This window comes from Acidovorax sp. LjRoot38, assembly GCF_964252975.1.
GTDB lineage: Bacteria > Pseudomonadota > Gammaproteobacteria > Burkholderiales > Burkholderiaceae_C > Acidovorax > Acidovorax facilis.
In genome coordinates this window covers 55,056-164,798 of record NZ_CAXUPT020000007.1, presented here as the reverse complement: position 1 = coordinate 164,798, position 109,743 = coordinate 55,056, and the positions used below count along the sequence as shown (strand labels likewise).

The 109,743-nt window shown below is 65.1% G+C and carries 116 protein-coding genes, 1 tRNA gene, 1 pseudogene and 1 riboswitch (3 of these 119 only partly in view); of the genes and pseudogenes, 44 read left to right on the top strand and 74 right to left on the bottom strand.

Features of this window, described 5'->3' with window-relative positions:
• The 10 genes in view from ACSQ22_RS14900 to ACSQ22_RS14855 are tightly spaced (at most 46 nt apart) and all read right to left on the bottom strand, a layout consistent with a single transcriptional unit that may run on beyond the window.
• A protein-coding gene (locus ACSQ22_RS14900; RefSeq protein WP_436130762.1) for an MFS transporter crosses the window boundary here: on the bottom strand, positions 1-1,076 show its 5' portion. 85 nt of this gene lie to the left of the window's left edge; only the first 1,076 of its 1,161 coding nucleotides appear in the window; it begins with the start codon at positions 1,074-1,076; the stop codon falls past the left edge of the window.
• 12 nt (positions 1,077-1,088) lie between these two features.
• On the bottom strand, positions 1,089-2,282 hold the full coding sequence (locus tag ACSQ22_RS14895; RefSeq protein ID WP_436130833.1) for an FAD-dependent oxidoreductase: 1,194 nt from the start codon (positions 2,280-2,282) through the stop codon (positions 1,089-1,091).
• Complete coding sequence (locus ACSQ22_RS14890) at positions 2,216-2,566, bottom strand: Rieske (2Fe-2S) protein (RefSeq protein ID WP_436130761.1); 351 nt, start codon at positions 2,564-2,566, stop codon at positions 2,216-2,218. The genes ACSQ22_RS14895 and ACSQ22_RS14890 overlap by 67 nt, the downstream gene beginning before the upstream one ends.
• Before the next feature lie 9 nt (positions 2,567-2,575).
• On the bottom strand, positions 2,576-3,517 hold the full coding sequence (locus ACSQ22_RS14885) for a VOC family protein (protein ID WP_436130760.1): 942 nt from the start codon (positions 3,515-3,517) through the stop codon (positions 2,576-2,578).
• 46 nt (positions 3,518-3,563) lie between these two features.
• Positions 3,564-4,727, bottom strand: coding sequence for an alpha/beta hydrolase family protein (locus ACSQ22_RS14880; protein ID WP_436130759.1), 1,164 nt, complete (start codon positions 4,725-4,727; stop codon positions 3,564-3,566).
• Between the two features lie 4 nt (positions 4,728-4,731).
• The gene (locus tag ACSQ22_RS14875; RefSeq protein WP_436130758.1) at positions 4,732-5,229 is read right to left on the bottom strand and encodes a nuclear transport factor 2 family protein; all 498 of its coding nucleotides are present in this window, start codon (positions 5,227-5,229) and stop codon (positions 4,732-4,734) included.
• A gap of 19 nt (positions 5,230-5,248) precedes the next feature.
• The gene (locus tag ACSQ22_RS14870) at positions 5,249-7,648 is read right to left on the bottom strand and encodes an efflux RND transporter permease subunit (RefSeq protein WP_055401983.1); all 2,400 of its coding nucleotides are present in this window, start codon (positions 7,646-7,648) and stop codon (positions 5,249-5,251) included.
• The gene (locus ACSQ22_RS14865; RefSeq protein ID WP_436130757.1) at positions 7,645-8,679 is read right to left on the bottom strand and encodes a WD40/YVTN/BNR-like repeat-containing protein; all 1,035 of its coding nucleotides are present in this window, start codon (positions 8,677-8,679) and stop codon (positions 7,645-7,647) included. The genes ACSQ22_RS14870 and ACSQ22_RS14865 overlap by 4 nt, the downstream gene beginning before the upstream one ends.
• A gap of 13 nt (positions 8,680-8,692) precedes the next feature.
• Positions 8,693-10,045 (bottom strand): DUF1329 domain-containing protein, encoded by a 1,353-nt coding sequence (locus ACSQ22_RS14860; protein ID WP_055401987.1) that lies wholly within the window; start codon positions 10,043-10,045, stop codon positions 8,693-8,695.
• Positions 10,046-10,059: 14 nt separating this feature from the next.
• A complete protein-coding gene (locus tag ACSQ22_RS14855) occupies positions 10,060-11,724 on the bottom strand; it encodes a DUF1302 domain-containing protein (RefSeq protein WP_436130756.1) in 1,665 nt (554 codons plus the stop codon).
• 154 nt (positions 11,725-11,878) lie between these two features.
• On the opposite strand from ACSQ22_RS14855, the gene ACSQ22_RS14850 reads away from it, so the two are divergent.
• Together ACSQ22_RS14850 and ACSQ22_RS14845 are read left to right on the top strand one after the other, a co-directional pair.
• On the top strand, positions 11,879-12,790 hold the full coding sequence (locus ACSQ22_RS14850; protein WP_218301500.1) for a LysR family transcriptional regulator: 912 nt from the start codon (positions 11,879-11,881) through the stop codon (positions 12,788-12,790).
• 187 nt (positions 12,791-12,977) lie between these two features.
• Positions 12,978-13,880: an EamA family transporter gene (locus ACSQ22_RS14845; RefSeq protein WP_436130832.1), complete on the top strand. Its 903-nt coding sequence runs from the start codon at positions 12,978-12,980 to the stop codon at positions 13,878-13,880.
• A 15-nt stretch (positions 13,881-13,895) separates the two neighbouring features.
• Here the strand turns inward: ACSQ22_RS14845 and ACSQ22_RS14840 are convergent, their stop codons facing one another.
• On the bottom strand, positions 13,896-14,411 hold the full coding sequence (locus ACSQ22_RS14840; protein WP_431150932.1) for an Lrp/AsnC family transcriptional regulator: 516 nt from the start codon (positions 14,409-14,411) through the stop codon (positions 13,896-13,898).
• Between the two features lie 160 nt (positions 14,412-14,571).
• Between ACSQ22_RS14840 and ACSQ22_RS14835 the strand changes: the two genes are divergently transcribed.
• Positions 14,572-15,588 (top strand): 1-aminocyclopropane-1-carboxylate deaminase, encoded by a 1,017-nt coding sequence (locus tag ACSQ22_RS14835; protein WP_436130755.1) that lies wholly within the window; start codon positions 14,572-14,574, stop codon positions 15,586-15,588.
• A gap of 110 nt (positions 15,589-15,698) precedes the next feature.
• A complete protein-coding gene (locus tag ACSQ22_RS14830; protein WP_436130754.1) occupies positions 15,699-16,697 on the top strand; it encodes a Bug family tripartite tricarboxylate transporter substrate binding protein in 999 nt (332 codons plus the stop codon).
• Positions 16,698-16,737: 40 nt separating this feature from the next.
• Here ACSQ22_RS14830 and ACSQ22_RS14825 read toward each other — a convergent pair whose 3' ends face one another.
• Genes ACSQ22_RS14825 through ACSQ22_RS14815 form a run of 3 tightly spaced genes read right to left on the bottom strand, consistent with a single transcriptional unit; the run spans position 16,738 to position 20,133 of the window.
• On the bottom strand, positions 16,738-17,277 hold the full coding sequence (locus ACSQ22_RS14825; RefSeq protein ID WP_436130753.1) for a hypothetical protein: 540 nt from the start codon (positions 17,275-17,277) through the stop codon (positions 16,738-16,740).
• On the bottom strand, positions 17,274-19,214 hold the full coding sequence (locus tag ACSQ22_RS14820; RefSeq protein WP_436130752.1) for an MFS transporter: 1,941 nt from the start codon (positions 19,212-19,214) through the stop codon (positions 17,274-17,276). Before ACSQ22_RS14820 ends, ACSQ22_RS14825 begins: the two co-directional genes overlap by 4 nt.
• 55 nt (positions 19,215-19,269) lie before the next feature.
• Positions 19,270-20,133 carry a hypothetical protein gene (locus ACSQ22_RS14815; RefSeq protein ID WP_436130751.1) on the bottom strand — a complete coding sequence of 288 codons (864 nt, stop codon included), beginning with the start codon at positions 20,131-20,133 and terminating at the stop codon, positions 19,270-19,272.
• A 134-nt stretch (positions 20,134-20,267) separates the two neighbouring features.
• On the opposite strand from ACSQ22_RS14815, the gene ACSQ22_RS14810 reads away from it, so the two are divergent.
• From ACSQ22_RS14810 to ACSQ22_RS14775, 8 genes are all read left to right on the top strand, one after another.
• Positions 20,268-20,999 (top strand): helix-turn-helix domain-containing protein, encoded by a 732-nt coding sequence (locus ACSQ22_RS14810; protein ID WP_055401999.1) that lies wholly within the window; start codon positions 20,268-20,270, stop codon positions 20,997-20,999.
• Positions 21,000-21,177: 178 nt separating this feature from the next.
• Complete coding sequence (locus ACSQ22_RS14805; RefSeq protein WP_436130750.1) at positions 21,178-22,080, top strand: TetR family transcriptional regulator; 903 nt, start codon at positions 21,178-21,180, stop codon at positions 22,078-22,080.
• Positions 22,077-22,640, top strand: a complete 564-nt coding sequence (locus ACSQ22_RS14800) for a DUF2867 domain-containing protein (protein ID WP_055402004.1) — start codon at positions 22,077-22,079, stop codon at positions 22,638-22,640. The genes ACSQ22_RS14805 and ACSQ22_RS14800 overlap by 4 nt, the downstream gene beginning before the upstream one ends.
• Entirely contained in the window at positions 22,627-23,946 is a 1,320-nt protein-coding gene (locus tag ACSQ22_RS14795) for an ABC1 kinase family protein (protein WP_436130749.1), read from the top strand. The genes ACSQ22_RS14800 and ACSQ22_RS14795 overlap by 14 nt, the downstream gene beginning before the upstream one ends.
• Positions 23,947-23,958: 12 nt before the next feature.
• Positions 23,959-24,384, top strand: coding sequence for a DUF6463 family protein (locus tag ACSQ22_RS14790; protein WP_436130748.1), 426 nt, complete (start codon positions 23,959-23,961; stop codon positions 24,382-24,384).
• A gap of 49 nt (positions 24,385-24,433) precedes the next feature.
• Positions 24,434-24,814, top strand: a complete 381-nt coding sequence (locus tag ACSQ22_RS14785) for a hypothetical protein (protein WP_055402010.1) — start codon at positions 24,434-24,436, stop codon at positions 24,812-24,814.
• A gap of 187 nt (positions 24,815-25,001) precedes the next feature.
• Entirely contained in the window at positions 25,002-25,544 is a 543-nt protein-coding gene (locus ACSQ22_RS14780; protein WP_121508377.1) for a YXWGXW repeat-containing protein, read from the top strand.
• 174 nt (positions 25,545-25,718) lie between these two features.
• Positions 25,719-26,213 (top strand): YXWGXW repeat-containing protein, encoded by a 495-nt coding sequence (locus ACSQ22_RS14775; protein ID WP_121421379.1) that lies wholly within the window; start codon positions 25,719-25,721, stop codon positions 26,211-26,213.
• Between the two features lie 30 nt (positions 26,214-26,243).
• On the opposite strand, the gene ACSQ22_RS14770 is transcribed toward ACSQ22_RS14775, so the two are convergent.
• On the bottom strand, positions 26,244-27,026 hold the full coding sequence (locus ACSQ22_RS14770) for a 2-keto-4-pentenoate hydratase (RefSeq protein ID WP_436130747.1): 783 nt from the start codon (positions 27,024-27,026) through the stop codon (positions 26,244-26,246).
• A 223-nt stretch (positions 27,027-27,249) separates the two neighbouring features.
• Positions 27,250-27,371: riboswitch (glycine riboswitch) on the top strand.
• 91 nt (positions 27,372-27,462) lie between these two features.
• Here ACSQ22_RS14770 and ACSQ22_RS14765 point away from each other — a divergent pair.
• Complete coding sequence (locus ACSQ22_RS14765) at positions 27,463-28,782, top strand: D-amino acid dehydrogenase (RefSeq protein ID WP_436130746.1); 1,320 nt, start codon at positions 27,463-27,465, stop codon at positions 28,780-28,782.
• 56 nt (positions 28,783-28,838) lie between these two features.
• Here the strand turns inward: ACSQ22_RS14765 and ACSQ22_RS14760 are convergent, their stop codons facing one another.
• Both ACSQ22_RS14760 and ACSQ22_RS14755 read right to left on the bottom strand, forming a co-directional pair.
• A complete protein-coding gene (locus ACSQ22_RS14760) occupies positions 28,839-29,147 on the bottom strand; it encodes a c-type cytochrome (RefSeq protein ID WP_099731962.1) in 309 nt (102 codons plus the stop codon).
• 137 nt (positions 29,148-29,284) lie between these two features.
• The gene (locus tag ACSQ22_RS14755) at positions 29,285-30,496 is read right to left on the bottom strand and encodes a sulfite oxidase (RefSeq protein ID WP_436130745.1); all 1,212 of its coding nucleotides are present in this window, start codon (positions 30,494-30,496) and stop codon (positions 29,285-29,287) included.
• Positions 30,497-30,719: 223 nt separating this feature from the next.
• Between ACSQ22_RS14755 and ACSQ22_RS14750 the strand changes: the two genes are divergently transcribed.
• Together ACSQ22_RS14750 and ACSQ22_RS14745 are read left to right on the top strand one after the other, a co-directional pair.
• A complete protein-coding gene (locus ACSQ22_RS14750) occupies positions 30,720-31,895 on the top strand; it encodes a PhnD/SsuA/transferrin family substrate-binding protein (protein WP_436130744.1) in 1,176 nt (391 codons plus the stop codon).
• 80 nt (positions 31,896-31,975) lie between these two features.
• Positions 31,976-33,301 carry a hemolysin family protein gene (locus tag ACSQ22_RS14745; RefSeq protein ID WP_055395363.1) on the top strand — a complete coding sequence of 442 codons (1,326 nt, stop codon included), beginning with the start codon at positions 31,976-31,978 and terminating at the stop codon, positions 33,299-33,301.
• Between the two features lie 75 nt (positions 33,302-33,376).
• Here the strand turns inward: ACSQ22_RS14745 and ACSQ22_RS14740 are convergent, their stop codons facing one another.
• The 6 genes from ACSQ22_RS14740 to ACSQ22_RS14715 form a co-directional block, all read right to left on the bottom strand.
• Entirely contained in the window at positions 33,377-34,711 is a 1,335-nt protein-coding gene (locus tag ACSQ22_RS14740; RefSeq protein ID WP_228899136.1) for an FIST signal transduction protein, read from the bottom strand.
• 78 nt (positions 34,712-34,789) lie between these two features.
• Complete coding sequence (locus ACSQ22_RS14735; protein ID WP_436130743.1) at positions 34,790-35,662, bottom strand: PhaM family polyhydroxyalkanoate granule multifunctional regulatory protein; 873 nt, start codon at positions 35,660-35,662, stop codon at positions 34,790-34,792.
• A 96-nt stretch (positions 35,663-35,758) separates the two neighbouring features.
• Positions 35,759-36,256, bottom strand: a complete 498-nt coding sequence (locus tag ACSQ22_RS14730; protein WP_436130742.1) for a copper chaperone PCu(A)C — start codon at positions 36,254-36,256, stop codon at positions 35,759-35,761.
• A 79-nt stretch (positions 36,257-36,335) separates the two neighbouring features.
• The gene (locus tag ACSQ22_RS14725) at positions 36,336-36,896 is read right to left on the bottom strand and encodes a YcnI family copper-binding membrane protein (RefSeq protein ID WP_436130741.1); all 561 of its coding nucleotides are present in this window, start codon (positions 36,894-36,896) and stop codon (positions 36,336-36,338) included.
• 14 nt (positions 36,897-36,910) lie between these two features.
• Positions 36,911-39,226: a TonB-dependent receptor gene (locus ACSQ22_RS14720; protein ID WP_436130740.1), complete on the bottom strand. Its 2,316-nt coding sequence runs from the start codon at positions 39,224-39,226 to the stop codon at positions 36,911-36,913.
• 80 nt (positions 39,227-39,306) lie between these two features.
• The gene (locus ACSQ22_RS14715) at positions 39,307-39,672 is read right to left on the bottom strand and encodes a DUF2946 family protein (RefSeq protein ID WP_055395352.1); all 366 of its coding nucleotides are present in this window, start codon (positions 39,670-39,672) and stop codon (positions 39,307-39,309) included.
• A 122-nt stretch (positions 39,673-39,794) separates the two neighbouring features.
• Here ACSQ22_RS14715 and ACSQ22_RS14710 point away from each other — a divergent pair.
• The 5 genes and pseudogenes from ACSQ22_RS14710 to ACSQ22_RS14690 all read left to right on the top strand — a co-directional run bounded on the left by ACSQ22_RS14710 (position 39,795) and on the right by ACSQ22_RS14690 (position 42,432).
• A pseudogene (locus ACSQ22_RS14710) lies at positions 39,795-40,441 on the top strand (glutathione S-transferase).
• 117 nt (positions 40,442-40,558) lie between these two features.
• Positions 40,559-40,930, top strand: coding sequence for a TraR/DksA family transcriptional regulator (locus ACSQ22_RS14705; RefSeq protein ID WP_055395348.1), 372 nt, complete (start codon positions 40,559-40,561; stop codon positions 40,928-40,930).
• Positions 40,931-41,001: 71 nt separating this feature from the next.
• The gene (locus ACSQ22_RS14700; RefSeq protein WP_436130739.1) at positions 41,002-41,376 is read left to right on the top strand and encodes a hypothetical protein; all 375 of its coding nucleotides are present in this window, start codon (positions 41,002-41,004) and stop codon (positions 41,374-41,376) included.
• Between the two features lie 52 nt (positions 41,377-41,428).
• The gene (locus tag ACSQ22_RS14695) at positions 41,429-41,842 is read left to right on the top strand and encodes a VOC family protein (RefSeq protein ID WP_436130831.1); all 414 of its coding nucleotides are present in this window, start codon (positions 41,429-41,431) and stop codon (positions 41,840-41,842) included.
• Entirely contained in the window at positions 41,839-42,432 is a 594-nt protein-coding gene (locus ACSQ22_RS14690; protein ID WP_055395343.1) for a MarC family protein, read from the top strand. Before ACSQ22_RS14695 ends, ACSQ22_RS14690 begins: the two co-directional genes overlap by 4 nt.
• A 97-nt stretch (positions 42,433-42,529) precedes the next feature.
• On the opposite strand, the gene ACSQ22_RS14685 is transcribed toward ACSQ22_RS14690, so the two are convergent.
• Positions 42,530-43,075, bottom strand: a complete 546-nt coding sequence (locus ACSQ22_RS14685) for an Rrf2 family transcriptional regulator (RefSeq protein ID WP_055395341.1) — start codon at positions 43,073-43,075, stop codon at positions 42,530-42,532.
• Positions 43,076-43,226: 151 nt separating this feature from the next.
• Here ACSQ22_RS14685 and nhaR point away from each other — a divergent pair, with 151 nt between their 5' ends.
• Positions 43,227-44,123, top strand: coding sequence for a transcriptional activator NhaR (gene nhaR, locus ACSQ22_RS14680; protein ID WP_176887295.1), 897 nt, complete (start codon positions 43,227-43,229; stop codon positions 44,121-44,123).
• A 365-nt stretch (positions 44,124-44,488) separates the two neighbouring features.
• Here the strand turns inward: nhaR and ACSQ22_RS14675 are convergent.
• From ACSQ22_RS14675 to ACSQ22_RS14555, 25 genes are all read right to left on the bottom strand, one after another.
• Positions 44,489-44,565 (bottom strand) — tRNA-Met (locus ACSQ22_RS14675).
• 22 nt (positions 44,566-44,587) lie between these two features.
• Positions 44,588-44,980, bottom strand: coding sequence for a 50S ribosomal protein L17 (gene rplQ, locus ACSQ22_RS14670; RefSeq protein WP_008906513.1), 393 nt, complete (start codon positions 44,978-44,980; stop codon positions 44,588-44,590).
• Between the two features lie 87 nt (positions 44,981-45,067).
• Positions 45,068-46,060: a DNA-directed RNA polymerase subunit alpha gene (locus ACSQ22_RS14665; RefSeq protein WP_008906514.1), complete on the bottom strand. Its 993-nt coding sequence runs from the start codon at positions 46,058-46,060 to the stop codon at positions 45,068-45,070.
• Positions 46,061-46,172: 112 nt separating this feature from the next.
• Positions 46,173-46,796: a 30S ribosomal protein S4 gene (rpsD, locus tag ACSQ22_RS14660; RefSeq protein ID WP_055395681.1), complete on the bottom strand. Its 624-nt coding sequence runs from the start codon at positions 46,794-46,796 to the stop codon at positions 46,173-46,175.
• Positions 46,797-46,886: 90 nt separating this feature from the next.
• Positions 46,887-47,291 carry a 30S ribosomal protein S11 gene (rpsK, locus tag ACSQ22_RS14655; RefSeq protein WP_005793662.1) on the bottom strand — a complete coding sequence of 135 codons (405 nt, stop codon included), beginning with the start codon at positions 47,289-47,291 and terminating at the stop codon, positions 46,887-46,889.
• 16 nt (positions 47,292-47,307) lie between these two features.
• Positions 47,308-47,673, bottom strand: a complete 366-nt coding sequence (gene rpsM, locus ACSQ22_RS14650) for a 30S ribosomal protein S13 (RefSeq protein ID WP_008906516.1) — start codon at positions 47,671-47,673, stop codon at positions 47,308-47,310.
• A gap of 23 nt (positions 47,674-47,696) precedes the next feature.
• Positions 47,697-47,810 carry a 50S ribosomal protein L36 gene (gene rpmJ / locus ACSQ22_RS14645; RefSeq protein WP_005793651.1) on the bottom strand — a complete coding sequence of 38 codons (114 nt, stop codon included), beginning with the start codon at positions 47,808-47,810 and terminating at the stop codon, positions 47,697-47,699.
• A 145-nt stretch (positions 47,811-47,955) separates the two neighbouring features.
• Entirely contained in the window at positions 47,956-49,275 is a 1,320-nt protein-coding gene (gene secY / locus ACSQ22_RS14640; protein ID WP_055395679.1) for a preprotein translocase subunit SecY, read from the bottom strand.
• Positions 49,276-49,299: 24 nt separating this feature from the next.
• Positions 49,300-49,731, bottom strand: coding sequence for a 50S ribosomal protein L15 (gene rplO, locus ACSQ22_RS14635; protein WP_055395677.1), 432 nt, complete (start codon positions 49,729-49,731; stop codon positions 49,300-49,302).
• Between the two features lie 10 nt (positions 49,732-49,741).
• Positions 49,742-49,924, bottom strand: coding sequence for a 50S ribosomal protein L30 (gene rpmD / locus ACSQ22_RS14630; protein WP_007861725.1), 183 nt, complete (start codon positions 49,922-49,924; stop codon positions 49,742-49,744).
• A 14-nt stretch (positions 49,925-49,938) separates the two neighbouring features.
• Positions 49,939-50,457 carry a 30S ribosomal protein S5 gene (rpsE, locus tag ACSQ22_RS14625; protein WP_008906520.1) on the bottom strand — a complete coding sequence of 173 codons (519 nt, stop codon included), beginning with the start codon at positions 50,455-50,457 and terminating at the stop codon, positions 49,939-49,941.
• A gap of 17 nt (positions 50,458-50,474) precedes the next feature.
• Positions 50,475-50,840 carry a 50S ribosomal protein L18 gene (gene rplR, locus ACSQ22_RS14620; protein ID WP_005793639.1) on the bottom strand — a complete coding sequence of 122 codons (366 nt, stop codon included), beginning with the start codon at positions 50,838-50,840 and terminating at the stop codon, positions 50,475-50,477.
• Positions 50,841-50,851: 11 nt separating this feature from the next.
• Positions 50,852-51,385, bottom strand: a complete 534-nt coding sequence (gene rplF / locus ACSQ22_RS14615) for a 50S ribosomal protein L6 (protein WP_055395675.1) — start codon at positions 51,383-51,385, stop codon at positions 50,852-50,854.
• Between the two features lie 25 nt (positions 51,386-51,410).
• Positions 51,411-51,806: a 30S ribosomal protein S8 gene (gene rpsH / locus ACSQ22_RS14610; RefSeq protein WP_008906523.1), complete on the bottom strand. Its 396-nt coding sequence runs from the start codon at positions 51,804-51,806 to the stop codon at positions 51,411-51,413.
• Between the two features lie 20 nt (positions 51,807-51,826).
• Positions 51,827-52,132, bottom strand: a complete 306-nt coding sequence (gene rpsN / locus ACSQ22_RS14605; RefSeq protein WP_007861712.1) for a 30S ribosomal protein S14 — start codon at positions 52,130-52,132, stop codon at positions 51,827-51,829.
• Positions 52,133-52,140: 8 nt separating this feature from the next.
• Positions 52,141-52,680 (bottom strand): 50S ribosomal protein L5, encoded by a 540-nt coding sequence (gene rplE, locus ACSQ22_RS14600; RefSeq protein ID WP_055395671.1) that lies wholly within the window; start codon positions 52,678-52,680, stop codon positions 52,141-52,143.
• A 9-nt stretch (positions 52,681-52,689) separates the two neighbouring features.
• Positions 52,690-53,010, bottom strand: coding sequence for a 50S ribosomal protein L24 (gene rplX, locus ACSQ22_RS14595; protein ID WP_055395669.1), 321 nt, complete (start codon positions 53,008-53,010; stop codon positions 52,690-52,692).
• Between the two features lie 9 nt (positions 53,011-53,019).
• A complete protein-coding gene (gene rplN, locus ACSQ22_RS14590; RefSeq protein ID WP_007861702.1) occupies positions 53,020-53,388 on the bottom strand; it encodes a 50S ribosomal protein L14 in 369 nt (122 codons plus the stop codon).
• Between the two features lie 195 nt (positions 53,389-53,583).
• On the bottom strand, positions 53,584-55,176 hold the full coding sequence (locus ACSQ22_RS14585; protein ID WP_436130738.1) for an FAD-dependent oxidoreductase: 1,593 nt from the start codon (positions 55,174-55,176) through the stop codon (positions 53,584-53,586).
• Positions 55,177-55,367: 191 nt separating this feature from the next.
• A complete protein-coding gene (locus ACSQ22_RS14580; protein WP_436130737.1) occupies positions 55,368-57,101 on the bottom strand; it encodes an ABC transporter substrate-binding protein in 1,734 nt (577 codons plus the stop codon).
• 135 nt (positions 57,102-57,236) lie between these two features.
• Entirely contained in the window at positions 57,237-57,545 is a 309-nt protein-coding gene (locus ACSQ22_RS14575) for a DUF2160 domain-containing protein (protein ID WP_431151002.1), read from the bottom strand.
• 12 nt (positions 57,546-57,557) lie between these two features.
• Positions 57,558-58,370, bottom strand: a complete 813-nt coding sequence (locus tag ACSQ22_RS14570) for a carbohydrate ABC transporter permease (RefSeq protein ID WP_055395662.1) — start codon at positions 58,368-58,370, stop codon at positions 57,558-57,560.
• Positions 58,363-59,259 (bottom strand): carbohydrate ABC transporter permease, encoded by an 897-nt coding sequence (locus ACSQ22_RS14565; protein ID WP_100408926.1) that lies wholly within the window; start codon positions 59,257-59,259, stop codon positions 58,363-58,365. Before ACSQ22_RS14565 ends, ACSQ22_RS14570 begins: the two co-directional genes overlap by 8 nt.
• Positions 59,256-60,332, bottom strand: coding sequence for an ABC transporter ATP-binding protein (locus tag ACSQ22_RS14560; RefSeq protein WP_436130736.1), 1,077 nt, complete (start codon positions 60,330-60,332; stop codon positions 59,256-59,258). Before ACSQ22_RS14560 ends, ACSQ22_RS14565 begins: the two co-directional genes overlap by 4 nt.
• Before the next feature lies 1 nt (position 60,333).
• A complete protein-coding gene (locus tag ACSQ22_RS14555) occupies positions 60,334-61,425 on the bottom strand; it encodes an ABC transporter ATP-binding protein (RefSeq protein WP_218301478.1) in 1,092 nt (363 codons plus the stop codon).
• A gap of 191 nt (positions 61,426-61,616) precedes the next feature.
• Between ACSQ22_RS14555 and ACSQ22_RS14550 the strand changes: the two genes are divergently transcribed.
• The 4 genes from ACSQ22_RS14550 (at position 61,617) to ACSQ22_RS14535 (ending at position 65,606) form a co-directional block, all read left to right on the top strand.
• Positions 61,617-62,381 carry a DeoR/GlpR family DNA-binding transcription regulator gene (locus tag ACSQ22_RS14550; RefSeq protein ID WP_055395745.1) on the top strand — a complete coding sequence of 255 codons (765 nt, stop codon included), beginning with the start codon at positions 61,617-61,619 and terminating at the stop codon, positions 62,379-62,381.
• Positions 62,382-62,397: 16 nt separating this feature from the next.
• Positions 62,398-63,891: a glycerol kinase GlpK gene (gene glpK / locus ACSQ22_RS14545; RefSeq protein ID WP_436130735.1), complete on the top strand. Its 1,494-nt coding sequence runs from the start codon at positions 62,398-62,400 to the stop codon at positions 63,889-63,891.
• Positions 63,892-64,082: 191 nt separating this feature from the next.
• Positions 64,083-64,928: a pyrroline-5-carboxylate reductase gene (gene proC, locus ACSQ22_RS14540; RefSeq protein ID WP_436130734.1), complete on the top strand. Its 846-nt coding sequence runs from the start codon at positions 64,083-64,085 to the stop codon at positions 64,926-64,928.
• A 30-nt stretch (positions 64,929-64,958) separates the two neighbouring features.
• Positions 64,959-65,606 carry a helix-turn-helix domain-containing protein gene (locus ACSQ22_RS14535; protein ID WP_436130733.1) on the top strand — a complete coding sequence of 216 codons (648 nt, stop codon included), beginning with the start codon at positions 64,959-64,961 and terminating at the stop codon, positions 65,604-65,606.
• On the opposite strand, the gene ACSQ22_RS14530 is transcribed toward ACSQ22_RS14535, so the two are convergent.
• Positions 65,581-65,949 (bottom strand): DUF1801 domain-containing protein, encoded by a 369-nt coding sequence (locus tag ACSQ22_RS14530; protein WP_218301474.1) that lies wholly within the window; start codon positions 65,947-65,949, stop codon positions 65,581-65,583. The two genes, ACSQ22_RS14535 and ACSQ22_RS14530, sit on opposite strands and share 26 nt — an antisense overlap.
• A gap of 140 nt (positions 65,950-66,089) precedes the next feature.
• On the bottom strand, positions 66,090-66,986 hold the full coding sequence (gene ubiA, locus ACSQ22_RS14525; protein WP_431151007.1) for a 4-hydroxybenzoate octaprenyltransferase: 897 nt from the start codon (positions 66,984-66,986) through the stop codon (positions 66,090-66,092).
• Between the two features lie 195 nt (positions 66,987-67,181).
• Between ubiA and ACSQ22_RS14520 the strand changes: the two genes are divergently transcribed.
• Genes ACSQ22_RS14520 through ACSQ22_RS14505 form a run of 4 tightly spaced genes read left to right on the top strand, consistent with a single transcriptional unit; the run spans position 67,182 to position 73,267 of the window.
• On the top strand, positions 67,182-70,625 hold the full coding sequence (locus ACSQ22_RS14520) for a response regulator (RefSeq protein WP_436130732.1): 3,444 nt from the start codon (positions 67,182-67,184) through the stop codon (positions 70,623-70,625).
• An 8-nt stretch (positions 70,626-70,633) separates the two neighbouring features.
• On the top strand, positions 70,634-71,470 hold the full coding sequence (locus tag ACSQ22_RS14515) for a CheR family methyltransferase (RefSeq protein WP_056065800.1): 837 nt from the start codon (positions 70,634-70,636) through the stop codon (positions 71,468-71,470).
• Positions 71,467-72,090 carry a chemotaxis protein CheB gene (locus ACSQ22_RS14510; protein ID WP_436130731.1) on the top strand — a complete coding sequence of 208 codons (624 nt, stop codon included), beginning with the start codon at positions 71,467-71,469 and terminating at the stop codon, positions 72,088-72,090. Before ACSQ22_RS14515 ends, ACSQ22_RS14510 begins: the two co-directional genes overlap by 4 nt.
• A 52-nt stretch (positions 72,091-72,142) precedes the next feature.
• Entirely contained in the window at positions 72,143-73,267 is a 1,125-nt protein-coding gene (locus ACSQ22_RS14505; RefSeq protein WP_436130730.1) for a hybrid sensor histidine kinase/response regulator, read from the top strand.
• Between the two features lie 97 nt (positions 73,268-73,364).
• On the opposite strand, the gene ACSQ22_RS14500 is transcribed toward ACSQ22_RS14505, so the two are convergent.
• From ACSQ22_RS14500 to recG, 4 genes are all read right to left on the bottom strand, one after another.
• The gene (locus ACSQ22_RS14500) at positions 73,365-73,733 is read right to left on the bottom strand and encodes a response regulator (RefSeq protein ID WP_056065339.1); all 369 of its coding nucleotides are present in this window, start codon (positions 73,731-73,733) and stop codon (positions 73,365-73,367) included.
• Between the two features lie 170 nt (positions 73,734-73,903).
• The gene (locus tag ACSQ22_RS14495; protein WP_055395640.1) at positions 73,904-74,404 is read right to left on the bottom strand and encodes a Dps family protein; all 501 of its coding nucleotides are present in this window, start codon (positions 74,402-74,404) and stop codon (positions 73,904-73,906) included.
• Between the two features lie 179 nt (positions 74,405-74,583).
• Positions 74,584-75,549 carry a LysR substrate-binding domain-containing protein gene (locus ACSQ22_RS14490; protein WP_121421399.1) on the bottom strand — a complete coding sequence of 322 codons (966 nt, stop codon included), beginning with the start codon at positions 75,547-75,549 and terminating at the stop codon, positions 74,584-74,586.
• A gap of 21 nt (positions 75,550-75,570) precedes the next feature.
• A complete protein-coding gene (gene recG, locus ACSQ22_RS14485; RefSeq protein ID WP_436130729.1) occupies positions 75,571-77,727 on the bottom strand; it encodes an ATP-dependent DNA helicase RecG in 2,157 nt (718 codons plus the stop codon).
• 103 nt (positions 77,728-77,830) lie between these two features.
• Between recG and ACSQ22_RS14480 the strand changes: the two genes are divergently transcribed.
• From ACSQ22_RS14480 to ACSQ22_RS14465, 4 genes are all read left to right on the top strand, one after another.
• Entirely contained in the window at positions 77,831-79,111 is a 1,281-nt protein-coding gene (locus ACSQ22_RS14480; protein ID WP_055395633.1) for an HD-GYP domain-containing protein, read from the top strand.
• A gap of 4 nt (positions 79,112-79,115) precedes the next feature.
• A complete protein-coding gene (locus tag ACSQ22_RS14475; protein ID WP_436130728.1) occupies positions 79,116-80,072 on the top strand; it encodes a 1-phosphofructokinase family hexose kinase in 957 nt (318 codons plus the stop codon).
• A 90-nt stretch (positions 80,073-80,162) separates the two neighbouring features.
• Positions 80,163-81,308, top strand: coding sequence for a tRNA preQ1(34) S-adenosylmethionine ribosyltransferase-isomerase QueA (queA, locus tag ACSQ22_RS14470; protein WP_436130727.1), 1,146 nt, complete (start codon positions 80,163-80,165; stop codon positions 81,306-81,308).
• Positions 81,305-82,198, top strand: coding sequence for a DMT family transporter (locus ACSQ22_RS14465; protein ID WP_436130726.1), 894 nt, complete (start codon positions 81,305-81,307; stop codon positions 82,196-82,198). Before queA ends, ACSQ22_RS14465 begins: the two co-directional genes overlap by 4 nt.
• 27 nt (positions 82,199-82,225) lie before the next feature.
• Here ACSQ22_RS14465 and ACSQ22_RS14460 read toward each other — a convergent pair whose 3' ends face one another.
• The 3 genes from ACSQ22_RS14460 to ACSQ22_RS14450 form a co-directional block, all read right to left on the bottom strand.
• Positions 82,226-82,840 (bottom strand): hypothetical protein, encoded by a 615-nt coding sequence (locus ACSQ22_RS14460; RefSeq protein WP_436130725.1) that lies wholly within the window; start codon positions 82,838-82,840, stop codon positions 82,226-82,228.
• An 85-nt stretch (positions 82,841-82,925) separates the two neighbouring features.
• Positions 82,926-83,195 carry a helix-turn-helix domain-containing protein gene (locus ACSQ22_RS14455; protein ID WP_055395624.1) on the bottom strand — a complete coding sequence of 90 codons (270 nt, stop codon included), beginning with the start codon at positions 83,193-83,195 and terminating at the stop codon, positions 82,926-82,928.
• A 24-nt stretch (positions 83,196-83,219) separates the two neighbouring features.
• Complete coding sequence (locus tag ACSQ22_RS14450) at positions 83,220-83,819, bottom strand: DUF2975 domain-containing protein (RefSeq protein ID WP_082437325.1); 600 nt, start codon at positions 83,817-83,819, stop codon at positions 83,220-83,222.
• Between the two features lie 59 nt (positions 83,820-83,878).
• Between ACSQ22_RS14450 and ACSQ22_RS14445 the strand changes: the two genes are divergently transcribed.
• Positions 83,879-84,517, top strand: a complete 639-nt coding sequence (locus tag ACSQ22_RS14445) for a hypothetical protein (protein ID WP_436130724.1) — start codon at positions 83,879-83,881, stop codon at positions 84,515-84,517.
• 29 nt (positions 84,518-84,546) lie between these two features.
• Here the strand turns inward: ACSQ22_RS14445 and ACSQ22_RS14440 are convergent, their stop codons facing one another.
• Entirely contained in the window at positions 84,547-86,148 is a 1,602-nt protein-coding gene (locus tag ACSQ22_RS14440) for a gamma-glutamyltransferase family protein (protein WP_436130723.1), read from the bottom strand.
• A gap of 164 nt (positions 86,149-86,312) precedes the next feature.
• On the bottom strand, positions 86,313-87,296 hold the full coding sequence (locus ACSQ22_RS14435) for a Bug family tripartite tricarboxylate transporter substrate binding protein (RefSeq protein ID WP_176887323.1): 984 nt from the start codon (positions 87,294-87,296) through the stop codon (positions 86,313-86,315).
• A gap of 152 nt (positions 87,297-87,448) precedes the next feature.
• Between ACSQ22_RS14435 and ACSQ22_RS14430 the strand changes: the two genes are divergently transcribed.
• The gene (locus ACSQ22_RS14430) at positions 87,449-88,360 is read left to right on the top strand and encodes a LysR family transcriptional regulator (protein WP_436130722.1); all 912 of its coding nucleotides are present in this window, start codon (positions 87,449-87,451) and stop codon (positions 88,358-88,360) included.
• A gap of 13 nt (positions 88,361-88,373) precedes the next feature.
• Here the strand turns inward: ACSQ22_RS14430 and ACSQ22_RS14425 are convergent, their stop codons facing one another.
• The 10 genes from ACSQ22_RS14425 to trpE all read right to left on the bottom strand — a co-directional run bounded on the left by ACSQ22_RS14425 (position 88,374) and on the right by trpE (position 94,942).
• Complete coding sequence (locus ACSQ22_RS14425; protein WP_436130721.1) at positions 88,374-88,499, bottom strand: hypothetical protein; 126 nt, start codon at positions 88,497-88,499, stop codon at positions 88,374-88,376.
• A 28-nt stretch (positions 88,500-88,527) separates the two neighbouring features.
• The gene (locus tag ACSQ22_RS14420; RefSeq protein WP_121421410.1) at positions 88,528-89,244 is read right to left on the bottom strand and encodes a uracil-DNA glycosylase; all 717 of its coding nucleotides are present in this window, start codon (positions 89,242-89,244) and stop codon (positions 88,528-88,530) included.
• A gap of 70 nt (positions 89,245-89,314) precedes the next feature.
• Entirely contained in the window at positions 89,315-90,118 is an 804-nt protein-coding gene (gene trpC, locus ACSQ22_RS14415; protein ID WP_056065300.1) for an indole-3-glycerol phosphate synthase TrpC, read from the bottom strand.
• Positions 90,108-90,272, bottom strand: a complete 165-nt coding sequence (locus tag ACSQ22_RS14410) for a hypothetical protein (RefSeq protein ID WP_436130720.1) — start codon at positions 90,270-90,272, stop codon at positions 90,108-90,110. The genes trpC and ACSQ22_RS14410 overlap by 11 nt, the downstream gene beginning before the upstream one ends.
• Before the next feature lie 7 nt (positions 90,273-90,279).
• On the bottom strand, positions 90,280-91,317 hold the full coding sequence (trpD, locus tag ACSQ22_RS14405) for an anthranilate phosphoribosyltransferase (protein WP_055395612.1): 1,038 nt from the start codon (positions 91,315-91,317) through the stop codon (positions 90,280-90,282).
• A gap of 23 nt (positions 91,318-91,340) precedes the next feature.
• Complete coding sequence (locus ACSQ22_RS14400; protein WP_436130719.1) at positions 91,341-92,006, bottom strand: LysE family translocator; 666 nt, start codon at positions 92,004-92,006, stop codon at positions 91,341-91,343.
• A gap of 8 nt (positions 92,007-92,014) precedes the next feature.
• Entirely contained in the window at positions 92,015-92,521 is a 507-nt protein-coding gene (locus ACSQ22_RS14395) for a DinB family protein (protein WP_436130718.1), read from the bottom strand.
• Complete coding sequence (locus ACSQ22_RS14390) at positions 92,518-93,102, bottom strand: aminodeoxychorismate/anthranilate synthase component II (protein WP_436130717.1); 585 nt, start codon at positions 93,100-93,102, stop codon at positions 92,518-92,520. The genes ACSQ22_RS14395 and ACSQ22_RS14390 overlap by 4 nt, the downstream gene beginning before the upstream one ends.
• Positions 93,099-93,446, bottom strand: a complete 348-nt coding sequence (locus ACSQ22_RS14385) for a chorismate mutase (RefSeq protein WP_431151034.1) — start codon at positions 93,444-93,446, stop codon at positions 93,099-93,101. Before ACSQ22_RS14385 ends, ACSQ22_RS14390 begins: the two co-directional genes overlap by 4 nt.
• The gene (gene trpE / locus ACSQ22_RS14380) at positions 93,443-94,942 is read right to left on the bottom strand and encodes an anthranilate synthase component I (protein WP_055395603.1); all 1,500 of its coding nucleotides are present in this window, start codon (positions 94,940-94,942) and stop codon (positions 93,443-93,445) included. Before trpE ends, ACSQ22_RS14385 begins: the two co-directional genes overlap by 4 nt.
• A gap of 361 nt (positions 94,943-95,303) precedes the next feature.
• On the opposite strand from trpE, the gene ACSQ22_RS14375 reads away from it, so the two are divergent.
• Positions 95,304-95,891, top strand: a complete 588-nt coding sequence (locus ACSQ22_RS14375) for a chalcone isomerase family protein (RefSeq protein WP_055395601.1) — start codon at positions 95,304-95,306, stop codon at positions 95,889-95,891.
• A gap of 262 nt (positions 95,892-96,153) precedes the next feature.
• Positions 96,154-97,803 carry a methyl-accepting chemotaxis protein gene (locus ACSQ22_RS14370; RefSeq protein WP_121421415.1) on the top strand — a complete coding sequence of 550 codons (1,650 nt, stop codon included), beginning with the start codon at positions 96,154-96,156 and terminating at the stop codon, positions 97,801-97,803.
• A gap of 7 nt (positions 97,804-97,810) precedes the next feature.
• Here ACSQ22_RS14370 and gph read toward each other — a convergent pair whose 3' ends face one another.
• The 3 genes from gph to ACSQ22_RS14355 all read right to left on the bottom strand — a co-directional run bounded on the left by gph (position 97,811) and on the right by ACSQ22_RS14355 (position 101,366).
• Positions 97,811-98,500, bottom strand: coding sequence for a phosphoglycolate phosphatase (gene gph, locus ACSQ22_RS14365; RefSeq protein WP_436130716.1), 690 nt, complete (start codon positions 98,498-98,500; stop codon positions 97,811-97,813).
• Positions 98,501-98,601: 101 nt separating this feature from the next.
• On the bottom strand, positions 98,602-100,125 hold the full coding sequence (locus ACSQ22_RS14360) for a hypothetical protein (protein ID WP_436130715.1): 1,524 nt from the start codon (positions 100,123-100,125) through the stop codon (positions 98,602-98,604).
• A 2-nt stretch (positions 100,126-100,127) separates the two neighbouring features.
• Entirely contained in the window at positions 100,128-101,366 is a 1,239-nt protein-coding gene (locus ACSQ22_RS14355; protein WP_436130830.1) for an SPFH domain-containing protein, read from the bottom strand.
• Positions 101,367-101,715: 349 nt separating this feature from the next.
• On the opposite strand from ACSQ22_RS14355, the gene ACSQ22_RS14350 reads away from it, so the two are divergent.
• The 3 genes from ACSQ22_RS14350 to ACSQ22_RS14340 all read left to right on the top strand — a co-directional run bounded on the left by ACSQ22_RS14350 (position 101,716) and on the right by ACSQ22_RS14340 (position 105,058).
• Positions 101,716-102,414 carry a response regulator transcription factor gene (locus ACSQ22_RS14350; RefSeq protein ID WP_436130714.1) on the top strand — a complete coding sequence of 233 codons (699 nt, stop codon included), beginning with the start codon at positions 101,716-101,718 and terminating at the stop codon, positions 102,412-102,414.
• A gap of 29 nt (positions 102,415-102,443) precedes the next feature.
• Positions 102,444-104,540 carry a sensor histidine kinase gene (locus ACSQ22_RS14345; protein WP_436130829.1) on the top strand — a complete coding sequence of 699 codons (2,097 nt, stop codon included), beginning with the start codon at positions 102,444-102,446 and terminating at the stop codon, positions 104,538-104,540.
• A gap of 125 nt (positions 104,541-104,665) precedes the next feature.
• Complete coding sequence (locus ACSQ22_RS14340; RefSeq protein ID WP_218301452.1) at positions 104,666-105,058, top strand: hypothetical protein; 393 nt, start codon at positions 104,666-104,668, stop codon at positions 105,056-105,058.
• A gap of 68 nt (positions 105,059-105,126) precedes the next feature.
• On the opposite strand, the gene rpe is transcribed toward ACSQ22_RS14340, so the two are convergent.
• Positions 105,127-105,807 carry a ribulose-phosphate 3-epimerase gene (gene rpe, locus ACSQ22_RS14335; RefSeq protein ID WP_436130713.1) on the bottom strand — a complete coding sequence of 227 codons (681 nt, stop codon included), beginning with the start codon at positions 105,805-105,807 and terminating at the stop codon, positions 105,127-105,129.
• An 88-nt stretch (positions 105,808-105,895) separates the two neighbouring features.
• Between rpe and apaG the strand changes: the two genes are divergently transcribed.
• Positions 105,896-106,303, top strand: coding sequence for a Co2+/Mg2+ efflux protein ApaG (gene apaG, locus ACSQ22_RS14330; protein ID WP_431151047.1), 408 nt, complete (start codon positions 105,896-105,898; stop codon positions 106,301-106,303).
• Entirely contained in the window at positions 106,300-108,327 is a 2,028-nt protein-coding gene (locus ACSQ22_RS14325; RefSeq protein ID WP_436130712.1) for a site-specific recombinase, read from the top strand. The genes apaG and ACSQ22_RS14325 overlap by 4 nt, the downstream gene beginning before the upstream one ends.
• Positions 108,328-108,487: 160 nt before the next feature.
• Positions 108,488-109,743, top strand: the 5' portion of a protein-coding gene (locus ACSQ22_RS14320; protein WP_121421423.1) for a cation:proton antiporter. The gene runs 4 nt beyond the window's last position; only the first 1,256 of its 1,260 coding nucleotides appear in the window; its start codon is at positions 108,488-108,490; the stop codon falls past the right edge of the window.
• On the top strand, positions 109,737-109,743 hold the 5' portion of the coding sequence (locus ACSQ22_RS14315; RefSeq protein ID WP_055395579.1) for a YbdK family carboxylate-amine ligase. 1,118 nt of this gene lie beyond the right edge of the window; 7 of the gene's 1,125 nt are visible here — the first part of the coding sequence; the start codon lies at positions 109,737-109,739; its stop codon lies beyond the right edge, outside the window. Before ACSQ22_RS14320 ends, ACSQ22_RS14315 begins: the two co-directional genes overlap by 11 nt.

Genomic DNA, 109,743 nt, shown 5'->3' with positions numbered 1-109,743 from the left:
ACGGCTGCCACCCCCAGGCTGCCATAGCCCCAGGCCTTGACCAAGGTGCCGCCGAGGATGGGCCCAATGGCCGCGCCGAACATGAGCATGGCGGGGGTGGCGGCCAAGGCACGGCCGCTGGGGTCCAGACGCGCCAGCACGCCAAAGGCGAAGGTGTGCGTGAAGATCATCACGGCCGCAAACACGGCAGCGGCTGCGGCATAGGGCGCAAACACGGGCGAGTTCATGATCACCACCACCAGCAAGGCCTGCAGCGCAGGCCCCGCCAGCAGCACGCTGCGGGCAGCCCAGCGTTTTTCCAGCACAGCGGCCAACGCTGCGGGAAAGAGGTTGACGACGCCCAGGGCAATCAGCACGCCGGTGACGGCCTGAAGTCCGTAGCCCCGGTCACTGCCCACGCGCTCCAGAAAACTGAAGGTCATGGACTGCACCAGCCCGAGCGCCGCGATGCCCAGCACGCCCCACCAGACCGCAGCGGGCAGAGGCGCAGCCGGAGCCCGCGAAGTGGCCGCGCCGCCTACGCTGTCGGCCTCGGGAAACGCCAGAGCCGCCACCACCGCGCCCACTGCCATGACGCCGGCAAAGACCTGGAACAACGCGGGTCCACCCAGCTTGGCCACCAGCACGGGGGTGCCCCCCAGGAACGCGATGGCAAATACCCCCAGTGCCATGCCCACCAGGGCGAACATGCGGTGGGGGTTGGGGCTGCGGGCAATGGTGCCATGGGTAACACTCAGGGCCGTGCCCGCAGCAATACCTGCCCCCGCATGCAGCAGCGCCAACAAGGCGAACTGGGTGGTGGTGGACGCCACGGCAAACGCCACGGCCGCGCCGGCAAAGCCGCAGGTCGCCACGGTGCGCCCGCGCAACAACTGAAAGAACGGCGCCAACACCAAGCTGGCGGCCACCGCTCCAGCCAAAAACAGCGTAGCCAGCAAGCCGGCCTGCTGCGGGTCGAACCGGTACACCGATATCAGCGTGCCCACCCAGACGGGCAAGGCCACCAGATCCACCATGCCTGCGCAGTGGCCCACCATCAGGGCCACCCGGCCCCGCAGCGATTGGGTTGTGATCATGCGCACCTCGCCTCAGATGGGTTGGGACAACGCCATGAGGGACTCGCGCATGATGCGCGAGTGCTCCTCCTTGTCGCCGCCTTCGATCTCGATCTCACCCAGCCGGGCGGAGTTTTCGACCACCATGCGGCAGCGCTCCCAGCGCCGGGCTTCAAAGGCCGACAACGCGGTCGGTACATCGCCCGCCTGCGCCAGTTCATCGGCCAGCACCAAGGCGTCCTCGATCCCGATGCAGGCCCCGGACGCCAGATGCGGCGTGGTAGCGTGCACCGTGTCACCAATCAGCACCACCCGGCCGCGCGACCACGGGCGTGGCATGAGCAGGCCTTCGAGCGGGCGAAACACAATCTGTGAATCCGGTCCGATCTGGCTGCGGATGGACTGCAGCGTGGGGGCGGAAAACCCGTCGAGCAATGCGCGCAAACGGTCCGCAAAGGTGGCCGGATCAACATGGTCGTTGGTAGGGCGCGGCTCGGTGACGAAGAGGTACATCTCGGTCTTGGAGACAGGGTTCACGCCAGGTTTGATCTTCGGGCCCATCCACATCGTGGCGGTCTCGATCTCTGGCGGCCTGGGCAGGACGGCGCGCCACACGGCCTGGCCGCTGTAGCGCGGCTGGGGTGCGTTTTCAAACACCGTCTCACGAACCTTGGAGTACAGGCCATCGGCACCGATCAAGAGGTCATAGCGCTGGCGCTGTCCATCGGTGAAGGTGACCTGCACGCCGTTGGCCTCTTGCTCAATGGCAGAGAAGGTGCAGCCCAGGCGGACGTTGGCGCCCGCCGCGCGGGTGGCCTCAGCCAGGATGCGGGCCAGCACCGGGCGCATGATGGCGCCACCGCCCGGGATATCGTCCCCCGCAATGCGGGGCGTGGGCAAGGTGGCCACCAGAGGGCCGTGGGGCAGGTGCAGGTTCACGCCGTCCGAGGCGTTGCCCTGCGCCAGAAACGCTTCGAGAATTCCCAGGCGCCGAAACGCCCGCAGCGTGGCGCCCCCCAGGCTGATGCCCGCACCGTAGCTGCGCCAGCCAGGGTCGATCTCTACCAAGTCCACCTGCGCACCCAGCTTGCGCAGTTCGATGGCGGCTGCCATGCCGGAAAAGCCCCCGCCGATGATCAAAATCCGTTGGTGAGAAAGGCTCATGGGTTTGTCTCCTTGTGATTGGTAGGGGCGATGTGGATCTCGCCGTTCGCTTGTACTTTCAATGGCACGGGCACCAAGGCGTCGCCCAGGCACGGGCCCAAGGTACACAGCCCATTGGTGATGTCAAACAGCGCGCCGTGGGCCGCGCAGACGATGCGATCACCTGCTGCATTCAGGTACTTGTCCTTGCGCCATGCCATGGGGGTGTCCAGGTGGGGGCACACATCGGCATAGGCGTACAGCCGCTCGCCCTGGCGCACGATGAGCACCGTGTCCTGCCCACGGCCTGCGGGGTCAAAGCCCCGCGACTCGCCATCGGGCAGATCGTTCCAGTGGCAGAGCTTCATGGTCGGCTCTCAGTGCGGTGCACCCGCAGGTGGCGGGCCCGAAGGCGCCCACTTCTCGCGGTGTTGAAAGAGGAAGAGCTGCGAAGCATCGGCACTCATCGGCACCTCGCGCGCGGCCCAGCTGTCGTCATGCTGGTCCATGTCGGCGTCGTACTCCACATGGCAACCCAGGGGCGAGTTGAAGTACCAGAACCAGTTGCTGCCAAACTTGTGGCGCCCCGGCCCCCAGAAGCTCTGGTAGCCCTTTTCGACAAAGCGGGTGCCCGCCAGCAACAAATCGGTAGGGCCACCCATGTGGAAGGTGAAGTGTTCGCAGCCCTTCATGAACGGCGGTGTCTGGATCATGAACAAGGTGTGGTGGTCTTGCGTGCCCGCAGGGCGCAAGAACGGTCCCACACCCGTGAAGCGATCGGTGCACACAAAGCCCAGTCGGGCGTAGAACGCCTCGGCCTTGGCCGCGTCGGGCACGAAATACACCACATGCGACAGCGAACGGGGCCGCGCCGCCATGTCGGGCGACAGGCCCAGGGCGTTGGGCCCACGCTGCGGGACGGCACCGGGCGCGTTCACGGCCTCGGCAGGCAATGCCAGCGGCTTGCGCACCGTGACCTGGAAAGCGAGGGCAAAGCCCAAGTCATCGGTGGTGCGCAGCACACCGCCCTGGCGCACCACGGCGCGGTCGCGCGCCAGCTCGGCTTCGATGGCGTCGAGCGTGGCCGCATCTGCGACCCCGTAGACCGTTTCGCGCAACATGCTGGCAGTGCCCAGCGCGGGTGGCAGGGAAGGATCGCCCTGGGAGCGGATCTCCACGCACGTGCCGTCCAGCGCTTCAAAGCGCCCACCAGCAGCGGTGACGCCCACGGGAGTGAGTCCGTAGTCAGTGAGGTACTGGGCGCAGGCAGCGACGTCGTCCACGCCAAAAACGAGCGCGTCGGGTCCAATGATGTTCATCTGTTGATCCTTGGTGGTAGAGGTTGTCAGGGCAGGTGCGGGGCTCTCAGGCGGTATGACCACCCAGGGTCTCGGCCACCCAGTCGGCGATGTAGTGGCCGGCGTTGATGCTGTTGTCAAAGCTGGCGTGCTGCACGCCGCCTTCACGGTCGGTGAAGATCTTGAGTTCGCGCTTCGGGCTGTTGACCAGCTGCTCATAGGTGCGGTGCGCCCACTTGAGCGGGATCTGCGAGTCGCGCTCGCCGTGCGTCACCAGGAAAGGCACCTTGATCTTCTCGACCACGCCATCGAGGTGCACGTTTTCCGCGATGCGCATGAAGTCGTCCACGTCCTTGGCGCCCCAGACCCAGCACACGTGAGCCCAGTAGTGCGGCACGGGGAAGTCGCCTTCCTTCTCCAACCGGCGCTTTTGCACATCGCGCCAGTCGTGGTTGGCGCCCCAGGCCACGCCGCAGGCAAAACGCGGCTCCATGGCCACCACGCGGGGACAGTAGTAGCCGCCCAGCGAGACACCCTCGCAGCCGATGCGCTTCGGGTCCACGTCGGGGTGCTGCTCCAGCCAATCCACCACGCGGCTGGCCCAGTGTTCGGCGTCGTAGCGTGCGGTCAAGCCCTGCAGGCGCAGTGCCTCGCCCGTGCCGGGCTGATCCACCACCAGGGAAGACACGCCGCGCTTGGCCAGCCAGGCCGGCAGGCCCACGAGCACCTTCATCTCCTTGCTCGAATCCAGGCCGTTCAGCTGCACGCACAGCGGTGCGCGCTCGCCGGGCTGGAGGCCGTCGGCGGGGTAGTACAGGGCCGAAAGGTGTTTGCCTTCGTAGGGAATCTCCACACGCTGCACGCGGTCGCCCATCAGGCGCGAGCCCTGGAGGAACAGCGCCAGCGCGCGCTGGTAGATGGCCAGACGGCCCGGCGCGTTGTGCGCCTGGAGCCGCTCGGCGGTGATCAGGTAGCCCGAGGCGCGGCGGTACTTTTCGCCGGCCGACAAAAGGCGGCCCTTGGCCTCGTCTTCGGCGGCCAGTTCGCAGAGCCGGTCGGCCATGCTCACCCAGGTCTCGCGGAAGGCCGCGGTGCCGGCAGCGTCGGGCGCCTTGGCGGCCTCCTGCAGGGGGGCGCACATCTGCTCGATCTCGCCGATGCGCGCGCCCATCTCGATGGCCAGATTGACGGAGAGGTTCCAGACGTAGTTGGTGGGGAAGTACTTGAACATAGGATCACTTTGCGGGGGCTTGGGAGGCACGCGGGCCAATGCCCAGCGTGCCAAAAAAGACGGCCGTGGGCGCGTCGGAATAGTCAGGGACAAAGCGGAAAGACCGGATCTGCCCATCGGTCACACGGAGCACGTCGCGGCCCACGATGCGTTCCACACCGGCGCGGCGATACAGCTCGCTGCGCACCTCCAGCAGTGCAGACACCCGGTCCCCATCCACCTCGGTGCTCAGCACAGACAAACGGGCCTGCGGCCGAACCACCGTGGCGTCGACGTAGTGCGCCAGGCAACTGGGGTTGTCCATGGCAGGAGTGCAGCCGGGAAAGTCCGATCGCTCCACCTCCGGCGCGATGAGCGCGCGCACGGCGGCCATGTCACCCGCGTGCACTGCGGCGATGTAGCGATCCAGCACTGCGGCCGGTTGGGGGCTGGGCTGGGCCTGTGCGCTGACGCATGCCAGCGACATACCGGCAGCAACGCACATCGTGTGGGTCGTGGTCATGGTTCGTCCTCGTTGTCAGTCAATGAGCGCCCTGCGGCACCCCGTGCACACCGCGCCCAGTCGCGCGGACGTTGGCGATGGGCGTCGCAGGCTTCAGTAAAAAGTGGGCCAGTGCGGGCAACAACACCAGCGCCCCCAGCATGTTCCAGAGGAACATGAACGCCAGCAGCAAGCCCATGTCGGCCTGGAACTTGATCGGGCTCGCCACCCAGGTGATCACGCCCACGGCCAGCGTGACGCCTGTCAGCATCACCACCTTGCCGGTGAACAGCAGCGCGCGGTAGTACGCCTCCGACAGGCTCTTGCCCTCGCGCAGTTGCGACAGCGTGATGGACAGGATGTAGAGCGCGTAGTCCACGCCGATGCCCACGCCCAGCGCAATCACCGGCAGTGTGGCGACCTTCACGCCCATGCCCAGCGCCACCATCAACGCCTCGGCCAGGAAGGACGTGACCACCAGCGGCAGCACGGCCACCACCACGGCCTTCCACGAGCGGAAGGTCACAAAACACAGCACGACCACCGCCCCGTACACCATGAGCAGCATGGTTCGCCACGCGTCCTTGACCACGATGTTGGTGGCCGCCTCAATGCCCGCAGACCCGGCGGCCAGCAGAAACTGGGTGTCTGCCGTGTTGTTGCGCTGGGCAAAGGCCTCGATGTGGCCCACGACGCGCGCCAGGGTGTCGGCCTTGTGGTCGCGCAGATAGACGTACACCGTCAACAACCCACAGGCATCGTTGTAGAGCCCACGGGGTGCGCTGGCCGTCACGGTGTTGAGCATGTCCTGGTTGGGCAAGAACTCGTACCACCGTGGGTTGCCTTCGTTGAGGCCCGACAGCACCCGGCGGTTGAGCAGAGAGAGCGAGTTGGTGCTCTCCACGCCGTTGATCTGGCGCAGCTCCCATTCGAGCGCATCGACCTTGTTCAGCGCATCGAAGTGGGAGCACTGGCCCTCAGGCGTCTTGACCATCACCGCCAGCACGTCACTGCCCGCGCCGTAGGCTGCGTTCATGAATCCCACATCGCGGTTGTAGCGGCTGTCTGCGCGCAACTCGGGCGCCCCCGGGTCCAGGTCGCCAATCTTGAGCTGCGTGCTGACAAGAAAGCCCCCCGCCCCCATGACCAGCCCGGCGGCCACGGCCACCGTGGCCCAGGGCCGCTGGGTGAAGCGGTCGAGCAGAGCCCACAGCGGGTGTTTGGCTGAGCCCGCCGCATCGGCCTGTTCGGCGCGCAGGCTGCGCTCGGCAGCCACCGCACTGACGCCGGTGTAGCTCAACAAAATGGGCAACAGGATCAGGTTGGTGAAGATCAGCACCGCCACGCCAATCGACGCGGCAATCGCCAGTTCGCGGATGACCTGGATGTCGATGACCAGCAGCACGGCAAACCCAACTGCGTCTGCCAGCAGGGCCGTCAAGCCCGCCAGGAACAGGCGCCGGAATGTGAAGCGCGCAGCCACCAGCTTGTCCACGCCCCGTCCCACGTCCTGCATGATGCCGTTCATCTTTTGCGCACCATGGCTCATGCCGATGGCAAACACCAGAAACGGCACCAGGATGGAATACGGGTCGAGTGCATACCCCAGCAAAGGCAGCAGGCCCAGCTGCCACACCACGGCCACCAGCGACGCCAGCACCACCAGCAGCGTGGAACGGATGCAGCGCGTGTACCAGAACACCATGGCCGTGGCGATGGCTACCGCCATGGCAAAGAACACCAGCACGGCCCGCACGCCATCAATCAGGTCGCCCACGATCTTGGCAAAGCCAGTGATGTGGATAGCCACGCCTTCGGCCTCGTACTTGCCGCGCAGCGTCTCCAGCTGCCGCGACAGCAGGGCGTAGTCGAGCGACTGGCCCTGAGCATCCTTGGCCAGCAGGGGCACAAAGATCACGGTCGATGCGGCATCGCGCGCTACCGTCTGGCCGATCTCTCCGGAGCGCGCCACGTTCGCCGCGAGTTGCTGCAGCTTGGCTGACGATCCATCAAAACCATCGGGAATGACCGGCCCACCTTCCAGGCCGTCTTCGGTGACACCCACCCAGCGCGTGGTGGGGGTCCACAGCGACTTCATCCGCGCACGGTCCACACCCGGCAGCAAGAAGACCTCATCGGACAGGCGGCGCAAGGTGTCCAGGTACTGCGCGTCATAGATGTTGCCCTGGGGGCGGGCAACGGCCACGCGCACCGCATTGCCCAGGCCACTGAGTTCCGACTGGTAGGCCAGAAAATTCTGGATGTAGGGGTGGCTCGTGGGAATAGTCTTTTCAAAGCTGGCATTGAGCTGAAGCCGCGTGGCCTGCCAACCCAGCAGGGCTGTGACCAGGGCGCACAGCAACACGACTACGGCTCGGTGGTTGAACAGCGCGCGCTCGATCAACGAGCCCGAGCGGGTATCGAAGGAGGGCGCGCTCATGGCCGTGCCTTCTGTGCCACCACGGGCACCACACCGGCCACGCCCAGTGCGAGCAAGGGGCCCTCGCGCTGCGGCAGCAGCGCGGACGGCACGGGTACGGGTGCCGCGTTCAGGGGCACCAGTGCCTCGCCCTGCTGGCGCAGCACTGCGCCCGCCTGTGTGGCAAACCACAGTCCGCCATTGCCGTCGTCGGCCACGGCGGTGATCGCGCTCTGCGTGGGCGATGCCAGCTGCGACCAGGTGTTGCCCACGTCGACCGAGCGCCAGGCGTTACCCCGCAGGCCCGCCAGGACCGCATGCCCGTTGGCCTGCAGCTCGCCCGCAAACCAGCTGCCCTTGTAGGGCGACTGCAAGGCCTCAAACGTAGCTCCGCCATCGCTGGAGCGGGCGAGCAGCCCCTGCTCTCCCGCCAGCAGCAGGGTATTGCCCTGGCGCCGCGCCACATACCAGTGCAGGGACTTGGGATTGGGCAACCTGCCCATCCAGGGCGCCCAGGTCTGTCCGCCATCGGCGGTGTAGAAGGCCAAGCCATAGGCGCCCACCGCCAGCATGCGCTGGGCGTCCCACACCACCACATCCATGAAGGGCTTGTCAGGACCATCGGCCACCAGGCGCTCTGCGTCCTGCAGCGCCTGGGGCGTGGTGGCTGCCGCCTTGGCCAGCACGGCCAGGCGGCGGCCGTCCAGCCGCAGCACCCAACTGGCGCCAGCATCGGCCGTGGTCAGCACCGTGCCGCCATGGCCCACGGCCACACCGTGGCGCTCGTCCGCAAAACGTACCATCGTCAGGCTCACACTGACCGGGCAGGCCGCCTGTCGCCAGGTCGCGCCCCGGTCGTCGGACAGCGCGACCACTCCGCGCTCGCCCACCGCCACCAGCCGCTGCCCTGCAGCGGCAGCTGCCAGCAGCACGGCGCGCTGAGGTGCCTTCACGCTCAGTGCAGGGCGCTGGAGTGCTTCCCCCACCTGTGCGAAGGCACAGCCCGCCCCCGCCGCAGCGATGGCTGCAGCTACATAGATCGCAATATGCATGGTTCCGTCCCGCTCAGCGGACACCCTCGCCCGCCATGGCATCGGGCGAGAAGAAGCTGTCCGGGCGACGCGGCACGATCTTGTAGTGCTGGTTGCGCTCGTTGACCACGCCGCTGGCATACCAGGCACCAGAGATCAGATCGTTGAAGCCCCACTGCTGCTGCGGCGTGGTGGCAGGAAGGTCAGGCATCACCACCGGGTGGGACCAGATGGTCTTCCACAGCTGGCCCTTGGCATCCCAGCGGTCGCCCAGCACGGCCACCCAGGTGTCTTCGTCCACGTAGTAGCGGCTCTTGGGTGCCTGGTGGCGCTGGCCGGGCTTGAGGGTGGCCTCCACCACCCACACGCGGTGCAGCTCCCAGCGCACGTGGTCGGGGTTCAGGTGATTGGCCAATAGCACATCGCTGTCCTTGGTGGGCGTATGCAGGCGGTTGCTGTTGTAGGGGATCAGCATCTCCTGCTTGCCCACGACCTTCCAGTCAAAGCGGTCGTTGCGCCCGGCAAAGACGTCGATTTCGTCGAAACTTGCCACGCCTGCGGTGGCAGGCGTGGGCGTGTCGCAGCAGGCATTGGGCAGCTTGCGCACGCGGCGCTGCCCCGTCAGGTACACCCACGATGCGCTCTTGTCCTGGTCCAGGTGCGACCGGCCCGTGATGGCCTCGCCCGCACGCACCGGTGGGCCGCTGTTGACCAGGCGGATGGTCCAGTACTCGCCCGTGAACTTGTCGTGCTGGCCTTGGGCGTAGTAGGGCATCTGGAAGTCACCACGCCCCTCCACCGACAGCACGCGCTGGCCATTGGCCGTGCCCAGGTAACCCCGGAAGTCGGCCTGCCAGGCCTCTCCACGCCAGTGAAGTTCATGGTTGGCCATGATCTCCTCGCCGGTCTTGGGGATGGGGAACGGAATGCCACCGTAGGCACCTGTGACCTTCTCGCCATCGAGCTTGGCCTGCACGGCATTCTTGGCGGTGTAGTCATACACCCACTGCGGCGCAGCGGCGGTGCGGTGCGTTTTGTACACATCGACCCGGAAGGTCTGCGGGTATTTTTTAAGCAGGGCCTGGGTGCCTTCGGTCAGCTTGCTCGCATGTTCGGCCATGTTGGCGGCGGTGACGCTGTACAGCGGCTTTTCGCCCGCGAACGGGTCGCCCCGGCGCCCGCCATTCTGGAACCCCGCGATGGGGGTGGTGTAGCCACCACTCCACGCGGGGATGGTGCCCTCCTTGTTGCCCGCGCGCTCGGCCCCCAGGGGAGTCAGCTCGGTTTTGAGTTTGGCGGCTTCCTCCGCGCTCACGGCGGCGTGTGCAGCGCTCAGGGCCACAGACGACAGCAGGCAGGCGCCCGCGATGTGCAGGTAGTGCTTCATGACAGAGTTCCAGATCAGAAAGTGGTGCGGACCGAGAGCGTCAGCGAGTTGCGGTCTTTGAGCGCTTGCTTGTATTGCGCGTTGTTGGCGGCATCGAGCGTGGGCGCGGCCTTGCCCAGGTAATGCACATAGTTCAGCGACACGTTCCATGTGCCCAGGTACACCCCGGCCAGACCGAGGTTGATGTCCCCGCCCTTGTCCACCCCAAACCCCGGGCCAACGGCTGACGAGGCGCCGAACGTGTAGCCCATGCCGATGGAGGGGGTGAGATCCAGGCCCGGCAGCACCTGCCGGTAGCTGGGCGAATACACCATGCGCACGCCAGTGGCCGATTTGTCGGCATTGGGGTTGAGCATCTGCGCATTGCGTGTGACCTTGGTGCGCTGGTTCCAGGCCACCTCGCCCACAAAGGACGCTTCGCGCGATATCCATGAAGGGCCCAGCGATGCAATCCAGGACACCTGCGCATGCGCTGTTTCGCCGACTGCGTAGCCCGGATTACTGTTGTTGTTGAGGCCCGCATTCACGCCAATGGTGGCCAGCGTGGACTGCCCAGAGCTGGCCAGGGGCGCGTTGTGGCGCACCGAGACTTCGCCCGCCAGGCCCCAGTTATCAATCGTCTTGGAGAAGCTGGCGCCATAGGCGCGCACACCCTCGTGGTACATCCAGCGGTAGCTGCTGGCCCTCAGCGCGGGGGGCAGGCCTACCAGCACGTTGTTGATGTTGCTGGGGGTGGTGGCGTGGTAGCGGATGGCATAGAAACCCAGATCGGTGTCGATGGACTCGACCCGCCAGCGCAGCTGCAAGCCGCCCTGGCCCGAGTTCTTGGCATCCAGGTCTGCCTGCCGGATGAACGTGCCCGTGGGCCCCGCATTGATGCGCTCTGCACCCGGGCCCAGCGAATCACTGGTCGAGAGGTAGGCCCCCACGGGCATCAGCCGGGTCTTCTCCCACTCGTAGTTCACATACGCCCCCACCGTCACGTCGGACGACAGTTGCACCTGCCCCGAGACCTTGCCGGTCGGCCGGGCCACTTCCTTGAAGGTGGAGTTGGGTACCGACAGCAGCTTGATCAGGTCCAGCGGGGCCTGGCCGCCCGCGATGCCATTGGCGCCAAAGAACAGGCTCTCTCCCCACAACAGGGTGTGGCGGCCCAGGCGCACCGTGGCGGGCTTGTCGGCCACATCAAAGCGCCCGTACACAAAGGCGTCCAGCAGCTCGGCCTTGCGCCCCATGAGCTTGCGGGTCTCCGCCGGAAACTCGCTCGCAGGGCTGTGGTTGGACGTGGCGCTGGTGTTGTCCGTATGGCTGTTGTAGGCCTGGTCGTACCAGGCCGCCGCACTCAGGCGCGCACCGTAGCTGGGGCCGGTCAGATCCAGCTCGCTGAGCAGGTCCACGCGGTTGGACACCACACCACGCTTGAAATTGTTGTTGCCGTCGTTTTGGTTGGCCGCCAGGGGCAACGCGGACGACAACTCAGGCAGTGCCGTATTGAGGCGGCCGGTGAGGCTGTATTTGACGGTGTTGTCCCAGCGCAGCTTCCAGTCGGGGTTGCCAGTGTCCAGCTCGATGGCAGAAACACAGGGGGTGACAGCCAGAGTGGCAAGGGCCAGCGTGAGGCGGCTTCTGCGGCTTTGGGCAGCACCCCGCCGCACTGCGCCTGATGGGCAGTGTTTCATCATTTGTCTCCGTTCTGTTTTTTTGAGAATCTGATGACCAAAGGGGCTGGACATCGGTTCGGTGGCTACTGTAGGGAGTAAGCTCGCATTCGAAAAATGGATTTTTCAGATTCCATCAATTGATATCGCGAATATCAATGTTTACCCGTAGCTCATGCGATTCAACAAACTCGACCTGAACCTGCTGGTGGCGCTGGACGCGCTGCTGACCGAACGCAATATCAGCCGCGCGGGTGAGCGCATCCACCTGAGCCAGCCCGCCACCAGCAATGCGCTGGCGCGGCTGCGTGCGTATTTCGACGATGAGTTGCTGGTGCCGCAGGGCCGTCAGATGGTGCTGACGCCCCGCGCCGAGGCGCTGCTGGACCCGGTGCGTGAAGTGCTGATGCGCATCGACAGCACCATCGCTGAGAAGCCCCGCTTTGACCCCTCTACCGACACCCGGAGCTTCACGCTGCTGGTGTCAGACTTCACCACCACCGTGTTCATGCAGCCGCTGATCGAGAGGCTGTTTCACGAAGCGCCCGGGGTCCAGGTGCATCTGCGGGCACAAAACGCCCGCCCCGTGGAGCAGTTGGAGGAGTACGGGGCCGACATGCTAATCATCCCCGAGCAATATGTGTCGGCCAAACACCCGAGCATGACGCTGTTCGAGGAGACATACATGTGCGTCACCTGGACGGGCAACCCGCACATCCAAGGCCAGCTCAGCTTTGACGACTATCTGGCGGCGGGACATGTGGTGGCCGACTACTCCGGCGCGCGGCAGATCCCCGCGTTCGATGGCTGGTTTCTGGAGCGCTTTGGCGTCAAGCGCCGCATCGAAGTCACCGCGCCCACCCTCGCATCCCTGCCCAGCCTGGTGATCGGCACGGCACGCATTGCCACCGTGCACAAGCGCCTTGCTCAACGCGCGCTGCAGTACGGGCTGCCCATCCACGTATGGGAGCCCCCCCTGGAAATCCCGGTGATGCGCCAGACGCTTCAATGGCACCGCCATCGGGACAAGGACCTGGCTCTGCAGTGGTTGCGCGAGCGCGCAATCGAGGTGGCTACGCTTATTTAGAACCTGTTCAAGATTTTTTCAGGGTCGCACAAGGCCCTTGCCGGGATGGGATGCAAGGCGCAAGGCGCGCGAGAAATGTCTTGTTTTGATCGATATCCGGCCCATCGGTACCGGCCACACCCAGCGTGCCCACGCACAATCTCCCCATCCAGCCAGACCCTTCTACGGCCTCACCATGAATTTGCCCCTGCGCCCTCGTGATCTCGCCCTCGCCCTGCTCGTCATCGTCGTCTGGGGGCTGAACTTTGCGGTGATCAAAGTCGGTGTGGCCGATGTGCCGCCCATGCTGCTGGGCGCGCTGCGCTACCTTCTGGCGGCATTTCCGGCGCTGCTGTTCGTCAAGCCGCCCAAGGTGCCGCTCAGGCTGTACCTGCTGTATGGCATGACCATGGCCGTGGGCCAGTTTGCGCTGCTGTTCACCGCCATCCAGATCGGCATGCCTTCGGGCCTGGCTTCGCTGGTGCTGCAGGCGCAGTCGTTCTTCACCCTGCTGCTGGCCGCCTGGTGGCTGCGTGAGAAATGGCAGGGCAACCAGGTGGCCGGCCTGGCGCTGGCGGGTGCGGGGCTGGTGCTGATTGGCAGCGCACATGGTGCCTCGATGCCATTGGCAGGTTTTGCACTGACCGTGGCGGCCGCTGCGCTGTGGGGCTGCGGCAATATCGTCACCCGCGCCGTGGGGCGTTATGGGCCGATGAACCAGTTTGCCTTCATCGTCTGGTCCAGCGTGGTGGCGCCACTGCCTTTCGTGGCACTGTCGCTGTGGATCGACGGCCCGGGTGCCGTGCTGTCCGCCGTGCAGCACCTGTCGCTGAAATCCATGGCCGCCGTGGCCTATATCGCCTGGATTTCCACGTTGCTGGGCTTTGGCCTATGGACCTACCTCATGTCGCGCTACCCCGTGAACCGCGTGGCGCCCTTCACGCTGCTGGTGCCCGTGGTGGGCCTGACCACGGGCTGGGTGGTGTTTGGCGAGCAGTTGCTGCCTGTGCACTTTGCGGGCGCAGGGCTCTTGATGGCAGGGCTGGTGGTCAACGTGTTTGGCGGCACCGCCTGGACGGCGGTGATGGGGCGGCTGCGCGGAGCGCAATAAAGAAATGGGCTTTCGCTACACCGCCAGCGGCAGCTCGGTGGTCGAAAGCACATTGCGCAGCACCATGAATGAGCGCACCTGCCGCACGCCTGGCAGGTAGAGCAGTTGCTCGGCGTGCAGGCGATTGAAGCTGTCGTTGTCGCGCGTGCGCACCAGCATGAAGTAGTCAAACTCGCCAGTGACTACATGGCATTCCATGCAGCCCGACACCTTGGCGGCCGCCTTTTCAAATTCGGCAAACGACTCGGGCGTGGAGCGGTCCAGCACCACGCCAATCATCACCAGCATGCCCGCCCCCACGGCCTGGGGGTTGAGCAGTGCCACCACCTTGTCGATGAGCCCCAGGCGCCTGAGGCGCTCTACCCGGCGCAGGCAGGCGGGGGGGCTCAAGTGCACCTTCTCGGCCAGTGCCACGTTCGACAGCGACGCATCGCGCTGCAGCTGGCGCAGGATGGCTTTGTCGGTGCGGTCCAGTTCGGCCGAGACATCGGCCTGCGGCACATTCTTGACACGAACTTTTATTGCGCACATAGATTATTTAGAGAAACATTTTTCGCCAATATTCTCTTTCATAAACCATAAACTCTGAAATTCGAACAAATTTTGCAACCACGTGATGCGCGCATTTTTCTACGATGAAGGCACTGCAAGCCCCCCGCTTGCGCCTTCTCTTCATCGACCGGAAACCGCCATGAACCTGCAGAAATTTGCCCGCCACCCGCTCACCTTCGGCCCCTCGCCCATCACACCGCTGCCGCGCCTGTCGGCCCACCTGGGCGGCAAGGTACACCTGTATGCCAAGCGCGAAGACTGCAACTCGGGCCTGGCTTTCGGCGGCAACAAAACCCGTAAGCTCGAATACCTCATCCCCGAAGCGATTGCAGGCGGCTACGACACGCTGGTGTCGATTGGCGGCATCCAGTCCAACCAGACACGCCAGGTGGCCGCCGTGGCCGCACACCTGGGCATGAAGTGCGTGCTGGTGCAGGAGAACTGGGTGAACTACTCCGATGCGGTGTACGACCGCGTGGGCAACATCGAGATGAGCCGCATCATGGGCGCCGATGTGCGCCTGGATGCTGCGGGCTTCGACATCGGCATCCGCCCCAGCTGGGAGCAGGCCATGGACGATGTGAAAAAGGCCGGTGGCAAGCCCTTCCCCATCCCGGCCGGTTGCTCCGAGCACCCGTATGGCGGCCTGGGCTTTGTGGGCTTTGCCGAAGAGGTTCGCCAGCAAGAGAAGGAGCTGGGCTTCCAGTTCGACTACATCGTCGTGTGCTCGGTTACGGGCAGCACGCAGGCCGGCATGGTGGTGGGCTTTGCGGCCGATGGCCGGGCGCGCAAGGTGATCGGCATCGACGCCTCGGCCAAACCCGAGAAGACCCATGCGCAGATCCTGCGCATCGCCCAAAACACCGCCAAGCTCGTGGAGCTGGGCCAGCAGCTGACCGCCGAAGACGTGGTGCTGGACACCCGTTACGGCGGCCCTGAGTACGGCCTTCCCAACGAGGGCACGCTCGAAGCCATCCGCCTGTGCGCGCGCCAGGAAGGCATGCTCACGGACCCGGTGTACGAAGGCAAGTCCATGCACGGCATGATCGACATGGTGCGCAAGGGTGAGTTCCCCGAAGGCTCTCGCGTGTTGTACGCGCACCTGGGAGGCGTGCCAGCGCTCAACGCCTACAGCTTTCTCTTTCGCAACGGCTGATGCGTCCAGCGAGCAGCACCGGCTGGCACCGCTGGCCCGGCTGTCGTTGATCTGAGTGGCCCTGGCCTCGATGCTAGAGGCCTACGCTTTTCCCCTCCAAGGAGTGCCCCATGAAGTGCTTGCAGATCGACAGGCGACGTAGCGTGACCCTCTTGGCAGCAGCCCTCGCGGGGCTGGGACTCGGAACGCCGTGGCTGGCGCTTGCCGAAGGCTATCCGACCAAGCCGATACAGCTCATCGTTCCCTTCCCGCCAGCGGGCGCCGTGGACATCGTGGGTCGAACGATCAGCAAGAAGCTGGGCGACCGCCTTGGCCAGCCCATCGTGATTGAGAACAAGGCGGGTGCAGGCACTGTGGTCGGAGCGGCCTTCGTGGCCAACGCACCCGCCGATGGCTACACGCTCTTGATCAGTTCGGGCTCCACGTTCACCGTGAATCCGGCGCTCAATGCCAAGCTGCCCTACGACCCCGTCAAGAGCTACGAGCCCATCGGCATGGTGGCCCGCGTGCCGCTGATCCTGCTGGCAAACCGCGAGGTGCCGGTGGGCAATCTCAAGCAGCTGATCGGGGCGGTGCAGCGCGCTCCCGACAAGTTTTCCTACGGCTCCTTTGGCAACGGCACCACCGGCCACTTCGCGGCCGAGCTGACGTGGTCTGCCGCCGGCATCAAGCTGATGCACGTGCCCTACCGAGGCAGCGCGCCCGCCATGAGCGACCTGATGGGCGGGCAGATCCCCTTCACCATCGACACCGTGGCCGCAGCGCTGCCACAGCTCAAGGCGGGCAAGATCAAGGCCATTGCCGTCACGGGTGCAACGCGGGCCACGCAACTGCCCGATGTGCCTACGGTGGCGGAAAGTGGCTTCCCCGGGTTCTCGGCCGACTCCTGGCTGGCCGTGGTTGCGCCACGCGGCTTACCCGCCGAGGCCAAGGCCAAACTGCACAAGGCCCTGGCCGACACCCTGGCGGACGCGGAGGTCCGCAGCAAGCTCATCGCCGCCGGACTGGAGCCGTCGTACGCCACGGGCGATGCCGTGCTCACGCAGATCGAAGACGAGTTGCCACGCATGCGTGCAATTGCACAGCGCGCGCAGATCCGCGCGGATTGAACGCCGCGCGAGGCCCCTTGCCTTTGGCCCTTTTGGACTCTCAGCCCCGCAGCCAGACCAGCATGTGCGGATAGGCCGGGGTTCCGCCCGGCAGGACCTGCGCGGGCAGCAGGGTGAGCCCCGCAGCGGCCAGGCCCGAGGCGCCCAGGTACACCCCCAGCTCAAAGGTGGTGCGCAACCCGACGGAGCGCCCGTGGTAACCGCCGTCATGGAACAGCACGGCGGCATCCAGCCCCAGGTGCCGAGTGGCCGCCCAGGCCCAGGCCGTGGCTTCGATCTCACCACCGTGGGCCACCTCGGGCAGGTCCTGCAGCGCATCATCCAGGGTGGACCGCAGCGCCGTGGGTACCACCGCCAGGTGGCCCGCTTCGTGCAGCAGATCTCCAGGCCAGCGCAGCCGCGCCCGGTCCACACGCAGGCCACCCCGCTCGATGCGGACGCCGGGTAGAAAACTGCCTTCGGGGACCTCGGCCTCGCAGACCGCAAGGCCGATGCTGCGCAGGAAGGCCAGGATGCGGTCCGTCAATGCGCCGTGGTCCGCCGCTGCCGCTGCAGCGTTGGAGGATTCATCGCGGCTCATGCTTGCAGCAGGTCCGCCACCTGGGTGCGCAGCAGCGCGGGCTGCACCTGCGTCGATGCCACCGGGCGACCCACATTGAGCCCCACACGGCTGAAAAATCCCCGCCGGAACGGTCGCACCATGGCGCCGCCCTGCTCAATACGGCTGAAGTACGAGCCCCACAAATTGGTCAGCGCCATAGGGATCACTGGGGCTTCAACACCCTCTGCGCGCGCGCGCTCGATGATCTTCATAATGCCGCCCTTGAACTCCTGCAGCTGCCCGTCCTTGGTGATTCCACCTTCAGGGAAGATGGCCAGCAGGTCTCCCTCGCGCAGCACCTGCGCGGCGCGGTCGAAGGCGGCTTCGTAAGTCTTGGGGTCTTCCTTGTAGGGTGCAATCGGAATCGCCTTGGCGAGGCGGAACAGCCAGCCCAGCACCGGCACGCGGAAGATGCGGTGGTCCATCACGAAGTAGATGGGGCGCGGGCTGGCCGCCATGAGCAACACGGCATCGACAAAGCTCACGTGGTTGCAGGCCAGGATGGCCGCGCCCGCCGAAGGCAGGTTCTCGTCGCCCTGCACCTTGAAGCGGTACACGAAGCGCGACGACACCCAGGCCACAAACCGCAGCAGGTACTCGGGCACCAGCATGAAGATATAGAACGCCACCACCGCGTTGGCGATGCCGGTGAACAGGAAGATCTGCGGCACCGTGAAGCCCGCGCCCAACAAGGCACCGGCGATGAGCGAGCTGGCGATCATGAACAGTGCGTTCAGGATGTTATTGGCCGCGATGATGCGTGCGCGGTGCGTGGGCTGGCTGCGCATCTGGATCAGTGCGTACATGGGCACGCTGTACAGGCCAGCAAACAGGCTGAGCAGCAGCAGATCCAGCATCACACGCCAGTGCGCGCCCTGGGCCATGAAGGCGGCCAAGCCCATGATCTCGGCAGGGGGCAGGTTGCGCGAGGCGAAGTACAGGTCGATGGAGAACACGCTCATGCCGATGGCGCCCAGCGGCACCAAGCCGATCTCGACATGGCGGCGCGAGAGCACCTCGCACAGCAGCGAGCCGATGCCGATGCCGATGGAGAACACCACCAGGAGCAGCGACGCCACCTGTTCGTTGCCGTGCAACACCTCCTTGGACAGGCTCGGAAACTGGCTCAGAAACACGGCGCCAAAGAACCACATCCAGCTGATGCCGAGCAGCGAGCGAAACACTGCGACGTTCTCGTGCGCCAGTTTCAGGTTGCGCCAGGTTTCCGTGAAGGGATTCCAGTTGATGGTCAGGCCCGGGTCGGTGGCGGGCAGCGAGGGAATGAACTGCGCGACCGCGCGCCCGGCCAGGGCCGCCACCACGCAGGCCACGGCCACCGTGGTGTGGCCAATGCCCGGGATGGCCACCAGCAGGCCACCGGCCACATTGCCCAGCAGGATGGCCACAAAGGTGCCCATCTCCACCATGCCATTGCCGCCGGTCAGCTCACGTTCGTTGAGCACCTGGGGCATATAGGCGAACTTCACGGGGCCGAACAGCGTGGAGTGCACGCCCATCAGAAAGGTACACAGCAGCAAGACGGGCACGTTGTCCGTCATGAACCCGAAGGCCGCCACCAGCATGATGGCGATCTCCATGTTCTTCACGAAGCGGATCATCTTTGTCTTGTCGTACTTGTCGGTCAGCTGCCCCGAGGTGGCCGAGAACAGCAAAAACGGCAGAATGAACAGCGCACCAATCACCAGCCCCGCCATCGCTGGCGGTAGCCACGACACGCTGAGCTGGTAGGTCACCATCACGGTGAACGCGAACTTGAAGAGGTTGTCGTTGGCCGCCCCAGAAAATTGCGTCCAGAAGAACGGCGCAAATCGCCGCTGGCGCAGCAGGGCGAACTGGTTCGGGTCCTCATGCGTCGGCACTGGCGCCGCGCTGGCTGAGGGAGTCTCGGGGTGCATGCGTTTCTCCTCGTTTCCGATGGGTTGGCTTGTTGGAATTTTCCGTGCCCGCACTTCACACACGTGAACTGCGGGCGACACCCACGGCGTGGGCGCCATTCTGCACAAACAATGTGACCTTTGGCCCGCCCGATGCCCGGTAGGGATGCCACTCCGCCAGGGCCATCAGAACGGGCCAAGCCGCGCCTGCGGCAAACAGGTGCTTGAGGCTGTGGCCCGACACCGCCTGGTAGGTGGCGCCAAACACCGCGTGGTCCGCCGCCTCGAACAACTTGGCCACGGCATACAGGCCAATGACCGCGCCCAAGTGCACCGCCAGCGCTCCATCGCGCCGGGGGAGACAGGCGAGCGCCAATACCACCAGCATGCCGCCCAGTTGCACTACGGCCCAGGGCATCAGGTTGGCGGTGTGTGCCCACCACAGCACGGCCATCGGCCCCGCCAGCAGCACTGCCCCCGCCATGGCCCAGCCTGCCCGTTCGCTCACGCGGCTGGCCGCCGCCAGCCCCAGCAGGCCCGCAAACGGCAGCACCATGCCCAACCGGTCCCACAGCAAACCCGCATCCTGCGGTTGCCAGTGGTAAACGCTGGAGCCCACGGCCGTACACAGCAGCCCCGCAAAGAACAATGCGGCCAGTGCGCGGGAGGTGTTGTCCAGCACGCCCGGCGCCAGACGGCGCAACGCCCACAGGCCCCACACCCCTGCAATGGCAAACGGCAGATTGCTCAGCACGTCCACCGCACAAGGAATGCCCCACAGCGCCCGCTGGTCGGCAAAGCCATGCTGGTGCACGCTTGCGGGCAGCACCGGGCCGAATGCGGCCAACGCCAGCAAGGCGATCAAGCCCAGCAACAGGCCCAGTTCGGCACGGGCCACTGGCTTGTGCCGCCGGGTAGGGAGAGAAATCAGAAAGCTCATGGTCGCCACATCCTTGGGTGGTAGGGAATGCCGCGCAGTGTGTGCAGCCGCGGTCATCCAGACCTCAGAAAGTCGCTCAGAGGGCTACTCAGGCCACCTGGGGTATTGATAATCGATACCCAGGAGCAAAAAACATGAGCACTACGGCCGACCTCGTCACCGCCCTGAAGAAGGAACTCAAGACCGCGCAGATGACCTACGCCGACCTGGCGTTGGCATTGGGCATGGCCGAGTCCAGCGTCAAGCGCATGCTGGCCAAGGGCGACATGCCGCTGTCGCGCATCGACGCCATCTGCCGCGCACTGGCGCTGGACTTTGCCGATCTGGCGCGGCGTGTGGCCGACGAACAGCCGCTGTTGAAAGAGCTGACGCAAGAGCAGGAAAAAGCCGTGGTGGGCGACAAGAAACTGCTGCTGATGGCGATTTGCGTGCTCAGCCAATGGACGCTGGAGCAGGTGACCACCGCCTACCGCCTCACCGAGGCCGAGGGCATCAAGTACCTCGCACAGCTCGACCGCATCGGCATCATCGAGCTGCGGCCACTGAACCGCTACCGCCTCAAGCTGGCCAAGACCTTTCGCTGGCGCCCGCATGGCCCGGTGATGAACTACTTTCGTGACCACGCGTTGCTGGACTACTTCGCGGGCGGCTTTGACGGCGCGGGCGAAGGCGTGCTGCTGGTGCACGGCAACATCAGCCGCAGCCTGGCCCCAGCGTTCATGGAGCGCATGCAGCGCGTGGCCCAGGACTTTGCCCAGCAGCACCTGGCCGACCAGAAGCTGCCCGACCGCGAGCGCGAGGGCTACACCTTGCTGCTGGCGATGCGCAGCTGGGAGTTTGAGGCGTTTGCGTCCATGCGGCGCTGATTTACTCTTATTTTGATAGCTATCAGCGCTTTACCAAAAAGCGCCAGAGGCCAAAAACACCCTAAATTTATGAGTTGAGCACAGCGCCAGCAGCTGTGCTGTGCCACCCCTGCTTGACGCAACAAACAGAAAATACTATTCTTTAAATAACAAATTTTGTTTATTTAAAGATAGTCAAATGAAAACCACCCGCCAGCAACAAGACGCCACGCGCCGCCAGATCGTGGCCAGCGCGGTGGACCTCATGACCCGCCAGGGCTTTGACGGCACGACGATGAAAGACATCGCGCGTGCAGCAGGCATTGGCGACGCCACGATCTACAAGTACTTCCCCACCAAGGACCGCATCGTGCTCGGCTACCTGGACGATGTGGGCCACCAGGCGCTGGCCGAAACCCTGCAGACGCCAGGCTTCGCGGGCTATCAGCTGCAGGAAAAGCTGCAGCGCCTGACCGACGCCGTGCTGGAGCGCCTGCTGGCCGACCGCGAATTTGTGGCCCAGGTGCGCAGTCTGGCGCGGCGCTCGCCGCTGTCGATGCTGGCCGAGCCCCTGGCGGCGCGCCAGAGCCTGCGCGAGGCCGTCGCCAGCTTTCTCGAAGCGGCAGAGGCCAGTGGCGAAATCGAGCCCTGCGACTTCAAGGGCATGGCGGGTGGGCTCTACACCGACTACCTGGCCGGTGTGGTGACCTACTGGCTGGCCGACACCTCCGACGAATTTGCCGACACCGCGCAGCTGGTGGACCTTTCGCTGGGTGTGCTGGTGCAGGCACTGCGTGGCGGGCTCGTCAATCGCGTGCTGCAACTGGGCGGCTTTGTGCTGCGCAGCCAGATGGCCCGCATGGTGCAGCACAGCAGCGGCCTCATGGGGATGCTGCAGCTGGCCAAGCAGGCCATGGCCAGCGCGCCCTACAGCACTCCCCAGGCACACCAGGCCCACACGGCAAACGCCGGTTCACCCGCAGCGCCAGAGCCTTCCAAGCCGCCCCGTACGCCGCGCAAACCACGCGCAGCCAGCCCAGTCCCGCCCCCCAGCACCACCGCCAAGCCCGCCGCCGCACCACGCAAGTGGAAGTCCGCATGACCACCGCCCCCACCGTGCGCGAAACGCAGGTGCCCGCAGGCACCGCCATCCATGCAAGCTTGCCCGGCGCCCATTTTTTTGATGCCTACGAGGTGGCTGACGGCCAGCCATCCCACACCGCCCTGCAGGCCTGGCTGGACGTGGTGGCCCGCACGCCGCGCTGGACACAAATGCTCATGACCGTGCGCAACAAGCTGGTGCGGCTGGTGGGCCTGAAGGACCTGGGGCAACTGCACGATGGGTACCCGCCCGCCAGCGGCAAATCGCTGCGCGAGGCCAGCAGCTACCGTGTGGGCGACCGCGTGGGCATCTTCCGCATCCGCCACCTGAGCGACACCGAAGTCGTGATGGGCCAGGACGACAGGCACCTCGACGTGCAGGTTGCACTGACCAAGCACAGCGGACGGACCGAGACCTCTGGGCCGCCGACCATGGTGCTCAGCACCGTGGTGCACATCCACAACACGCTCGGGCATGCCTACATGGCGGTGGTGACACCCTTTCACCGCCGCATCGCACGGGCCATGGTGCAACGCCTGGCAGACCATGGCACGCACTGAACCGCCGCGCACCAGCCGCCTTGCGCGCGGCACCATCACGGGCATCGCTGCCGCGCGCATCGGGATGGCCCAGCTGGGGCACCGCGTGCGCACGCCATCTGCCCAAGCACAGGCCGACCACGAAGCCGCCCTCGGCCGCATCCTCTTTGGCGCGCTGGGCCAGTTGCGGGGCTCGGCGCTCAAGGTGTCGCAGTTGCTCAGCATGCACCCCGGCCTGCTGCCCGACGGTGTGCGGCAAGAGCTGGCGCGCGCCCACCACCAGGCCCCGCCACTCAACCGCGCGCTGGTGGGCCGCGTGTTCCGCCAAGCTTTCGGGCAGGAGCCCGAGGCACTGTTTGAACACTTCGAACCCACCGCCTTCGCCGCCGCCAGCCTGGGCCAGGTGCACCGCGCGCAGCTGGCAGGCCACGGCACGGTAGCCGTGAAGGTGCAGTACCCCGGCATCGCCGCCACCATCACCAGCGACATGCAGCTCATGCGCGCCGCGCTGCGCGCCCTGGCCCATACCGACATGCCGCTGCCCGCCAACACCGTGGTGGACAGCGTGATGACCGAGATCGAGGCCACGCTGCTGCGCGAGGTGGATTACCTGCAGGAGGCCGAACAACTGCAGTGGTTTGCACAGCACGCGGCGCTGCCAGGCGTGGTGCTGGCCCAGCCCATCCTGTCGCACACCCGGGCCCAGGTGCTCACACAGCAGTTTCTGCCGGGCCAGCATCTGCAGGACTGGCTGGCCTCGCAGCCCACGCAGGCGCAGCGCGACCGGGCCGGACAGCACCTGTGGGACTGGTTCATGCACTGCCTCTTTGTGCTGGGCCGAGTGCACGCCGATCCGCACCCGGGCAATTTCTTGTTCGCACCCGATGGCACCGTGGGCGTGCTGGACTTTGGCTGCACGCGCAGCCTGTCGGAGCACTTTCGCACCCAGGTGACAAAGGCATGGTCCGCCCTGCTGAGGCCTGCCACCGACCCACAGCGAGACGCGCTGGTGCTGCAGGCCTACCAGGCACTCGGACTCGTCAACGCCCGCCTCACCGTGTCGGCCTACACCGCCGAACTCGCGCCCGCACTGGCTGACATGCAGGCCTGGCAGATGGAGCCCTTCACGCAACCGATTTTCGATTTTGGCGTCAAGACGCCGCCACCCATCACGGCCGGACGGCACCAGCGCATGCTGGGCAAGCACCTGGTGCAGGTGCCCGGCGAGATGCCCGCGTTCGAGCGCATGTGGATGGGCCTCATGCACCTGCTTACGGGGCTGGGCGCGCGTGTCCACACGCATTGCCCCGCCCTTCTTCCTTCATAGGACCCCACCCACATGACCTCACAGACTTCCCCCTCCCCTCGCTCTACGGCCATACCGTTTCGCAACCGCTGGAAGGGCCAGTGGATGCTGGCCGTGGCGGTGCTGCACACGCTGTATGCCGCCGTCGTGTTTCCGACCCAGCTGCAAGAGATCGTGCGGCGCGGCGTTTTCAACAGCGTACACAAAGACCCGGCCGTGGGCGCCGTGGTCTGGTTTGTACTGTTCGGCGTGTTGTTCGCGTTGCTGGGCTGGGCCATCCTGCTGGCCGAACGCAACGCTGCCCTGGCGCCCGTTCCTTTGCGCGGGCTGGGTGCCGGGTTGCTGGCACTCACGGTGCTGGGCATTGTGCTCATGCCTTCCTCCGGCTTCTGGCTGGCGCTGCCGCCCGCGCTGGCCCTGTGCTGGCCCCAAAGCGCTGAAGGCGAAAAAGGCGGTTGATGCGCTGCGTCTGCACCTTCCACCATCCTGATTGAACTAGAAACTGTCCATGAATACTGCGCTGGTACTGGCAGCCGGGGGCCTCGCCCTGGTGGGTGTTGCGCACTCGGTGCTGGGTGAATTGCTGGTGTTTCGCGCCCTGCGCACAGAGGGCATCGTGCCCACCGGCGGACGGCCCGTGCTGCGGGAGTGGCAGGTGCGCATTCTGTGGGGCACCTGGCACCTGGCCACCGTGCTGGGCTGGGCCCTGAGCGCCTTGATGTGGCGCCTGGGGACCGCGCCCCTGGACGCGGACCTGGGAGCCTGGGTGGCCGATGTGGCCGGGGTCGCCACGCTGGCCAGCGGCGTGCTGGTGTTCTATGCCACTGAGGGCCGACACCCGGCCTGGTTTGCGTTGCTCGTGGTGGCGGCGCTGGTGTGGTGGCGCTGAAGGGCCGCACCATGTTCACGGGGTGGGCAGCTTGCCAGAAGTGTGAGAAAAATCACGGAAACCGCTGCTGCTCCTGCTGCAGGAAACACAACTTCACAAGACTTCGCAATTCGCCTACACCGGCTTGACGCAGCATCTGCACCATGAAGTATCCGGTTCCGCAAGGAATCATTCTGAGGAGATCACCATGGCCCGCAATGCACTCGCCGCTGTTTCCATCGCCTTGCTGTCTCTGGGCGCCGCAACGGTGGCGCAGGCACAGACCAGCGCCACTGTTGTCATCCAGTCGGGGCAGCCCCACCACTACCAGGCGCCAGCGCCCATGGTGGTGCAATACGGCCCACCACCGCCCCCCCGCCATGAAGTGGCGCCCCGCCCTCGGCACAACATGGTGTGGGTGCCCGGCTATTGGGATTGGCGCGGCCACCGCCATGTCTGGGTCCAGGGCCACTGGGTCAAGGCCCGCCCTGGTTACTACTACCGCGAGCCGCGCTGGGTGGAACACGGCGGCCGGTGGGACCTGCGCCCCGGCCGCTGGGACCGTGATGGCGACGGCATCCCCAACCGCTATGACCGTGACCGCGATGGCGATGGTGTTCCCAACCGCTACGACCGCGATCACCACGACCGAGACCGCGATGGCGTGTCCAACCGCTATGACCGCGACCGTGACGGAGACGGCGTTCCCAATCGGCACGACCGCCGCCCGGACAACCCCTACCGCAATTGAACGATTGAGAGAGTGAACAACTGAAGGAGCGGAAGGAGCGCGGAGGCTCGCGAGCCCCGCGCCCACTCCCCCCTTTGGCCTACGCCCGCCCCCGCTGAGCACCTACGTGGCGCCGCGCACCAGGCCGCCACCATGCAAAGACCGATTTCGCCAGGAATCACCCCGGAGACCACCATGACCCGCCAAACACTGACCGCAGCCGCCATCGCCCTGATGGCACTGCTGCCCCTCGTACCGACACACGCGGCCATCCAGGGCACCGTCGTCATTCAGTCCGACCAGCCACAGCGTGGGTACCAGCCCACGCAGACCTACCAGGTGATTCCCGCGCCCCCACCGCCACGGTACGAAGCCGTGCCGCGCCCACGCCGTGGCCAGGTGTGGGAACAAGGCCATTGGGAATGGCGCGGCAACCGCCACCGCTGGGTGAAGGGCCACTGGGTACAAGCGCGCAGCGGCTACCAGTACCGGCAGCCCCAATGGGTGGAACGCGATGGCCGCTGGGAAATGCAGCGGGGCCGCTGGGACAGTGACGGTGACGGCATTGCCGACCGCAACGACCGGGACCGCGATGGCGATGGCATCTCCAACCGCAATGACCGTGATCGCGACGGTGACGGCGTGTCCAACCGCCGCGACAGCCAGCCGGACAACCCGCGCCGCAACTGATCTGCCGCGTTCCACGATCCTCGAAACGGTTCAGTCGAATTTCACCTCGGCGCGACCGACACCAGGAAAGTCGGCAACCACCACCGTGCCCGGCGCCACCATCACGGTGCCGGTGCAGGACCCGGTGGTCACCCACTGCCCTGCGCGCAGCCCTCCCAGGCTGCGCGCGCCTTCGTTGGCCAGCCACACCAGCAGCCGCAGCGGATCACCTGCCGGGTTACCCCAGGTGGCGTGCTGCACGGCCACCGACCCGTTCACCGACAGGCTGACCCCTTGCACCAAGGGCTGCACCGAAGCCACATCGGTCGAACCCGAACCCACGATCAGCGCCCCATGGCAGGCCTGGTCGGCCAAGCGACTCCACTCCCCTTGTTGTGCCCAGGCGGCAAAGCGCGTGTCGCACACCTCAATGGCGGCACGCACCGACACCATGGTGGCCAGCACCTCGGCCGCGCTGTAGGGCGTCTCGCGCGGGGGCAGGTCGGTGCCCAGTTCGTACACCAGTTCCGCCTCCACCCCCATCACGGCAAAGCCTGTGGCCGACAAGTTGACCTCCTGGCGAGGCTGCTCCACCCACACCGAGTCGCGGGTCAGCGCCGCACGCGCGGGTTGGACCTGGGGCGACGCGGCGCCCACCTTCCAGCCCACAATTTCGCCCCGCTCACGCACTACGGCGTCCTGCACGGCGTAGGCCTCGGCCGCATCGCGAGGGCGCAATGCAACGGGCAAATCCAGCGGCCGGGGCGTGCGTCCCTGGCGCGCCATGGTGATCACGGCGGCGCTGGCGAAGGGGTCAAAGGCGGTATCGGGCATGGGGAAAGCGTCCTGGGGGCAAGTCAAATCGCCGAATTATGGCGACCCATGTCGCCGCCAGCATCAGCAACGATTGCCGCCCATTAGCCGCCCCAAACACCCCACCGCCGCCCGCACCCTCCTAGAATGGCCCCCGCAGGAGAGCACGACAGGCCACAAGGCCCACCGCTGCACCGAAGGCGCAAACTCCCATACACGCTCAGGTCCCGTACTGCACCATTTATCAAAGCCGTCTGGAGAGCCGCCACCACCTGTCAGCAGCGTGGAGGCGCACCGAAGGAGCAAACCGCGTGCCATGTGGGCAGCGCGGTGAATCTCTCAGGTACCAAGGACAGGGGGAGCGGCAGCTTGGCGGACGCGCGCTGGCTGCTTGCTATTTAATTTATAGCTGCCAACGCACATCCATCAAGCGCTGAACCCTTAAAAGGCTTCAAAAATGCGCGTGATCGTTTTGGGCGCCGGCTTGCTCGGCGTGACTTCGGCTTATTTCCTGCAACAACTTGGCCACGACGTGACCGTCATCGACCGCCAGGGTGCGCCCGGCGCCGAGACCAGCTTTGCCAACGGCGGCCAGATCTCGGTGAGCCATGCCGAGCCCTGGGCCAACCCCAGCGCGCCGCTCAAGGTGCTGCAGTGGCTGGGCAAGGAGGATGCGCCCCTGCTGTTCCGCATCCGCGCCGACATGCGCCAGTGGCTGTGGGGCCTGTCCTTTTTGCGTAACTGCACGCCAGCGCGCACGCGCCACAACATCGAGCAAATCGTGCGCCTGGGCACCTACAGCCGCGACACGCTGCAGCAGCTGCGCGCGGCAACCGGCCTCCAGTACGACCAGCGCACGCAGGGCATCCTCCACTTCTATACCAACCAAAAGGAATTCGACGGCGCGCTGGCCCCGGCCGAGCAGATGCGCCAGCTGGGCTGCGAGCGCCAGGTCATCAGCGCCGACGAGGCCGTGCGCCTTGAACCAGCGCTGGCCCACATCCGCCCACAACTGGCGGGCGCCACCTACACGGCCGAGGACGAATCGGGCGATGCCAACCAGTTCACGCGCGAGCTGGCCAAGCTGTGCGAGACGGCGGGCGTGCAGTTCCGCATGGGCCACCACATCACCGCATTGCGTGAAGTGGCTGGCCGCATCGACCACGTGGAAGTGACCAATGCCGAAGGCCGCTTCGAGCGCGTGCGCGGCGATGCGTTTGTGCTGGCCATGGGCTCGTTCAGCCCGCTGCTGGCACAGCCGTTGGGCATCCACCTGCCGATCTACCCAGCCAAGGGCTACTCGGTGACGATGCCGGTGAAAGACGCCAGCAAGGCGCACCAGGTGAGCCTGACAGACGACGAGTTCAAGCTCGTATTCTCGCGCTACACCAGCGAACGCGGCGGTGATCGCCTGCGCATTGCAGGCACGGCCGAGCTGAACGGCTACGACCGCCACCTGAACCAGGTGCGCTGCGAGGCCATCGTGCGGCGTGTGGAACAGCTTTTCCCTGGCGCGGGCGACGCGAGCCAGGCCCAGTTCTGGAGTGGCCTGCGCCCCGCCACGCCCAGCAACGTGCCGCTAATCGGCAAGACGAAGGTGGGCAACCTGTTCCTCAACACCGGCCACGGCACGCTGGGCTGGACGCATGCCTGCGGCTCGGGCAAGGCCCTGGCAGACATCGTGAGCGGCCGCGTGCCAGAGGTGGACTTTGCGTTCCAGGGGTTGCAGGGGCGCGCGGCGGGCGCGGCGCTGGTGCCGTCGCGCACGGCGGCCTGAAGCAGCGCGCGATTGCAGCGAGGCAACGCTGCTGCAACCGCCGCGAGAGGCCGCGCCTACTTGGCCGCGCCCGTGGCGTGCGCCACGAATTGCGCCACGGCCAACATGTCCTTTTCGCTCATGCGCTCGGCATAGGAGGGCATCACGCCGATGCCTGCCTTCAGCGCGCGCAACACGCGGCCCGCGTCGGGTTTCAGCTCATCCAGCACCGGACCCACCTGGCCCTCGGCCCCGGCGGCCTGCAGCGTGTGGCACACCGCGCAGGCGGGCTGGATCTTGGTGAACAGCTCCTTGCCGCGCGCCAGCTCGGCCGGCTCGGCGGCCCAGCTGGCACCCGCCCACAGTAACGCTAGCCCTACCAGCAAACCGCCTTGCGGCACCCGAGGCCGTTCGATAGCGGCGCGCACCCATGCCAGTGCCACCGTGGAACTGGCTCTGCCAGGCCACGGGTGGCGTCCCCCCTTCGGGGGGAAGGCGCAAAGCGCCTCAGGGGGGAGCGATGTCATGCCACGGTCACGGTGACGGCGTGGTCGCGCCAGCTGGCGTTGTTGTAGCCGCCCAGATTTTCCTCGCGCTGCTCGGCCTGCACATTGCCTGCCGTGTCGGTGGCTCGGCTGGCCAGCACATGGGTGCCCGCCTCCAGGCGCACGGGCAACGCAAACTGCCGCCAGGCAAAGGGGCCCAGGTCGGGGCCGATGAGCTTGGCCGCCAACCAGGTCTTGCCGCCATCGGCCGACACCTCCACGCCCTTGATGCCGCGCGTGCCGCCAAAGGCCACGCCATGCACCTGCACCTGTCCGGGCTTGAGTGCCCCCTTGTCGGGCAAGGGGCCGTTGATCCAGGACTTCACGCCCATCTCCCACACCGAAGGCTGGTCGGGGCTGGCCTTGCTGCCGGGCGGCGACATGCGGTAGCCGTGCGACATGATGCGCGCCTGCGACTGTGCGCTGGTAAACGCAACGCGCTTGACGTACTTGATGTTGTTCACGCCCTGGTAGCCGGGCACCACCAGCCGCAGCGGGCCGCCGTGCGCGAGCGACAGCGGCTCGCCGTTCATCTCCCAGGCCAGCAGTGCGTCGTCCATCGCCTTCACGGGCACCGAGCGCTCCACCAGCACGGTGAGCGGGTCCACACCTTCGGGCAGTTTCTCGCCGCCCGTGCCGGTCAGGTAGGCAGCACCATCGGCCAGCCCGCCCAAGGCGGCCACCACGTTGCGCAGTGGCACGCCGCTCCAGACCACACAACCGGCAGCGCCTACCGACCAGGGCGTGCCGCTGGGCTTGCTGGGGAAAAAGCCCCGGCCATTGCCCGAGCACTGCAGCACGGTGGCCACGGTTTCCACGCCCAGCGTCCTGAGTTCGGCCAGGGTCAGGCTGCGCGGGCTCTTGACCCCTTCGATCGCCACGGTCCAGGCATCACGGTTGTCCAGGATGGCGGCGTCGGGCGCGGGCAGGTTGTTGCGCACATACAGCTGGTTGGACGGCGTGATGACACTGGTGCCAAACGCGGAGCGACGGGTTTCGAGAGTGCTGCTGCTGTGCACGATCAGCGCATCCGGTGACTTCCATCCTGCATACGCGGGCAGCGGCTTGGCTGCGGCTGCTGCCTGCTGGGCACGCGCACCGCCGGCCCATCCAGCCAAGCCGAGCGCGCTCAAGGCGGCGGCACTTCCGGCCAGCATGTGGCGGCGCGGCAGGGTCATCGAATCTTTCATGGAAACGTCTCCAAATAATGGGATGGACAAAAACTCTTTGTTGCCCCCGCCCACCCGGCAGGCACAGGGATCGGGTCAGCCCGCATTCTGTGCGGGAGCTCTGCGCGCCGCACGTACGGCTTCGTTAGCAGGAGTAACAAAAACAAAAGATCAGAAACATTCGTACGCAGGTGCGGGGGCCCTGGGCATATTCGCGGTTCGTTTTGGGGAGAGGAACCGCGCAATGAACATCACCAGAAAATCGACCCGCGGCCCGCTGGGACTGCTACTTGGCTTATGGCTGTGTTGCAGCGCCGCACAGGCCCAGCTGACGGCCATCGTGGCCGTGGAGCCCACGGCCCGCAAGGCGGCGCACTCCATCCTGCGCACCTCCGCCGAATCGGGCCTGTCGAAGGCCGCTGGCCAGCCCGTGGCACTGACCACCAGCGACGACTTGGCCGACGTGATGCGCGCCACGCGCAGCGCGGGATATGACATCTTCATTGGCCCTGCCCAGGTGGCTGCGTCTGCGTTGCAACGCGGCTACGAGCTGGTGGGCGCCACGCACAAATCGGACAGATACCTGCTGGTCGGGCTGCAGCAGATCGCTGCGGTGCCTGCCATGAAGGGCCGACGGCTCTACCTGCCCCAGCAGGATTCGGTCTACACCTACATGGCGCGCGGCATGCTCAATGAGGCGGGGCTGTCGTTCCAGGACCTGCGCGCGGTGCAGTACGAGAAATTTCCCCAGGCCGGCCTGACAGCCCTGACTCTGGGCACGGCGGATGCCACTGTGGTGCGCGAGGACGACTGGGCGGAATGGTCGGCAGCGCACCCCGGCCTTGCGCGGGTGCTGGCTACATCGCAGCCGGTGCCAGGCGGGTTCTCCATCGTGGTGAAAAAAGACCTGCCGGCGGATGCGCGCAACAAGCTGGCCCAGTGGTTCAGCGCGTCGTCCTCCGCCAGCGGCCTGCCGCCAGCCTCCGTGCGCCCGGAGGCTGTTGAGTACCGACGTGTGGCCGAGCTGGGGCTGTTCACCCCCACGAGTCTGCCTGGGGTGAAGCGCATCACTGCGCGCGAGGCCCAGACCCTGCTGGTGCAGGGCGCCACGCTGGTGGACACCCGCACCGAGAAGGAATTCAAGACCAAGCGCATCCGGGGCGCCGTGTTTGCAGCGTATGTGGAAAAGAGCCTCAAGGACGTGGCCTTCAATGCCGCGCAGGATGATTTCCAGGCGCTGGACAAGCTTCAGGGCGTGGACAAGGCCAAGCCGGTAATTTTTGCGTGCAATGGCGCCGAATGCTGGAAGTCCTACAAAGCTGCCAAGGTGGCCACAGCCAAGGGGTTCCAGTCGGTGTACTGGCTGCGGGGGGGACTGCCCGAGTGGGACGAAACGGGCCTCCCGACCGAAGGTGGCTAGGAGCCAGCGCAGGGTCTCTGGCCCCTGTCCTTACAATTGGTCGCTTCTCAACACCCAAGGGCGCGCAAGGCGCCCTTTGTATGGAAATAGCAATACTGTTCGCCCTCATCCTTCTCAACGGCCTGTTTGCCATGTCCGAGATCGCTCTGGTCACGGCCCGCAAAGCCCGGTTGCAAAAGCTGATTGATGAGGGCGATAGCGGCGCCGCCGCTGCCGTGAAGCTGGGCGAAGACCCCACGCGTTTTCTCTCCACCATCCAGATCGGCATCACATCGATTGGCGTGCTGAACGGTATCGTGGGTGAGGCCGCCTTGGCTGGGCCCTTGGCGCTGTGGCTTGAAGCACTGGGCGTTCCCATGCCTTTTGGCAGCTACGCGGCCACCGGCCTGGTGGTGGTGCTGATCACGTATTTCTCTATCGTGGTGGGTGAACTGGTGCCCAAGCGCATCGGCCAGTCGTACCCCGAGACCTTTGCCCGCCTGGTGGCGCGGCCCATCAACTTTCTGGCGCTGGCCACCAAGCCGTTTGTGCTGCTGCTGTCCACCTCCACTCGCACGCTGCTGCGCCTGATGGGTGTGAAGGAAACCAGCGGCAGCCCGGTGACCGAAGAAGAGATCCACGCCATGCTGGTGGAGGGCACCACTGCGGGCGTGATCGAATCGCACGAGCACACCATGGTGCGCAATGTGTTCCGCCTGGACGACCGCCAGATCGGCTCGCTGATGGTGCCGCGTGGTGATGTGGTGTGTCTGGATATGGATGCGTCGTTTGAAGACAACCTCAAATGCATCGAAGAATCCGACCACGCACGCTTTCCGGTGGTGCGCGGCGGCATGGACAACATCCTGGGCGTGATCAACGCGCGCCAGTGGCTGTCGCGCACGCTGCGCGACAAGGCGCGCGGCGGCCTGGCCGACCAGCCACTGCAGACAGCGCTGTATGTGCCCGAAACCATCACGGGCATGGAGCTGCTGGACAACTTCCGCCTGTCTGACGTCCACATGGCGTTTGTCATCGACGAATACGGCGAGGTGCAGGGCATCGTCACGCTGCAGGACCTGATCGAGGCCATCACCGGCGAGTTTCAGCCGCGCGACCCGGAGACCTCCTGGGCGCTGCAGCGCGAGGACGGCAGCTGGTTGCTGGACGGCCACATCCCCGTGCCCGAGCTGAAAGACCGCCTGAACCTGGATGCCGTGCCCGAGGAAGAACGCGGCCGCTACCACACGCTGAGCGGCATGATCATGCTGCTGACTGGCCGCCTGCCCAAGGTGACGGACACCGTGCAGTGGGAGGACTGGAAGCTCGAAGTGGTGGACATGGATGGCAAGACCATCGACAAGATCCTGGCCACGCGCCTGACCCCCGAGGAAAAGGCCGAAGCAGACGACAACGGCGCGGGCTGACCTGGCCCCTCCATGGGGCACCGTCTCCGCCAGGGCCCGCCCTGGCGTTCCCTGCGGGCGAAACGGCTCAGCCGCTCAGCGGGCGTGCGGGTCGTCGTCAACGAAAACGGTGAGCACCCCGGTGTAACCATACAAGTGGTGGTGCGCAATTTCTCCACCGGCAAAGAACCCGGCCAGCGGCACGTCACCCAGCGCGTGGCGCACGATCTGCAGCTCGGCGCTGGGCCCGCCAAAATGCGGGCCGCCCCGGCCCGAGCAGCTCACATAGATAGCCCCACAGATTCGCCGCCCTGCCTGGGGCGCCGCGCTGGCGCCCGAGGCGCTGTTGGCAGCGGCCATCTCGCCATCCGCGCTGGACGACGACACCAGCGACGCGGGCTCCAGCTCTTCGGGCGAGAGTTCTTCGCGGATCTCGGCGCAGATGCGCATGAGGTCGGCACGTGCCGCTGCCACGTTGCGCTGACAGAACGCCAGGTGCATGCCCGGCTCCACATGGTCGGCCAGGGCCACGCCCCGGCGGCTGCCGTCCAGCCCCACGATGTGGCGCACGCGTGTGTCGGTACCAAAGTGGCCCGTGCGGCGCTGGCCCTGGGGCTGCTCGCCCGCGCTGACCAGCCCGGCCAGCGTGGCGCGCACCTTGCGCAGCGCGGGCTGCGGGTCGCCACCATCCAGCGACACCTGCAGCGTATCGAGCAGCACGTCCAGCGCGGGCTCGCCATCGAGCGCGAGCACCACGTTGTCCTGCGCGGCGGTGATCGTGCGCAGCGCGCCCACGGGCTGGCAGCCCTGCGTAACACGTGACACCAGCGCCACCCCGGCACCAAACGCCACGCCCGACAGGCCACCGTCAAACACCCCGCTGGCACCACCCTGCCCGGCCATGTTGCCGTCGCCACCCACGGCAAACTGCACACTGCTGGTGCGGCTGGCAGAGAGGCCACCAAACAGGTAGCCCGTGTCGGTGCGTGCAGCCATCTCGGTCAGCAGCTCAGCCAGTTCGGGCGTGCGGCCATCGGCATGCACCAGGGCGGTATGGGCCACAAACCCACTGCCCGGGTGTGGCGCATGCGTGGGCAGCGGCGCCACGCCCGAGAACACGCGGTACTGGTCTGCGGGCACATCCAGCAGCATGACCGACAGCGCGGGCTCGTCAAAGTACTCGGCGTTGTTGGCCGACACGCCCACCCCCACGGTGCCGCTCCAGTCGGTGACCTCGGGCAGTTCGCCGCTCAGGTAGTCGAGCAGCGCCTGGGCGTCGTTGCCATAGTGGTCGGTGATGTAGAGCAGGCCCAGGGTGGGCGCAGCAGCGTAGTCGGGCAACGCCATCTGGGCGCGCAGCTGCGCCAGCACCAGCGCGGCGGCCATGCGCCATTGGGGGTGGGTGGCATGGCCAGTGGGAAATAGTTTCATGGTGGTGATCTCCATGCCAGGGCGGTGGCGGGCAGATATTGCACCACCTGCGGGTTGTCACACCCGCCCACGTTGGCGTCAGCCCGCTCGCTTGCGGGCGGCTGGGCTGCGGGTGCTGCTGCTGGCCTTCTTGGCGGCGGGTTTTGCCGGGGTTTTGCGGGCTGCAGGCTTCTTGGCAGCGGTGCTCTTCTTGGTGGTGCCCGATGCAGCGGCGCGCTTGGCACCGCCCTGCATGGTCTGCATGCCCTTCGCGGCAAACTGGCTGGCCATGCCGGTCGCCGTCTTCAGGGCTTCTTTGGCAAGACCCGTGGCCATGTTCTTCGTGGTGTCGATGGCGGTCTGCTTGGCCGCATCCTTCATGGCGTTGGCGGCGATCTGCTGGAACTGACCGGTGAGTGCGCCCCACCACTGCATGGGGTCCACCACGGTGGGCGCGGCAGCGGCCGATGCCTTGCTGCCTTTTGTTTTGGCCTTGGCAGGCGGGGCAGCGGGTTCGGCGTCGTCACCCTCGTCTTCGGCTTCTTCTTCGGCAGCACTCACACGTCCCGTAGCGCGGGCAGCGGCACCAGCCACAGCCTCGGCAGCGCCCGTCACGGTGTCGGCGGCTTTCTGTACGCCGCTCATCACGGTGTCAGCCGTCTTGAGCTTGAAGGCGTTGGCCACGTCCCCCATGCTGAAGTTCATGCCCTTCAGGGTGGCCAGGGTCATCTTCTGCACTTCCAGCGCCTGGATGGTGGCGGCCAGCGCGCGCGAGTTCTGCTCCAGCCAGAACTGCACGGCCTTGAGTTCGTCGATGCGCTTTTCCAGCTCTTCGACGCTGATGGTGGGCGCCACCCAGTTGCTGAGGTTGGGCAACTGCGGAATGCTGTTGGACGCCCCCTTGGCCAGGCTCTGCAGAAAGTCAAAACCGGGGACAAGTTTGCCGAAACCGAAATTCGATGTATCGCTCATGGCCGCTCCGCAAGAGGTGGACGAGGGTAGTCTGTGGTGGAGTCACAGCTTACTCCAATGCGTTGCGCAGGCGAAGCGGCCGCCGATGCGGAGATGTCAGTGTTTATGCCCATTCATCATGGTGCCTGCGGTGGCGCCACCGGGTGCTGCCGTGCCCACGGGCACGGTGAGGTCGAGCTTGCTTTCCACGCCCTTGGCGTCCTGAAACACCAGGGTGAGTGGCACCGAAGTGCCTTTGGCCAGCGGCGCCTTCAGGTCCAGCAGCATGACGTGGTAGCCACCGGGCTTGAGCTCCACCGTCTTACCCGCAGGCAGGTCCAGCGCAGGCACGGCGCGCATCTTCATGATGTCGCCTTCCATCTTCATCTCGTGCACTTCGGTGATGCCCGCAGCGGGCGACTCGGCGCGCACCAGGCGGGCGCCGTCCTGGGCGGTGAGGCGCATGAACGCACCGGTGGCCTTCTGGCCCTGCACGCTGGCGCGCGCCCAAGCACCTTCGACTTTGACGGCAGCGGTCTGTGCCCATGCGGGGGTGCTGGCGAGTACAGCGGCCAGTGTGGAAACCAGGGCGGCAGTGTGAAGCAGTTTTTTCATGATGGATGCCTTTCGGTGAGTGAGAGAACGAGAAGAAGGGAAGAGGGATGGAAGGGAGAACAGGTCGTGGGCGGGACTGTCAATGATGGTGGGCAGCGGCGCCGCCCGTGGGCAGAATCTCCAGCGCTGCAGCGGGGGACTTCAGGTCCGAGAGTTTTTGCCCCGCCTTGGGCACATCGACCCAATCGTTGCGGCCTTCGGCACAGACCTGGCGCACGGGCCAGTACACGGTGCCAGCCTGCTCGGGCGCCTGGGCCACGAGCGCGAACTCATCGTAGTGCGCGCTTTGCAGCATGTCGTCCGGCGTCTTGGCCGTCCAGGTCACACGCACCACGTCTTCGGTGACGCTACGGCCGTGGCTGGTATAGGGCTGAGCGAGCTTTTCGCGCTGCACCTCCAGCGCCCAGCCCGGCTTGGGCATGGGGCGCGCGCCACGCATGCCCGCCGGGATGTCCACCGCGATCTGCCGCGTGGGCGACGCACCGCAGCCGTGGCCCACCTTGAATGTGGCCTTGTAGCCTGCGCCCGCCGGGGCGACCTGGTATTCGAGCACCACATGGGCGGATGCAGAGCCAAAAAGGCCTCCTGCGCCTGACAGCAAAGCGATTACAGCTATCTTTTTCATAGTATTCAGAGACATGGGATGTATTCCTTTCAGAGACTGACCTTGAGCTCAGCGAGGTAAGTGCGCTGTGGGTAAGGGTGGAAGTTCCAGAACTGATAGTTGTTCAGGTTGTCGATGCCCACGGCCGCGCTGACCTGCTTGGTGATCTGGTAGCGCACGCGCACGTCAGTGGTGAAGTAGCGGCTGGCGCCCTGGTAGGCAAAACCGTTCACATCGGTGTTGTCCAGCGTGCTGTACTGCCTGCCGCTGTAGCGCGCGCCCAGGGTGTACGACCAGGTGTCGTCGGGCCGGTACGTGGCCACGGCGCTGGCACGCCACTCGGGGATGCGCGGCTGCCATTTGCCCACGCTGGCAGGGAACTTGTCGTTGCGGGTGATCTTGGAGTCCGTCCAGGTCAGGCTGCTGCCCAGCTCCAGCCCGCGTACGAAGACGTTGGCAGCCTGGTACGACAGCTCAATGCCACGGGTAGCGATGGCGTCCACGTTCTGCACGTTGGTCACGTTGGGTGTGACGAGCACATTAGTCTGGGAGTACAACGCGTCTTTCGTGCGCTCAAAGAACGCTGTGAGGCGCAGCAAACCGTTGCCCATGTCGCGCTCGGCGGTCAGCTCGGTGGTCCAGCTTTTTTCAGGCTTCAGGTTCGGGTCGTTGTTGATGAGCGCGCCGCTGCCGCTGATGCCGCCCTGGTACAGCTCGGCCACGGTGGGCATGCGCACCGCGCGGCCAGTGGAGGCCTTGAGCACCCACAGGTCGTTGGCCTGGTAAGCCACCGCAGCCTTGGGCGAGAAGTAGGTTTCGTTGCGCTCGGGGTGGCTCACGGTGGTGGTGGCATTGCCGGTCTGGCCGTTGCTGGCGCTCCAGCGCTCGGCGCGGGCGCCCAGAACGGCCTTCCACTTCGGTGCAATCTTCCAGGTGTCTTGCGCCCACAAGCCAATGAGCTGGGTGTCGCCGTTGAAGGCCTGGTTGCGGGCGCCTGCATCACCGCTGATCCAGTTCGTCGTGGCGTTCTCCACGGTGCGCAGCTGGTAGCTGTCGCGCTGCAGGCCAAAGTCCACGATGTACGCGCCCTGCACCCCATCGGGCCGCCAGGTGCCTTTGGCGGCCAGCGTGTTCCAGCCTGTGCCCTTGTTGTTGACGATGCGCCCTGCGCCACCGTTCAACGCGGCGGGCAGCGCGACGGTGGCGGCGCGCAGGGTGTCGGTCTGGTAGTCATACAGGCTGGCGGCCACCTCCCAGTCGAACACGCCTTTGGTGTGGCTCTTGACCGAGAGCCCGTGCATAAAGTGCGTGAGGTTCTCGTTGGACACATTGAAGTCCGTGGGCGCGAGCGTGTACGAGCGGCCGTTGATGTTGACCGTGCCGCCGTACACCGCATTGCCATTGGCGTCGCGCAGGTAGCTGGCGGGGAGCCCCTCGGATTCGTTGTGCCACCAGCCGAAGGTGTAGGCGGCGCGCACGGTGGGCGAAAAGTCGTAGGCGATCTTGGCCTTGATGTGGTCTTGCTGCGTGTGGTACTGCGTGGCCGTGCCCAGCAGGTACCAAGGCTGGTTGCTGCGGTTGTTGCCCAGCACCGCGCCCGTCACCGGCGTGCCTGCATTGCCCACGGCGCCTGCAGACACAAGGCGCGTGGGGAAGGTGAGCGGCTGGCCCTCGCTGTCGGTCTTGTTGAAGTTGAGGAACCAGGACCAGTCGCCGTTCTTGTTGCCGACGGACGCGCTGACCTGCTTGCCTGCGTAGGTGGCGTTGGTGCCGTACAGGTCAAAGGGTTGGTGCTGGACGCTGACCTGCCCGTGCGCCTCGAACTTCGTCGGCATGCGCGTGACGTAGTCCACCACCGCGCCCACCGAGTTGCCCGCATAGGCGGCCGAGAACGGGCCGTAGAGCACGTCCACACGCTCGATCTCTTCGGGCGTGACCAGCATCCAGCGCGGCGCGTTGGTGGGGCCGTTGCCGAGGTAATTGCTCAGCAGAATGCCGTCGGCAAACACCATGGAGCGTGCCGGGTTGCCCGTGCCCGAGGCGCGCGTGGATAGCACGGCGTGGTTGTAGTCGCCGATGTAGCGCTTGCGCACCAGCAGGCTGGGCAGGTACTTGAGGGCGTCTTCGCTGTCGGTGGCGTTGATCGAATGCTCGATCTGCTCGCGCGTCACGCCCTCGATGGTGGTGGGAATCTGCGTGGGCAGCGAGGTGGGCTGGCCGCCGCTGATGGTAACCACGCCCAGTTCCTTGACGGGGGCATTGCTGTTGCCAGTGCTGTCGGCGGTCTGGGCCAACGCGGAAACGCCCACGCAGAGTGCGAGGGGAAAGGCACTGGCCACGGCCAGCGCCATGCGACTTTTGCGCATGGGAACTCCTGAATTTCGAGCCAAATAGGCTGCCAGCGCTTATCCATCAAGCGCAAACAGCTATTAAAAATATAGCAATTTCAGGAGAAGGCGGGGGGCCCACGCGGCGGCAGCGGCGCGGCGGTGCGCGCAGCAATGTGAGCGGCAGGAATGGGGCGCAGGGCATGCGCCAGGGGGTGGACCACAGGCAGCTGGGCCTGCGACACGGGAGGCGGAGCGCCGACATGCGCGCACAGGGGGCAGTCCAGCGTGTGGCTGGACATCTCCTTGGCGCCGTCATCGGTCTTGACCAGCAGCTTGATGGCGCCCGAGCCCGAACAGATCAGTTCCATCGCCTGCGGATTGACCAGCGGCGACGCTACCGCCACGCCGATGGACAACACAAACCACGCCAGCACAAGGCGGGCGAGCCAGCGAAGGCTGCGAATGGTTTGCAGGGAGGGCATGGGTGCGAATTGTAGGGGGCCTGGGTGCGCACCCCTTGACCGGGGTCATCTGCGCGACGGACTGCGCCCCCGCCCCCACCTAGGATGCGTGCTGCATTCACCACCACAACGGAGACGCCACCATGCTCACACTCTGCGGCTTTTCGGCCAGCAACTACTACAACAAGATCAAACTCGCCTTGCTCGAAAAGGGCCTGCCCTTCACCGAAGAACTGGCCTGGGTGGGCGAGACCGACCGCAGCGCCAGCCCGCTGGGCAAGGTGCCCTACCTGCGCACGCCCGAGGGGCCGCTGTGCGAATCGGCCGTGATGGCCGACTACATCGAGGCAGCCCACCCCAGCCAGCGCTGATCCCCGCCAACCCCTACCAGGCCGCCAAGGTGCGCGAGCTGATCACCTTTCTGGAGTTGCATCTGGAGCTGGTGGCACGCAACCTGTATCCCAAGGCGTTTTTTGGCGGAACCGTGAGCGACACCGCCAAGGAAAAGGTGGGAGCGCAGCTTGAGAAAAACATTGCCGCCTTCGGTCAGCTTGCGAAGTTCAGCCCCTACGTGGGCGGCGACGCCTTCACCCTGGCCGACTGCGCAGCAATCGTGCACCTGCCGCTCGTCAGCTCGGCCACCAAGATCATCTATGGCCACGACTACCTGGCCGATCTGCCTGTGCGCGAGTACCTCACGCGCATGGCAGAGCGCCCCCACGTGCAGCGCGTGAACGCCGATCGCAAGACCAACACCGCTGAAATGCTGGCGCGGCCGCCCAAGCGCTAAGACCCGGTTCTAAACCCGCCCCAGGCGCTGGGTCTTCATCCCTTGACCTTGGTCAACCGAGGTCATCGCGCACAAGCGCACCATGCAGGTATCCGATCACCCTTGAGGAGACACCACATGGACAAGACCCAGGCCGCCCCATTCCGCCAACAATTGCTGGCCCAGCAATCCGAGCTGCTGGCCCAGTTGGCCGCGCAGCGCGGGGGCGTCATCGGCCGCGCCGAGGCCGCTGCCGACCACTTTGGTCAGCCCGAGGACCCGCGTGCCCAACTCGCCACCGAGCGTGAACTGGAGTTTGCGCTGGACGAGCGCGAAACCACCCACCTTGCCGCCGTGGAAGCCGCTTTGGCCCGCATTGAAGCGGGTACGTACGGCGAATGCACAGACTGTGGCACCCACATCACCGCCGCACGCCTGCACGCCACCCCCGAGGCCGCACGCTGCGTGCATTGCCAGGAAAAGGCCGAGCAACACCGCCGTGCTGCGTGAGTTCGCTCACGCATTCAGGCCCCTTTTCCCTTCTTTCCCCGTTTTTTTCGTCACTTCAAGAAAGCCGATTCATGAGCACTTTTCACGCAGTAGTCTGGATGGACCAGTCCGAAGCCCACGTGGTGATGTTCGACCGCGAGCATGCCGAGGCCCAGCGCATCAAGTCCCGCAGCCACCACAAGCACCAGGGCAAAGCCGACGACCTCACCGCTTTCTTTGCCGACGTCGCCCAGGCCTTGGCCGACACGCGTGAAGTGCTGCTGGCTGGCCCGGGCCTGGTACGCAACCAGTTCCGCGACTGGGCGGCCAAGCACCATGCTGCGGTGGCCGATGTGGTGGTGGACTCTGTGGCTGCAGACCACCCGACCGACGCCCAGCTGGTGGCCATGGCGCGCCAGTATTTCAAGAAATTTGACAACATGGCCGCCGACCCGTCTGTCACCTGACAGGCCTCCAGGCCGCGCCCGCAGCGCAGCCTTGGCTGCTATCCTTTACGGGATGCGCAGCCTCTTTCACCTCGCCTTTCACGTCACCGACCTGGATGCCGCGCGCCGCTTTTATGGCGACGTGCTCGGCTGCCAGGAAGGCCGAAGCACCGATACCTGGGTGGACTTCGATTTTTTTGGCCACCAGATCTCGTTGCACTTGGGCACCCCGTTTGCCAGTGCCCGCACCGGCCATGTGGGCGACCACCTGGTACCCATGCCGCACTTTGGCGCCATCCTGGAGTTGCCCGACTGGCATGCGCTGGCCGCACGGCTGAAGGCCGCCGGCACCGCCTTCGTGCTGGAGCCGCAGGTGCGCTTTGAAGGCCAGGCGGGCGAACAGTGGACGATGTTCTTCCACGACCCCAGCAGCAATCCGATCGAGATCAAGGGCTTTCGCTCATTGGACGCGGTGTACGCATCGTGAGCTACACCTTCGCGTCCGCCACCATCCTGCTCCTGCTGATCACCGATCCGCTGGGCAACATCCCCATCTTTGCCAACGCCCTGCGCGGCGTGGCGCCCGAGCGCCGGGCGCGGGTGATCCTGCGGGAGGTGCTGATTGCGTTTGCGCTGCTGCTGGTGTTTCTGTTTTTCGGGGCGCAGTTTCTGCAGGTGATGAACCTGAGCGATTTGTCGCTGCAGATTGCGGGTGCGGTGGTGCTGTTTCTGATCGCGCTGCGCATGATTTTTCCGTCGGCTGACGGGCCACAGGCGGAGCTGCCGGGCGAACCCCTGATCGTGCCGCTGGCCATCCCTGCCTTGGCGGGCCCCTCAGCGCTGGCCACTGTCATGCTGCTGGTAGCCCAGGCGCCGGAACGCCGCTGGGAATGGGTGGGCGCGCTGTGCGTCACCATGGCCGTGTGCGCCGTGGTGTTGCTGATGGCAGAACGCATCCAGCGCCTGGTGGGCGAACGCGTGGTGATGGCGTTTGAACGCCTGATGGGCCTGATCCTGGTCGCCATCTCGGTAGAGATGCTGATCCGGGGAATCAAGCAGCTCGCGCAGCAGCTGTAGCCGCCCCGCGCACGCAAAACTGATGGAGGGCGGGCCAAGGCCGCCCCCGGAGCACTGGCATGCGCCCGCAACTGCAGAGCGCAACCGGTGTGCGGTCTCAACGGCGTTGCAGCAGCGGGATCGAACCCAGTGCGAACACCGAGTTTGGCACGCCCACCCGCGCCATCAAGGGGCGCGGCTTGGCGCTCAGCTTGGGGCGGGGGGCAGCAGGGGCCATCTCCTCGGCCACCACCCCCTTGGCATGCTGCTGCGCCACAAGGTCTTGCAAAGTCACCGACTGCAAGTACTCCATCACCCGTGCGTTGAAGGTGGACCAGAGTTCGCCCGTCATCGACTTCACTTGCGCAGCCTGGCCGGCACCCAGGCTCTGCAGATCGTCGGTCTTGAGGTTCTCGACGGCCAGGATGATCTCGGCCACTGAGATCTGGTCTGTGTTTCGGGCAAGGGTGTAACCGCCACCCGGGCCGCGTGTGCTGTCCACGAGCCCGGCACGGCGCAAGGCGCTGAACAGCTGCTCCAGGTACGACAGCGAGGTACCCTGCCGGGCGCTGATCGTCGAAAGCGCTACCGGCCGCATCTTCTGGCGCAGCGCCAGGTCGGTCATTGCCGATACCGCAAGTTGTCCTCGGGTGGTAATCCGCATCGTTGCTACTCCTTGTGAACGTTGACAGTTCCAGACCGCAACTCCAATGGCTGCGGAAAGGGGCCAAGCGTTCAATGTAGGCGGTTTAATACTTCGCGTATATTCGTTTTATCAACGTTGATTGATCGTTTTTTACGAAGCATTTATCACCATGAACTTCAAGCATCTGCGGTATTTCTGGACGGTTGCAAAGGCCGGAGGGGTGATGCGGGCAGGCGAGCAGCTACACACCACGCCCCAGACGCTTTCTGGGCAGATCAAACAGCTGGAGGAATGGCTAGGCCACGACCTCTTTCGCAAGCGGGGGCGTGGGCTGGAGCTCACCAGCGAGGGTCGTGTCGCCCTGGGTTACGCGGAGCAGATTTTTACGCTGGGGGACGAGCTGGAAAAATCGATCCGCCTCTCCCGCGGCCACGCCAAACCGCTGGAATTTCGCGTAGGGGTTGCAGACTCGATCGCGAAGTCCGTGGCCTACCACCTTCTGGAACCCGCTTTGGGCATGCCTGAACAGGTGCACATGACCTGCCAGGAAGGAAAATTTCCAGAACTCATCGCCCAACTGAGCCTGCACAAACTCGATCTGGTGCTGGCCGATGAACCCGTTTCCAAAAAAATCGGCGTCAAGGCGTTCAACCACCCGCTAGGAACCAGTGGTATGAGTTTTTTCTGCGCTCCTGGCCTGAAGGCGCAGCTACAGGGTTCCTTTCCCCAATGCCTCCAGGGCGCCCCCATGCTCATCCAAGGCCCTATGTCTTCCGTGCGCCAACAGCTCGATCACTGGTTTAACAAATACCAGTTGCAGCCACGGCTCGTGGGTGAGTTCGACGACAGTGCGTTGATGAATGCTTTCGGCCGCGAAGGCCGTGGCGTTTTCACGTCCCCGACCGTTCTGGATGAGGAAACCACCGCACAGTTTGGTGTCGAAGTGATCGGCCGCACGACGGAACTGGTCGAGGAGTTTTTTGCGATTTCTGTGGAGCGACGCATCACGCACCCCTGCGTGGCAGCAATCACCAAGGCAGCCAAGGCAGATCTGTTCGGGAAATGAGTTTGCCGGGTACCACCCCGCGCAGGACTCCACGATCGAAGGCCTCCAGGCGGGCTCAGGATCGCCGAGGGGTCAGGTTAAGGCAGCTTTTGCAGCCTCTCAACAAAACTCGGCCTCAGTCAGCCAGCTCATGGAGCTGCTGTGATCAGCCCTGCGGCAAACACCAAGGCTCCCCCGATAGCCCAGGGCCAGGCCCTCGTTTGTGAAAACATGCCATGCCGGATGACAGCGACATGAAAGGCCATTTGCCGGGTTGGAAGAAATCACCTGGAAAGCCAGAGTGCCAATTCCGCACGCCCCGAGAGGCCGAAACAAAAAAGCCCACTGTGTAGTGGGCTTTTTTGTTTAGCAGAAGCCTGCTATGTTGGTTGCGCGAGAAGGATTTGAACCTCCGACCTTTGGGTTATGAGCCCAACGAGCTACCAGACTGCTCCATCGCGCGGTAAGAAATAAATTATACCCTATTATTCAGCTGCTGCCGAATTATTTTCGGTTTCAGCAGCACGATCGACCAATTCGACCAGCGCCATGGGAGCGTTATCGCCCACACGGAAGCCCATCTTCAGAATACGGGTGTAGCCACCGGGACGCACCTTGAAACGAGGACCCAGGTCATTGAAGAGCTTGGTCACGCTATCACGGTCGCGCAGGCGGTTGAATGCCAGGCGGCGGTTCGCTACGGAGTCTTCCTTGGCCAGGGTGATCATGGGCTCGATCACGCGGCGTAGTTCCTTGGCCTTGGGAACGGTGGTCTTGATGACTTCGTGCTCGATGAGCGAATTCATCATGTTCTGCAGCATCGCGAGGCGGTGCGAGCTGGTACGGTTGAGTTTGCGGAGGCCGTGTCCGTGGCGCATGGTGCTTTCCTTTGAGTAATTAAATCAGGCAGCCGTATCAGGTACTGCCCGAGGCACTGTTCCCGGCGGGGAACCAAAAATTATAACTTAACGCTTGTCCAAGCCAGCTGGTGGCCAGTTTTCCAGTTTCATGCCCAGCGTGAGACCACGCGATGCGAGCACTTCCTTGATCTCGTTGAGCGACTTGCGGCCCAGGTTAGGCGTCTTGAGCAGCTCGTTCTCGGTGCGCTGGATCAGGTCACCGATGTAGTAGATGTTCTCGGCCTTCAGACAGTTGGCGGAACGCACGGTCAGTTCCAGCTCGTCCACAGGACGCAGCAGGATCGGATCGAACGTGGCATTGCCGCGCGGGCCTGCCGGTGCGTCGAACGCAGCCAGTTCGCCACCTTCGAGCTGTGCGAACACAGCCAGCTGTTCCACCAGGATCTTGGCCGAGGCGCGCACAGCGTCTTCAGCGGTGATGGCACCGTTGGTTTCGATCTCGACCACCAGCTTGTCCAGGTCGGTACGCTGCTCCACGCGGGCGCTTTCCACGGTGTAGCTCACGCGCTTGACGGGCGAGAACGAAGCATCCAGCACGATGCGGCCGATCGACTTGGTCGATTCGTCGGCATAACGGCGCAGGCTGCCAGGCACGTAACCACGGCCCTTTTCCACCTTGATCTGCATGTCCAGCTTGCCGCCTGCCGACAGGTTGGCAATCACGTGATCGGGGTTGACGATCTCGACGTCATGGGGCGTCTGGATGTCGCGCGCGGTGACCACGCCTTCGCCATCCTTGCGCAGGCTCAGCGTGACTTCGTCGCGGTTGTGCAGCTTGAACACCACGCCCTTGAGGTTCAAGAGGATGTTGACCACATCTTCCTGAACGCCATCGATGGACGAGTACTCGTGCAGAACGCCTGCAATGGTGACTTCCGTCGCTGCGTAACCCACCATGGACGAGAGCAGGACGCGCCGGATGGCGTTGCCCAGCGTGTGGCCGTACCCACGCTCGAACGGCTCCAGTGCGACCTTGGCACGATTGTGGCCAAGCTGCTCGACATTGATCGCCTTGGGTTTCAGCAAATTGGTTTGCATTCAGACTTCCTCTCAATACCCCCAGCTCGTTACACCGGTAAGGCTGGTGAAGCGCCTAAACCGCGATGCCTCGCGGTTCAGGGACGGTTTTCTCGAAATATGTACCGAGCGATTAGCGCGAATACAACTCAACGATCAGGGATTCGTTGATGTCGGCGCCAAACTCATCACGGTCAGGCACCTTCTTGAAGATGCCTTCAGCCTTGTCGGCATTCACTTCCACCCAGGCAGGCATACCCACTTGTGCGGCCAGTTGCAGGGCTTCCACAACGCGGTTTTGCTTCTTCGACTTTTCGCGCACAGCCACAACGTCACCCGTCTTCACTAGGTAGGAAGCAATGTTCACGGACTTGCCGTTCACGGTAATCGCCTTGTGCGACACCAGCTGACGGGCTTCAGCGCGGGTCGAACCGAAACCCATGCGGTACACGACGTTGTCGAGGCGGGATTCCAGCAGGAACAGCAGGTTGGCGCCGGTATTGCCCTTCTTGCCTTCAGCGGCTTCGAAGTAACGGCGGAATTGCTTTTCCAGCACGCCGTACATGCGCTTGACCTTCTGCTTTTCGCGCAGTTGCAGACCGTAGTCAGAGGTACGGGCACCCGAGGTGCGGCCGTGCTGACCAGGCTTGGAATCGAACTTGGACTTGTCGGCGATCGAGCGACGGGCGCTCTTCAGGAACAGGTCCGTGCCTTCACGGCGGGAGAGTTTGGCCTTGGGGCCGAGGTAACGTGCCACTTGAGCTTCCTTTGTGTCATCTGCCGCAAACCATTGCGGGAGCCGCCTGAGGCGCTTGCGCGTTCACAGGCGGCGGTGGGCTTAGAGAGATTAGATACGACGACGCTTCTGAGGGCGGCAGCCGTTGTGCGGCACTGGCGTCACGTCAGAAATCGACGTGATACGGATGCCCAGGGCACCCAGTGCGCGGACCGAAGATTCACGGCCAGGACCGGGACCCTTGATTTCAACGTCAAGGTTCTTGATACCTTGATCGATGGCAGCGCGGCCGGCCACTTCCGAAGCCACTTGGGCTGCGAATGGGGTGGACTTGCGCGAACCCTTGAAACCTTGTCCACCGGACGATGCCCACGACAAGGCATTGCCTTGGCGATCGGTGATCGTGATGATGGTGTTGTTGAACGAGGCGTGCACGTGTGCAATACCGTCCGAAACGTTCTTCCGGACCTTCTTGCGAACGCGCTGAGCTGCGTTATTGGCAGGAGACTTAGCCATGATGATCTTTCAATCTTTATTTCTTCAGTGCAGCTGCACCCTTGCGCGGACCCTTGCGAGTGCGGGCATTGGTACGGGTGCGCTGACCACGCATTGGCAGACCGCGGCGATGGCGGAAGCCACGATAGCAGCCGATGTCCATCAAACGCTTGATGTTCATCGTGGTTTCGCGGCGCAGGTCACCCTCAATGGTGAACTGCTCGATTTGCTCGCGAATTTTTTCCAGATCGCCGTCCGTAAGATCTTTGATCTTCTTGGAGTAAGCGATACCAGTTGCTTCGCAAATCTTGCGAGCGCGGGTGCGACCAATGCCAAAAATGGCGGTCAAACCGATTTCCGCGTGCTTGTGCGGCGGAATGTTAATGCCAGCGATACGTGCCATATGCGTCCTCTAATACTTTCCAATCAACCTTGGCGCTGCTTGTGACGCAGATCCGTGCAGATCACGCGCACCACACCCTTGCGGCGGATGATCTTGCAGTTGCGGCAGATTTTTTTGACCGAAGCCGAAACTCTCATTGCATTCTCCTAAAACTTTTCCATCCGTCCCGGCTGCTTCGCACGGAACACAATTTGTGCCCGCGAAAAATCGTGGGGCGCCAACTCAACCGATATTCAGTTCCTTGCAGGCAGTGTCGCAAGTGCAGCACTGCCTTCCTCATCATCAACCGCCTGCGTTGCCCTTGAAATTGGCTTTCTTGAGCAGCGACTCATACTGTTGCGACATCATGTAGTTCTGAACCTGGGCCATGAAGTCCATGGTCACCACCACAATGATCAACAGCGAGGTTCCACCAAAGTAGAACGGAACGTTGTACTTCAAGATCAGGAACTCTGGCAGCAAGCACACAAAGGTGATGTACACAGCGCCTGCCAATGTCAGGCGCACCAGGATCTTGTCGATATAACGGGCCGTCTGTTCACCTGGGCGAATGCCTGGAATGAACGCACCGCTCTTCTTCAGGTTGTCTGCAGTTTCACGGCTGTTGAATACCAGAGCCGTGTAGAAAAAGCAGAAGAAGATGATGGCTGCAGCATAGAACATCACGTAGATGGGCTGACCAGGAGTCAACGCACCCGAGATATCCTTCAACCAGCGCATCGATTCACCTGCACTGAACCAGTTCACCACCGTTGCCGGCAGCAGAATGATCGACGAGGCAAAGATCGGAGGAATCACACCTGCCATGTTCAGCTTCAGGGGCAGGTGAGACGATTGGCCACCATAAACCTTGTTGCCTACTTGCCGGCGAGCGTAATTCACCAGTATCTTGCGCTGACCCCGCTCGACAAACACCACGAAGTAAGTCACCAGACCAACGACGAGGACGATGAAGATAGCGGCCAGAATGCTCATGGCACCCGTACGAACCAGCTCCAGAAGGCCACCGATCGAACTAGGCAAACCAGCGGCAATGCCCGCAAAGATCAGGATCGAGATCCCGTTCCCCAAACCACGCTCTGTGATCTGCTCACCCAGCCACATCAGGAACATCGTGCCAGCCGTCAAGCTGACCACAGCGGTCATGCGGAACCCGAAACCGGGGCTCAGGACCAAACCAGCAGAGCTTTCCAGCGCTACGGCAATTCCCAGCGACTGGAACAGGGCCAAGCCCAAGGTGCCATAGCGGGTGTACTGAGTGATCTTCCTGCGACCGGCTTCGCCTTCCTTTTTCAACTGCTCGAATGTGGGAACCACATAGGTCATCAGCTGCATGATGATCGACGCCGAAATGTACGGCATGATCCCCAGAGCGAAAACCGTGAAGCGCGACAGCGCACCACCGGAGAACATGTTGAACAGATTCAGGATGCCGCCTTGCTGGCCACTGAAGAGCTGCTGGAGTTGGGCTGGATCGATGCCTGGCACAGGGATATGAGCCCCAATGCGGTACACGACCAGCGCAAGCAACAGAAAAACCAGACGACGACGGAGGTCGCCGAATTTCCCGGTCTTTGCAATTTGAGCCGCGCTAGTAGCCACAGATGCCTTCCTTCAGAGCCACACTCAGGCGACGCTGCCGCCAGCAGCTTCAATCGCTGCTTTGGCACCAGCCGTAGCACCCACGCCATTGAGCTTGACAGCCTTGGTCAGGGAACCGCTCTTGATGACCTTCACCACCTTGGCCAATTCGCCAACCAGGCCTGCTTGCTTCAGAGCGAGGACATCCACTTCGGCCAAGCCGAGTTGATCCAATGCCGTCAGCGTCACTTCTGCGTTGAACTTGAGCAAGTGCGACTTGAAGCCACGCTTGGGCAAGCGGCGTTGCAAAGGCATTTGACCGCCTTCAAAACCAACCTTGTGGTAGCCACCGGCACGAGACTTCTGACCCTTGTGACCACGGCCAGCGGTCTTGCCCAGGCCGGAGCCGATACCACGGCCTACGCGGCGCTTGGCATGCTTGGCGCCGTCTGCGGGCTTGATGCTATTGAGTTCCATGATCTATCTCTCAGAGGACTTTGACCAGATAGCTGATCTTGTTAATCATGCCGCGCACTTCGGGCGAGTCCTGCAGTTCGCTCACGCTATTGAGCTTGCGCAGACCCAGGCCACGAACGGTGGCGCGGTGCGATTCCTTGGTGCCAATCGGGCTGCGCACCAGTTGAATCTTGACGGTTTGTTGCGTTGTCATTTTCAAGCTCCGGTTCAGGCGAAGATGTCTTCGACTGTCTTGCCGCGCTTGGCCGCCACATTCGACGGGGTGGTCGAATTGACGAGCGCGTCAAACGTTGCACGGACCATGTTGTAGGGATTGGACGAACCATGGCTCTTGGCCACGATGTCAGTCACACCCAACACTTCAAAAACTGCACGCATAGGGCCGCCAGCGATGATGCCGGTACCCTTTGGAGCAGGTGCCATCATCACAACAGCAGCGCCATGGTGGCCGGTCACATTGTGGTGGATGGTGCCGTTCTTCAACGAGACCTTGACCATGTTGCGACGAGCTTCTTCCATAGCCTTTTGCACAGCAGCTGGCACTTCTTTCGACTTGCCCTTGCCCATGCCCACGCGGCCATCACCGTCGCCAACCACCGTCAGTGCGGCGAAACCGAGAATACGGCCACCCTTCACGACTTTGGTCACGCGGTTGACCGCGATCATTTTTTCGCGCAGACCGTCGTCTTGACCTTCGTTCTGCACTTTGGGTTGAAATTTAGCCATTTTGTATTCCGCTCCGCTTAGAACTGCAAGCCAGCTTCACGGGCTGCGTCGGCCAAAGCCTTGACGCGACCGTGGTAAGCAAAGCCTGCGCGATCAAATGCAACCTTCTCGACACCTGCAGCCTTCGCCTTTTCAGCGATACGCTTGCCGATGATCTGGGCTGCAGCGGCATTGCCACCCTTGCCCGAACCGCCGAGCGACTTGCGCACGTCGGCTTCCGCCGTGGATGCACTTGCCAGCACCTTGCTGCCGTCGCCGGAGATCACACTGGCGTAGATATGGAGGTTCGTACGGTTCACCGTGAGACGTGCCACGCCTTGCTGTGCAATGCGGATGCGGGTCTGGCGCGAACGACGAAGACGCTGCTCTTTCTTGGTCAACATGTTGCAGCTCCTTATTTCTTCTTGGTCTCTTTGATCGTGATCTTTTCGTCCGCGTAGCGGATACCCTTGCCCTTGTAGGGCTCAGGTGGACGAACAGCACGAATCTCAGCAGCGATCTGACCGACACGCTGACGATCTGCACCCTTGATCACCACTTCCGTGGGCGTCGGGGTGGCAACCGTGATGCCTGCGGGCATTTCGATATTGACCGGATGCGAATAGCCAACAGCCAGATTCAGCTTGGAGCCTGAGGCAGCGGCTTTGTAGCCCACACCGACCAGGCTCAGCTTCTTTTCAAAGCCTTTGCTGACACCGACCACCATGTTGTTGACCAACTGGCGAATCGTGCCGCTCATGGCATTGGCTTCGCGGGATTCGTTAGCAGGCTCAAAGCTGAGCTTGCCGTCATTGCTGGACACTTTCACCAGCGCGTTTTGCGCCAGCGATAGAGCGCCACCAGTACCCTTGACAGAGATCTGGTCATCTTTCACGGACACATCCACGCCTGCGGGGATGGTCACGGGCATTTTTCCTACTCGGGACATTTCAGTTTCTCCTCAATGCCGCGGGTTAGGCCACGTAGCAGAGCACTTCGCCACCGACACCGGTAGCACGCGCCTTGCGATCAGTCATCACGCCCTTGGGCGTCGTGACAATTGCCACACCCAGACCGTTCATGACTTGTGGAATGGAATCACGGCCTTTGTAGACACGCAGGCCAGGGCGGCTGACGCGCTCAATGCGCTCAATCACGGGGCGACCTGCGTAGTACTTCAGGGCAATTTCGAGTTCCGACTTGCCGGCTTCGGTTTTCACCTGGAAGCCGTCGATATAACCTTCGTCCTTCAGCACCTGGGCGATGGCAATCTTCACTTTGGAAGAAGGCACCAGAACCGTGGCCTTGGCGACCATCTGTGCATTACGGATGCGGGTCAGCAAGTCAGCGATGGGATCACTCATGCTCATGTTTAATCTCTCCTGCCTGCTTACCAGCTGGCTTTGGTGACACCGGGGATGTCGCCTGCAAAAGCCAGTTCGCGGATCTTGGCGCGAGCCAGACCGAATTGACGGAAGGTGCCACGTGGACGACCAGTGATTTCGCAACGGTTGCGCTGACGCGTCGGGTTGGCGTTGCGAGGGAGCTTTTGCAGGCCCAGGCGGGCTGCATCGCGCTCTTCGTCGCTGCGCTTGGCATCGCCAGCGATTGCCTTGAGTTCCGCATACTTGGTTGCGTACTTGGCTGCCAGTTTTTCGCGCTTCAGTTCGCGTTGGATCAAAGCTACTTTAGCCATGCTTCGCCTCAGTTCTTGAACGGGAAACGGAAACCAGCGAGAAGCGCCTTGGCTTCTTCGTCGGACTTGGCCGTCGTGGTGATGCTGATGTTGAGACCGCGCAAGGCATCGACCTTGTCGTACTCAATTTCAGGGAAGATGATCTGTTCTTTGACGCCGATGTTGTAGTTGCCACGACCGTCGAACGCGCGACCAGAGATACCACGGAAGTCACGAACGCGAGGCAGAGCCACGGTCACGAAACGGTCCAGGAACTCATACATCTGCACGCCACGCAGCGTGACCATGCAACCAATGGCCTGGCCTTCGCGGATCTTGAAACCAGCGATAGCCTTCTTGGCCTTGGTCACCACAGGCTTTTGACCAGCAATCTTGGTCAGGTCAGCCACAGCGTTGTCCATCACCTTCTTGTCCGAGACTGCCTCGCTCACGCCCATGTTCAGCGTGATCTTGGTCAGACGGGGAACCTGCATCGGCGAGGTGTAGCCGAACTGTTTGGCAAGTTCGGGAGCGATCTTGTCGCGGTAAATTTCTTGGAGTCGTGCCATGTTTACCCCTTAGGCCGCCTTGATTTCAGCACCGCTGGACTTGAACACGCGAATGCGCGAACCGTCAGCCTGCACCTTGATGCCCACGCGATCAGCCTTGCCCGTAGCGGCATTGAAGATGGCCACGTTGGACTGATGAATTGGCATGGACTTTTCAACGATGCCGCCCGTCGTACCCTTCATGGGGTTTGGCTTGGCGTGCTTCTTGACCAGATTGATGCCATCGATGACCACGTAGGAGTCATCCTTGCGCAGCGACACCGTGCCGCGCTTGCCCTTGTCACGGCCGGTCAGCACGATGACTTCGTCGCCCTTGCGAATCTTGTTCATGGCGCGTCCTTAGAGAACTTCAGGAGCCAGAGACACGATCTTCATGAACTTCTCGGTACGCAGTTCACGCGTCACGGGTCCAAAGATACGGGTGCCGATAGGCTCCAACTTTGCATTCAGCAACACTGCGGCGTTGCCATCGAATTTGACGAGCGAACCATCGCCGCGACGAATACCCTTCGCCGTGCGAACCACCACTGCACTGTAAACCTCGCCTTTTTTGACGCGGCCACGTGGAGCGGCTTCTTTGATGCTCACCTTGATGATGTCGCCAACGCTTGCATAGCGACGCTTCGAGCCACCCAGCACCTTGATGCAAAGGACGGACTTGGCGCCGGTATTGTCGGCAACCTCTAACCGAGATTCTGTCTGGATCATTTCAATATTCCCAACTTGCACCAGAAGACAACAGCCCCAGAGAACTTCTCAAGGGCTGCAAATCAGCCAGTCAGTCTTGGGCCCGTCGTCCGCACCGCAAACCATTTGCAGCACTTCCCGCTGGGCAGAAACTTCACGTAGGAAACGCGAAGCCCTCGATTATTGCAAAAGACTTTTACGAAGTCAAGCGCCCCATCAGGCCGGAACCTGCAAATACTGTTGCGCCAGCTCCAAAAAGGCATCCAGGTGGGGGTCGGCACCCAGCTCCGCACGCAGGATGTCAGCGACCGCTGGGGCTAGCTCGATGGCCTTGCGGGCATCGAGGAACAATAACCGGGAGCGGCGGGCCAACACATCCTCTACCGTGCAGGCGTATTCGTAGCGGGCGGCAAAGCGCACCATGGCTTCTGTCAGCCCCCCACCAAGATCGGTGTGCGCACCGGCAATGTCCCGGACAACCGCCGCCTCGCTCCCGTAGGAGTGCAGTCCCTGGGCATCACTGATGCGATGTTGAACAGCCCCTTCAGGGGTTCCCACCAAGGGCAAATGATTGGTCACACCCGACGGCTTTTCCGGCAGCAGGCCCGTGGTGAAGCATTTTTGCAACACATCTTCAGCCATAGCGCGGTAGGTGGTCCATTTGCCTCCCGTCACGGTGATCAGGCCACTGCGACTGGCGAGCACGGTGTGCTCGCGGCTGATTTTCTTGGTGTTGTCACCATCGTCGTCCTGCGGCTTCACCAGCGGGCGCAGGCCCACCCAGATACTCCGGATGTCTTCCACCTTGGGCGCACGGGTGAGGTAGCGCGCCGATTCGTCCAGGATGAACCGGACCTCTTCCCGGAAAGGCTGCGGCTCACGCACGATGTCCTGGCGCGGACTGTCGGTGGTCCCGAGAATGAGCTTTCCCAGCCACGGCACGGCAAAAAGGACCCGGCCATCGGCCGTCTTGGGAACCATCAACGCATGGTCGGACGGAAGAAACTCCCGATCCACCACGATATGCACCCCCTGGCTGGGCGCCACAATGGGCTTGACGGGGCGGCCTATGGCCTCTCCGTCCATCTGGCGCAGGGCATCCACCCATACGCCGGTGGCATTCACAACCGTACGCGCGCGCACGGTGAACTGCTGGCCACTGTCTGCGTCTTCACACACAAAGCCTGCAACCTTGCCAGCTTCGTGAATCAACGACCGCGCAGGGCAGTAGTTGACCACCAGGGCGCCCAGGCTGGCAGCCGTTCGCGCCAAGGCCAAGGCCAGACGGGCGTCATCAAACTGTCCGTCCCAGTACTTGACGCCACCCTTGAGGCCTTCGGGGCGGGCCGTGGGCAGGCACTCCAATGTGCGTGCGCGCCCCATGAATTCGGTGGCGCCCAAACCAGCCTTCCCAGCCAAAGCATCGTACATCTTGAGGCCTATACCGTAAAACGGCGTCTCCCAATAGTGGTATGACGGCATCACAAACGGCAGGGGTTGCGCCAAGTGGGGCGCGTTGTGAAGCAAGGTAGTGCGCTCATGCAACGCCTCGCGCACCAGTGCGATGTTGCCTTGCGCCAGGTAACGAACACCGCCGTGTACCAATTTGGTCGCCCGGGACGAGGTTCCCTTGGCGAAGTCATGCGAGTCCACCAAGACCACGCTGAACCCTCGGGCCGCCGCATCCAGCGCCACCCCCAGGCCTGTAGCCCCACCGCCAATCACCGCCAGGTCATAGTGGTGAGGCTGGGCCAAACGCGCCAAGAGGTCGGCACGCCGTGTGGGAAGGGGAGCGGAGGCAGTAGTCATGGGGTGATTGTCCATGGGCGAAGCAAAAAATAAGGGTTTACCCTTGAATTTTTGTCACTTCGGGGGAAGATCCGGCCCCAGGCCTCCAAAGGCACTGGGGACGGTCTTGAATGAAAAGGCAGCCAGAGACCTTATGAGCCACGGCTGCCTGAAGCATCGTCACAGTAAGCAGGACGGCGGGTTAAACAGGCTTACCGCGCCCTGCCATCCTTCCAGGCCTGCAACAAGGTGCCGTACGCAATCGTCTGACCCTTTGGCTTCTCATTGGCCAACTTGGCCCACGGCGCTTGCTTGTCGCTCAGCCACTTGGCGGTGTCGCTCTTGGGGTTGAGCTTGGGAGCGCAATGGGCCATCCCAGCGCGTTCCAGACGGGCCATCACCTGGTCCATCTCGTCGGCCAGCGTGTCCATGGCGCCTTGGGGCGTCTTTTCACCCGTCACGGCCTGGGCTACGTTCTTCCACCAGAGCTGGGCCAGCTTGGGGTAGTCAGGCACATTGGTGCCAGTGGGCGACCACGCCACACGGGCTGGGCTGCGGTAGAACTCCACCAGACCACCCAGCTTGGGCGCCATGTCGGTCATGGCCTTGGACTGGATGTCGGATTCGCGGATCGGGGTCAGGCCCACCATGGTCTTCTTCAGCGACGTGGTCTTGGCCGTCACGAACTGTGCGTAGAGCCAGGCGGCTGCCGTCTTGTTGGCATCGTGGTCCTTGAAGAAGGTCCAGCTGCCCACGTCCTGGTAGCCGTTTTGCATGCCTTGCTTCCAGTAGGGGCCGTTGGGGCCAGGGGCCATGCGCCACTTGGGCGTGCCGTCGGCATTCACCACGGGCAGGCCGGGCTTGGTCATGTCGGCCGTGAAGGCGGTGTACCAGAAGATCTGCTGCGCGATCTGGCCCTGGGCGGGCACGGGGCCGGCCTCGCCAAAGGTCATGCCCGTGGCTTCCTTGGGCGCGTATTTCTTCATCCAGTCCACGTACTTGGTGAGGGCGTAGACGGCTGCGGGCGAGTTGGTCGCACCGCCACGGGCCACGCTGGCGCCCACGGGCGTGCACTTGTCGTCGGCCACGCGGATGCCCCATTCGTCAATCGGCAGGCCATTGGGCGCGCCGATGTCGGCCGTACCCGCCATGGACAGCCAGGCATCGGTGAAGCGCCAGCCCAGCGACGGGTCCTTCTTGCCGTAGTCCATGTGACCATAGATCGGCTTGCCATCGATCTGCTTCACATCGTTGGTGAAGAACTCGGCGATGTCCTCGTAAGCCGACCAGTTCAGCGGCACGCCCAGGTCGTAGCCGTACTTGGCCTTGAACTTGTCTTTGATGTCCTTGCGGTCGAACAAATCGGCACGGAACCAGTACAGGTTGGCAAACTGCTGGTCAGGCAGCTGGTACATCTTTCCATCGGGGCCGGTCGTGAACTTGGTACCGATGTAGTCCTTGAGGTCGATGCCGGGGTTGGTCCATTCCTTGCCCGCAGCGCCCATGTAGTCGGTCAGGTTCAGGATCTTGCCGTAGCGGTAGTGCGTGCCGATCAGGTCCGAGTCCGAGATCCAGCCGTCATAGATGGACTTGCCCGACTGCATGGAGGTCTGCAGCTTCTCGACCACGTCGCCTTCCTGGATCAGGTCGTGCTTGACTTTGATGCCGGTGATTTCCTCGAACGCCTTGGCCAGCGTCTTGGATTCGTATTCGTGGGTGGTGATGGTTTCAGACACCACCGAGATTTCCTTCACCCCCTTGGCCTGGAGTTTTTTGGCTGCGTCGATGAACCACTTCATCTCGGCCATCTGCTGGTCTTTATTCAGCGTGGATGGCTGGAATTCGCTGTCGATCCACTTCTTGGCCTCGGCCTCGCCGGCCCAGGCAGCCTGCCCCATCGCCAGAGCCGCGGCGGCGAAAGCGATCGCCTTGAACTGCATCTTCATTGCTGTCTCCTCTCAGATTGAGACCCCCATTGGTAGACCGGCACCAACCCGGGGGGGAACCAGGCCAGGCCTTCGACACTACAAAAACAATAGCTACAAATGCTTACCCATCAAGCGCAAACGGCCATTTTTTCCTTAACCCTTGCGCATGATCAGCGCCAGCAGCGCCATCGACACCACAAAGCTGATCCAGATCGACGGGTCGCCCTGCAGGCTGAACCACTGGGCCAGCTTGCCGCTGACGCCCACAAAGATCAGGTTCACGTAGGCGGCCGACAGCAGCCCGATAAAGAGCCGGTCGCCGCGTGTGGTCTCCAGGGGCAGGAAACCCTTGCGCATGGTCGTGGGCGACTTGATCTCCCACACCGCCATGCCCACCAGCATCAGCACGATGCACGTAAAGAACACTGCCACCGGCAGCGTCCAGGCCATCCAGTCAAACATGTCGCTGCCTCCTCAAACCCGCCCCATCGCAAAGCCTTTTGCGATGTAGTGGCGAACAAACCAGATCACGATGGCACCCGGCACGATGGTCAGCACCCCCGCCGCCGCCAGCGTCGCCCAGTCCATGCCCGAGGCACTCACGGTGCGCGTCATGGTGGCCACGATGGGCTTGGCGTTCACGCTGGTCAGCGTGCGGGCCAGCAGCAGCTCCACCCAGCTGAACATGAAGCAGAAGAACGCCGCCACGCCCACACCGGCCTTGATCAGCGGCAGGAAGATGGTCATGAAAAAGCGCGGAAAGCTGTAGCCATCGATGTAGGCCGTCTCGTCGATCTCGCGCGGGATGCCACTCATGAAACCTTCCAGAATCCACACCGCCAGCGGCACGTTGAACAACAGATGGGCCAGCGCCACGGCAATGTGCGTGTCCATCAGCCCCACGGTGGTGTAGAGCTGGAAGAACGGCAGCAAGAACACGGCCGGGGGTGTCATGCGGTTGGTCAGCAGCCAGAAGAACACATGCTTGTCGCCCATGAACTGGTAACGGCTGAACGCATAGGCCGCGGGCAGCGCCACCGTGAGCGAGATCACCGTGTTGATCGCCACATAGATCAGGCTGTTGATGTAGCCCGAGTACCACGACGCATCGGTGAAGATGGTCTTGTAGTTGGCCCAGGTGAAGTTCTGCGGGAAGAACGAGAAGCTCGACAGGATCTCCTCATTCGTCTTGAAGCTCATGTTGACCATCCAGTAGATGGGCAACAGCGCGAACAGCAGGTATGCGATCAGGAACAGCGTGCGCTTCTGGAAACGTTTTTCATTCATGGCCGGCTCCTTCGTCGCTGACGGTGCCCACGCGCTGCATCCAGTTGTAGAGGATGAAACACAGCAGCAGGATGATGAAGAAATAGATCAGCGAGAAGGCGGCCGCAGGGCCCAGGTCGAACTGGCCGACCGCCTTGGTCGTGAGGTACTGGCTGAGGAACGTGGTGGCATTGCCCGGCCCGCCCCCCGTGAGCACGAAGGGCTCTGTGTAGATCATGAAACTGTCCATGAAGCGCAGCAGCACCGCAATCATCAGCACGCCGCGCATCTTGGGCAGCTGGATGTAGCGGAACACCGCGAACTTGCTTGCACCGTCGATGCGGGCTGCCTGGTAATACGCGTCGGGGATGGAACGCAACCCGGCAAAGGCCAGCAACGCGACCAGCGGCGTCCAGTGCCACACATCCATCAGCAGCACCGTGAGCCACGCCTGCGTGGCGTTGCCGGTGTAGCTGTATTCAATGCCCATCTCCTGCAACATCCGGCCCATCAGGCCAATATCGGCACGGCCATAGATCTGCCAGATGGTGCCCACCACGTTCCAGGGGATCAACAGCGACAGCGCCACCACCACCAGCACGGCGGACGACTTCCAGCCCTGCGCGGGCATGGACAGCGCCAGCAGGATGCCCAGCGGAATCTCCACCGCCAACACAGCCAGCGAGAAGGTGATCTGCCGCCACAAGGCCGCGTGCAGCTCCTCATCGCGCATCACAGCGGCAAACCATTCAGTGCCCACAAACACGCGGCGCTCGGGGCTGATGATGTCCTGCACCGAGTAGTTCACCACTGTCATCAATGGAAGAATGGCCGAGAAGGCCACGCAGATGATGACCGGCAGGATCAGGAACCAGGCCTTCTGGTTCACGGGCTTGGTCGTCGTGCTCATGCCAAAAGCTCCTCATTCTGGTAGTAGCAGGTGTGCTCACCCAGCACCTGCAGCCACACCGTGTCGCCCGCCGAGGGCAGTCGCGTCTCGGGGCTGAAGCGGGCCTTGAGCGTGTGCTCGCCCACCTTCGCGGTCAACATCAGGTAGGTGCCGATGTCCTGCACTTGCGCCACCGTGCAGGCAATGGCGCCGGGTTGCTCTGCCGATGCCAGCGCCAAGTATTCGGGCCGAATACCCACCTGCACCGGGCCCGTTGGCAAAGTACGTCCCACAGGGGCGTGCACGCGGTGGCCGACGATGCTGAGCTGGCCCGCGTCCACCTGCGCGGGCAAAAAGTTCATGCCTGGGGAGCCAATGAAATGCCCCACAAACACATGCTGGGGCCGCTCGAACAGCGCATCGGCCGAGCCCACCTGCACAGCGCGGCCACGCGTCATGACCACCACCTGGTCCGCAAAGGTCAATGCCTCGACCTGGTCGTGCGTCACGTAGATCAGTGTGAGCTTGAGCTCGTGGTGGATCTGCTTGAGCTTGCGCCGCAGTTGCCACTTGAGGTGCGGGTCGATCACCGTGAGCGGCTCGTCGAACAGCACCGCCGCCACATCGGCGCGCACCAGGCCACGGCCCAGTGAAATCTTCTGTTTCTGGTCTGCCGACAGCCCTGCGGCCCGCAGGTTCAGCTGATGGCTCATCTCCAGCATCTCGGCAATCACGCCCACGCGCTGCTTGATCTGCGCCTCGGGCACCTTGCGGTTCTTCAGCGGAAACGCCAGATTCTCGGCCACCGTCATGGTGTCGTAGATCACCGGGAACTGGAACACCTGTGCAATGTTGCGCTCCTGCGGGCTGGCACGGGTCACGTCGCGGCCATCAAACAGCACCTTGCCGTGCGAAGGCACGAGCAGACCCGACATGATGTTGAGCATGGTGGTCTTGCCGCAGCCCGAAGGACCCAACAACGCATAGGCACCGCCATCCTCGAACTCCATCTTGAGGGGCAGCAGCGCGTAGTCGCTGTCCTGCTGCGGGTTCGGCTTGTACGAATGCGCCAAATCCAGACTGATGCGGGCCATCTCAACGCCCTCCTTGTACAGCGTTCGGGCGCGCGGGCGCCCATGCCAGTCGGCCGTCAGCACCAAACACATAGGCCTGGGCCGGGTCCAGGTGCAGCGTGATGGGCGTGCCCAGTTCAAAGTAATGCACCCCGGTCAACTGCGCCACCAGGTCGCCCCAGGGCGTGGCCGCGTGCACAAAGGTGTCCGAGCCCGAAATTTCGGCCAGCTCGACCACTCCGCCCACGCTGATGTCGCCCGGGCGAGCCACCACGCGCAGCGCACTGGCGCGCACACCCACCGTGAGCCCTGCCGCCGTGGCCACACCTTGGGACAGGGGCACGGCCAGTTCTGCGCCGCCCTCCAAGCGCACACCCCCTGGGACCGCCGATGCGGCAATGAGATTCATGGGCGGGTCGCTGAAGGCACGCGCCACACGCAGCGAGTTGGGCGCATGGAACACCTCGGCCGTGGGGCCGTACTGCAGCAACTGGCCTTCGTCCAGCACCGCCGTATAGCCGCCCAGCAGCAGGGCCTCGCCCGGCTCGGTGGTGGCATACACCACGGTGGATTGACCGGCGGCAAACAACTGAGTCAGCTCTTCGCGCAATTCTTCGCGCAGCTTGTAGTCCAGGTTCACCAGGGGTTCGTCCAGCAACATCAGCGGCGCGCCCTTGGCCAGAGCACGGGCCAGTGCCACGCGCTGCTGCTGGCCGCCCGACAGCTCGGCGGGGTAGCGGTCCAGGAACATGTCGATGTGCAGGCGGCTCGCGATCTCCCGCACCCGGGCGTCGATGTTCTTTTCGCCGCGCAGCTTGAGGGGCGACGCAATATTGGCCGCCACCTTCATCGAGGGGTAGTTGATGAACTGCTGGTACACCATGGCCACGTTGCGGTCGCGCACGGGCATGCCGGTCACGTCCACGCCATCCACCATCACGCGCCCGGCCGTGGGCGTATCGAGCCCCGCCATAATGCGCATCAGGCTGGTCTTGCCCGCCTGCGTGGCGCCCAGCAGCACCGTGACGGCGCCGCTGTGCAGCGCCAGGCTCATGTCGTGGAGCCAAGTCTGCGGCCCTACCTTCTTGCTGATGCTGTCCAGTGCCAGCTGCATCACGCAACCTTTCTAATGGCCCCCTGGGGGCTGTGTGGATCTGGCTTTCTGCTGCGCACGCAGCAAAGTGCCTCGTTTTCGATTGCGTTCATTTTTGTTCTTTTTTGATCGTATCGAATCAAGGTTTACCCTTAATGAGTTCCTTTTTGTTCGATTTAAAGTATCTCCACCCCATAAGCTGATTGATTCGCGTGAATACGAACCCCCGACAACTGCTGCTTCTCGAAGAAGTCCGCGCGCGCAAATCCGCCACGGTGGAACAACTGGCAGACACCCTGGGCGTGACCCTGCAGACCGTGCGACGTGACGTGCAGCGCCTGGCCGAGTCCGGCCTGCTCACGCGCTTTCATGGTGGCGTGCGCGTGCCCAGCTCCACGGTGGAAAACCTGGCCCACACCCAGCGCGAGACACTGCACGCCGAAGGCAAGGCCCGCATCGCGCGCGCCGTGGCCGAACAAGTGCCCAACGACTGCTCGCTGATCCTGAACATCGGCACCACTACCGAGGCCATCGCCAAGGCCCTGCTGCACCACCGCGGCCTGCGCGTGATCACCAACAACCTGAACGTGGCCGCCATCCTGAGCGGCAACCCCGAGTGCGAGGTCATCGTGGCCGGCGGCGTGGTGCGCGCCCGCGACCGGGGCATCGTGGGCGAAGCGGCGGTGGACTTCATCCGCCAGTTCAAGGTGGACATTGCGCTCATCGGCATCTCGGGCATCGAGCCCGATGGCTCCCTGCGCGACTTCGACTACCGCGAAGTGAAGGTGGCGCAAACCATCATCGAACACGCACGCGAGGTCTGGCTGGCGGCCGACTTCAGCAAGTTCAACCGCCCAGCCATGGTGCAACTGGCCACACTGGCGCAAATCGACCGCCTGTTCACCGACGCGCCGCCGCCGGAGCCGTTTCCGGCGTTGCTGCAAGACGCCGAAGTCGTTTGCACTGTGGCCGCTTGATCACCTGACATTCACCATGACCTACCTGCTCGCCCTCGACCAAGGCACCTCCAGCTCCCGCAGCATCGTTTTCGACGAAGGCGGCCACATCGTGGCGCAGGCCCAGTTGGAGCTGCCGCAGATCTACCCCCAGCCCGGCTGGGTGGAGCACGACCCGCTGGAGATCTGGCGCACCCAGCTCGCCACCGCACGCGATGCGCTGGCCAAGGCGGGCATTGCCGCGAGCGCCGTGCGCGCCGTGGGCATCACCAACCAGCGCGAAACCACGGTGCTATGGAACCGCCAAACCGGCCAGCCCGTGCACCACGCCATCGTGTGGCAAGACCGGCGTGCCGAGCCCGCCTGCGCCCAGTTGCGCGAGCAAGGCCATGCCGCCACCATCCAGGCCAAGACGGGCCTGCTGGTGGATGCCTACTTCTCCGGCACCAAGCTGCAGTGGCTGCTGGACCATGTGCCCGGCGCGCGCGACGCGGCGGAGCGCGGTGAGTTGGCCTTTGGCACGGTGGACAGCTGGCTGATGTGGAAGCTGACCCACGGCAAGGTGCATGTGACGGATGTAAGCAACGCCTCGCGCACCATGCTGTTCAATGTGCACACCAACCAGTGGGACGACGAGCTGCTGGCGCTGCTGCGCATTCCCAAGGCGCTGATGCCCGAGGTACTGCCATCCAGCGCCCACTTTGGCGACATCGCGGCCGACCTGCTGGGCCACAGCATCCGCATCGGCGGCGTGGCGGGCGACCAGCAAAGCGCGCTTTTCGGCCAGGCCTGCTTCACCGCCGGCATGGCCAAGAACACCTACGGCACGGGCTGCTTCATGCTCATGCACACAGGCGGCACGTTCCAGACCTCGCAAAACGGCCTGCTCACCACCAGTGCGGCGCAGGCGACGGCATACCCTGAATTTGCGATGGAAGGCAGTGTGTTTGTCGGCGGCGCGGTGGTGCAGTGGCTGCGCGACGGCCTGCGCGCCATCTCCACCAGCAACGAAGTCGAATCGCTGGCGCAGAGCGTGCCCGATTCAGGCGGCGTGATGATGGTGCCCGCCTTCACCGGCCTGGGCGCTCCGTACTGGAAACCCGACTCGCGCGGCACCATCACGGGCCTCACACGCGGCACCACACTGGGCCACATCGCCCGCGCGGCGCTGGAGAGCATTGCCTACCAGAGCGCCGCCCTGCTGCTGGCCATGAGCCGCGACGCCGTGGCCGCCGGCGGTGCGCCCGTGAGCGAACTGCGCGTGGACGGCGGCGCCTGCATCAACGACCTGCTGATGCAGTTCCAGGCCGACCTGCTGGGCATTCCGGTGGTACGGCCTGCCGTCATCGAGACCACGGCGCTCGGGGCCGCGTACTTGGCCGGGCTGTCGAGCGGCGTGTACCGCAGCACGGATGAACTCTCGCGGCTGTGGCGCGCCGACCGCCGCTTTGTGCCCACGCTCAGCAGCTCGCGTGCGCAGGAGCTGATGGCGAACTGGGAACACGCCGTTCGCCAAACAGTAGCTGAGTAGCTCCCCCTGAGGCGCTGCGCGCCTTCCCCCTCTCTGCTTCGCTTTGCTCGCGGAGGGAGACGCTCCCAGCGCGGCGGGGCGGCCCTTGCGCGGGAGCATTGGCTTTGGCCACGCCGGTTGCACGAGTCTTCGAGCAACTCATAGGTCTAGCGGCGCTACCATCGGCTCTCCCTTTCCAGCCTGCCCGCAAAATGACCTCCCCCGCTCCAGCCACAGCAAACTCATCCCTTCCCACCATCGCCTTCATCGGCGGCGGCAACATGGCCAGCGCCATCATCGGCGGGCTGATCCGCCAGGGCCACCCGGCCAGCCAGATCGAGGTGGTCGAACCCTGGGCCGATGCGCGCGCTGCGCTGCAAAAGAACTACGGGATCGAAGCCCAGCCTGAAGCGGGCCCTGCCCTGCAGCGCGCCCGCATCGTGGTGTGGGCCGTCAAGCCCCAGACCTTCAAAGATGCCGCCGCGCAGGCAAAAGCCCACACGCAACAGGCCTTGCACCTGAGCGTGGCCGCCGGCATCCGCTCCGACAGCATTGCCCAATGGCTCTCCACCGAGCGCATCGTGCGCACCATGCCCAACACGCCAGCGCTGGTGGGCAAGGGCATGAGCGCGCTGTACGCCCGCCCTGCCGTGGACGCGGCCGAACGCGCACAAGTCGAAGCCATCATGGCGTCCACCGGCGAGTTCCTTTGGGTGGAGTCTGAAAAGCAGCTTGACGCCGTCACCGCCCTGTCGGGCTCTGGCCCCGCCTACGTTTTCTACTTCCTGGAAGCCATGACACGCGCGGGCACCGACATGGGCCTGACCGAGCAGCAGGCGCACCAGTTGGCCGTGGGCACATTTGTCGGCGCATCAGAACTGGCGCGCCGTTCCGACGAAGCGCCCGCCGTACTGCGCCAGCGGGTCACGTCCAAGGGCGGCACGACCTATGCTGCCTTGCAGTCCATGGAATCGGCCGGCGTCGCTGCTGCCTTTGAACGCGCCATGGAGGCCGCACGCCAGCGCGCCGATGAACTGGGGAATGAATTCGGGGGGTAGTGCACTGAGTCAGTGCAATCGGTGCTCTCCATGCCCCAGCTCCTGCAGCCCTTTGAAGCCTGGCACCACACATCGGCCTCGGCCGACAGCACGGTGGTGGTTCCTGATGGGTGCCGTGACCTGATCCTGCATGCCCTCCCCCACCAGCCGCCCACCTGGTTTGTGACCGACCTGGCAGACACCACCTACACCGTGCCGGGCATGGTGGGCGAGCGCTACTGGGGATTTCGCATGCAGCCGGGCGCGCAGGTGGATGCCAAGCGCCTGCTGGCCTTGTTGCACAAACGCTCCATGAACGACGCCCACGATGCCCTGCCCCTGCTGCACGACTGCATGGTGCTGGATGCGCGGGTGGCCGATGCGCTGCAAATCCTGGCGCGCCACAGCCAGGTGGCCCAGGCAGCGCGGCAACTGGGCGTGTCGGAGCGCACCCTGCAGCGGCTGGTGCAGGTCGCCACCGGGCGCCCCCCGGCTTATTGGAAGTGCCTGGCCCGCGTGCGCCGTGCTGCGCAGGCGCTGCCGGAGGCACCCTCGCTCGCGGAGTGCGCAGCGGACCATGGCTACACCGACCAGGCCCACATGACCCGCGAATTTGGGCGCTGGTTGGGCCGCACGCCCGCAGCAGTGGTGGCCTCGCCCCAGTGGCAGGCGGCTATTGGCGCTTCGGGCTATTGCTGAGGGAGCACGCCAATCCCAGGTAGTGGGCCACCTGCTTGGCAGCCAGGTCTTCTGGCGTGTGCAGTTTGATGTGCCTGCGCTGTTTGCCAGCGCCCTCCAGCACCTTGAATTCGTCCGCCAGCTGGGCGCCATCACCGAACTCCAGCGACACATGCTGGGTGTACGCAAACAGGCCGCAAAAAGACGCTGGTGCCGAAAAGAGGATGCCGCCATATTTGACCTCCTCGCGCACATCCGGCCCCAGGGCAAGAACAAGGGCGCGGGCGCCCTGCAGCACGCTGTATTGATCTGGATGGCGCTGCCGGATGTCCTGCAGCAGTTTATGGACGCGGTCTTCAGCCATGGATGAAGGGGAGCGAGAATGGGTTTGAATGAAAGCTGCAGGCGGGCTCGCGGCTTCCAATCAATGTAGCGAATGGCGTGGAAACCGGCTTGTAAAAACCCGCCACAACCATCACAGACAATCCCGGCCGCGCGCCGTAGTCAGCCCGTCAGCCCCAGCCACCGCAGCAGATAGCTGCCCGCAATGCCGGCAAACACCGTGGCGCCCAGCCAGTGGTTGACGCGGAACGCCTTGAAACACCCTTCGCGCGAGCGGGTCCGGATCAGCGTAAAGTGCCACAGCACCTGCGCCAGCGCAACGGCAATTGCTATATAAAATATAGCATTCAGTGCATATGGATAAAGCGCTAGGGCCCAAATAGACAAAAAAAGCAGATAGAACGCCACGATGGCCGGCACATCCCAGCGCCCCAGCGTGATGGCCGAGGTCTTGATGCCGATCTTGAGGTCGTCATCCCGGTCCACCATGGCGTATTCGGTGTCGTAGGCCAGCACCCAGAACAGGTTGCCCAGCCACATCCACCAGGCCACGGCGGGCACGCTGCCCTGCACGGCGGCAAAAGCAATGACGATGCCGAAATTGAACGCAATGCCCAGCACCGCCTGGGGCATGGAGATGATGCGTTTGGTGAACGGGTAGGCAATGGCCACCAGCACGGCGGGCACCGACCAGGCGATGGCGGCGGTGTTGGTGGTGAGCACCAGGCCAAACGACACCAGCGCCAGCACCGCGCCCAGGCCCAGCGCCTCCTTCACCGACACCGCACCGGTCGTGACGGGCCGCTGCGCCGTGCGTTTGACGTGTTTGTCAAAGTCGCGGTCGGCCACGTCGTTCACGCAGCAGCCCGCACTGCGCATGAGGAAGGTGCCCAGCACAAACACCACCAGCAGGTGCCAGCCCGGAAAGCCGTCGGCTGCAATCCACAGCGCGCTCAGCGTCGGCCACAGGCACACCAGCCAGCCGGCGGGGCGGTCCCAGCGGATCAGGTCGAGATAGAGCGAAAAACGGCTGCGGGGGGAAACAGGGGACGACGACATGATGGGACCATTACAAGAACAGGCTCAGCAGCAAGACGCTGCGGCGGGTGGCGGGCCACGGGCGCACAGAATGTAGCAGCAGCGCCGCGACCGGGACACGCATCACGAGGCCAGGTAACCGCCCCAGCGCGCGCAAAAAACCCGTTAAAGTCTCCGCTCGTTCCCCCAACGCACCGCCCTCTGGGGCACCAACGCATGCCCCATACATCGACCTCCCAGGCCGCCACGCGTTTTGCCGTCCCCCGCGGAATGCTGGTGGGATTTGTGATTGCTGCCCTCGCCACGGTGCTGATCGCGCTGGTGAACTTCCGCACCGCCCAGGTGCGCGCGCACGCGGTGGAAGCCATGGACGAGACCACGGTGACCATGCGCCACCTCAACTTGTTCGTGTCTTCGCTGAAAGACGCCGAGACCGGGCAACGCGGCTATCTGCTGACAGGGGACGACACTTATCTGCAGCCCTACAACCTGTCCCTGGGCGCCATGGAGCGCAACATGGCGCGCCTCAAGGAGCTGACGGACGACAGCGCCGTGCAGCGCCGCCTGGTGCTGCAGATCGACGACCTGCGCCACGAAAAACTGCGCGAGCTGGGCGAGACCATTGAACTGCGCCGCTCGAAGGGCCAGGAAGCCGCCGTGGCCGTGACCCGCAGTGATGCCGGCCGGGTGCTGATGGACCGCATCCGCGACCTGGCGTCGGACCTGTCCACACTGCTGAACCAGCAGCTGGAAAACGAACGCAAGCAATGGGTGGAGGCGGCGGCCATGTCCACCTACTACTCCTGGGGCGGATCGTTCGTGCTGCTGGTGCTCATCTGCCTGTCGGCCGCCGCCAATGCGCGGGAGTACCGCCTCAAGGCCCAGCAGTCGTGGGTGGCGGCCGGCCTCAACGGGCTGAGCCAACGCATCCAGGGAGACCACCGGCTGGAGGACCTGGGCCAGCTCACGCTCGAATACCTGGCGCAATACCTGCGCGCGGCCGTGGGGGCAGGCTATGTGGCCGACTGCAACGGCGCACTCACCTTGTTTGGTGGCTACGCCCTGCCCCGCGAACGGCTGGAGCAGCGTCTGCTGCCCGGCGAAGGCTTGGTGGGCCAGGTCGCGCGCTCGCGCCAGATGCTGCATGTGCGCGATGTGCCCGCCGGGCACCTGATGGTGTCGTCCAGCACCGGCCAGTCCGCGCCAACCGAGCTGCTGCTGGCGCCCGCCATCGAGAACGGCGAAGTGTTTGCCGTGATCGAGCTGGGCTTTCATCGCCCGCTGACCGAGCCTGAGCGCACCCTGATGGAACGCGCCTCGGGCATTCTGGCGGTGGCGATCCGCGCTGGGATTGACCGTAACCGCCTGGAAGCCTTGCTGGAAGAAATCCAGCGCCAGTCCGAAGAGCTGCAGACCCAGCAAGAAGAGCTGCGTGTGAGCAACGAGGAGCTGGAGCAGCAAAGCCGCATCCTGCAAGAGTCGCAGGCCCAGATGGAGGTGCAGCAGACCGAGCTGGAGCAGACCAACGCCCACCTGGAGGCGCAGACCCAGCAGCTGGAATACCAGCGCGAGCAACTGCTGCGCGCCCAAAGCGCCATGACGGACAAGGCGCGCGAACTGGAGCTGGCCAGCCAGTACAAGAGCGAGTTCCTGGCCAACATGAGCCACGAGCTGCGCACACCGCTCAACTCCACGCTGATCCTCGCCAAACTGCTGTCCGACAACAAGCCGGGCAACCTGAGCGCCGAGCAGGTGAAGTACGCGCAGACCATTTACGCGGCGGGCAACGACCTGCTGGCACTCATCAACGACATCCTCGACCTGTCCAAGATCGAGGCCGGCCAGGCCACCGTGTCGGTGGAAACGGTGACGCTGTCCAAGGCCCTGCAAACCCTGATCGACCCGCTGCGCCCGCTGGCGCAAGAAAAGGGCCTGACGTTCACTGCCACCGTCGCGCCCGACGCACCCGCCACGCTGGACACCGACCCGCAGCGCCTGGGGCAGGTGCTCAAGAACCTGCTGTCCAACGCGCTCAAGTTCACCGAGAAAGGATCGGTGGCGCTGCATGTGTCGCGCAACCCGGACGACACCCTGTCGTTTGCCGTCAAGGACACCGGCATCGGCATTCCGGCGCACCAGCAGGAGCTGATTTTCGAAGCCTTCCGCCAGGCCGATGGCAGCACCCACCGCAAGTACGGCGGCACGGGCCTGGGCCTGTCGATCTCGCGCGATCTGGCGCAGCTGCTGGGTGGGTCCATCCACGTGCACAGCACGCCGGGCGAGGGCAGCGTCTTCACCCTGGTCCTGCCCCAGAAGCTGGTGCCTTCGTCGCCTGAAGCTGAATCCGCAATGCCGCTGGCGGCGCCTGCGCCAGCCCACGCGACGGCACCGGTCGTCGCACCGGCTCCTTCGGCCCCCGCGTTGCCACCCGTGGCGGCCCCCACCGCACCCGCAGCCCCGCGCCGCGCGAGCGCGCGCAGCATTCTGGTGATTGAGGACGACGTGCGCTTTGCGCAGATCCTGAGCGACCTGGCCGGTGAGATGGACTTTGACTGCCACCTGGCCCACAACGCGGCGGATGGCTTGGCGTATGCGATACACAGCCTGCCCAGCGCCATCGTGCTGGACGTGAACCTGCCCGACTTCTCGGGCCTGGGCGTGCTCGACCAGCTCAAGCGCAACCCGGCCACGCGCCACATTCCGGTGCACGTGGTCTCGGTGGCCGACTACTCGCAAGAGGCCCTGGGCCGGGGCGCCGTGGGCTATGCCCTTAAGCCCGTCAAGCGCGACGAACTGGTGCATGCCCTGCAGCGGCTGGAAGCCAAGTTCACCCAGAACCTGCGGCGCGTGCTGGTGGTGGAAGACGACGAACGCCAGCGCGAGAGCGTGCGCCACCTGCTCACCAACGACGACGTGGAGATCGTGGGCGCAGGCACGGCGGCCGAGGCGCTGGCGCACCTGCGCGGCTCCACCTTCGACTGCATGGTGATGGACCTGAACCTGCCCGACCTGAGCGGCTACGAATTGCTGCAGCAGATGACAGAGCAGGATGGCGTCTCCTTCCCGCCCGTCATCGTGTACACGGGCCGTGCCCTGTCGCGCGACGAGGAGCAGCAGCTGCGCCGATTCTCCAAGTCCATCATCATCAAGGACGCCCGCTCCCCCGAGCGGCTGCTCGACGAGGTCACGCTGTTCCTGCACCAGGTGGAGTCGGAGCTGTCGGCAGAGCACCGCCAGATGCTGCAGTTGGCCCGCAACCGCGAGACTGCCCTGGAAGGCCGCAACGTGCTGGTGGTGGAAGACGATGTGCGCAACGTGTTTGCGCTCTCCAGCATCCTGGAGCCCACCGGCATCCGCGTGGAGATCGCGCGCAACGGCCTGGAGGCCCTGCAGGCGCTGGAGCGCGCCGGCAGCGGCGGCCACCCTGCGATTGACCTGGTGCTGATGGACATCATGATGCCGGAGATGGACGGCTACACCGCCATGCGCGAGATCCGCAACCGCCCCGAGTGGCGCCGCCTGCCCATCATCGCGCTGACCGCCAAGGCCATGAAGGACGATCAGGAAAAATGCCTGGCCGCCGGGGCCAATGACTACATCGCCAAACCGCTGGACGTGGAGAAGCTGCTGTCCCTGGTGCGGGTGTGGATGCCCAAGTAGGCCCCGCCATGCCCCATCGCAAGGCCCGCACCGCAGACATCGAGCAGCGCCTGCTGATCGATGCCATCTACCACCGCTACCACTACGATTTCCGGGGCTACGCACAGGCGTCGCTCAAGCGGCGGCTGGCGTCGGCGCTGGTCCAGTTCGACTGCAAGACGCTGTCGCAGCTGCAGGACCGCGTGCTGCACGAGCCCGCCGTGTTCCCTGCGCTGCTCGAATACCTCACCGTGCAGGTGAGCGACATGTTCCGCGACCCCAGCTACTTCCAGGCGCTGCGCCAGGAGGTGGTGCCGCTGCTGCGCACCTACCCGTCGCTCAAGGTCTGGGTGGCCGGGTGCAGTGCGGGGGAAGAGGTGTATTCGCTGGCCATCCTGCTGCAGGAAGAAGGCCTGCTGGACCGCACGCTGATCTACGCCACCGACATCAACCCGCACGCGTTGCGCGCGGCAGAGTCTGGAGTGTTCGACGTGTCGCGGGTGGCGGCTTTTACCGAGAACCATGCGCGCTCCGGCGCCCGCAGTTCGTTGTCGGACTACTACGCTGCCGGCTATGGCCGCGTGGTGTTCGACAAGGGCTTGCGCGAGCACATGGTGTTCTCTGACCACAGCCTGGCCACCGACAGCGTGTTTGCCGAGGTCCATCTGGTGTCCTGCCGCAATGTGCTCATCTACTTCGAGCGCGACTTGCAAGACCGCGCCCTGGGGCTGTTCCGCGAGTCGCTGTGCCATCGGGGGTTTCTGGGTCTGGGGTCCAAGGAGTCTCTGCGGTTTTCAGCGCACACCGATGCCTTCGAGGACTTTGTGAAGGAAGACCGCATTTACCGCAAAAAGGCCGGGCTGTGAGCACCACCGACCTCGCGCCCAGACCAGCACCTTGCGGGGGCTACGCAGCCATCGTGGTGGGCGGTTCCTCGGGCGGTATCGACGCCTTGCTGGAACTGCTGCCCGCGCTGCCCGCCACGCTGCAGGCGGCTGTGCTAGTGGTGCTGCACCTGCCCCGGGACCGGCGCAGCCTGCTGGTAGATATTTTTCAGCCCCGCTGCGCAATGCCGATGCGCGAGGCTCAGGACAAGGATGCCATCACTCTGGGCTCGGTGAGCTTTGCGCCACCGGACTACCACCTGCTGGTCGATGCAGGGCCCCAGGGCCCGCATGTGGGGCTGTCGGTAGACCCTCCCCTGCATTTTTCCCGCCCCTCCATCGACGTGCTGTTCGAATCGGCGGCAGACCACTACGGCCCCCGGCTGGTGGGCGTCCTGCTGTCAGGCGCCAACGAAGACGGTGTGCACGGCCTGCAAGCCATTCAGGCAGCGGGCGGCCTCACCATCGTGCAAGACCCCGCCAGCGCCAGCATGTCCACCATGCCGCAGGCGGCCATCGCGGCCTTGGCGGTTGACCACATCCTGCCCCCTGAAGGCATTGCCAGGCTGCTGGCCGACCTGCACCAGCGCCAGCAGCTTTGATACGGGCACATGCGTCCTTCCTTGAGAACCCCATCCACCCTCCCCACCGCCCATGCCCCAGACCGACCGCACCAAATGCCTGCTCGTTGACGATGTCGAGGAAAACCTGATCGCCCTGGAGGCGCTGCTGCAACGCGACGGGCTGGACATCCTCAAGGCCCAGTCGGGCCCCGAGGCCCTGGAACTGCTGCTGGCGCATGACGACGTGGCCCTGGCCTTGCTGGACGTGCAGATGCCCGACATGAACGGCTTCGAGCTGGCGGAACTGATCCGGGGCAGCGAGCGCACCCGGCACATTCCGCTCATCTTCATGACGGCGGGCTCACGCGAGCAGAACTGGCAGTTCCGGGGGTACGAGAGCGGGGCGGTGGACTTTCTCTACAAACCCATCGACCCGCACATGCTCACCAACAAGGCGAGCGTGTTCTTTGAACTGCACCGGCGCAAGCAGGCGCTGGCGCACGAGCTGCGCGCGCGCACCGAGGCCTTGCGCATCAACGAAATGTTCATGGCCGTGCTGAGCCACGACCTGCGCACACCGCTGCAGTCCATCGTCGCGGCGGCCACCGTGCTCAAGCGCCAGCCGCCCCCCGACAAGGCGTTGCTGATGGCCGACCGGGTGCTGGGCGCCAGCCAGCGCATGGGCCACATGATCGAAGACCTGCTGGACGTGACCCGCATTCGCCAGGCCGGCGGGCTGGCGCTGCAGCTGGGCTCCACCCACATGCAGGCGCTGGTGCAGCGCACGCTGGATGAGGTGGCCACCAGCCACCCGGAACGCTATATCGGGTCCACCCTGCAAGGCGACCTGGCCGGCACCTGGGATGCCGAACGCCTGTGTCAGGTGATCACCAACCTGGTTGGCAACGCCCTGCACCACGGCAGAGTCGACCACCCTGTGCAGATTGCAGTGGACGGTACCAGCCCTGAGGAGGTGAGCATCACGGTGTCCAACGGCGGCACCATTCCCTCTGCGCTGCTGCCGCATTTGTTCGACCCGTTCCGGGGTGGAGAGCGTGAGCCCGGCCGCCACCAAGGGCTGGGGCTGGGGCTCTTCATTGCGCACCAGATCGTGCGGGCCCACCATGGAACCATCGAGGCCCAGTCACGGGACGATGTCACGACCTTTCGGGTGAGACTGCCGCGCCACTCGCCAGTACGCAGCCCCCGCAATTGACTGCGCGCAGCCCAGCACAACAGCGCAGGTCACCACGACCAGGCGGGTGGCGTGATGAAGTAAAGGATGAACAGCGAGCGATCGGCGCTAGCAAGCCTCAGCCGGCGGCCGAAGCCAGCGCTGTATGGATGGACTCGAGCAAATGCTCCAGCTCTTCCAGCTCAAAAGGTTTGAGCAATGCGCGCACGTTGGGCCCCCAACTGCGCGGGTGGCTTCCCAGCTCGTAGCCGGAGCACAGCACCACCCACCGCTGCGGATCATCCGCCAGCAGCTGGCGGGCCAGTTCCGTGCCCGAAAGGCCGGGCAGGCTGACATCGGTCACCACCACATCAAAGACGTCCCCAGCATCCAGAGCCAGCGCCTCCTCGGCAGTGGCGCAGGGCGTGACCGTCCGGCCTTCACCTTCCATAAGCATGCCGATGGTCTCGCGCAGCTCCGGGTTGTCTTCAACGTACAGGATTCGCATACATCAGAGGGGATTGATACGCCATGCCGCCCTGCGAAGAAGGGAGCATGACCAATACCCGCATCATGCGCAGGCGATGGAACTGCGCCATGTAGGACAAGGCGCTCTTCTTCGCTGTGCTGCACTGTTCTGCGCCCCTCGGGTAATGCGCGTGGAAGCTGCGAACCCTTTTACTCTTCGAGCAGCGAGCGCAGCATCCACGCCGTCTGCTCGTGCACCGTGAGGCGCTGCGTCAGCAGGTCGGCCGTGGGCTCGTCGCTGGCCTTGTCGGCCAGGGGGAACAGGCTGCGCGCGGTGCGGGCCACGGCCTCATGGCCTTCGACCAGCACGCGCACCATCTCCAGTGCCTTGGGCGGCTTGGCGGGCGCATCGGGCACCGTGGCCAGCTTGCCGAATTCGGCATAGGAGCCCGGCGCCACATGGCCCAGCGAGCGGATGCGCTCGGCAATCGGGTCCACGGCATTCCACAGCTCGGTGTACTGCGCCATGAACATGGTGTGCAGCGTGTTGAACATGGGGCCCGTCACGTTCCAGTGGAAGTTGTGGGTGGTGAGGTACAGCGTGTAGGTGTCGGCCAGCAGGCGCGACAGGCCCTGGGCGATGGCAGCGCGGTCCTTGTCGCTGATGCCGATGTTGATGGTGGGGGCGGTGGTCTTGGAGGCCTTGGCCATGTCATTGCTCCTGAAGTGAAGATGGATTCGACAGCAGATGCCCGCCGACCCGTCGGACCTGGAGGCATCGCACCAAAAACACTGTAGCGCAAGGCCATGACCAGCGAGCCTGACCTGCGTCAGAGCCACACCACGGCAGCAGGACATCGCCCGCCAGCGCGGCGCAGGCCAGGCCGGCCTTATGACAGCCGCTTGACCCCCGGCAGCTCGCAGGCATACACCGCGTTGCGCAATGACGCAATGGCTTCATACCGGGTAAAGCTGCGCCGCCATGCCAGCACCACGCGGCGCATGGGTGGCGGGCCGCCGTCCTCTTCGCGGATGGGCAGGTAGCGGATATAGCTTTCGTCGCTCTTACGGCGGCGTGACACGGTGAGCAGCGCATCGCGCGGCACCGAAAGGCGCGGCACCAGCGTCACGCCCATGCCTGCGGCCACCATGTGCTTGATGGTTTCGAGCGAAGAGCCTTCAAACGACTTGCGGATGCCCTCGGCATTGCTCGCAAAGCGCGCAAATTCGGGGCAGACCTCCAGCACATGGTCGCGAAAACAATGGCCCGCACCCAGCAGCAGCATGGTCTCGCTCTTGAGTTCGGCCGCCGTCACAGACTTCTTCGCCGCCAGCGGGTGCGTGCTGGGCACAGCCGCCATGAAGGGCTCGTCATACAGCGGCGCCATGGCCAGGCCCGTGTCGGGGAAAGGTTCGGCCAGGATGGCGCAGTCGATCTCGCCGGTACGCAGCATCTCCAGCAGCTTGACGGTGAAGTTCTCCTGCAGCATCAGCGGCATCTGCGGCGTGCGCGTGATGGACTGGCGCACCAGCTCGGGCAACAGATAGGGCCCGATGGTGTAGATGACCCCCAGGGTGAGCGGCCCCGCCAGCGGGTCCTTGCCGCGCTTGGCAATCTCCTTGATGGCCGCCGCCTGCTCCAGCACGCTCTGCGCCTGGCGCACGATCTCTTCGCCCAGCGGCGTCACCGAAACCTCACCCGCGCTGCGCTCGAAGAGCTTCACATCCAGCTCTTCTTCCAGCTTCTTGATGGCCACCGACAGTGTGGGCTGCGACACGTAGCAGGCATCGGCCGCATGACCAAAGTGCTTCTCCCGCGCTACGGCAACGATGTACTTGAGTTCGGTGAGGGTCATGGTGTGTTCCAGCAGGCCGTGTCATGCCTTGAGATAGTCGGATTTTCCACCCAACCAGCGCGCGACGTGCTTTGCGGCCAGGTCAGGATACCGGTCCAGCATCTGCGGCGCCAGTTCGCGCGCCCATTCGAGCAGGTGGGTGTCGGTCGCCAGGTCGGCAAAGCGCAGCAGCGCATCCCCCGACTGGCGCGCGCCCAGAAACTCACCGGGGCCGCGAATCTCCAGATCGCGCCGGGCGATCTCGAAGCCGTCGTTGGTTTCGGCCATGGCGCGCAGGCGCTCCTTGGCGGTTTCGCCCACGCGGCCGCTGTCGTTGGTGGCATACAGCAGCACGCAGGCCGAGGCCGCCGCACCCCGCCCCACCCGGCCGCGCAGCTGGTGCAGCTGGCTCAGGCCAAAACGTTCGGCATGTTCGATGACCATGAGGGACGCGTTGGGCACGTCCACGCCCACTTCGATAACCGTAGTGCTGACCAGCACGCCCATCTGGCCGCTGGTGAAGAGCGCCATCACGGCCTTCTTCTCGGCCGTGGGCATGCGCGAGTGCAGCAGACCGACCATGCAGCCCGGCAAGGCCTCGCTCAGATCGGCGTGGGTGGCGGTGGCGTTACTCAGATCCAGCGCCTCGCTCTCTTCGATCAGCGGGCACACCCAGTACACCTGCCGCCCGGCCTCGACCTGCGCGCCGATGCGTGCGATCACCTCGTCCTTGCGGCTGTCGGCAATGAGTTTGGTGACGATGGGCGTGCGGCCCGGGGGCAGCTCATCGATGACCGACACATCGAGGTCGGCGTAGTAGCTCATGGCCAGCGTGCGCGGGATAGGGGTGGCACTCATCATGAGCATGTGGGGCTCCATGCCATGGGCAGCGAGTTTCTGCCGCAAGGCCAGCCGCTGCGCCACGCCAAAACGGTGCTGTTCGTCGATGATGGCCAGCGCCAGGTTCTTGAACCGCACCTGCTCCTGGATCACGGCGTGGGTGCCCACCACCAGCGCGGCCTCGCCGCTGGCCACCAGCGCGAGCGTGGCGGTGCGATCCTTCTTTTTCTGCCCGCCCACCAGCCAGGCGACCTTGCGGCCGCGCGCGGCCAGCAGGGGTTCGAGCCAGCCGATCATCTTGGCGAAATGCTGCTCGGCCAGGATTTCGGTGGGCGCCATCAGCGCGCACTGCCAGCCCGCATCCATCGCCAGACAGGCGGCCAGGGCCGAGACCACGGTTTTGCCCGAGCCCACATCGCCCTGCAGCAGCCGATGCATGGGCACCTGGCGGGCCAGGTCGGCGGCAATTTCTTCGCCCACGCGGCGCTGGGCGGGGGTGAGGCTGAAGGGCAGCACGGCCAGCAACTGCTCATGCAGCGGCAAGGCACCGTCTGCGGCTTTTTGGGCGCGCAACACGGGTGCACGCAGCATGTCGCGTGCTCGGCGCGACTGCTGCTGCGACAGCTGCTGGGCCAGCAACTCCTCGGCCTTGAGGCGCTGCCACGCGGGGTGGCTGTGGTCCTCCAGCGTGGACAGCGCCACATCGGGCGTGGGGTGGTGCAAAAAAGTGAGCGCCTCGCGCAGGCTGAATAAGCGCTGGAGGCCATTTTGGCCATAAACCCGAGTCACCGGCGGCTCGGCACCGGGTGGCAGGGTGTCCGACAAGTCCACCCGCGTCAGCGCGCCCACCACCGCACGGCGCAGGTAGGGCTGGGGCAAACCGGCCGTGGTGGGGTAGACGGGCGTCAACGCCGCAGGCAGCTCGCCGCCCGCCACGCGGAACGCCGGGTGCATCATCTGCCGCCCCCAGAAGCCGCCCTTGATCTCACCCCGGATGCGCAGGCGCGCACCCACGGCCAGGGTTTTCTGGTGCGAGGGGTAGAAGCTGAAGAAGCGCAGCTCGCACGAGCCGGTGTCGTCCTCCACCTGCACCAGCAGCTGGCGGCGCGGGCGTAGCTGAATCTCGCTCGCAGTCACCGTGGCTTCGATCTGCACCATCTGCCCGTCGCGCGCATTGGCCAGCGGGGTGATGCGGGTTTCATCCTCGTAGCGCAGGGGCAGGTGCAGGGCGAGGTCGATGTCACGTTGGAGCCCCAGTTTTTGCAGCGCCTTTTGTGCCACCGACGCGCCACCTTTGGCCGCAGCAGGGGCTGCCGAAGCCTTGGCGCTAAGGGAAACTCTGGGGGCTGCGGCGGGCATGTAGCGGGTTCTGCGAACGACAAGGGCGGGGCAAAAAGGCTACCATGGTTACCGTTGATTACGCCTAAAGACGGGCGTTTATTCAGAGTCCAGGTCCCCTACCATGCTCAAGCGCATTCACATTCAGCATCTCACCCTGGGCATGTATCTGCACGAGTTCTGCGGGTCGTGGATGGACCACCCGTTCTGGCGGGCCAAGTTCTTGCTCAAAGACCCCGGGGACCTGGCCCGGATACAAGCCACTGCCATCCAGGAAATCTGGATTGACACCGACAAGGGGCTGGACGTGGCGGCGGGCACCGCGTCGGTGTCGCGCGAGGAGGCCGACGCGCAGATTGACACCGACTTCAGCCGCCTTGAGGACCTGCCGCCCATCAAAGTCACGCTGCCATCCCCACCGCCGCCGCCCAAGCGCAACCGCAATCCTGCGGACATGCACAGCGAACTCAAGATGGCCGCTGCCATCTGCGTGAAATCCAAAGAAGCCGTGGTCTCGATGTTCAACGAGGCCCGCATGGGCCGCGCGGTGGACTCGGCGAGTGCACAGAGCCTGGTGGAAGAAATTTCGGATTCCGTCACCCGCAACCCCGGCGCGCTCATCAGCCTGGCGCGCCTGAAAACGGCCGACGACTACACCTACATGCACTCGGTGGCGGTGTGCGCGCTGATGGTGGCCCTGGCCAAGCAGCTCAAGCTCAAGGACGACCAGCAGCGGCTGGCGGGCATGGCAGGCCTGCTGCACGATCTGGGCAAGGCGGCCATCCCGCTGGCCGTGCTCAACAAGCCCGGCAAGCTCACCGACCAGGAATTCACCGTGGTGCGCAGCCACCCGGTGGAGGGCTACCACATGCTCAAGGAGGGCGGCAACGTGCCCGACGCCGTGCTGGACGCCTGTCTGCACCACCATGAAAAGGTCGATGGCTCCGGCTACCCCGACAAGCTGCAGGGCGAAGGCATCAGCGTGATCGCGCGCATGACGGCCATTTGCGACGTGTACGACGCCATCACCTCCGACCGGCCCTACAAGCGTGGATGGGACCCCGCCGAGTCACTGCGCCGCATGGCCGAGTGGACCAAGGACCATTTCGACGCCCGCATCTTCCAGGCCTTTGTCAAAAGTATCGGCATCTACCCTGTGGGCTCGCTCGTGCGTCTGACCTCGGGCCGCATCGGCGTGGTCACCGAGCAATCGGCCGCCGCACTCACCGCCCCCATGGTCAAGGTGTTCTTCTCGACCAAGTCCGACCTGCGCATCCCCCCCGAAATGGTGGACCTGTCTGCCCCGGGCTGCACCGAGAAGATCGTGGCGCGCGAAGACCCCGACAAGTGGCGCTTTCCGGACCTGAACGAGCTATGGTCAGGCTTTGCCGAAAAGGTCTGGTAGCCCGATGCCCGCACTGATCACCCTCACGCTGAACCCCGCCCTCGACCTGGCCACCACCACCGACCACGTTGCACCCACCCACAAGCTGCGCTGCGGCCCGGTGCAACGCTTTGCGGGTGGCGGCGGCATCAACGTGGCGCGGGTGCTGCACCGCCTGGGCGCAGATGTGTGCGCCTGGGCGCTGGCGGGCGGTGCGGCGGGCACACAGGTGCGGCAGTTGCTGGCCGCGGAGGGCGTGCCCACGCTGCTGCAACCAATTTCGGGCGATACGCGCGAGAACTTCTCGGTGGTCGAGACCACCACAAGCCAGGAGTTTCGTTTTGTGCTGCCCGGCCCCACGCTGCAACCCGCCGAGTGGCAGGCCTGCCTGGATGCGCTGGCTACCCACACACCGCCACCCCGCTGGCTGATTGCCAGCGGCAGCCTGCCGCCTGGCACGCCGGACGACTTCTACGCCCAGCTGGCGCGCGCCGCATCCGGCCGGGGCGTGCGGGTAGCCGTCGACACCTCGGGGCCGCCGCTGGCGGCGGCATTGCAGGCCGGGGTGGCGCTGGTCAAGCCCAGCCTGCGCGAGCTGCGCGACGTGATGCAACAGCCGCTGGAACATGCGGCCGACTGGTGCACCGCCGCCCAGTCGCTGGTGCACAGCGGCGCTGCCGACATCGTGGCGTTGTCAGTGGGCGAACAAGGCGCCGTGCTGGCCACGCGCGAGGGCGTGTGGCAAGCGCCAGCCCTCAACGTACCCGCCACCTCCGGCACCACGGGCGCGGGCGACTGTTTTCTGGCGACCCTGGTCTGGGCGCTGGACCGGGGCGATGCGCCGGCCGAGGCCCTGCGCTGGGGCGTGGCGGCCGGAGCGGCCGCGCTGCTGCACCCTGGCACCACGCTCGCACAGGCGGATGACGTGCGGCGGCTGGTGCGCAGTGTGCCCGCGCCGATGGCGTTCACCCCCCAGCCATAGCACCGCGCCTGCAGCGCCCGCACCCGCGTGTGACAATCGCGCCTTCCGCAATTTTTACCTTGGCACGGGCCCGTTCGGCCCTCAAGCACAATGACTGATCTCTCCAGCGGCGCAGCCAGCGCCCTCACAACACCCCGCGTGTTCACCCTCAGCGACTTCGACTTCTCGCTGCCCCCCGAACTCATTGCCCAGCACCCCGCGCCCGAACGCAGCGCCTCGCGCCTGCTGGACGGCCGCGCCATGCAGCCGGTGGACCGCATCTTTCGCGAGCTGCCCGGCCTGCTGCGCGAGGGCGACCTGCTCGTCTTCAACGACACGCGCGTGGTCAAGGCACGCATCTTTGGCGAGAAGGCCAGCGGCGGCAAGCTGGAGCTGCTGATCGAACGCGTGTTGCCCGCAGAGGCTGGCAACCCGGGTAATGAAGTCGTGGCCCACATGAAGGTCAGCAAGAAGCCCCTGCCCGGCAGCGTGGTGCACATGGCTGGTGGCCGCAAGGCGGGCGGCTTTGACGCCCAACTGCTGGGCCGCTGGCCCACCGAGGACGGCCCGCTGTTCCGCTTTGCGTTGCACGGCCCCGCAGGCGAGTCGCCCTGGGAGCTGATGGACCGCCACGGCCACCTGCCGCTGCCGCCCTACATCGAGCGCCAGCAAAACACCGCCCATGACCCGGACGAGGCCGAGGACAGCCAGCGCTACCAGACCGTGTTCGCGCGCAACCCCGGCGCCGTGGCCGCGCCCACGGCCGCGCTGCACTTTGACGAAGGCGTGCTGGCCGACCTGGCTGCACGCGGCATCGAACGCGCCAGCGTCACGCTGCACGTGGGCGCGGGTACCTTCCAGCCTTGCAAGACCGAAAACCTGGCCGAGCACCAGATGCACAGCGAGTGGTACGAGGTGCCCCTGGCCACGCTAGCCGCGCTGGAGCGCTGCCGCCAGCGCGGCGGCCGTGTGGTGGCCGTGGGCACCACCACCGTGCGCACACTCGAATCCTGGGCGAAGACGGGCCAAGCCTCTGGCGACACCAACATCTTCATCACACCGGGCTTTGCATTCCAGGTGGTGGATGTGCTGGTCACCAACTTCCACCTGCCCAAAAGCACGCTGATGATGCTGGTGAGCGCCTTTGCGGGCTACGCCCACATCATGGGCCTGTACCGGCATGCGATTGCGCAGCAGTACCGCTTCTTCAGCTACGGCGACGCGATGCTGCTGGAGCGTGCACGCAGCCAGCCGTGAGCCCTGCCGCCCCCACGCCCGCCGCCCGCCTGCACGCAGCGCTGGCGGGCATCGCGCTCGCCGTGGCGGCCTGCGCGTTTTTTGCCGTGTTGGACACCGCGAGCAAGCTGGTCAGTGTGGGTGTTCCCATCGTCATGGCGCTGTGGATGCGCTATGTGTTCCAGTCGCTGCTGACCACGGCCTTCGTGCTGCAACGGGCGGGGCGCCCTGCCCTGCGCACCACACAGCCCCGCTTCCAGGCCTTGCGCGGTGCGCTGTTTGCCATGACCAGCCTGTTCGGCTTCATCAGCCTCACGGCCCTGCCACTGGCGGAGTTCACGGCCATCGTGGCCACGGTGCCGCTGTGTGTGACGGTGGTGGCGGCCCTGTGGCTGCACCAGCCCGTGAGCGCGGTGCGCTGGCTGCTGGTGGTCACCGGCCTGGCGGGTACGCTGGCCATCATCCGGCCCGGTGGCGAGGCCTTCACCTGGGCGCTGCTGTGGCCGCTGTGCATGCTGGCTGCGGGCACGGGCTACCAGGTGTTGAGCAGCAAGATGGCAGGCCAGGAGAGCCCCGCCACCACGCAGCTCTACACCAGCTGGATCGCCACCGCGCTGGTGTCGCTGGGCGTGCCGTTCTTCTGGCAGCCGGTGAGCGACCCGTGGCTATGGGCGGGCATGTTCACCATGGGCCTGTCGAGCGCGGTGGGCCACATGCTGCTGCTCCATGCCTATGCGCGCACCACGCCGGTGACGATCGCGCCGTTCCTGTATTCGCAGATCGGGTTTGCCATGCTGGCGGGCTGGCTGGTGTACCGCCATGTGCCCGATAGCTGGTCGATGGCCGGGATCGCCGCGATCGTGCTCAGCGGCGCGGCCAGCACCTGGCTGACCGTGCGGGAAACGCGCTGACGGCACTGCCCAGTGCCGCCCCAGCATTCAGCGGCAGGTGCTGGTTGGCGCAACGCGGGGCGCGGCCCCCATGGCCGGAGGCTGGTTGGCCGAAGGCAACTCCACACAGTAGGTGCCCCAGGGACCCGCAGCCTGAACCATGCGCCGGCCCTCTGCGCCGCGCAGGTCGCGCTCGGCAATGCCAGATCCCAAGGCACCCGCTGGAGCGACTTCCCAGCGCTGATGCGGCGGCTGTGGTTGCTGTGCGCCTTGCCGGCGCTGCCAGGCCCGCTCGCGCTGGAGCGCCCATGCCACATCGTCCATGCTGGGAGCAGCCCGTGGGGCATCACCCGGCCCGGATGCCGGCGCCTGCGGCGCGGGCGCAACCGGCAGGGCGGCAGTCAAGCCCTCCACGCTGCCATCAGGCGCAGCAGGCTCCACAGCGATCGGCCGCCCGCTGCGGGTAACGGCCTGCTTTGGGCCCTGCCCGCTGGCAACGGGTGTGGCGCTCCGGGTTGGAGCGGCAGGCTGGGGAACGGCAGCTGGCAACGGCTCGCTGGGTGCCGTAGACGCGGGCAGCGGCACCAGCGTCACCCATACCATGGCAGGTGCATCGCTGCGCTCGGGCGAAGTTCGCAGAGCACCATCGCTTCTGCTCAGCATCGCCAGAACCAATCCATGCAGCAACAGCGCCCCACCTACTGCCCAGGCCAGTCGCGGGCCGGAGCCGCGCGTGCCTCGCACTGCCCTAGTCGCCCTGGGCCAAGCCACCAGCCTCGCCACGCGAAGGCGCCTCGCTATCCTTCGTGTCCGCATCGGGCACCCAGGCCAGCAGGTCTGCCGGCTGGCACTGCAGATAACTGCAGATGGCGGACAGGGTCTCGAAACGCACGCCCTTGACCTTTCCGCTCTTGAGCAGGGACAGGTTGGCCTCGGTGATGCCCACATGGGCCGCCAGATCGCGCGACTTGACCTTGCGGCGCGCGAGCATTTCATCCAGGGTCACGACAATCGCCATGGGAATTCCTTCGCTGGCGAGTTGCTAAACAAACGCATCCGCTTCGGCTTGCAGGCGGTGGCCCTCGGCCAGCACGTGCCCCAGGAGCAACATCATCAGCCCCACGACCAATACGCTCATTTCAAACGGTCCCACGCCCAGCGCCACCAGGCCGTTCTGCTGGCCGGAAGCCAGCCAGGACAGCAGCGCCGTCACCCCCGCCTGGTAGACGAGTGAAGTCACGAACATCGCCAAAAAACCCCAGCCCACGCCACGGAACCCGTGCACCACCGCCGGCCCGAACACGGCCCCGGCCAGAAAGGACCGGCAGATGCGATGCACGCACAGCACCGCATACAGCATGGCCGCAGCGGGAATGCACTCCAGCGCCACGCCCACCCAGCGCCAATGGGTCTCCATGGAGGGCGGCGGTGTGAGGCCGACCAACAAGGCCTGCGAGGGCACCACCGAAAGCGGCATCCAGCCACCCCAACCCGTTTCATGCCCGATGGCCGCCCAGCGCGCCATCGACAACACCAGCGATACCAGGGCACACGCCCAGCTGGCCGCGAGAAGGCCCCAGGCCAGGCGGCGAAACGAGGGGCTGTGAACAGAAGATACCGATGGGGGTAAATGTTGCGTCATGGTTGGTGAGTTTTTCTGTAAAACAATAATAATATACCGTCAAACAGAAATTTACTACCATGCTTTTTTTCCTAACGCCCCTGCGCCCTTTGGCTTTTCTCCGTGCTTTCTCGTGTTTTTTGGCCCTGGTGCTGCTGTCGGCCTGTGGCAGTGTGCCGGTGTCATCACTGTGGAAGCTGCGGCAGCTCCAGCTGGAGACGCTGGACCCCGCCGCGCTGCGCGCCGCCGTGGTACACAGCCCGGGCCTGCAGCTTCAAGGCAACGCACTGGAGCTCACGGTGAGCGTTTCGCGCACGCTGCGCAAGCCCGGGGGAGCCATCGCCACAGAGCGCCTTGAAGAAAAATTGCCCCTTCAGGAGCTGCGCAGCACGGCCGATCGCAGCGTGCTCGCGGAATATGAAACGTCCCGGACCCATGTGCAGGTCTGGCGGATCGACCCCGCCGCCCTGCCGCGCCTGCAGGCTCTGCGAGAGCGGGCCATGGGCTGGAAAGGCACGGACGATGGTTCCCGTCAGTTGGGCCTGGGGCTGGAACTGTCGGGCTGTCAACAAGGCGGCTCCGGCAGCCGCGTCGTGACCACCCTCTTGCGATTCACCGACACAGGGGAATACATCCCGCTAGTGCGCAACCTCGACCTTGCGGAGACGATGCCAGCGCACGAGCTCGCCAAGCGGTTTCCGGCCTGCACAATGCGCTGAGCCGCCTCAGTGCGCTGCGCGCAAGGCCGTCAGAACGCGACCGCGTGCCCGTCCTTGCGCGGGTCGGAGCCTGCGATGTAGCTGTTGCCGTTCTTCAGCACCAGCTGGGCGCCGCCAAAGGCGAACACGCCGTTGCCCTCTTCCACCGTCACTTCGTGCCCGCGCGCGCGCAGCGCGGCGACCACGACGGGGTCGAACCCTGGCTCCACGGCCACACCCTTGCCGCCCGTCACGCGCCAGCGGGGCGCATCAGCCGCCGCCTGCGGGTTCTGGCCGTAGCGCAGCACGCGCAGTGCCATCTGGGTGTGGCCCTGGCTCTGCATCGGCCCGCCCATCACGCCAAACGCCATCTGGGGCGTGCCGTCGGCATGCATGGCAAAGGCCGGGATGATGGTGTGCGAGGGGCGCTTGCGCGGCGCCACCTGGTTGGCGTGGCCCGGGATCAGGTTGAAGCCGTGGCCCCGGTTCTGCAGGCTGATGCCCGTGCCCGGCACCACCACGCCCGAGCCAAAGCCCATGTAGTTGGACTGGATGAAAGAGACCATCATGCCGGACGCGTCGGCCGCCGCCAGGTACACCGTGCCACCGGGGCGCGGGGCGCCGTAGCCAGGGTCGCCAGCGCTCGTGGTGTCGATCAGCGCGGCGCGGCTGCGCAGGTAGTCGGGGTTCAGCAGCGCATCGGGTTTGACGTGCATGGCGTCGATGTCGGCGTTGTACTGGTGCAGGTCGGCAAACGCGAGCTTCATGGCCTCGATGCTGGCGTGCACGGTCTCCACATCGTCCACCGGGTGAGCGCCGATGCCATGCGCGTCGAGCATGCCCAGCGCCATCAGTGCGGCAATGCCCTGGCCGTTGGGCGGAATCTCATGGACCACCGACTCGCCAAACCGCTGCTGGACGGTGCCCACCCAGTCGGCCTGGTGCGCGGCCAGGTCGGCCAGCGTCATGGCACCGCCATTCGCCTGCGCATGCGCCGCGATGCGCTCGGCGATCACGCCCCGGTAAAAGGCCTCGCCCTCGGTCTCAGCAATCAGCTCCAGCGTGCGCGCGTGGGCCTCGCTGCGGAAGATTTCGCCCGCCTGGGGCACGCGACCATTCGGCATGAAACACTCGGCAAACCCGGGCTGCGTGCCCAGCTTGGCCGCGCCCAGCGCCCACAGGCGGGCGATGGTGGGTGACACCGGAAACCCGTTGCGCGCGTAGTCGATGGCAGGCTGCGCCAGCTGCGCAAACGGCAGCTTGCCCAGGCGCTTGGAGAGCGCCACCCAGGCCGACACGGCGCCTGGCACGGTGACGGCGTTCCAGCCGGTTTCAGGGATGCCTCCCAGCTTCTCGAAGTACTCCGGCGTCCATGCCGCAGGCGATCGGCCCGAAGCATTCAAACCGTGCAATTCCTTGCCATCCCACACGATGGCGAAGCCATCGCTGCCCAGGCCGCAGCCCGTGGGCTCCACCACCGTGAGCGCCATGGCGGCGGCAATGGCGGCGTCCACCGCGTTGCCACCGGCCAGCAGCATGCGCAGCCCCGCCTGCGCCGCCAGTGGTTGCGACGTGGAGACCACATTGCGGCCCATCACCGCGCTGCGGTGGGAGGCGTAGGGAAGGGACCAGTCGAGGGCTTGGGGGTTCATGTGATGGGACTCCATGGCGGGCCAGGACCCGCTCGGATGAAAACTGGCGTGTCCGAGGAAAAGGACACCGAGGAAGGGCCGCCCCGCACCGAGGGTGTCGTCCCCTCGCCCGCATCGCGCAGCGGTGCGAGAGCGGGGGGAAGGCGCGCAGCGCCTCAGGGGGGTTATTCAATGCTTATTTTGTGTTGGCGAATCACCGTCGCCCAGCGGTTGCTGTCCGCCTGCACCATGGCGCCAAACTGCGCGGGTGTGCGCGGCGCGGCGGGCTCCACGCCCAGCTTGGCCAGGCTCTCGGCCACCTCGGGCGCCTGCACGGCCTTGGCAAAAGCCTTGTGCACGCGGTCCACCAAGGCGGGGGGAGCCCCGGCGGGCAGGTACACGCCAAACCAGGTCACCGACGAATAGCCGGGCAGGCCAGATTCGGCCAGCGTGGGCAGCTCGGGCGCCAGGGTGCTGCGCTTTTCGCTGGTCACGGCCAGTGCGCGCAGGCGGCCGGCCTTGGCGTGCGGCATGCCGGTGGGCAGGGAATCGAACAGCACATGCGTCTGCCCGGCAATCAGGTCAGGGATGGCCAGGGCCGTGCCCTTGTAGGGGATGTGCGTCATCTCCACACCCGCCTGGGCGCTGAAGGCGGCCGTGTTCAGGTGCACGATGGTGCCGTTGCCGCTGGTGGCGTAGTTGAGCTTGCCGGGGTGGGCCTTGGCGTAGGCAATCAGTTCGCCCACGGTCTTGACCGGCAGGCTGTTGGTGACCAGCAGCACGCTGGGTGCGTCGGCCACATGGGCCACCGGCGTGAAGTCCTTGCGCGGGTCATAAGCCAGCTTGGGCATGAGGTGGGGCGAGATGGCATGTGTGCTGCTGGTGGTCAGCAGCAGGGTGTAGCCGTCGGGTGCGGCCTTGGCCGCCTCGGCCGTGCCCAGGGTGCCGCCCGCGCCGGGCTTGTTGTCCACCACCAGTTGCTGGCCCAGGTCGGCCGCCACGCGCTGGGTGACCACGCGGGCCACCAGGTCGGTCGCGCCGCTGGCCGGAAAGGGCACGATCACCCGCACGGGGCGGTCCGGCCAATTGGCTTGTGCCTGCGCGGCAGATGCCAGCACCAGCAGGCCGGCCAGGCCCCAGACACCACGGCCCCAGGAAAGTAGACGCATACAGAGCACTCCCGCAAAGAAATCGGACACAACAGAGGATGGGACCATCTTAGGAAGCCGCGCCTTGCTTGACTACCAGCATTTCAGCAAGCTGCTTTGCTGCCACGGCAAACCGGCGCATACTGCCAGCCTCACTCCCGGTTCGGTCACCCATGCGCCCCCACCTGCTGCAAGACACCACCCTGCGCTACTTTCTGGCTGTGGCGCAGAGTGGATCGCTCACCGAAGCATCGGCCCGGCTGCATGTGGCCGCCTCGGCCCTGAGCCGCCAGATCGCGGGGCTGGAGGCCCAGCTGGGCACGCCCCTGTTCGAGCGCCACCCGCGCGGCATGGTGCTGACGGCGGCGGGCGAGATCCTGGCGGTGCACGCACGCCGCACCGTGCTGGACGCCGAGCGCGCGCTGGGCGAGATCGGCGCGCTGCAGGGCCTGCGTGCGGGGCAGGTGCGCCTGGCCACGTCGGATGCGTTTGCGAACGAGCTGGTGCCGCGCCTGTGCGTGGAGTTCCAGCGCACCCACACCGGCATCCAGTTCAGCGTGATCGCCCTGCCCACGGCCCAGGTGCCCGACGCCGTGCGTAGCGGCACGGCCGACATCGGCCTGTGCTTCAGCCGCGCGCCGCACAAGGACATCGACGTGGCCTACCGCCAGAGCGCCCCGGTGCTGGCCCTGCTGCCGCCCGGCCACCCGTTGACCAGCGCAGGCAGCGCGACCCTGGCGCAGATGGCCGAATACCCCTTGGCGCTGCCCCCGCCCGAGACCACGGTGCGCCAGATGATCGACATCGTCTGCAGCCGCCAGGGCCTGCAGCTCGACGCCGTGCTCATTAGCAACCATGCCAAGACGGTGGTCAACTTTGTACGGCTGGGCGGCGGCCTGTCCGTGGCCAGCGAGATCGCCGTGCGCCACCTGGTGGCCGAAGGCGCCGTCGTGGCCCAGCCCATCAGCGACCCTGGCATGGACCTGCGCGACATCGAGATCCAGACCCTGGCCGGGCGCAGCCTGCCGGTGGCGGCGCAGGCGTTTCTGGAGCTGCTCAAGGAACGGCTACCGCAGCAGTGGTAGCCCTTGGCGTCGGTTATCCGGCGTGCTGGTCATCACCCGGCAGCCCCAGGCGAATCGGCCCCCGGGCACCGTGGCATCCACCGGCACCGCGCCGCGCCAGCAAGGCGAACATTTGTGCCTCCACGTCTGCGTCGGTCATGGCACGCCGGCAATGCTGCAAACGCTGCTCAGTAACCGTGCTGCGCGCGAAAATCCCGCGCCTTGCCAAAGTGCCCGTTGCCAATAAAAGGGACAGGCGGGCGCAGTGCCGACAGGGGCGAGGGGTGGTTGGACGTGAGCACCAGGTGCCCGCGGTCAGCGGGAATCCACGCGCGCTTTCCCTGGGCGTGCGAGCCCCAGAGCATGAACACCACCGGACGCGGGCCCTCGGCCACATGGCGGATGACGGTGTCGGTCAGTTCCTCCCAGCCCTTGCCTGCATGGCTGGCGGCCTGGCCCTCTTCCACCGTGAGGCAGGTGTTGAGCAGCAGCACACCGTTCTTCGCCCACTTGACCAGGCTGCCGCCGGGGTTCGGGAACGGGGGGAAGGCCACCCCCAGGTCGCGCTGCATTTCCTTGAAGATATTCTGCAGCGAGGGCGGCAGGCGCACGCCCGGCGCCACCGAAAACGCCAACCCCTCGGCCTGGCCCCGGCCGTGGTACGGGTCCTGCCCCAGGATGACCACGCGCACGTCCTCAGGCGGCGTCAGCTCCAGCGCGCGCAGCGGCTGGGGCGGAAAGATCGCCGCACCCGCCTGCAGCCGCGCCTGCAAGAACGCGAGCAACGCCTGCCCGCGTGCGCCAGCAAAAAAGGCGTCCGCCAACGGCTGCCAGCCGGGCGCCACGGGCCAGTCGGCGGGGTTGGCGCTTTGGAGTTGGGCCGGGGTCTGGGGAGTTGAATTCATGGTCGAAATAGGCTCTAGCGCTTTACCATCAAGCGCAAGCAGCTATTAAAACAGGAGTTTTCACCCTCTCTCACCCAAAGAGCTTGGCCAGGGCCAGGCCCGGATCGTCCGCCCGCATGAAGGCTTCGCCCACCAAGAAGGCGTGCACACCTGCGTCGCGCATGGCCTTCACATCGGCAGGCTTCAAGATGCCCGACTCGGTGACGAGAAGCCGGTCCGCAGGCACGTCCTTGAGCATGGAGAGCGTGGTGTCCAGCGTGACCTCGAACGTGCGCAAGTTGCGGTTGTTGATGCCGACCAGCGGAGTCTTGAGCTTCAGAGCCCGCTCCAGCTCGGGCCGGTCATGCACCTCCACCAGCACCGCCATGTCCAGGCTGCGTGCAATGGCCTCGAAGTCGGCCATCTGGGCGTCGTCCAGGCTGGCCGCAATCAGCAGGATGGCGTCGGCGCCCATGGCGCGCGATTCGTAGATCTGGTACGCATCCACCATGAAATCCTTGCGCAGCACAGGAAGCAACGTGCTGGCGCGGGCTTGTTTCAGGTAGTCGGGCTGGCCCTGAAAGAACTGCCGGTCGGTCAGTACCGACAGGCAGGCCGCGCTCACCTTGCCATCGCCTTCCATATAGCTCTGGGCAATGTCAGCAGGCTCGAAGTCAGCACGCAGCACGCCCTTGCTGGGGCTGGCCTTCTTGATCTCGGCAATCACCGCCGCCTGGCCCTTGGCGATCTTGGCGCGCAGCGCGCCTTCAAAGTCGCGGGTGAGCACACGGCTCTCGGCGTCGGCGCGCATGGCTTCAAAGGACAGGCGCTTTTTGGCGGCGGCCACTTCTTCGTGCTTGACGGCGACGATTTTGTTGAGGATGTCACTGCTCATGGTGCGCGCCCTTTGGGTTGTCGGTTTCGGTGTCGTCGGGCTCAGGGGAGCCCTGTTTCAGAATTTTGGTGAACACGCGGTGCATCACGAACCCGGCCACGATGAAAAGGGCAGAGATGCCCAGTGCAATCCAGGTGCCAGGGTCGCGCCACATGGCCGTGTCAGGCCGCCGTGGCCAGCGCGTGCGTGCGCGTGACCACCTGCTCCAGCTTGGCCAGCGCGGCGCCCGACGCAATCACGGCACGGGCCTTGGCCAAGCCTGCGGGCACCGAATCGACCACATTGGCGGCGTACAGCGCCACACCGGCGTTCAGGCAGACGATGTCTTGCGCGGCGCCAGGCTCGCCCTTGAGCACGCCGATCAGCATCTCCCGCGACTGCTCGGGCGTCTCAACCTTGAGCGCGCGATTGCTCGCCATCGGCAGGCCAAAGTCCTCGGGGTGGATTTCGTACTCGGTGATCTGGCCGTTTTTCAACTCACCCACCAAAGTGGCAGCGCCCAAGCTGACTTCGTCCATGCCATCACGGCCGTACACCACCAGCGCGTGCTCGGCGCCCAGGCGCTGCAGCGCGCGTACCTGGATACCGACGAGGTCGGGGTGGAACACGCCCATCAGGATGTTGGGCGCACCGGCCGGGTTGGTCAGCGGGCCCAGGATGTTGAAGATGGTGCGCACGCCCAGTTCCTTGCGCACCGGGGCCACGTTCTTCATGGCGGGGTGGTGGTTGGGCGCGAACATGAAGCCGATGCCGACTTCAGCGATGCACTGGGCGATCTGCTCGGGTTTGAGGTTGATGTGGATGCCCAGGGCCTCCATCACATCGGCGCTGCCGCTTTTGCTGGATACGCCGCGCCCGCCATGTTTGCTGACCTTGGCGCCCGCTGCGGCGGCCACGAACATCGAGCAGGTGGAGATGTTGAAGGTGTTGGCACCGTCGCCGCCCGTGCCCACGATGTCCACCATGTGGGTCGCGTCCTTGACGTGCACCTTGGTACTGAACTCGCGCATCACCTGCGCGGCTGCGGTGATCTCGCCGATGGTTTCCTTCTTCACGCGCAAGCCGGTGATGATGGCTGCGGTCATGACGGGCGACAGCTCGCCATTCATGATGAGGCGCATCAGATGCAGCATTTCGTCATGGAAGATTTCGCGGTGCTCGATGGTGCGCTGCAGCGCTTCCTGGGGGGTGATGGGCATGACGGTGTCTCCTGGGGTGGCGGTCAAGCCGCCGGTTGATCAGTAAAGGCCAGCTTGAGTCCGAAGCCGATGAACATGGCGCCCGCCACGCGGTCCAGCCAGTGCATGCCGCGCTGGATGGCTGTGGCACGGCGCGCCATCCACGAAGCGGCCAGCGCCCAGCCCACATTGACGGGGATGGCGTTCACGTTGAACAGCACGCCCAGCAGCACAAAGGCCAGCGCCTTGTTGTCGGTGCCCGGCGCGATGAACTGCGGCACAAAGGCCAGGAAGAAGATGGCGACCTTGGGATTGAGCACATTGGTCCAGAAGCCGCCGAGGAAAACTTTGCGAAGCGGCGTGTGCGGCGCAGGGGCCGCCTGCGCAGCCGCCAGCGCCGCCGTGTTGCCACCATCAGCACCAGGCTTGGACAGCAGCATGCGCACGCCCATCCACATCAGGTAGGCCGCGCCGATCCACTTGAGCACCGTGAACGCCGTGGCCGAGGTGGCCAGCAGCGCGCCCACACCCACGGCGGCCGCAAAGATGTGCACGAGGCACCCGGCCGTGATGCCCAGCCCCGCAACGATGCCCGCGCGTGTGCCGGAACGCAGCGCGTTGGTAACGATGTAGAGCACATCGGGCCCGGGCGTGAGGTTGAGCAGCCATCCCGCCGCGATGAACATGAGCAGTTGATGAAGTTCGGGCATGGGTGTGTCTACCAGCGTCGGCCAGGTTCCAGGCGGTGCAGGAAGGTCGTCAGCGAATCGCGCGGAGGCTGCACCGCATGCGCGGCCAGGATGCGCCCTGCTGCCCCCCGGTGGTACGTGCCATGCACAACCAAGTGGTTCAGGATCTCGCTGCGCGACATGCGCCCGGTGTCGCCGTCGGTGAAGCGGAAAGCCACGGACTCAGCCAGCTGCGCATCATCCAGCCCGCCCACGTACTGCACATACCAGTCGTCCGACACGCGCACGGCCTCGCTCAAGGTGGCCAGCTCCGGCGTCTCCTCGGTGTTGGTGGCCTGGTAGGTGGTCTGGGGCAGACCCTGCAGGTGGCTGGCAAAGATGCGGTCCACCACGTAGGTGTGGTTCAGGATGCGCACAAACAGCCGGTAGTCGTCGGCAGGCAGCGCGCCTTGCGATGCCGCGCCCAGTGCCAGCAGTTCCTGGTTGGCCCAACGCTTGTACTGGAAAAGCTGGGCCAGGCCCTGGTGGGCTGTCATGCGCGCTGCTCCAGAAAGTTCTTGAGCATGGCGTGACCGTGTTCTGTCAGGATGCTCTCGGGGTGGAACTGCACGCCTTCGATCGCCAGCGTCTTGTGGCGCACGCCCATGATTTCACCGTCGTCGGTCCAGGCGGTCACTTCGAGTACATCCGGGCAGGTGGCGCGCTCGATGGCGAGGGAGTGGTAGCGGTTGACGGTGAACTGCTCGGGCAGCCCGGCAAACACGCCCTTTTGCGTGGTGGTGATGACGCTGGTCTTGCCGTGCATCAGCTCCTGCGCGCGGATGATGTTACCGCCGAAGGCCGCGCCGATGCTCTGGTGGCCCAGGCACACGCCCAGGATGGGCAGCTTGCCGGCAAAGTGCTTGATCGCGGCCACCGAAATACCCGCCTCGGCCGGGGAGCAGGGGCCGGGCGAAATCACCAGGCGGTCAAGCTGGCCCGCATTCAGGCGCGCCTCAATCTCGGCCACGGTGATCTCGTCGTTACGAAACACCTCGACCTCGGCACCCAGTTCACCAAAGTACTGGACGATGTTGTAGGTGAAGCTGTCGTAGTTATCGACCATCAAGAGTTTCATGCGGCGCTCCCGGCAGTGGCGGGCTCGCGCAGGCGGGCGAACTCGCGGTGTTCATAGGCAATGCAGGCTTCCATGAGGCTGCGGTAGATGGCTTCGATCACGTCGGCATCGCCACCTTCGGCCTGTGCGCGCTCGCGCACGCGGTCCACGATGGCCTGGATGCGGGCTTCGTCGCGCACCTGTTCCACGCCTTGCTTGATGCGGGCGGCCTGGGTCATGTAGCCCACGCGCTCCACCAGCAGGGGTACCAGCACGTCGTCCAGCGCGTTCACTTCGCGGCGCACGTCCTGCATGGTGGTGCAGGCCTTCACTTTGGCGATGGCCTTGGGGTCACGGATCGTCATTCCAGGCCCTCCTCAACCAGTTCGGCGGCGCGCAGCAGCGCGCGGGCCTTGTGCTCGGTCTCTTTCCATTCCAGCTCGGGCACCGAATCGGCCACCACACCGGCAGCCGCCTGCACGTAGAGCGTGCCGTTTTTGATGATGCCAGTGCGGATCGCAATGGCCACGTCCATGTCGCCCGCGTAGCTGAGGTAGCCGCAGGCGCCGCCATACAGGCCGCGCTTGGTGGGTTCGAGCTGGTCGATGAGTTCCATGGCGTGCACCTTGGGCGCGCCGGTGAGCGTGCCTGCGGGGAAGGTGGCCTTGAGCACGTCCATGCTGGTCATGCCATCGTGCAGGATGCCCTCCACGTTGCTCACGATGTGCATCACGTGGCTGTAGCGCTCCACCGCAAAGGCTTCGGTCACCTTCACGGTGCCGGTCTTCGCGATGCGGCCGATGTCGTTGCGCGCCAGGTCGATCAGCATCACGTGCTCGGCGCGTTCCTTGGGATCGTTGATGAGTTCGACCTCGGTGGCCTTGTCCTTCTCGGGCGTGGCGCCACGCGGGCGGGTGCCCGCCAGGGGGCGGATGGTGACCTTGGTGCCCTCGTCGGTCTTCTCCTGGCGCACCAGGATCTCGGGGCTGGCACCCACCACATGGAAGTCGCCAAAGTCGTAGAAGTACATGTACGGCGACGGGTTCAGCGAACGCAGCGCGCGGTACAGGCTCAGGGGGCTTTCGGTGTAGCGCTTGTGGATGCGCTGGCCCACCTGCACCTGCATGAAGTCACCGGCCGCAATCAGCTCCTTGGCGCGGTTCACAGCGGCCAGGTAGTCGGCCTTGGCAAAGTCGCGCTGGGCGGGGTGGCTTTCGGTGGCCTTGACCACGGGGGCACTCACCGAATACTTGAGCTGCTCTTTCAGCTCGCGCAGGCGCTTCTTGGCGCGGGTGTAGGCCTCAGGCTGGGCCGGGTCGGCGTAGACGATGAGGTAAAGCTTGCCCGAGAGGTTGTCGATGACCGCCAGTTCTTCGCACTGCAGCAACAGGATGTCGGGGCACCCCAGGGTGTCGGGCGGGCAGGTGGTCTCCAGCTTCTTTTCGATGTAGCGCACCGCGTCGTAACCAAAGTAGCCGGCCAAGCCGCCACAAAAGCGCGGCAGGCCGGGGCGCAGCGCCACCTTGAACCGCTTTTGGTATGCCTCAATGAAGTCGAGCGGATTGCCTTGGGCGGTTTCGACCACCTGGCCGTCCGTCACGACCTCGGTTTTGGCCTGCGCCCCAAAGCCGCTGGCCCGCAGCAGCGTGCGTGCGGGCAGGCCGATGAAACTGTAGCGCCCGAAGCGCTCGCCACCCACCACGGATTCGAGCAGGAAGCTGTGCTTGCCGCCGTCCTTGGTGTGCGCCAGCTTCAGGTAGAGCGAGAGGGGGGTTTCCAGGTCCGCAAAGGCCTCGACCATGAGCGGAATGCGGTTGTAGCCTTCGCTGGCCAGGCTTTTGAATTCAAGTTCTGTGATCACGGGGAGGGCTCCCAGCTGTCGCAGCGCGTGTCCCTGTCAATGGAAAAGGGTCGCTGCGGTCCATTCAATCGGCCTCACCGCATCGGGGTGGAGGCCACGGGTGCACGCTGGGGCAGCTGCCCAGGTGCCATCAGGCGTTCAAAGCGACAGGCTGACGCCAGGGCCAGGCTCCCCGGTCGCTGCAACCTGTGATGAACACGTGGTGAATGAACATGGGCCAAAGTGTAGCAAAGCTTTTTTCAGGGCCTGAGTTGACGACTCTCAAGGCGAGATCGCACAACCACTCGAAAACCCTGTTGCGGCCCGGCAGGAGCACTGCAACAATTTGAAACGAACGACCGTTCTTTTTTAGGAGTTGCGCATGAAGTTTCTCCAGCGATGTGCCGCAGCAGCCGTGGCCTGCCTGTTGGCGGCCGGTGCTATTGCCCAGCCCATCACCGTGGCCGACGTCAAGTATGAAGAGACGAGCAGCCTGAGTGGCAGCAGCCTTCAGCTCAATGGCGCAGGGGTTCGCTACAAGGCCGTGTTCAAGGTGTACACCGCAGGCCTGTACCTTGAAAAGAAGGCCTCGACGCCCGCTGAAATCATGGCCCTGAAGGGCCCCAAGCGCATGAGCATCACCATGCTGCGCGAGATCGACTCCACCGAGCTGGGCAAGCTGTTCTCGCGCGGCATGGAGGACAACATGGACCGCGCAGCGTTCTCCAAGCTCATCCCGGGCGTGCTGCGCATGAGCCAGATCTTCTCGGACCACAAGAAGCTGCAGGCGGGCGACCAGTTCATGATCGACTGGATACCAGGTACCGGCACGGTGATCACGGTCAAGGGCAAGCCCCAGGGCGAGCCTTTCAAGGAGCCGGAGTTCTTCAACGCGCTGCTGGGCATCTGGCTGGGCAATGTGCCCGCCGACTGGAAGCTCAAGGACGCCCTTCTGGGCAAGCCTGCGTAACCCCCTGGGACAAACCCCGAGGCACTTCCGCCCGGGGCTGTCCCGCGCCCGACAGACGCGCTCCCTACTCGGGAGTAGCCTTTGGACCAACGAGCACACCCGCCCCTCACTGATGAAACAACGGCCTCTTGCTGCGCGCACCCCGCAGTCACTGATGCCACGGCCTGAACCGAGATTTTCGCGCTACCCGCGCCCCGCAACGAGCCGTCTGTAACGCCCCCAATTTTCTGCCCCCAGATACCTTTTTGCGCCAGACCCCACCATGAAACTCAGCAACCTTTCCGTCGGCCTGCGCCTGGGCGCGTCGTTCGGTGCCATCCTGCTCATCACCGCGTTGATTGCCGCCACCGGCATGTGGCGCATCGCGAGCCTGCAAGGAGCCAGCGAACGCGTGGCCACCCAGGAGATCGAGCAGCAGACCCTGGTGGAGAACTGGGCGTCAGACATCCGCCTGAACTGGGTGCGCACCGAGGCCTTCCTCAAGGCCATTGACCGCGACTACATGGAAAAGCTCACGGCCGACACGCAGGCCACAGCCAAAGGCATCGAGGGCAAGGTCCAGCGCATCGAAGGCCTGGTACAGGGAGACAAGAACCGTGCGCAACTGGCCACCATTGCCGCCGCCAGCAAGGCCTACAACGACAAACTCGCCGAGATCCGCGAACTGCACCGTGGCGGCGAGCCCAATGTGCCCACGCTGGTGGACAAGGACTTGCGCCCTCTGGCGGACAAGTACCTCCAATCCCTCGACGACCTGCGCACTGCCATGGCCGCGCAGCTGGCCGACAGCCAGGGCGACACCAGCACGCTGGCCAAGGCCAGCCAGGTGTTGCTGGGCGTGGGCACACTGATAGCCGTGGCACTGGGGGCACTATTGGCCTTCACCGTCACACGCTCCATCGTGCAACCTGTGCAGCGGGGCAAGCAGGCGGCGGAGAGCATTGCCGATGGCGACCTGACCCACCCCATCGAAGCCAGCGGCAATGACGAAACCGGCCAACTGCTGCAGGCGCTGGCCACCATGCAATCGCGCCTGGCCACCATCGTCGGCAATGTGCGCCACAACGCAGAAGGCGTGGCCACCGCCAGCGTCGAAATTGCATCCGGCAACAACGACCTCTCGGCACGCACGGAACAGCAAGCCTCAGCCTTGCAGCAGACCGCCGCATCCATGGAAGAACTTGGCTCCACGGTGCGCCAAAACGCCGACAACGCGCGCACGGCCAATCAGCTCGCCATGAGCGCATCCACCGTGGCCCAACAGGGAGGCGATGTGGTGGCCGAAGTGGTCGAGACCATGAAGGGCATCAACGACAGCAGCCGCAAGATCGCCGACATCATCAGCGTCATCGACGGCATCGCCTTCCAGACCAACATCCTGGCCCTGAATGCTGCCGTGGAGGCTGCGCGCGCGGGCGAACAGGGGCGCGGCTTTGCCGTGGTGGCCGGGGAAGTGCGCAGCCTCGCTGGACGCAGCGCTGAAGCCGCCAAGGAGATCAAGGGCCTGATCGGCACCAGCGTGGAGCGTGTGGAGCGCGGCACAGCCCTGGTGGACAAGGCCGGCGCCACCATGAGCGAAGTGGTTGCATCGATCCGCCGCGTGACGGAGATCATGGGCGAGATCAGCGCAGCCAGCAGCGAACAGAGTCAGGGTGTCTCGCAGGTGGGCGAAGCCATCACGCAGATGGACCAGGCCACGCAGCAGAACGCGGCCCTGGTAGAGCAAAGCGCAGCAGCGGCCGACAGCCTCAAGACACAGGCGGGGCAGCTGGTGGATGCGGTGGCGGTTTTCCGCCTCTCAGCCAACACCACCCGCCACGGCGATGCAACGCCCGCCCCCGTGCGCGGCAGCAGCATCAGCGCATCGCGGCTGGACTACCGCGCCGTGGCGCCACGCCAGTTACCCGCCTGAGAGCGGCTCAGGTCAGCTGCGCCAGCGAATCCACAAAACCGTCGGCATCCACGGCCCGAACGGGCGCGCCGTGGTTGTAGCCGTAGGTGACCAGCACCACGGGGCACCCGGCCGCGCGGGCAGCCTGCGCGTCGTTGCTGGAATCGCCCAGCATCAGCGTGCGCGCGGGGGCAGTGCCCAGCGCTTCGCAGGTCTTGAGGAGGGGCAGAGGATCGGGCTTCTTGCGCTCGAAGGCGTCACCGCCAAACACTTTCTCGAAATACCCATCGAGGCCCTTGGACTTCAGAAGCGGCAGCGCAAAGTCCGTGGGTTTGTTGGTCAGGCAGGCCAGGCGCAGCCCCCGGGCACGCAGCGCCTTCAGACCGTCCTCTACACCCCGGTAAACCCCTGCAAACTGGCCGTTGATGTCCAGGTAGTGGCGCTGGTAGCTGGCCCAGGCTGCAGGATAGTATGCTTCGCTTTTTATAGCATCTTGCGCAATACCATCAAGCGCCAGAACGTGTTTTAGCACTGATCGCAGCAAATGCTCCGAGCCTTTGCCCACCATGTGTTCGATGTGCAGGGCCTCGATGGCCGGCAGAGCCAGCTCACGGAGCATGCGATTGATCGCCTCGTTGAAATCCCCCATGGTGTCCACCATGGTGCCGTCCAGGTCCACGATGACGGCATCTACACGGGACAGCAGAGAAGACAACATGGGGTCAGCGGCGTGGGACATAAGGCAGAAAGACGGAAGAGGAAAAAGTTGCCCAAGTTTAAGGAACCGATGAAGCCTTCTTCCTCCCGCCCACCCTGCATTCAGCGCAAGCTCAGCGTCTGCAGCTTCCACGCAGGGTCTTGCCAACGCTGAAACAAAGGCAGCGCTGCTACATCGCCCGTGACCCGCTCAGTGGTCAGGCCGTCCAACCGCACCACCTCAAAGCTCTTGCGGTAGCGCCCCTGGCCGCGCGCCTCGCGTGCCACCAGCATCTGCTGGCCGCCAGGCACCCATCCGGCCCACTCGGCCACGCCGGTTTCTGGCGTGGTGGCCGCTGGCGGCAGCACATCGGCGAGCCAGCCGCCTTCGGTCTTGCGCAGCACCCACAGCTCGCGCCAGCCTTCCAGGGGTTGCACGGCCAAGGCCACCGCCGTGCCTTCGCGGTTGGTGCTGGCCGACGCAGACCAGACCACGCCATAGGTGCAACGGCGCAGCAGCGGGGCCTGGGCCGTGTGCTGGGCATCCACCAGCAGCACACAGGTTTCACCGGGAGCGCCGGGCTCGGTCACCAGGGTCGGGCGGGCTGCTTTGGATGGGGCCGCTGGCGCGGTGGTGGGCACCAGTGCCCAGCGCACCGCACTCACGCGCATGGCAGCGTCGTTGTAGGCGCTCTGGTCTTCATCGGGCAGGTCGGCCTTGCTCACGCCGGCGAACTCGGTCAGCGCGCGCGCAGCAGCGGCAGCCACCGCTGGATCTGCAACATTTTTGCGCGCCTGCTCGAAAGCCGTGGCGCCCCACACGCTGGCGCGGCGCATCTGTACGCGGTTGCGCAGGTAGGGCGGCAAGCCGGCAACGTCCACACGCTCCAGCACATCGACCTGCCAGGCGTGCACCTTGGCGCGTTCGTGGGCTGGCAGGTCGGGGTTGATGCACTCTGGCCGCGTCAGCGCCAGGGCGGCGCGGGCGCGCTGGGCGGCATCGGCCACCGGCATGGCCAGCACGCGGCGAAAGGCTTCGCCTTCATAGCAAACCTGCATGCGGCCCTCCACCTCATAGGTGGAAAAACGCACGCCGTAGGCATTGGCCACATCCAGGTGCGCGGACAGCGTGGCCCCCGAGGCCTTGCCCGGCACGGCCACCGAGGCGCGGCGTGCAAGCCGGTCGGCGAACGTGCCCAGCGCATCAAAAGCCTGTGCGCCCTCGACACCCGCCAGCAGCTGGCCGGGAGCCGCCTGCAGGTAGGCGGCGGTGAGGCCAATCCCCAGCGCCTCAGCACCCGGCGTGTCTTGCATGAAACGCAGCACAGCCAGCAACGCGGGGCCTTCGGCCTCGGTCAGTGCCATGCGGCGCACATCGCTGGCGCGGATGAAGCCGCCGCGCTCACGCTTGTGGTCCCACACCTGCAGGTAATCCAGGCGCTCGCCGCGCACCTCCAGCACCTCGCCCTGCCACAGGCTGGCCTGCTGCTGGGCGCCATCGCGCGGCGCGGCACGCAGGCTGGCCTGGTCCTGCACCACGATGGCACTGCCCAGGGTATTGACCGAAGCAGGAGGCACGGCGGCAGAGGCCACCGTGACTGCAGCGCTGGCGACCGCTGCAATGAAGGTCAAGGTCGTGAGATTCATGTTCACTGCTCCACAGCCTGGACGGTGGAGGTGTCGTCGGCCACGCCCGCAGCCTGCACGACACCGGCTTGCGCATTGCGGTTGCCGCCCAGCAGCGCCGCGCCGATGAAATCACCGTTGGTCGGAGGCGGCGCGATGATGACCTGGATCTTGTCGGAGAGCTTGTCGGCCAGCGTCTTCTGGATGAGCAGCGGATGCTTGGTGACCAGCGCTCCTTCGCGCGCCATCTGCTCGGCGTTCACCTTGCCAATGCGGTCCATGCGGTAGGCCTCGGCCTCAGCCAGCTTCTGGCGGGCATCCGCCTCGCCGTTGGCTTCGATGCGGCGGGCCTGGGCGCTGCCCTCGGCGGCCTTGATGCGCGATACCTTTTCGGCCTCGGCCTCCAGCTGGCGCTGCTCGATCTGGCGCTGCTTGAAGGGCAGCACATGTTTCATCGCCTCTTCCTGGGCGCGGGCGGCGATCACCTGCTCGCGGGCCGCAGCTTCAGCAGCCACCTCGCGGCGCACCTTATCTGCATTGGCGTCGAGTTCGGTCTCCTTCACACGCTTGTCTTTCAGCTCCAGCGTGTAGCGCATCTTCTCGGAAGCCAGTTCCTCGGCCAGCAGGCTGTCCATGCCGCGGCGGTACTCGGCGGGCAGGTCCACCTTGCCGATCTGCACGTGGCGCAGCAGCACGCCATCGGCGGCCAGGCGCGTGCGCAGCTCGGTCTCGATGATTTGTGCGATCTCGGCACGCTTGGACGAGAAAATTTCACGCACGGTGTAGCGGGCGAACACCTTGTAGACCAACCCCTGCACGGCAGGTGCCACGATGTCGGCGTCCACATCATCGGGCAGGCGGCCAGCCTTGACGGTTTCGGAGGCAGGATCGAGTGCGTAGCGCACACTCAGGTCGAGCCCGAACGACAGGCCTTCCACCGATTGCAAGGGTGCGCTGCCATTGGCCTGGCGCATGGCTTCAGGGCGGTAGCTCTGGTCCCGCAGAGAGAAGATGCGCACGCTGTGCAGGCCCGGAACCACCCACATGCTGCCATCACGCCACTGGCTCACCGAACCGGTGAACTGGTTCATGCGGACCGCCAGCTCACCCTGGCCCAGCTGCTGCACCGGCGGGTGGCGAAGCACAAGGCCCCCTGCACCGACCACCACGGCACCGGCCACCATCCAGCGCACCGTGCTGGCCGTGGGCAGCAGGTACGCCCAGTGGATGCGCCCTGCGTCCACGTCTGCGGATGCTGGCATGGCAGCTTCCGTCTGCGAAGGTGCCGCGTCTTGCGGCCATTCGCCGCTGGCGTCCAGCGGGCGGGGGGCGGCATTGCGACCACGCAGGGCTTGTACGATGCGGTTCCAGGCGGTTTTCATGGTGTTTCTCTCTCTCGGTAGGGTGTGATTTGTTGTCTGCTTCTGAGCGGCCTCACCGGGCTGCTCATTGGGGACTGATTCTTCGGTTTCACCCCGGAAGCAACAACACATCGCGCGCCCCAAAGCCCTCACAACCACCGCACAAACCCTCCGGGCCCGGAAGAAACCTTCACACCGGGCAAGCAAGGCGCCCCGGATAATCGACGCACCCTTACTCCGCGCCCCGCCCATGACCCGCATTGCCGTGATCGAAGACGACCTGCCCACCAGCAACCAGCTGGCGGGCTGGATTGCCAGTGCGAAGAGCGGCATCGTGATTGACCAGTGGTTCACGCGCGACGAAGCCGAAGCCGCCCTGGCGCGCGAGCACTACGACGCCGTGGTCCTTGACATCGAACTGGGCCGTGAGCGCCATGCGGGCGTGGCGCTCATCAACGCCATCAACAAGCGCCGCCAGGGCACACCGGTGCTGGTGGTGTCGGCCATGCCTGCGGCCATCTACCGCAGCATCATGAAGGCGCTGGACGCGTGGGACTACCTGCAAAAGACCACGTTCGAGGAGGCCGACTTCATCGAGACCTTTCTCGACATCCTGCGCACCACGCAGGCACAGACTCCGACCCGCACAGCACCCGCCCCGGTGGACGATGCGCTGGTGCTGGACCCGCTGTGGCAGCGCTCCCCCACCTGGCGCGGCGAGCGCATCAACCTGCCGCTGACGGCCCAGCGCATCCTGGCCACGCTGCACCAGCGCAGTGGCGAGGTGGTGTCGTACGACGAACTTTTTGAGGTGGTGAAAAGCGGGCGCAACCGCGACAACGTGCGCAAGCACGTCAGCACCATCCGCGAGGCCCTGCGCGAGGTGGACCCCAGCTTTGAAGGCATTGAGAACGTGCCCATGCGCGGCTTTCGCTGGACTGGCAAGTGAAGCGTCTGCTCCGCCACCCCGCGCTGGAAATGCCCCGCCTGGGCCTGCCCGCCTTCCGGTTGCGGATTCTGGTGCGCAGCGTGTTTGTACTGCTGGCGCTGGCCACCGTCGCGCTGAGCGTGGTGCTGCTCAAGGAGGAAAAGGAGCGTGGCTGGCAGAGCTACCAGCACGGCTTCGCGCGCAGCCAGTCCGAGGTCATGGCCCGTCTGCGCCACCCCTCTGGGCAGCTGGCCTTGCTCAATGCGGGCAACCGTGGCGCCGCCCCCGCGCCGCTGGCGCCCCTGCTGCTGCCCTATGCGGCGCTAGATTTCGACGACCAGAACAAGGCCCAACAGGCCGTGGAAATGGCGGGCTGCGCGGTGCAGTACCCCGACGGTTCGTCGGTCTGCGCGGCCATCGGCAACAACCCCTATGCCGGGGGCTTCATTTACCTGGTGGGTAGCTTCTACGCGGGCGAGCTGGTGCCGCGCGAACGTGGCGCTCTGGATCTACAGGCCGTGCACCGCGCCCGCATCACGCTGGACATGCGCGGCGCTACCTACCGCTGGGTGGCGCCTTTTGAAGCACTGCCACCCCAGGGCACGATCAGCACCCGGGGCCGCCTGACAGGATTCGTGGACAGCGGAGAAGAGTCCCTGGATGCCCGGGCGCGGCCAGTGCGGGATTTTCGCGGCTGGCTCTGGCAGAACGGCCAGTGCCGGGATCTGGCGGGCGCCGTGCCCGATTGCCTGCGCCGCACCTTCTACTCCATCCGCCTGCCGGTGGAGCTGTTCCGCGAAGCGCTGTTTGACAAGCAGCGCCTGGTCTGGCCGCCACAGGATCTTGGCAACATGCGCGTGCGGGTGGAAATGCTGGCGCCTGGCACGGGCGCGGCGCTGTTCGACAGCAATGCCCCCGGTGCCCAGGCTGCGGCTTCGCTGGCGGATGTGGCGCGCACCCTGCTGCCCGGCGAACAGGTGCAGATCCGCAAGCTGGGCACGAGCGACAGCGAAGCGATCACGCTCAAGGGTTCCGAAGTGCAGGCAGACCCGTCGGCGCCCTGGCTGCTGCGCCTTATCAGCTGGCTGCCGCTGGAGTGGCAAGCCGCTGGCGATCATCGGGCGCAGCCGGTACCGGCCGGCCTCGACATTCTGGACACCCCGGCGGGCAACTATGCCGTCACCTTTACCGGCAACCTGCGCGGCGTGGAGCAGGGCCTTGCCGCCGTGGCCACCCGCATGTCGTGGTACCTGGGCGCCATGCTCGCGGCCATCGCGCTGGCCTGGCTGGTGGTGGAGGTGGGACTCATCCGCCGCGTGACCGCCCTCACCCGCCGCGCGGCAGCGGTTTCGTACAACGTGCAGGACGGGCACATCGGCCCCCGCCTGGGCGACCTGGACGTGTCGGACCTGCGCGGGTCGGACGAGCTGGGCATTCTGGCTGGCGGCCTGGCCGACCTGCTCCAGCGTGTGAAGGACGATATCCAGCGCGAACAGTTGCGCGCCCAGCAGGAGCGCGACATGTGGCATGCCGTGGGGCACGAGATCATGTCCCCTTTGCAATCGCTCATGGTGCTGCACGGCAGCGCCGACGACCCGGGCCACCGCTACATCCAGCGCATGCAGCAGGCCGTGCATGTGCTGTATGGCACGGCCTCCCCCGCGGAGGCGTTGCAGGCGGCCGACGTGCCGCAAGGTCGACTGGACCTGGATGCCTTCCTGCACCACGTGGCCAACAACGCGCACTTTGCAGGCATCGACAACGTGGTCTATGAAGGAGGGGCGGGCCCGGTCATCGTTCGGGCGGACGAATTTGCATTGGAAGACGTGGTGACCCATATCCTGCGTAATGCCGACCGCTACCGCCCGCCGGGCACGCACATCACGCTGACGCTGGCGGCCTCCGAATCGACTGCCAGCGCCACGCTGCGCAACCAGGGTGTCACCATTGCCGAGGATCTGCTGGGGCGCATCTTTGAGCTGGGGGTGTCCGACCCCAGCCTTCCAATGCCCGACGGCGAGAGCGGGCACCGGGGCCAGGGCCTGTTCGTGGCCAAGACCTACATGGCCAAGATGGGTGGCACGATCAACGCGCGCAATACGGCCGACGGCGTGGCCTTCGTGCTGACCTTTCAGCGCCTGGGCTGACCCGGCCCGAAACGCGCGCCCCGCGCACGGCAGGGGGCGGCACTGTCCGACAGGGGCGCGCAGCAGGGGGGCCTACCCTGCAGGCATACGTTCAGACCATCTGCGATTGCCCCAGGAGCCCTTTCATGAACCGCATTCCCTTTGCCACCCCCCTCTTCACCGCCGCCTTGTTGCTGGCATGCGCGGGTGTATCCGCACAAACGCCGCCTCAGGATGCGCGGGCACGCTATGAGCAGGAGCGGGAAAAGTGCATGACCAACAACACCCAGGACAGTCTGGCCACCTGCCTGCGCGAGGCCAACAACGCGCTGGATGCTTCGCGCAAGGGCGATCTGAGCAACCCTGGAGCCGCCGCAAACGACAACGCCACACAGCGTTGTGCTGCGTTCCAGACGGCTGCCGACCAGGCTGATTGCATGCGCCGTGTGCAAAGCAGCCCGGCGAGTGGCTCGGTGTCCGGCGGCGGCGTGTTGCGTGAATCGACCACCACGACGATCACCGTCCCTGCGCAACAATAACCAAGCTCCAGGAAGGCGTGGTCTGTGAAAACGGCCACCGCGCAATGTCTGCGCAGCGGCTCAGGAGATCATCCCAGTTCTACGCGCATCGCGTCGATGACGCCTTGGTAGTCGGGCTTGCCAAAGATGGCGCTGCCCGCCACAAAGGTGTCGGCACCCGCATCGGCCACGCGGCGGATGTTGTCGGTCTTGATGCCGCCATCCACTTCCAGGCGGATGTCCTTGCCCGAGGCGTCGATGCGCTTGCGCACAGCTTCGATCTTGCGCAGGGCCGAGTCGATGAAGCTCTGGCCGCCAAAGCCAGGGTTCACGCTCATGATGAGAATGAGGTCGATGTCGTCGATCACCCAGTCGAGAACGTCCAGCGGCTCCGCCGGATTGAACACCAGGCCGGGCTTGACGCCCTTGGAACGGATGGCCTGGATGCTGCGGTGCACATGGCCCGAGGCGTCGGGGTGAAAGCTGATGTAGTCCGCACCCGCGTCGGCAAACGCGGCGGCCAAGGCGTCCACCGGCTGGATCATCAGGTGCACATCGATCGGTACGGCCACACCGGCGGCGGTCTTGGCATGGGGCTTGAGCGCCTGGCACACCATGGGGCCGAAGGTGAGGTTGGGCACGTAATGGTTGTCCATCACGTCGAAGTGGATCCAGTCTGCGCCAGCGGCAATGACATTGCGCACCTCTTCACCCAAGCGGGCGAAGTCGGCGGAGAGGATGGAGGGGGCGATTCGGAATGTGCGGCTCATCCCCCGATTGTCGCAAAGCGCAGAAGGTCTGGGGTTTTACCCCATGGACATGCACTTTTTACGAATCTCCACGGTTACCATTCGCCCCATGCCAAAGTACCAGTTTGACGTGGAAGTGCTGCCCGAATACCTGCCCGAGCAGTCTGCGCCGGACACGGGGGTGTTCAGCTTCGCTTACACCATCACCATCACCAATTCCGGGGAAACGCCTGCGCAGCTGATTTCGCGCCACTGGATCATCAGTGACTCCCGGGGCCACACCGAAGAGGTCAAGGGCCTGGGCGTGGTGGGCCACCAGCCGCTGCTCAAGCCGGGCGAATCGTTCCAGTACACCAGCGGTTGCCGGCTTCGCACCTCTAGCGGGACCATGCACGGCACCTTTCACTGCGTGGCCGAAGATGGCGAGCCCTTCAACAGCCCGGTGCCGTTGTTCGTGCTGGAGGCGATCTGCCACGGCCCTTCGGGCGAACCTTTGAGCGGCCGGGTGCTGCATTGAAGCGCTATTGCCCCCACACCCCCCATTCCGACCTGGCCAGCATTCTGGCGGCTCTCGACCCGGCCGCTGACCTGGCCCATCGCCATCTGTGGCTCATCCACCTGCTGGACTGGGTGCGCGGCAAGCGCGATTCAGTGCCTGCCGCTGTGGGCCGGGTGCAGCTTTTCATCGATGCGGTCGCGGCGCGGCCCGATCTCCAGCTGCGGCTGCAAGCCTGGTGGGCCACCTTGGTGGGCCAGGTCGATATCACCACCTTGCTGGCCGATTTTGGCTTTGCGCCCCGCACTGCGCTGGTCAGCGAGATGGCGGAGCGCCTGCGCACCAAGCTGCTGCCGGGCAGCCCAGAGACCATCGACGCGTCCGAGCTTTTCATGCTGGCGCTGCCCAGCGCTTTTGACGCCCAGTGGCTCGCGGTGCTCGACGAAGCCCAGCTGAACCGGCTGGTGGAGTTGCTGGCTTCCCCGGGTGGCAACAACAGCCCCGGTGGCGCCACGCGCTGGCACCGCGCCCTGCTCGACGCCATCACCTACTGCGCGGGGCAGATTCTCTCGACCGGCTTTGCCCCCGAACTCCGGCTGCGCATGAGCGAATCCGCGCGCGAGGCGCAGCCTTTTCATGCACTGATCCGCGATGTGGAGAGCCTGCGCGTGGAGGTGCTGCATGCGCTGCGCACGCCTGACCGGCTCAACGAGTCGGCCCAGCGCCTGCGCGAGCGCCTGGAGGCCTGCCGCGCGGCGGCGGCCACCGTGTACACGCATTTCGAAGACAACGGCATTTCAGTGGGCCTGGTCTTTCGCCTGCGACAGCTGCGCGAGCGCATCCTGCGCGTGCGCGAATTGCTCGACTGCCTGCTGTCGGCCCAACCAGCCGTCACGGCGGCGCAGCTCATGGCGCACCTGGTGATGGTGGGACAGGAGCGGCGCAGCCTGCGCGCGTTGCTGGCGTCCAACTCCTCGCTGCTGGCGGCCAAGGTGGCAGAGCGCAGCGCCGAGACGGGCGAGCACTACATCACCCGCACGGGCACCGAATACCGCGCCATGCTGCGCAAGGCGGCGGGCGGCGGTGCCCTGATGGCGTTCACCACGCTGACCAAGTTCGGCCTCCATGCGCTGGCACTGTCGGCGTTCTGGGGCGGATTCATGGCGGGGGTCAACTACGCCGTGAGCTTTGTGCTGATCCAGCTGTTGCATTTCACGGTGGCCACCAAACAACCGGCCATGACGGCGCCGGCCATGGCAGCCAAGCTCAAGGAGCTGGGCTCGGGCGGCGCGATCGAGGCGTTTGTGGATGAGATCACGCACCTGGTGCGCTCCCAGGTGGCTGCCGTGCTGGGCAATGTGCTGGTGGTCTTCCCCGCCGTGCTGGCGCTGGCCACGCTGATTGCCCTGGCCACGGGCGGGCCCGCCATCAGCGTGAAGGAGGCAGAGCATGTGCTCGCATCCTTGCACCTGCTCGGGCCTTCGCTGTTTTTTGCGGCCTTTACCGGGGTGCTGCTGTTTGCATCCAGCATCATTGCGGGCTGGACGGAGAACTGGTTTGTGCTCCACCGCATGGACTCAGCCCTGCACTACAACCCGCGCATCACCGGGCTGCTGGGCGCCGAGCGCGCCGAGCGCTGGGCCCGCTTCCTGCGCGAAAACCTCTCGGGCCTTGCGGCCAATGTCTCGCTGGGTTTCATGCTCGGCCTGGTGCCCGCGTTTGCCGCTTTTTTTGGGCTGGGGCTCGATGTGCGCCACGTCACGCTGTCCACCGGCCAGGTGGCTGCCGCCAGCGCCGCACTGGGCCTGCAGGTGCTGCATTTGCCCGCGTTATGGTGGGCCGTGGCCTCGCTGCCCTTTCTGGGTGCGCTGAATGTGTCGGTCAGTTTTTATCTGGCCTTCAGCCTCGCGCTGCGCGCGCAAAACGTGAGCGGTGTAGACCGCTCGCGCATCTACGCCGCCATTCGCGCCCGCCTGCGCAGCGCGCCCCTGAGTTTTTTTGTGCCAGCGCGGCAAGCCTGCGTTGGTGTATCGTCGCAGGCCTGACGGCGGCAACCGCCGCATCTGTCCTACATGGCCGGAATGTTTCCGCCTGTAAATTCGGGGCACCAACGCCCAAGCGCACCCCCTCCCATCTGCGGAGGGCCTGTGCGCGGGCCCTTTCACACCAACGGGCACCGCCCGTCTGACGCAGAGGTTCCATGACATGAACGAAATCCTGACCTTCTGGGCGCAGTGGCTGCGCCCCTCGGCCGGGTTGCCCACGGTGCAATGGTCGCTGCTGCTGGCCGTGGCCGCCATGGCGGGCTATCTCACGCAGCGCCACACCGGACTGCCCAAGGTGCTCGGCTATTCGCTGGTAGGCACCGCCGCCGGGCTGGCAGGCTTCAGCGGTGCCGTGTGGCCGCTGCAGGGCATTGGCCTGTTCCTGCTGGAGCTGGGCATTGCCCTGGTGCTCTTTGAATGTGGTGGCCGCATTCCGCTGCGCTGGTTCCGCCACAACCCGATGGTGCTGGTGCAGAGCATTGCCGAATCGGTGCTGACCTATTTCGCCGTGTACTGGGTGCTGGTGTGGCTGAACCTGCCCACCCAGGTGGCCGGCCCGCTGGCCCTGGTGGCGCTCGCGGCTTCACCCGCCGTGCTCACGCGCGTTGTGGCCGACACCCGCGCCGCCGGGCCCGTGACGGAACGCGCCATCGTGCTCACCACGCTCTCTACGCTGTACGCGCTGACACTGGGCAGCGCCAAGGCCGAGCTGATCAACCGCCAAAGCGTCACCATGGTGGAGACCGTGTACCCCGTGATGGTGGTGCTGGGCGTCTCCATCATCGTGGCCGCCGTGCTGGCCCTGGTGCTGCGCATGGCGTTGCGCTTCATGAGCCCCACGAGCGAAAACACCTCCATGCTGTTTCTGGCATTGGTCGCGGCGGGCACCGCCGTGGCAGCGCACATGGGGGGCTCGGCGCCGCTGGCCGCGCTGCTGGGCGGCATGCTGCTCAAGCAACTCAACCCGCGCCCCTGGGCCTGGCCCCGCCAGCTGGGCAATGCGTCGTCACTGCTCACCATGCTGATGTTTGTGCTGGTCTCTACGGTGGCGGCGCAGGCCGACTGGAGCGCCCCGGTGGCCGGCGTGGTGCTGGCCCTGATTGCCGTGCGCCTGGTGGCCAAGGCCACCGGCGTGGCACTGGGCAACGTGGGCAGCGGTGCGAGCTGGAAGCAGGCGCTGTGGGTGGGCTGCGCGATGACACCGATGTCGTCCATCGCACTCTTGATCGCCTCGCAGTTCGTGCTGGCCTCGCCTTCCACCGGCCATGTGATTGCCGGTGTGGCGCTGCCGGCCATCTTGCTGATGGAGGTGCTGGGCGCCGTGATCGCCACCGTGGCCATTTACCGTGCGGGCGAAAGCTCCAAACCCTGGGCGCCATTGACCCGCAGCAACAACGGAGAAAACAGCCGTGAGTC

Coding starts and splice junctions, on each gene's coding strand:
- ACSQ22_RS14850 (WP_218301500.1), top strand. CDS start 11,879: ATGCGATTCAACAAACTCGACCTGAACCTGCTGGTGGCGCTGGACGCG.
- ACSQ22_RS14880 (WP_436130759.1), bottom strand. CDS start 4,727: ATGTTCAAGTACTTCCCCACCAACTACGTCTGGAACCTCTCCGTCAAT.
- recG (WP_436130729.1), bottom strand. CDS start 77,727: ATGCCCGCCGCAGCCCCCAGAGTTTCCCTTAGCGCCAAGGCTTCGGCA.
- ACSQ22_RS14535 (WP_436130733.1), top strand. CDS start 64,959: ATGCCCCAGCTCCTGCAGCCCTTTGAAGCCTGGCACCACACATCGGCC.
- trpC (WP_056065300.1), bottom strand. CDS start 90,118: ATGAGCAGTGACATCCTCAACAAAATCGTCGCCGTCAAGCACGAAGAA.
- apaG (WP_431151047.1), top strand. CDS start 105,896: ATGCCAAAGTACCAGTTTGACGTGGAAGTGCTGCCCGAATACCTGCCC.
- ACSQ22_RS14440 (WP_436130723.1), bottom strand. CDS start 86,148: ATGAACCCCCAAGCCCTCGACTGGTCCCTTCCCTACGCCTCCCACCGC.
- ACSQ22_RS14715 (WP_055395352.1), bottom strand. CDS start 39,672: ATGCCCTCCCTGCAAACCATTCGCAGCCTTCGCTGGCTCGCCCGCCTT.
- rplN (WP_007861702.1), bottom strand. CDS start 53,388: ATGATCCAGACAGAATCTCGGTTAGAGGTTGCCGACAATACCGGCGCC.
- ACSQ22_RS14855 (WP_436130756.1), bottom strand. CDS start 11,724: ATGAAACACTGCCCATCAGGCGCAGTGCGGCGGGGTGCTGCCCAAAGC.
- ACSQ22_RS14400 (WP_436130719.1), bottom strand. CDS start 92,006: ATGCCCGAACTTCATCAACTGCTCATGTTCATCGCGGCGGGATGGCTG.
- ACSQ22_RS14585 (WP_436130738.1), bottom strand. CDS start 55,176: ATGACTACTGCCTCCGCTCCCCTTCCCACACGGCGTGCCGACCTCTTG.
- ACSQ22_RS14435 (WP_176887323.1), bottom strand. CDS start 87,296: ATGCGTCTACTTTCCTGGGGCCGTGGTGTCTGGGGCCTGGCCGGCCTG.
- ACSQ22_RS14750 (WP_436130744.1), top strand. CDS start 30,720: ATGAACATCACCAGAAAATCGACCCGCGGCCCGCTGGGACTGCTACTT.
- ACSQ22_RS14810 (WP_055401999.1), top strand. CDS start 20,268: ATGAGCACTACGGCCGACCTCGTCACCGCCCTGAAGAAGGAACTCAAG.
- rplX (WP_055395669.1), bottom strand. CDS start 53,010: ATGAACAAGATTCGCAAGGGCGACGAAGTCATCGTGCTGACCGGCCGT.
- ACSQ22_RS14450 (WP_082437325.1), bottom strand. CDS start 83,819: ATGACGCAACATTTACCCCCATCGGTATCTTCTGTTCACAGCCCCTCG.
- ACSQ22_RS14725 (WP_436130741.1), bottom strand. CDS start 36,896: ATGTCTCTGAATACTATGAAAAAGATAGCTGTAATCGCTTTGCTGTCA.
- rplO (WP_055395677.1), bottom strand. CDS start 49,731: ATGGAACTCAATAGCATCAAGCCCGCAGACGGCGCCAAGCATGCCAAG.
- queA (WP_436130727.1), top strand. CDS start 80,163: ATGACTGATCTCTCCAGCGGCGCAGCCAGCGCCCTCACAACACCCCGC.
- rpmD (WP_007861725.1), bottom strand. CDS start 49,924: ATGACAACGCAACAAACCGTCAAGATTCAACTGGTGCGCAGCCCGATT.
- ACSQ22_RS14890 (WP_436130761.1), bottom strand. CDS start 2,566: ATGAAGCTCTGCCACTGGAACGATCTGCCCGATGGCGAGTCGCGGGGC.
- ACSQ22_RS14785 (WP_055402010.1), top strand. CDS start 24,434: ATGAATACTGCGCTGGTACTGGCAGCCGGGGGCCTCGCCCTGGTGGGT.
- rplF (WP_055395675.1), bottom strand. CDS start 51,385: ATGTCCCGAGTAGGAAAAATGCCCGTGACCATCCCCGCAGGCGTGGAT.
- ACSQ22_RS14840 (WP_431150932.1), bottom strand. CDS start 14,411: ATGTGCGCAATAAAAGTTCGTGTCAAGAATGTGCCGCAGGCCGATGTC.
- ACSQ22_RS14745 (WP_055395363.1), top strand. CDS start 31,976: ATGGAAATAGCAATACTGTTCGCCCTCATCCTTCTCAACGGCCTGTTT.
- ACSQ22_RS14800 (WP_055402004.1), top strand. CDS start 22,077: ATGACCACCGCCCCCACCGTGCGCGAAACGCAGGTGCCCGCAGGCACC.
- ACSQ22_RS14665 (WP_008906514.1), bottom strand. CDS start 46,060: ATGCAAACCAATTTGCTGAAACCCAAGGCGATCAATGTCGAGCAGCTT.
- ACSQ22_RS14500 (WP_056065339.1), bottom strand. CDS start 73,733: ATGCGAATCCTGTACGTTGAAGACAACCCGGAGCTGCGCGAGACCATC.
- ACSQ22_RS14355 (WP_436130830.1), bottom strand. CDS start 101,366: ATGCCAGCATCCGCAGACGTGGACGCAGGGCGCATCCACTGGGCGTAC.
- ACSQ22_RS14860 (WP_055401987.1), bottom strand. CDS start 10,045: ATGAAGCACTACCTGCACATCGCGGGCGCCTGCCTGCTGTCGTCTGTG.
- gph (WP_436130716.1), bottom strand. CDS start 98,500: ATGTTGTCTTCTCTGCTGTCCCGTGTAGATGCCGTCATCGTGGACCTG.
- ACSQ22_RS14835 (WP_436130755.1), top strand. CDS start 14,572: ATGAACCTGCAGAAATTTGCCCGCCACCCGCTCACCTTCGGCCCCTCG.
- ACSQ22_RS14580 (WP_436130737.1), bottom strand. CDS start 57,101: ATGAAGATGCAGTTCAAGGCGATCGCTTTCGCCGCCGCGGCTCTGGCG.
- ACSQ22_RS14775 (WP_121421379.1), top strand. CDS start 25,719: ATGACCCGCCAAACACTGACCGCAGCCGCCATCGCCCTGATGGCACTG.
- ACSQ22_RS14740 (WP_228899136.1), bottom strand. CDS start 34,711: ATGAAACTATTTCCCACTGGCCATGCCACCCACCCCCAATGGCGCATG.
- ACSQ22_RS14685 (WP_055395341.1), bottom strand. CDS start 43,075: ATGCGGATTACCACCCGAGGACAACTTGCGGTATCGGCAATGACCGAC.
- ACSQ22_RS14480 (WP_055395633.1), top strand. CDS start 77,831: ATGCTCAAGCGCATTCACATTCAGCATCTCACCCTGGGCATGTATCTG.
- ACSQ22_RS14505 (WP_436130730.1), top strand. CDS start 72,143: ATGCCCCAGACCGACCGCACCAAATGCCTGCTCGTTGACGATGTCGAG.
- rpsK (WP_005793662.1), bottom strand. CDS start 47,291: ATGGCTAAGTCTCCTGCCAATAACGCAGCTCAGCGCGTTCGCAAGAAG.
- ACSQ22_RS14460 (WP_436130725.1), bottom strand. CDS start 82,840: ATGCTGAGCAGAAGCGATGGTGCTCTGCGAACTTCGCCCGAGCGCAGC.
- ACSQ22_RS14700 (WP_436130739.1), top strand. CDS start 41,002: ATGAGCACTTTTCACGCAGTAGTCTGGATGGACCAGTCCGAAGCCCAC.
- ACSQ22_RS14445 (WP_436130724.1), top strand. CDS start 83,879: ATGCTTTTTTTCCTAACGCCCCTGCGCCCTTTGGCTTTTCTCCGTGCT.
- ACSQ22_RS14795 (WP_436130749.1), top strand. CDS start 22,627: ATGGCACGCACTGAACCGCCGCGCACCAGCCGCCTTGCGCGCGGCACC.
- ACSQ22_RS14815 (WP_436130751.1), bottom strand. CDS start 20,133: ATGAGCTTTCTGATTTCTCTCCCTACCCGGCGGCACAAGCCAGTGGCC.
- nhaR (WP_176887295.1), top strand. CDS start 43,227: ATGAACTTCAAGCATCTGCGGTATTTCTGGACGGTTGCAAAGGCCGGA.
- ACSQ22_RS14870 (WP_055401983.1), bottom strand. CDS start 7,648: ATGAGCGCGCCCTCCTTCGATACCCGCTCGGGCTCGTTGATCGAGCGC.
- rplQ (WP_008906513.1), bottom strand. CDS start 44,980: ATGCGCCACGGACACGGCCTCCGCAAACTCAACCGTACCAGCTCGCAC.
- ACSQ22_RS14350 (WP_436130714.1), top strand. CDS start 101,716: ATGACCCGCATTGCCGTGATCGAAGACGACCTGCCCACCAGCAACCAG.
- ACSQ22_RS14530 (WP_218301474.1), bottom strand. CDS start 65,949: ATGGCTGAAGACCGCGTCCATAAACTGCTGCAGGACATCCGGCAGCGC.
- ACSQ22_RS14830 (WP_436130754.1), top strand. CDS start 15,699: ATGAAGTGCTTGCAGATCGACAGGCGACGTAGCGTGACCCTCTTGGCA.
- ACSQ22_RS14555 (WP_218301478.1), bottom strand. CDS start 61,425: ATGCAGCTGGCACTGGACAGCATCAGCAAGAAGGTAGGGCCGCAGACT.
- ACSQ22_RS14770 (WP_436130747.1), bottom strand. CDS start 27,026: ATGCCCGATACCGCCTTTGACCCCTTCGCCAGCGCCGCCGTGATCACC.
- ACSQ22_RS14370 (WP_121421415.1), top strand. CDS start 96,154: ATGAAACTCAGCAACCTTTCCGTCGGCCTGCGCCTGGGCGCGTCGTTC.
- proC (WP_436130734.1), top strand. CDS start 64,083: ATGACCTCCCCCGCTCCAGCCACAGCAAACTCATCCCTTCCCACCATC.
- trpD (WP_055395612.1), bottom strand. CDS start 91,317: ATGCCCATCACCCCCCAGGAAGCGCTGCAGCGCACCATCGAGCACCGC.
- ACSQ22_RS14360 (WP_436130715.1), bottom strand. CDS start 100,125: ATGAATCTCACGACCTTGACCTTCATTGCAGCGGTCGCCAGCGCTGCA.
- ACSQ22_RS14865 (WP_436130757.1), bottom strand. CDS start 8,679: ATGCATATTGCGATCTATGTAGCTGCAGCCATCGCTGCGGCGGGGGCG.
- ACSQ22_RS14565 (WP_100408926.1), bottom strand. CDS start 59,259: ATGAGCACGACGACCAAGCCCGTGAACCAGAAGGCCTGGTTCCTGATC.
- ACSQ22_RS14720 (WP_436130740.1), bottom strand. CDS start 39,226: ATGCGCAAAAGTCGCATGGCGCTGGCCGTGGCCAGTGCCTTTCCCCTC.
- ACSQ22_RS14345 (WP_436130829.1), top strand. CDS start 102,444: ATGCCCCGCCTGGGCCTGCCCGCCTTCCGGTTGCGGATTCTGGTGCGC.
- ACSQ22_RS14570 (WP_055395662.1), bottom strand. CDS start 58,370: ATGAATGAAAAACGTTTCCAGAAGCGCACGCTGTTCCTGATCGCATAC.
- ACSQ22_RS14420 (WP_121421410.1), bottom strand. CDS start 89,244: ATGAATTCAACTCCCCAGACCCCGGCCCAACTCCAAAGCGCCAACCCC.
- ACSQ22_RS14385 (WP_431151034.1), bottom strand. CDS start 93,446: ATGACGATCCGTGACCCCAAGGCCATCGCCAAAGTGAAGGCCTGCACC.
- ACSQ22_RS14730 (WP_436130742.1), bottom strand. CDS start 36,256: ATGAAAAAACTGCTTCACACTGCCGCCCTGGTTTCCACACTGGCCGCT.
- ACSQ22_RS14790 (WP_436130748.1), top strand. CDS start 23,959: ATGACCTCACAGACTTCCCCCTCCCCTCGCTCTACGGCCATACCGTTT.
- glpK (WP_436130735.1), top strand. CDS start 62,398: ATGACCTACCTGCTCGCCCTCGACCAAGGCACCTCCAGCTCCCGCAGC.
- ACSQ22_RS14560 (WP_436130736.1), bottom strand. CDS start 60,332: ATGGCCCGCATCAGTCTGGATTTGGCGCATTCGTACAAGCCGAACCCG.
- ACSQ22_RS14825 (WP_436130753.1), bottom strand. CDS start 17,277: ATGAGCCGCGATGAATCCTCCAACGCTGCAGCGGCAGCGGCGGACCAC.
- rpsH (WP_008906523.1), bottom strand. CDS start 51,806: ATGAGCATGAGTGATCCCATCGCTGACTTGCTGACCCGCATCCGTAAT.
- ACSQ22_RS14515 (WP_056065800.1), top strand. CDS start 70,634: ATGCCCCATCGCAAGGCCCGCACCGCAGACATCGAGCAGCGCCTGCTG.
- rplE (WP_055395671.1), bottom strand. CDS start 52,680: ATGGCACGACTCCAAGAAATTTACCGCGACAAGATCGCTCCCGAACTT.
- ACSQ22_RS14805 (WP_436130750.1), top strand. CDS start 21,178: ATGAAAACCACCCGCCAGCAACAAGACGCCACGCGCCGCCAGATCGTG.
- ACSQ22_RS14495 (WP_055395640.1), bottom strand. CDS start 74,404: ATGGCCAAGGCCTCCAAGACCACCGCCCCCACCATCAACATCGGCATC.
- ACSQ22_RS14705 (WP_055395348.1), top strand. CDS start 40,559: ATGGACAAGACCCAGGCCGCCCCATTCCGCCAACAATTGCTGGCCCAG.
- ubiA (WP_431151007.1), bottom strand. CDS start 66,986: ATGTCGTCGTCCCCTGTTTCCCCCCGCAGCCGTTTTTCGCTCTATCTC.
- ACSQ22_RS14425 (WP_436130721.1), bottom strand. CDS start 88,499: ATGACCGACGCAGACGTGGAGGCACAAATGTTCGCCTTGCTGGCGCGG.
- ACSQ22_RS14875 (WP_436130758.1), bottom strand. CDS start 5,229: ATGACCACGACCCACACGATGTGCGTTGCTGCCGGTATGTCGCTGGCA.
- ACSQ22_RS14375 (WP_055395601.1), top strand. CDS start 95,304: ATGAAGTTTCTCCAGCGATGTGCCGCAGCAGCCGTGGCCTGCCTGTTG.
- ACSQ22_RS14575 (WP_431151002.1), bottom strand. CDS start 57,545: ATGTTTGACTGGATGGCCTGGACGCTGCCGGTGGCAGTGTTCTTTACG.
- ACSQ22_RS14765 (WP_436130746.1), top strand. CDS start 27,463: ATGCGCGTGATCGTTTTGGGCGCCGGCTTGCTCGGCGTGACTTCGGCT.
- ACSQ22_RS14490 (WP_121421399.1), bottom strand. CDS start 75,549: ATGACCCTCACCGAACTCAAGTACATCGTTGCCGTAGCGCGGGAGAAG.
- rpsM (WP_008906516.1), bottom strand. CDS start 47,673: ATGGCACGTATCGCTGGCATTAACATTCCGCCGCACAAGCACGCGGAA.
- rpsE (WP_008906520.1), bottom strand. CDS start 50,457: ATGGCTAAATTTCAACCCAAAGTGCAGAACGAAGGTCAAGACGACGGT.
- ACSQ22_RS14885 (WP_436130760.1), bottom strand. CDS start 3,517: ATGAACATCATTGGACCCGACGCGCTCGTTTTTGGCGTGGACGACGTC.
- ACSQ22_RS14455 (WP_055395624.1), bottom strand. CDS start 83,195: ATGGCGATTGTCGTGACCCTGGATGAAATGCTCGCGCGCCGCAAGGTC.
- ACSQ22_RS14430 (WP_436130722.1), top strand. CDS start 87,449: ATGCGCCCCCACCTGCTGCAAGACACCACCCTGCGCTACTTTCTGGCT.
- ACSQ22_RS14520 (WP_436130732.1), top strand. CDS start 67,182: ATGCCCCATACATCGACCTCCCAGGCCGCCACGCGTTTTGCCGTCCCC.
- ACSQ22_RS14780 (WP_121508377.1), top strand. CDS start 25,002: ATGGCCCGCAATGCACTCGCCGCTGTTTCCATCGCCTTGCTGTCTCTG.
- ACSQ22_RS14695 (WP_436130831.1), top strand. CDS start 41,429: ATGCGCAGCCTCTTTCACCTCGCCTTTCACGTCACCGACCTGGATGCC.
- rpe (WP_436130713.1), bottom strand. CDS start 105,807: ATGAGCCGCACATTCCGAATCGCCCCCTCCATCCTCTCCGCCGACTTC.
- ACSQ22_RS14755 (WP_436130745.1), bottom strand. CDS start 30,496: ATGAAAGATTCGATGACCCTGCCGCGCCGCCACATGCTGGCCGGAAGT.
- rpmJ (WP_005793651.1), bottom strand. CDS start 47,810: ATGAGAGTTTCGGCTTCGGTCAAAAAAATCTGCCGCAACTGCAAGATC.
- ACSQ22_RS14340 (WP_218301452.1), top strand. CDS start 104,666: ATGAACCGCATTCCCTTTGCCACCCCCCTCTTCACCGCCGCCTTGTTG.
- ACSQ22_RS14410 (WP_436130720.1), bottom strand. CDS start 90,272: ATGTGGCGCGACCCTGGCACCTGGATTGCACTGGGCATCTCTGCCCTT.
- ACSQ22_RS14395 (WP_436130718.1), bottom strand. CDS start 92,521: ATGACAGCCCACCAGGGCCTGGCCCAGCTTTTCCAGTACAAGCGTTGG.
- ACSQ22_RS14735 (WP_436130743.1), bottom strand. CDS start 35,662: ATGAGCGATACATCGAATTTCGGTTTCGGCAAACTTGTCCCCGGTTTT.
- rplR (WP_005793639.1), bottom strand. CDS start 50,840: ATGTTGACCAAGAAAGAGCAGCGTCTTCGTCGTTCGCGCCAGACCCGC.
- ACSQ22_RS14390 (WP_436130717.1), bottom strand. CDS start 93,102: ATGAAACTCTTGATGGTCGATAACTACGACAGCTTCACCTACAACATC.
- rpsN (WP_007861712.1), bottom strand. CDS start 52,132: ATGGCTAAAGTAGCTTTGATCCAACGCGAACTGAAGCGCGAAAAACTG.
- ACSQ22_RS14475 (WP_436130728.1), top strand. CDS start 79,116: ATGCCCGCACTGATCACCCTCACGCTGAACCCCGCCCTCGACCTGGCC.
- ACSQ22_RS14820 (WP_436130752.1), bottom strand. CDS start 19,214: ATGCACCCCGAGACTCCCTCAGCCAGCGCGGCGCCAGTGCCGACGCAT.